Source organism: Halodesulfovibrio spirochaetisodalis, assembly GCF_001672295.1.
Classification (GTDB): Bacteria; Desulfobacterota; Desulfovibrionia; order Desulfovibrionales; family Desulfovibrionaceae; genus Halodesulfovibrio; species Halodesulfovibrio spirochaetisodalis.
The window spans coordinates 1-115,343 of record NZ_JXMS01000004.1; the positions used below are offsets into that span (position 1 = coordinate 1).

Below are 115,343 nucleotides of genomic sequence, written 5' to 3' on the forward strand. Positions count from 1 at the left end.
CATAAAAATTTACAAAAATGGTTGGCTACCCAACTCGTTTTTGGATCAATCTATAATCAGGCAATCTGCTACTGATTGAAGGTGCTGAAGGTTTAACACAAGAGCAGGAATACCATCAGTTTTTATTGAAACACCAGAAACCATATCAATGTGACTATAAAAAATTCCTACCGGTTTAACAGCAGCTTGTATCTCACCAACAATCCCATCAACGATTAAACCAAACTTACCTGACAGAGACTGTATGAGGATACACTGCTCATGCTCACCCTTTCCTAAAATATCAACATATTCACGCAAACGAAGGTACGGAACAGTCTCACCGCCAATACTCACTCTGTTATCTTTGGCTTCAACCCCCATACGAGGACTGCATTCAATACACTCAGCAACTTGATTCACAGGAACAATATACTGTTCGTCGCCACACACAACGACCAGCCCTTCAACCATCGCATGAGTAACAGGAAAGCTAAACGTGATACGTATATTTTCATGTTCTTCATCATTCACGTTCATTGCACCATGCAGCGCAGTAACATCACTCTGCAATTGTACGAGCGCATCAGACAATGAATATTTTGATCCATCATGCTGGCTACTTACCTGAGGGTGCGTTATAGATAACAGAACATCGCGACCGGCATATTCAACCGCAACACTTCCTGTGACCTTTTGCAGCTGAGTAAAAAGTAAACCAAGAACAGAAGATAGATACACAGAAAGAGCGTCAGAAACAGCATCAGCAATAGCTGCATCCACTTGAACATCAGCATGTTGAATTGAAAAGGCTAAGTCACGCCCCGCAAGACGCGCATTATCTTCAAGCCACTCCCGTAAAGCGTCCAGAGGCGGTTCAAGTGAGGTCATTCGTAACTCTAACGCAGAATCACGCAATACACTGTATACTCGCCCAAGCTCGTCCGCCATACTCTGAATCAGTCCATCCTCTTGCGCTGCAGCATAGTCGTAGAGTCGGGACTGCATACCGGACAATTCACTTACATGCGATATCAAACCGTTTAATTTATCTTCATACTCTGCTGTACGAACACCGTTTGAAGAAGATTTTTTTTCCAACAACGGAAAGCCAGGAGCAGGATCAACGGCAGGAAGTTGTTGCTCACAGGAGATGCTTGCATCATTTTCTTCTGTAATCAGAGATGCAGTGCTTTCAATACGCTCCTCTGACTCGCTTTCGTCTTCTACTTCTGGAGACACAAACGAATTAAGAAAGGCAGCATCCTGCGCACTTGTGGTGCTTGAAGAAAGTTCAGCAGAAGGCGGAAGCGAAAAACTCTCTTCCAACCATTCCAGCCCAGTCGTCTGCGCATCGTAGACTATAGTATCTGTTTCGAGAGATTTGCTTTCTAAATTAATCGTCTCGCTTTGCTCAGCATACCATGGTTTGAGAAGTTCTTGTAAGCCGTTTACTACTTCACCAAAGACTGCACTTCCAAGCCCAGATGCAGATAAAAAGTGCTGGGAGAACTCCGCCTTCACCTCGTCGAAATGCTTCGACTCAACTACCCCAAGCTGCTCAGACTCAACCGTGCCTAATATATCAAAAACAGTAGTGCAGTCCCCTCCATCTAATGAGGTGATCAGCAGCACATGATATTTCATATACCGCTGACCAGCGGCATACTCATCCAGCGTTGGCAAGGCAGACAATTCCGGAAGATAGAACAACGTCCCATGTGCATTTTGAGCAGCAAAAAGTGAAGCCGGAGTTTCAGTTGCAAGATCATTTTGTAGCGTCAGCCGGAGGTAATGCATGGTGCACACCTGCCCATCAGAAGAAACACAGCTGCCAACATCAGCTGCCTTCTGAATACGCGTGCGGTCTGTTACGCTATCACCCTGCATAGACTCTGTGTCCAACATTACTTTTTGCCTTTGTTCTCGAATACCTAGTGGAAATGCCAAAATCAAAACACCGAAGCAAAAAAAGCGGCAAAAAAAACACCAAAACTCCCTCAAGGAGATTTTGGTGCATTTCTGCATTCCAAAATTTTAGGCGACCACTACGATAATCGCCGACTATCCATTTTTACTGAAGAGAGCTTCCTGTAACTGAACAATGGTGCGCAGTCCAGTTTCCGGCTCTGTTTCTGGACACAACACAGGTTTGTAACCAAGCCGTGTTGCCTGACGGTACCGGATATCGTGGGATGCTACAGGACGAACCTGTCCATTCAAATCAACCTCTCCCCACAAAACAGATTTTGAAGGAAGCGGAAGATCATAGAAAGAGGAAAGCACAGCAGCGATCAATGCTAAATCCATCCCCGGATCCTGCAATTTCATACCGCCGCCAACTTTTGCATAAATATCCACTTCAGCAAAGTTCAGTCGTAATCGTTTTTCCAAGACAGCCAACAGCAGATGTAATCTGTTTACATCGAAACCAAGACCTGTACGACGAGGAATAGAAAGATAGCTGCGACTAACCAACGCCTGAACCTCAACAGCAAACGGCCGTTGACCGTCTACAGCCATAACCACAGCTGTACCTGACAATTGAGGATCTCGTGCACCAAGAAAATATGTCGACGGATCATCAACGATCTGCATACCATCCTGCACCATTTCAAAAACAATAAGCTCCTGATTGGGGCCAAAACGGTTTTTGATAACACGCATCATGCGGTACATCTGCCTACGATCACCTTCAATAGAGATAACCGTATCAACCATATGTTCTAAGAGCTTCGGCCCCGCAAGTTGCCCGTCTTTTGTTACGTGCCCGACAAGCAGTAAGGATGTCCCGACGCGCTTACACGTTTCAATTAGCTCAATGGAAACAGCCCGTACCTGCGTCACGCTTCCCGGCAAGCCCTCTACCCGTAAAGAGGATATAGTCTGCACGGAGTCAACGATAAGTAAATCTGGCGGATTTGCCGCCTCTAGCACAGGCAGGACGTCATCAAGTTTCGAAGTAGAAATGGCAGTCAAATTTTCATGCAAGGCTCCAAGACGGCCAGCACGTCCGCGGAGCTGTCCAAGCGACTCTTCTCCAGACACATACAATACCTGCTTACCCGACTCTGCAACACCGCCAGCCACCTGAAGCAATAGTGTGGACTTACCAATTCCAGGTTCCCCACCAATAAGAAGAGCTGCTCCCGGCACAAGACCGGAACCAAGAATACGGTCTAGCTCCCTCATTCCGGTACCAAACGGGGTATGACTATCCTCTTCGACGTCCTTTAACGGGATAACAGCAGAACCTGAAGAAACTAAAGGAGTGGAACCACGCCTTTTGGCCTGCTCTTTCGAAACAGTGCGGGCCTCAAGAGTGTTCCACTCCTTACAATTCAAACATTGTCCACGCCACTGCGCTGCAGAAGCACCGCAGGCGGAACAAACATATATTTCACGAGTCTTCACAGCAGACTACTGGGCAGGAGGATTTTTAGCTTCAACTACCTTTACACCGAACTCTGCAACACCCTTTGGCGGGTCATAGAACACAACCATAAAATGTACAGTTTTTGTCGGCATGATGTTGGTGTTGTTTGCCAAAATCTCAACTTTATTATCCAGAGCCTCTGCAAGCTCGTCTTTAGCTAAAACCTGAAGCTGGAATAAAGATACGCTTGAACCTGCAAGTTGCTTCTTGCTGGCGAGTACAGCGTTATTAGCATCGTACAACGTAGCCTCAACAGTAATCAGTTCCTTAGGAACCGAGAAACGGTTTTCAGCATCGCCTTCAATCACAAAAATCTGGCCGATTTTTTCATTCGTGATGTAGTACTGGCTAATGTTTTTGAGCGAAATACGGGAAACATCATTCTCTGACGTTGCAGAAACACTCTGCTTCTTTTCTTCCAAAGGAAGGAAGCTTTTTACAAGATCCGGTGCAAGGTACCATGCTCCGGCACCAGCCCCCCCCAGAAGAAGGATAATGAGGAAAAAGATTAAACAGCCGTTGCCGGATTTTTTCTTTTTCTTTTCTCCAAGCCCAAATGCGTCTTCATCTCCAATAAGCGAATCCAAGTTGCCTTCAGGAGCTTCGACCTCTTCCATTGCAGGCGGTTCTGATAAGGTTATTTCTTCTTGCAGTTCGGCTGCTACGTTGTGCTCGGAAGTCTCAATAAGAGGAAACACCTCGTCACACACAGTGCAACGAGCCTTTGCTCCGTCTTTAAACATTTCGTCTGGAAGACTGAACTTGGTAGAACAATTTGGACAGGTAATGTGCATAACGCTTCCCAATTACGTTTTCAAAAACCGTTATTCGATTACAGTAGCTTCGTAAATAGCTTTCAACTCTCGATACTTTTCAGCGTAGTCCATTCCATACCCGACAATGAAGCCCTTTTCCAGAACAAAGCCCGGGTAATCTACAGTAACTTCAGCTTCGCGGCGTTCAAGTTTTTCAACAATTGAAGCAAGCTTCAAAGACTTGGCACCACGAGCTTTAAGCTGAGACATGAGGAAGGTGATTGTGTGGCCAGTATCAACAATATCTTCAACGATAAGAACGTGCTTTCCATCAATGGAAATTTCAAGGTCCTTGGTGAAAGAAACTGTTTTTGAACTGGTTGTGCTGTTACCGTAGCTTGCACAACGTACAAAGTCTATTTCGGGCTTAACAGTAATATGCTTTAATAAATCAGAGAAAAACATGAAAGCACCCTTAAGCACACAAACAACTACAAGGTCTTCACCTTCAAAGTCTTTGTTAATCTGCTCTGCAAGCTCTTTAACACGTTCCTGAATCTGTTCTTCGCTATAAACTACTTCAAGTTCCTTGATTTCCATTAACTCTCTCCAGAATTCTCTGGTTGTATTTCTAAGAGCATGGCGATTTCGTCACACTCTGGGAATTTTGGACAATTAACACAGTCTGCCCATATCTTTTGAGGCAGCACTTCCTTCGACACTTCAACGAAGCCTAGCTTCTGAAAAAAGGCATCTTGATAGGTGAGAGTGAAGATTTTGTAAATACCTAATGTGCGCGCTTCATCTAAACATTCTTCTACGAGCTTTCGACCATACCCGCCGCGACGGGCTTTTTCATCAACAGCAAGTGAACGAATTTCAGCTAACCCATCCCATATAATGGAAAGTGCGCAACACCCGATAATCTCTCCGCCATCACCCGGATCAAGGACGTTGAATTCTCGTAAGCAGTTATACAACTGTGTTAAGGAGCGTGGAAGAAGGAGACCCTGAGTAGAACACGTCATGAGCAGATGGTGAATAACCTTCACATCCTTCATGCGCGCCTTACGAATAAACGGCTCAGACATTATTTTCTATTTTCCCTTTAAAATCTCATCAATCAGCTTTTTAAGATCACCATAGGTAACGGGACCCACATGATCTACAACCAACTCACCCTTTGGATTGTATACGAGCAGACGCGGAATAGACTGTATACCGAAGGTTTCGTACACATCTTTTTCCGCCAGAACTACAGGGTAGTTTAATCCGTATTTTGCAACCGCCTCTTCAGCTGATGCAGCACTTTCATCTACTGAAATACCAAGAAGAAGCAGTTTATCTTGCGAAAAGGCAGCACGGGTCTTCTTTAAGTCCGGCAATTCTTCACGACACGGCGGGCACCATGACGCCCAGAAGTTCACAACAGTGACTTTACCTTTTCCACCATCAATAAGTTTTATTACTGCGGGAGTATCTACCCGCCTAATCGGCTCTGCATTAGCAAACTGAACACCAAACAGTACAACAACTGCCATGCAAACCAGTGCAATGCGCAATACAGATTTTACAGATTTCATGCTGACTACTTCTCCTCTAAAAAAGATTGAGCTACCCGCACAGCAGACACAGCATCTTCAGAGTAACCATGAGCACCGATGGTCTCAGCAAAGGCAGCAGTAACAACAGCACCGCCAACCATCACTTTTACATCATCCATGCCACGCTCTTTCAACAATGCGACAGTATCTTCCATGCGTACCATAGTCGTGGTCATCAAAGCGGAAAGTCCAATAATTTTAGCGTCATGCTCTGCTGCCGCGTCAACAATGGTATCTGCTTTAACATCCTTACCCAGATCAACCACATCAAACCCGTGGTTGCCGAGCATTAAGCATACAATATTTTTACCGATATCATGAATGTCACCTTCAACTGTTGCCATGATTACTTTAGGCCGAACAGTCGCAGCGGCATCTTTTTCGAGTAACGGGCGCAGCAAGGAAAAACCATGCTGCATTGTTTCGGCAGAACGCAGAAGTTGTGGAAGGAAATATTCCTTACGTTCATACTTCACACCGACTTCAGTAATCGCCGGAATGAGCATTTCGTTAACAACAGCAAATGGCTCCAGACCTTTCTCAAGCTCTTTTTCAACAAGAGCAATGATCGCGTCCTTATCACCTTTAACCACCGCTTCGAAAACAGTGGTAGCTGCACTGCTGGAAACAGAACCGCCAGCCACTACAGTACCCGAACCAGCCTTCCATTCTGAGAAGCCGGCGATGAACTGTGCAGCATTTTCGTCACGTCCCAGCAGAACTTCAGCTGCTGCCAAGGTTTCGCAAATCTGCGGATTCCCAGGATGGGCAATGCAGGAGCTCAAACCTTTAGCGACAGCCATGGCAAGGAAGGTTCCATTAAGCAATGGTCTTGCCGGTAATCCAAAGGAGATATTTGAAAGTCCGATAGTGGTCGGCAGACCAATGGAAGTACAGTATTCAACAGTTTCCAGACAAGCCAATGCAGCTTCAGGCTTTGAAGAAACAGCCAGAGCCAGCACGTCCACAATAACAAGACGGCGCGGGATGCCCATACCGTCCACTTTTTCAAGCATAGAATCGATAATGGCAATACGATCTTTTGCCGAAACCGGAAGTTTGCTTCCGGTGAGTGGAAGCATAATGAATGGCGCACCATATTTTTTACATAACGGACCAAGGCGCTCCAGTCGGCCTTCTTCACCGCTGATGGAGTTCACCAATGCAGACGCAGGGTATATTTTTAATGCTGCTTCCACAGCATCCATGTTGGATGAGTCAATGGCGAGAGGAATCGGGAACTGTGAAACCAGTTTCCCGAGCAACTCTGGAAGAATAACGGTCTCATCCACCATTGGTGCGCCCACGTTCACATCAAGAACCGGAGCACCGCAGTCGAGTTGTTCCTGTGCAAACAACAGTGCGGAAGTCAGCTGCCCATTCTGCAATTCTGCTATGAGCTGCTTTTTGCCTGTCGGGTTAATACGCTCCCCGATAATTCGTGCAGGATGCTCAAAGCCAAAACGAACAGCCTGAGAGCGGGAAGTAAGGCAGAAGCAATCACTTTCTCGCAGCACCGGCTTTGCTTTCAAATCTGCCACCGCAGCAACCAGCGCTGCAATATGGTCAGGAGACGTACCACAGCAACCACCAAGACAACGTGCTCCCATTTCTGCAAAAACTTTTGTCTGCGCAGCAAATGATTCTGGATCGAGACGGAAGACGGTGTTTCCGTCCTCATCAAGTTCAGGAAGTCCGGCATTCGGCATTACCAGAACAGGCACGGTTGCAAACTCAAGCATTTCCTGCACTACAGAAACCATTTGTTCCGGCCCTGCGCTACAGTTTGTTGCAACAAAGTCGACACCCATGTTGAGCATGGTTTCAACAAAAACTTCAGGAGAGGAGCCGGTCAATGACATGCCATTTTCAAATGTCATGGATGCGCCAACAGGCAGATCACATACTTCTCGTGCAGCAACTACAGCAGCACGGAGTTCCGCCACATCAAAATGAGTTTCACAAAGAACAAGATCAATTCCGCCTTCTACGAGGCCGGTTATCTGCTCTTTATACGCATCAACAAGTTCTGAAAACTCCAGATCCCCTAACGGGCGAAGGAAGTGGCCTGTCGGACCTACGCTACCAGCCACATAGGCTTCTCTGCCGGACTCAACAGCAGCGCGTTTTGCCGCAGCTGCCATTTCACGGTTAAAGCCGACAACATCCATACCTTCTGGTAACTTGAAAGAAGTACCACCAAAGGTATTTGTGGTTAAAACAGTGGCACCTGCACGGGCATAATCACAATGCACGCCTTGCAGCACTTCGGGATTCGACATGCACCAGACTTCCGGACTTACACCGGCAGTCAGCCCGCGTGCTTGCAGCATTGTTCCCATTGCACCATCGAAAAATATAAACTCACCTGAAGACAAGGCACTACGAAAATCTGCCACAAACAACTCCTAAAACAATTCCAAAGGGTATTCTTATCGCCACTGAGGCGCTAGGTCATTCATTTAAGAAAGTATTGCTCTACTGAAAAACATTGAAAAGAACAAACAAAAACTATATGCTTTGTTATTGGTAAATAGCACGTATTCACACGGTTAACCAGACATGGATGCCCTCTGCAGACGGTATCTATGCCAAGCCTAAGGTATGAGATAAAAACAGGATTATGACCGAATCTAATAACAAGACTAAGAATTCCCTTAATGAATCCGATACTACTGACGTCGAGCTTTTAGAAATAGAAGAAAACGACGAAGAGGAAGGCTTAGATATTGATCCTGTTATTGATATTTCCGACGAAGACAGTCAGGAAACATCGAAAACCCTCCCCGTATTTGTTGACAAAAGCTCAGCTGCACGATCACGCTCTACCGATTCCTTAAGTATGTATTTGCGGGAAATCAGTAAATTCCCCATGCTCAAGCCTGACGAAGAGTTTGAACTTGCAAAACGTGTTCAGGAACATAATGATTCTGATGCCGCGTTCCGACTTGTTTCTTCCCACCTGCGCCTTGTGGTTAAAATCGCAATGGATTTCCAGCGCCGATGGATGCAAAACGTCCTTGATTTAATTCAGGAAGGGAACGTTGGCCTCATGCGTGCCGTGAATAAATTCGACCCCGACAAAGGGATCAAATTTTCCTACTACGCATCATTCTGGATTAAAGCCTACATCCTCAAATTCATCATGGATAACTGGAGGCTGGTGAAAGTCGGTACGACTCAAGCTCAGCGTAAGCTTTTTTATAATTTGAACAAAGAGCGCCAGCGGCTCATTTCACAAGGATTTGATCCGGACGCCGCTACTCTGTCCAAAAAACTTAATGTTTCAGAGGAACAAATCGTTGAGATGGAACAGCGCCTCGACGCTTCAGATATGTCGCTTAATATCCCTGTAGGGGATGATGCAGGCGGTGCTACTCGGATGGACTTTCTACCAGCTCTCGGCCCCGGCATTGAGGATGTTCTCTCAGACCACCAGATGGCTGAAATGCTGACACAGAAAATTAACGAGATTGAGCACAGTTTCAACGAAAAAGAACTTGAGATTCTGCACAAAAGATTATTGTCTGACGACCCTGTCACGCTGCGAGAAATTGGTGAACAATTTGGAATTACCAGAGAGAGGGTTCGACAAATCGAAGCGCGTTTACTGCAAAAAATTCGAGATCACTTGTTCAAAGAAATTAAAGACTTTTCTAAAGATTGGATTCAGCGCTAGGGGGGTTCCCAGCTACCCCAAACTTCTATCCCTATTTATGGACTCTTACTATGCGTACACATAACAAGCGCCTTCGTTCTGTTATCATGTCCTGCTGGGCGCTGTTGCTCGTCCCCGGATGTGCGACCAACATGCCTGAACCGCAGACTGCACCTTCACGCGTACTTAATAACGAAGCTGCAACAACCTATCACTATCTACTTTTTGAAGAAGCCACGAGAGTCAACGACTATAGCCGTGCAGAAGATGCACTCTCCAAGCTCCTTACACTCGAGCCGCCTGCGGAAGTGTATGTAGAAGCCATAAACTTCTACCTCCGTACAAACAAAACACTCACCGCACGACGCGTTGCAGTAAAAGGCCTCAAGCGTTTTCCTGACAACTTCCAGTTAGTCCTGCTTAAAGCAGAATCTTACCGCCTGGAACATGATCTGGATGATGCGGTCGAAGTACTCAGGACATACCTTGAATCTCATCCCCAGTCAGATGATGCGCTCCGCGCTATCGGACTACTCTACTACGACAGCGGAAAGTTCCCTGAAGCAGTGGATGCATTTCGAGAAAGTCCTGATGCACATCGCTCTCCAGTTACGCGCTTATTCCTTGCAAAGGCACTCATTCAATTAAAAAAATATGACGATGCTGAAAAAGAACTGATCCTCGTCACAGAGCAAAAAAGTTCACTTCTTGAAGCATGGTCTGAGCTTGCCAGACTCTATGAGTTGAAACAGGATTATCTGCTTGCAGAAAAAGCCTACGAGCAGCTTATTACCGTTGATACCTCTAACGAAGTAAGCTGGCTGCGTCTTATTAACCTGAATCTTAAACTCAACCATCCGGCAAAAGCACTTAAGCTTGTTCAAATCGGGCCAACATCCAAAGATTTCACAATCGAAGCTGCCACCATTTTCATCAGCGAAGGTTTTTACAAAGAAGCAAAAATCCTGCTTGACCCGTTTGCAGAAGAGAAAGAACCGGCAAAGGTATTTTTCCATCTTGCACTTATTGCTTTTGAATACGAAAAAAATCCTAAAAAGGCACTTACACTTCTCAACAATATTCCAGAGAGCCACCCGAGCTGGATAAAAAGTTTAGAATTCAGAAGTCGGATTCTGTACGAACTAGGCAAAACAGACGAAGCAATTGTACTGGTTCAAGCTGCTCGCAAGCGTGACCCGCAGAGCCGCTTTATCCTTGAACTGGAAACTGAGCTTCTCATGACAGCCAACCGTCAAAAAGATGCTCTCGATACTATCAATTCTGCGCTCAAAATTTGGCCAAAAGATCAGGAACTGCTTTTTACCAAGGGTTCCATTTATCATGCTATGGGCGATAAAAAACGTGCCCTCGCCATCATGGAAGAAGTTATCAGCCGTGATCCGGAACACTTTAAGGCGCTTAACTTTGTAGGTTATACGCTGGCTGAAATGGGAAAAGATCTTGATCGGGCGCTTGTATTGGTACGCACTGCCGCAAACCTTGCACCGGGACAGCCATATATTCTTGATTCATTAGCGTGGGTTTATTTTTTACGTGATGACACCAAAAATGCATGGACATATATTACACAAGCCGTAACTCTTGGAACAAATGACCCAACAATTTGGGAACATTACGGAGACATTGCAAAAAAACGTGGAAACAGAGCTGAAGCCAGAAAGGGCTATAAGCGAGCACTGAAAAACCACGCATCCCCTGAGCTTATTAGAAAAAAACTTAAGGATTTATAAATGAAAAGACTGCTTCGGCCTGCCTTTGTCGTCCTTTGCTTAGCATTTCTCAGCGCTTGTGCACAGCATGCACCGCAACTCCGCATCGAACAACAGGCACCGCAAACAGAAGCAGAACTGGTGTGGGGAAAATACCAGTCTAAAGCCGCAAACATGTCCGCAACGGCTCCATTCAGTGTCAGCGCCTCGTTCCGCTTTAAAACGCCGGACAGCAGCAACCGCGCCTCATTACGAATCTGGGGCAACGGAGCTGACCCTGTCCGCATTGATATACTTGGTCCTTTTGGCTCCGTCGTGGCTAGTTTGCGTCTGAGTGAATCACGATCTATTATATATGAACCGGACAGTGAACGCGCTGTATACTCCGACTCCGGTCAAGAGCTTCTCGTCCGCCTCGGACTTCCTGTCGCAGTGTCTGTGCAAGATATTATTGCGCTTTTGCGCGGCAACTACGGAGAACTATTCCCATCGACATATGAAACAGCGTATCTGGAAGGAGAAGCAAATATTGCGTACTCGTTCTCTTCAGGTAACGGAAAGCAAAAGTTGACTAATGGAGTTCTTGTCTTAGATAAGCAGGGACTCCCTGTCGTATGGGAGCAAAAAGACAAGTCCATGTCTATCTCCTTTGAGAGATATGACAATGGACTTCCGGATAAAATTCGTGTTGTCGCAGGCACAGACCGCAGCGCTTTGTTTTTAATCAAGGAGCGCTCCACACCGGCAACTGCCTTTACTTCCAAGGCATTAGAATTACACCTGCCGGAAGGAACAAAAATTGAACCTATGCGATCAATGTAGTACGCATTGATGGTATCTTTTAGAAGATAGTAATAGCGTTGCCCCGAAGTCTCGAACAGCGCATCAACATACGCTCCAGTAGTGCAAACCACGCGAGGAAACCATGTCTGATACTTCCGCACCTGAAAAAGAAAAATCTGTTTTAGAAAACCTTCGCTATGGAATTTCCGTCTGGAAACAGAACATCAAACGTATGTTTTCTGACATTCTTCATGCTTTTGAGATAAAGCAGCTTGAAAAGCGTTTAGACCAGGAGTATGCAGCACTCGGCAAGGTGACTTCTTACCACCTTGAGAAAAACGAAGATAAACCTGCAGTGCCTTCTTTTGAAATGACCAGTGCTTCAAAGCAGATCATTTTCCTGAAAGAAGAAATTGCACGCTTAAAAGAAGTGCACAAGCAGGACGCATAACTCGGCAGTAACGCCGCTAGCAACACAGAGGTTATTAATGTCTAAAAAAGTATTTATCGGCGCGGACCATGGTGGCTTTGCTCTTAAAACCGTCATCGTAGAACACCTTACAAAAAAAGGATACGATGTTGAAGATTTGGGCTGCTACTCCACCGAAAGCACAGACTACCCTATGTACGCTGAAAAGGTATGTGAAAAGGTTCTGGCAGAAGATGCGCCTGGTATTCTTATTTGCGGTACCGGTATCGGCATGTCTATGGCAGCCAACCGTATCCCGGGCATTCGTGCAGCACTGGCAACAAACGAGTTCCACGCACGCCTCACCCGTCAGCATAACAATGCCAACGTACTTTGCCTCGGCGAACGAGTTACCGGCCCTGGCGTTGCAATAAATCTTGCAGAACTTTTCCTCGAAACCGAATTTGAAGGCGGCCGCCACCAGCGTCGCATTGACCAGTTCGACAAAGCGTAGAAGGAATCCTACGACCATGCAGCTCTACAACACACTGACACACAAGAAAGAGACGTTCACCCCTCTCACTGAAGGCAAAGTAAATATGTATGTGTGCGGCATTACCGCATACGATCTTTGTCATATTGGTCACGCTCGGTCTGCAGTGGTTTTTGACGTTCTTGTCCGCTATCTTCGCAGCACTGGTCTTGAAGTTCTGTTTGCACGCAACTTCACCGACGTTGATGATAAAATCATTAAACGAGCCAATGAAGAAGGTTTGAGCAGTCAGGAAATTGCAGAAAAATATATCCAGACTTTCTACGAAGACATGGATCTTCTGAATGTTCTCCGCGCTGATATCGAACCTAAATGTACTGAGCACATTGATGACATGATTGCTATGTGTGAAAACCTGATTGCTAAAGGTAAAGCATACGCAACAGCATCCGGTGATGTATACTTCCGAGTTCGTGAATTTAAAGATTACGGCAAGCTTTCCGGACGTGATGTGGATGACATGCGTTCAGGAGCCCGTATTGCACCGGGTGATGAAAAAGAAGATCCACTGGACTTTGCTCTTTGGAAAAGTGCAAAACCGGGTGAGCCTTCATGGGAAAGCCCTTGGGGTGCAGGTCGTCCCGGCTGGCATATTGAATGTTCAGCAATGAGTCATCGTCATATGCCACAGCCATTGGACATCCACGGTGGCGGACTTGACCTTATCTTCCCACATCATGAAAATGAAATTGCACAGAGTGAAGCTGCAAACGAAGCTGACATGGCTCGTTTCTGGGTTCACAACGGCTTTGTACAGATTGATTCTGAAAAAATGTCCAAGTCCCTTGGAAACTTTAAGACAATCCGCGATATACTTGAGTCGTATCTGCCGGAAGTGTTACGTTTCTTCCTGCTTACCAAACACTACCGCAGCCCGATTGATTTCAGCTTTATCGCGATGGACGAAGCGGAAAAGAGCATTAAGCGCATCTATGAAACCAAGCTTGCGGTATCAACTGAACTCAACAAATCCAAGTGGAGCAAAGCCGCTCTGCCTGAAGATGTTGTGAAGGAATACGAAGAGCAAGCCGCTGCATTTGATGCTGCTATGGCGGATGACATGAACACCGCTGGAGCAACCGGTCACATCTTCACACTCGTGCGCCTCATGAACCGCATTATGGAAGATAAAGGCATGCGTAAAAGCGAAGGTGCTAAAGTGCTCTTCGAACGCTTTATTGCAGACTTTGCTAAATGGAGTGATGTGCTCGGACTGTTCGGTCTTGATGCTGAATCCTTCCTATATGATCTTAAGATCAAACGTGCCACACGCAAAAACATCTCTTTAGATGCAATTGACGATCTTATGGCACAGCGCCTTGAAGCCCGTAAAAACAAGGACTTTGAAGCTGCTGACACCATCAGGGAAAAACTTACCGAACTGGGAGTAGACGTACGTGATACGCCTGCTGGCCCGGTATGGGATGTAATCTAACTATGAAAAAAGCACTGCAACATCATCACACAACTCGAACTCTTCCGTTCTGGAAAAACCTTTTGTGCGCTTTTGTTGCAGTGCTTATTGTCCTGCTTCCGCCCGTCCATCTTGCAAAAGCCAATATTTTAGATACATTCGGAGATTTCGGCGTAAAAGACGAAGTTGAACTCGGAAAAAAATTCAGCGTTCTCGTCAAATCAAAAATGCCAATCATTGAAGATCCCGAAGTAACCTCCTATGTTTCCGGCGTGCTCGACAGGTTGAAAGAGAATATGCCTCCTCAGCCATTCCCTTTTGAAATCAATGTGCTTGTAGACAATACCTTGAACGCCTTTGCTGTTCCGGGAGGGTATGTTTTTGTCAATACAGGCATGTTGCTTGAGCTAGAGCATGAAGCTGAACTTGCAGGCGTACTTGCTCACGAACTTGCTCACGTTACCCAGCGCCATATTGCTAAACGCATTGAACAGTCACAAAAAGTTCAGCTTATGAGTCTTGTAGGCATGTTAGCGGGAGCAGTTCTCGGTGCAACAACAAATTCCGGCTCTGAAATTAGCAGCGGGCTGATTACTGGCTCCATGGCAGCCAGTCAGGCAGCTCTGCTCAATTACAGCCGCGATGATGAACGTGAAGCCGACCACATGGGCTTAATCTATCTTACAGACGCAGGGTATAACCCAATCGGCCTGGCAACCAGTTTTGCCAAAATCCGTAGGCGTAAGTGGGAATCCGGCTCAAATATGCCTGCATATATGTCCACTCACCCTGCTGTTGAAGAACGTCAGGATTATCTTGCTGACCGTGTAGCCTCTTTGCCGCAAGAGATTCAAAACAGACCAGATGATGATACCCGTTTCAAACGCGTACAAGTTCTTGTGAGGGCACAGTATACTGATCCGAACCTTGCCTTAGCCTATTTTGCAAAACAAAAGAAGACTCCGCTTGTTCTTATGGGACAAGGTATTGCCGCCTCCAGAGTCAATAAAGTAAAGCAAGCCGCTGCATATTTTGACGAAGCACTGAAAGGTGACCCCAAAGATTACCTTATCCTTCGGGAAGCAGGAAAATTTCACTACACCAAAGGCGACACAACAAAAGCCATTACCCTGCTCCAGAAAGCTGCAGTCAAAAATCCTGAAGACCTCATGACGCTCTTTTTCTATGCCAGACTCTTGAATGATAAAGGTGATTCAAAGTCTGCTGCCACGTATTATCAGAAAATTTTAAAGACACTGCCTGAAGATTCAGAAGTACACTTCTTCTATGGCAAAATGCTCGGCCAGAGTGGCGATGAGTTCAGCGGACACCTGCATTTGGCCTACAGCGCTCTTTACCGCAACGATAAAAAGAAAACAGCATATCATATCAAAAAAGCCGAAGCGCTTGCTACAAATCAAAAGCAGACCAGCGCGATTGAGCTAATAAAAAAACAGCGTGACGAGCGGGCTGCGTACTGGAAATAATTTTTCTTTCCCTGATCATTATCAGGGCTGATCACATTCCTCTTCTATCTGAAAAAATTCGATTCATATTCGACAAGCATAATATAAGGACAAGCTATGGAACTTCGTGGAACTACTATTCTGGCAGTAAAAGATGCAAACGGTGTAGCTATGGCCGGTGACGGTCAGGTAACGCTCGGACAATCTATTGTAATGAAGCATCAGGCTCGCAAAGTGCGCCGTATTTACCGCGAAAAAGTTATTGCAGGTTTTGCCGGAGCCACTGCTGATGCCTTTACTCTGTTTGAACGTTGTGAAGCAAAGCTGGAAGAATTCGGCGGCAACCTTCTTCGTGCATCCGTTGAGATGGCTAAAGACTGGCGCTCTGATAAATACCTGCGTAAACTTGAAGCTATGCTTATCGTAGCCGATGCCGAATATGTTTTTATTATCAGCGGAAACGGTGACGTTATTGAGCCAGACGATGACATTGCAGCGATCGGAAGTGGTGGTGCGTATGCACTTGCAGCTGCTCGAGGTTTAAAACGACACAGTGACATGGGAGCAGAAGACATCTGCCGCAATGCTATGGCAATTGCTTCAGAAATCTGTGTGTTTACCAACGACAACCTCACAGTTGAAACAATCACTGGCTAGCATGACCGAACCGCAACCAGACTCAGTAACACTACATGCGGGTTGCAAGATAAACCTGCATTTAGAAATTACCGGTGTTAGAGAAAACGGGTATCATGAACTTGATACCCTCTTCTTTCCCCTTCCAAAACCGTTTGATACGATCACCATCACAAAGGCTCCGGCTGATAGCGGACTTATCCTTGAGTGCCCTGCCCTCGATATTCCAGCTGAAAAGAATATTATCTACAAAAGCTGGGAGAAATATGCTGCTCAAACCGGTTGGAAGCCCGACCTCTCTGTCCATGTTGAAAAAGGGATTCCAGATGGAGCTGGACTGGGCGGAGGAAGCTCTGATGCAGCAGCTGTTCTCAATTACTTAAACACGTACTGCCCTGCCCCCTTGTCAGCTGAAAAGCTCAACACCCTGGCGGCATCCATCGGGGCAGATGTTCCTTTTTTTCTCAACAATATTCCTGCCCATGCTACCGGTATCGGGGATGAGTTAACTCCTTCCGATATTTCTCTTGCAGGGTACTCTCTCGTGCTTATCTGCCCTGATATCAGTATATCTACACCATGGGCATTTGCAGCTTGGGACAAAGCAATGCTGCGAAATAATGCCTGTAATAATAAGAAAGATATCTTGACAACACACCCTCCAGAAGATAGAAAGCACTCCTCTCGTGCCTTGTGGCTTTTTAATAGTTTTGAAGTGGTGGTATACTCGGCCTTTCCGAAGCTGCGGGCGTACAAAGAAAAACTCATGGAGTTCGGCGCTGCCGGTGCTGTCATGAGTGGAAGCGGTTCAAGCATCTTTGCTTTGTACAGAGAGATGGAACAGGCTACACGTGCTGCAGCTGCCTTAGAGGCTGAAGGCGTTGCCACATATCTCCACCACCTGTAATACTGGGACGTAGCCAAGTTGGTAAGGCATCGGGTTTTGGTCCCGACATCCGCGGGTTCGAGTCCTGCCGTCCCAGCCAACAAATTACAGGTAACTAACTATAACCCCAGTATGGTACCATGAACGGCGATCTAAAAATCCTCACCGGCTCTTCCAATCCTGCGTTGGCTGAAGCAATCTGTAGTCATTTAGGCTGCGAGCTTACACCAACTCTCTGTGAAACTTTCAGCGATGGCGAATGCCGCATCGAGATCGGCGCAAATGTACGCGGTGACGACGTATTCGTTGTTCTCTCTACATCTGCTCCAGTTAACGACAACCTCATGCAGCTCTGCCTTATGCTCGACGCTCTCAAGCGTGCAAGCGTAGGTCGCGTAACTGCTGTTGTCCCTTACTACGGATACGCACGACAGGATCGCAAAGTTGCTCCTCGTGCACCTATCAGCGCAAAAGTTGTTGCGGACTTCCTGACAACTGCAGGTATGGACCGTCTTGTAACCGTAGATCTTCACGCAGGACAGATTCAGGGCTTCTTTGATGCTCCTGTAGACAACCTCTACGCTGCACCGGTTATGCTTGACCGTCTTCGCAGCATTCAGAGCGAAAAAGGCGAGATCGTATTAGTTTCTCCTGATGCTGGTGGTGTTGAGCGTGCGCGTGCTTATGCAAAGCGCCTTAATGCTGGCCTCGCAATCATCGACAAACGTCGTGACAAGCCAAATCAGGCTCAGGCAATGCACGTTATCGGTGACGTAAAAGATAAAATAGCCATCGTTGTTGACGATATGATCGACACTGCAGGTACAATGTGTGCAGCAGCTGACGTTCTCATGAACAACGGTGCCAAAGAAGTTATGGCTTGTACTACTCATCCGGTTCTTTCCGGCCCTGCCATTGACCGTCTTTGTAATTCAGCTTTCACAAAAGTTTTTGTTACCGATACTATTGAGCTCGGTGACAAGCTTAACCATTGCGACAAGCTTGAAGTTCTCTCTATTGCGGGTCTTCTTGCTAAAGCAATTCATAATATCCACACGGAATCCTCCGTCAGCGTTCTTTTTGTATAAGGAACGCGTCTGCAGCGAGTGAAAAACCTCGTGGTGGAACCTTAAAGGAGTAATTACATGTCAGAGAAAATCACTTTTTCCGTTTCCAAACGCGAAGGCCTTGGTAAAGGCGCTAACCGTCAGCTTCGTGTAGCAGGCAAAGTACCTGGTATCTTCTACAGCACTACCGGCGAAAACATCCCTGTACAGATGGACGAAATGCCTCTCGTAAAACTTTACGAGAACGCTGGCCTTACCAACGTTATCGCTCTTGATATCGACGGCGAAGTAAAAGAATGTCTCATCTGGAAACTTGAACGTCATCCGTTCAAAAACCGTCTCCAGCACGTAGACTTCTACGGTGTTGATGCAGAAAAAGAACTCCGCATCAAAATCCCAGTTCGCGTTACCGGCACCTCCAAAGGTGTTAAACTCGGTGGCCGTCTTGAAGAATACCGTCAGGTTATCACAGTATCTGCTAAACCTACTGATATTCCTAACGAAGTAGTTGTAGACGTTACCGACTACGACATCCACACTTCCCTCAAGATTAGCGAAATTGAGCTTCCAGAAAACGTATCTGCATACTACGACGACGACTTCAAAGTTCTCGCAGTAGTTCCAGGTCGCGGTTCTGCAAAAGCAGCAGCCGAAGACGAAGAATAAGCGAATTCCACGTGAAATCGTTGGCCTCATGCTTCGGCATGAGGCCATTTCCTTTTTATCGGCTCGCACGACAGGACAGCTATGAATATTTCCGGAATAATCGTCGGATTGGGAAATCCGGGTAAAGAATACGACAATACCCGCCACAATCTCGGCTTCATGGTCGTTGACCACCTTCTTAATGATGCACAGCGCTTCTCGCCTGACGCATGCTCTCCCCTTTCGATCGGAAAAAAGAAATACGACGCGTGGAAATGCAAGATTGGAAGCAAATCTGGCTTCTGGCTTGTCATAAAACCCATGACCTACATGAACCTTTCCGGTGAAGCTGTAGGACATGCAGCAAAGTACTTTGACATCGCTGCAGAGCAAGTTGTGGTATTGCATGACGAGCTCGACCTGCCGCTAGGCCGCATGAAGTTTAAAATTGGCGGCGGGCATGCCGGACATAATGGACTTCGTTCCATCGAGCAGCATCTGGGCACCAGAAACTTTAACCGAATGAGACTTGGTATTGGAAAACCAGAGCACGGCTCTGTGTCTAACTATGTTCTCAACCGGTTTACAAAGACTGAAGCAACTGATGTTGAGATGGTTCTTGAAGGTGCCAGAAAAGGCATTGAAGCATTTGTTACATCCGGTTTTGACGAGGCTGTGAAAATAACCAACGCCTTTAAGCTTCCCTAATTCTTCGATTAGATAACCGTAGACTCTTATTGCGTATTACGTTAGAGTGTGGTTCGCGTTTCACGATGTAACGCAGATATTCAAGGAGATTCGCTGTGTTCGCTCAGGATCAATTAGTAGTATACCCAGCTCAGGGTGTAGGCAAAGTAGAAAGAATTGAGACCCAGACTGTTGGTGGTACCGAGGCAGAGTTCTACTTTATCCGGATACTGAGCAACAATGTAACCCTTATGGTACCAGTAATTACCGCTAGTAAGGTTTTACGCCCGCTGTGTACCAAGGAAGAAGGCGAAGCACTTCTTTCTTCTCTTGATGATCGCTCCGGTTTCACTGGCTACACAGGTCAGAACTGGAACCGTCGCTATCGTGAATACTCTGATAAGCTTAAAAGCGGTGCACTGGAAGATGTAGCATACGTACTTAAAGAACTTTTGCTTATCGGCAAAGATAAAGAGCTTTCCTTTGGTGAACGCCGCTTACTTGAACAGGCAATGGGTCTTATCACCCTCGAGATTGCACACGCTACTGATACAACTCAGGAAGCAGTTCAAACACAAATCGAAGAGATGTTTGCAGACGTTATTGCTGCACAAGAAAAAAAATAGTCACACTTTCTTGTCATTTTTTTTCTGATACGCTATTTTCTTCTCTATACGTTACATATTTCTTCAGTCCCCCCTATCCGACACTGCTCTTAGCCTTTGTCCTTTTCCTCGGGGGACGCATACTAAACATTTCCTACTATGACACGGCTATGTACCATAGCTTCTCTATGTACATACGTACATATTCTATTCAAATTAAACCATTCCTTTGAGTCTATATGGCAACTAAAAAAGACGTCGAAGAAGCGAAGCAGGAAAGACCTCGCAGAACAACTACCCGTTCTACGACTCGTAAACGCAAAGCCCCTGCTGCTCCTCGTGGTGAAAGAACCAAACGAGCACAAGCGCCTCAATTTACTCCTGATCCAAATGCTGATCCAAGCGAAGGTCTCAACCTTTCGGAACTAAAACACAAGCCTGCATCCGAGTTGATGGAGCTTGCAAAAGAGTACGAAATTGAGAACCCGAGCAACATGCGCAAGCAGGAACTCATTTTTGCTTTACTCCAGAAATGTGCTTCCCAAAATGGTGCTATTTTTGGCGAAGGTGTACTTGAGATTCTGCCGGACGGTTTCGGTTTCCTGCGCTCGCCTATGTACAGCTACATGCCGGGGCCGGACGACATCTATGTCTCTCCTTCCCAGATCAGGCGTTTCGGCTTACGGAAAGGTGATGTGGTATCTGGACAAATACGACCGCCTAAAGAAGGTGAACGTTACTTTGCCCTACTACGAGTCAACGAAATTGGCTTTGAACCACCTGAGAAATCCCGCAACCTTGTCCTCTTCGACAACCTCACCCCGATTTATCCTGAGCGTCAGCTCGTAATGGAAAACGGTAAAGAAAACCTCTCTGGTCGCGTTATCGACCTTATGGCACCAATCGGCTGCGGACAACGCGGTTTGATTGTTGCTCCTCCCCGAACTGGTAAAACTATTCTTCTTCAATCCTTGGCTAACTCTATCAATGCCAACAATCCGGATGTCTGTCTGATCATCCTGCTCATTGATGAACGTCCTGAAGAAGTGACTGATATGGAACGCACAGTTAAAAATGCTGAAGTTATCAGCTCTACTTTTGACGAGCCTCCACAGCGCCATGTTCAGGTAGCCGAGATGGTGCAGGAAAAAGCAAAACGCCTCGTAGAACGCGGTAAAGATGTTGTTATTCTGCTCGACTCTATCACTCGCTTAGGTCGTGCGTATAACGCCGTTACTCCGTCTTCCGGTCGCGTTCTTTCCGGTGGTCTTGATGCTAACGCATTACAGCGCCCAAAACGTTTCTTCGGTGCAGCACGTAACTTAGAAGAAGGCGGCAGCCTGACCATTATTGCCACCGCACTCATCGATACCGGTTCACGCATGGACGAAGTTATCTTTGAAGAATTTAAAGGTACCGGCAACCTTGATATCTACCTTGATCGCCATCTCGCAGAGAAACGCGTATTCCCTGCAATTGATATCAACCGTACCGGAACCCGCAAAGAAGATCTGCTTCTGGGTACAGAGATGCTCAACAAGATCTGGATCCTTCGTAAAATTCTTGCTCCTATGTCTACTATCGACAGTATGGACTTCTTACTTGATAAGATGCGCAAGACCAAAAGCAACAACGAGTTCTTCCTTTCTATGAATAAGTAAGCAAATACAAAAAAACCTCGCTCCGGCGAGGTTTTTTTGTGCCTATATTCCATTGGTAAGTGCGTTACGCTCTAACCATTGCTTCAGTGCCATTTTCTTATTCTACAAGAGATGTAACGCCATAAAAAAAGACGCTGCGTGTGCAGCGTCTTTTTACGTGTATGAATCTATGGTCTAGATTTCGCGCTTACGGATAGCGAGGGAAATGCAGCATGCTGCGCCGCCCCAAGTTACGCCAAGCCCGATTACCATCATGATGATTGCGGATGTAGTCATAATTGTTTCTCCTTAAATATCTACTAAGAGTAATGCTGGAACTGTTTGTGTGACTGTTTCTTCTGAAGGAAGATCGCAACCACAATCGCGAGAGGCAGGATAGACCAGCCGAACATCACGAGGTCAGACATTCCGTAACCGCCGTATGGCTCTGTAATCTTGGTGTACAGGCTGGAGAAGAAGGAGTAGCCAAGCACCAGAACAGTAATGATACGGAGACTGAATGCCCACAGTTTACCTACAGAGAAGTCTGAGTATGTATTAACGTCGTTACGAACGCCGTCAAGACCAATTACCCAACTGATAAGAACAATCTCTACAAGCGCAGCAAACAGGAGACAAATGTTGTTGATGAAGTGGTCAACGATGTCGAGAATCAGCAGACCTGCACCTGTTGTGAATACCGCAGTAAGAGCAAAGCCAATGATACAAAGTACTGTTACAACTTTCTGGCGGGAAGCACCAAACTTATCAATTAAAGAAGAAGTTACAGCTTCAACAATTGAAATATGGGAGCTCACGCCTGCCATTGTAAGACAGAGGAAGAAAATTGTACCAAAGAACAACGGAGCCGGCATTGTGTTAATTGCTGCAGGAATTGTGATGAACGCAAGGCCAACACCTGCTCCAGCAACATCAGATACTGCCTGACCAGTTGAGTGTGCCATGCTGCCGAGAACGGAGAAAATCATGATACCGGCAAGCATGGAGAAACCGCAGTTAATAAATACTGTCATAGCAGCGTTGTTACAAATATCTGCATTCTTCGGCAGGTAGCTAGAATAAGCAATCATAATACCGAAGCCGATAGACAGGGAGAAGAAGATCTGTCCATACGCAGCTGCCCAAACACTGAAGTCAGCAAGCTTTGAAAAATCTGGAGTAAAGAGGAAATCAAGACCGACGGTTGCGCCAGGAAGTGTAATTACACGACCGATAAATACGAGTACCAGCGCAAAAAGAAGCGGGATAAGCACTTTACATGCACGCTCAATACCGCCACGAATACCGGAGTTACATGCTAACCATGTTAAACCCCATGTAAGTGCACATGCACCAAAAATCGGCCAGCGGATTCCGCCAAGTTCTGTCGGGGAAGAAGTAAGGCCAAGGTACTCACCAAAGAAAAATCCTTTGGTATCTGTGCCCCATGCTCCGTCAAATGCAAAGCCAAGGTAGTTGATTGTCCAGCCGATTACAGCAGCATAGTACACTGCAATAATCCCTGCGATCATAATTTGTACCCAGCCAAGCCATTCATATTTAGCATTTACAGCAGCAAGAACCTTAGGAGCAGAACCCTTATATTTATGACCAAGGCCAAATTCCATGATCATAAACGGGATACCTGCTGTCAGCAGCGCAAAAATGTACGGAATAAAGAATGCACCACCGCCGTTTTCGTACGCCATGTACGGAAAACGCCAGATATTACCCAAACCAATAGCAGAACCTACAGCAGCAAGAATGAATCCCGCACGGGATCCCCACTGTTCGCGATTATCCATAGCAACACCTCGACTAATTTTTCACTCAATAGACGAAGACACTTTTCTGCAATCTAAATATCACAAATTGAAGAATTCAATAGCAACAGACGATATTTTAAGCAGAATCGTCGGGATGCTAAATCTCAAATTTGTAAAACACCAGACTGTATCCAGCGCTCGCCTTCCCATTCGTTAAGTTGGAAGTACGTTCAGATCACAAAAATGTCTACATATTTCTTACAGAATTGTTCAACTGAATTTCGCATTTTTGAAAATATATTCACTAAGCGTCTTTTTTAACACCTAAATCAATATTTCTAGGTATACTAAAAAAGTTGTTATAACTCGAAATATGATTACCAAAATGTGCATTTACCCCATTATCATATTCCACCTAATATGCGTACATTATACATCAAAGCACTTCTTGCTCTTCATACTCCTTATTGACACTCTATGTCTCTCGTGAGAAATTTCAGTGCTTTTTACGTTTAATTTCACAACACTCTATTCAGGAGATGTGTATGTTTACTGATAGTACGCATAGCGATGAGTTGAATGCCCTGCTCGAAGGCTGGGTAGAATCTGAAGCAAAAACCAAAGCAGCTTTTGAGGAATACAAAGACTTGCTGCTTTCTTTTGAAGGAAGCACTCTTTCCTTTAAAGGCAGACCTGGAGTCAGCTACTCTTTGCGTGCAAAGCATGCCAACCAGACAGAACGTAATCTGTTTGTACTTGTAGATATTATTGATGACGATCCAGCTGACCGTTGGTTATCTGTATGTTTCTATGCAGACATGATTAACGATGCAGATGAGGTGGGAGATTGGGTTCCCGGCGGACTCATGGGAGAAGATGCATGTTGCTTCAATCTTGATGAAGACGATGCTGAAATGCGAACATACATTAAAGACAGACTTACAGACGCATACAACAGCGCTACAAAATAGCGGAACGTTGATGCATACTGCATAAAAAAAGCGGAATCCGGTTAATACCGGATTCCGCTTTTTGTGGCATAGCTCTCTGAATCTACATAAAGTCAGGATCAATTGCCGCCCCGCCGTCTGCCAGCGAGACTTTTAAATACTGAATAGTGCGACGATCTACTGGAACTATCGGGAACAGATTATTACATGCATCGCAACGTTCCATTGATGGCTGTACAGCACCGATAAGTGGCACTTTACGGCCACAATGAGGGCATGGGTAAAAGAAAATAACTTCCATACCGACAGGTTTTACCGGAGCAATTGGTTTCTGTGTCTTACTCATAGTTAATCCTTGCAGATAAGGCTGGTACCATTCATAGCAGCCGGCTGCTCAATATTCCACATGGCAAGCATCGTTGGTGCAATATCACCAAGAATTCCCTCTTCGCGAAGCTTCCATGAATTCTTTGGATCTACAAGCACAACCGGAACAGGATTTGTGGTGTGTGCAGTGTGAGTTCCACCAGATGCATTACGTAATTCTTCTGCGTTACCATGGTCTGCTGTAACCAACGCCCTTCCGCCGCTTTCAACAACCGCTTCAAGCACCTTGCCGACACATGCATCAACGTATTCACATGCTTTTACAGCAGCATCAATAATACCCGTGTGACCTACCATATCGAGGTTGGCAAAGTTGCATACGATCATTGAGTATTCTTTGGACTCAATTGCTGCGACAAGCTTTTCAGTGACTTCTTCAACACTCATCTGCGGCTTAAGATCGTATGTGGCAATGTCACGAGGAGAATTAATGAGCACTCTGTCTTCATTTTCGAACGGCTCTTCACGCCCGCAGTTGAAGAAATACGTCACGTGGGCATATTTTTCTGTTTCAGCAATACGTAACTGCTTTGCCCCTTGCTTTGCCACAACTTCCCCGAGCGGATCAGGGCAATCATCTTTGGCAAAAGCAACCGGAAGACCAAATGACTTTTCATAACATGTCATTGAAGCCAAAGCAGAAAGTTTTGGAAAGTTCCCACGTTCAAATTCAGTAAAGCTTTCTGAACACATTGCCTGCGCAATCTGACGCATCCTGTCCGCTCTGAAGTTAAACATGAAAACAGCATCACCGTCTTTCAAGACAGTTGGCTCTCCACCTTCCGGCACAATGGAGGTTGGTATAAAAAACTCGTCTGTAGTGCCTTCGTCGTAGGAATCCTGAATTGCCTTAAGAGGATCAACAGCAGTTTTGCCTTTGCCGTATACAAAACAATCCCACGCAAGCTGATTGCGATCCCACCGCTTATCACGATCCATTGCGTAATAGCGCCCGGAAACAGAAGCAATGCGTCCAGCCCCAATACGCTTCATTGCATCAAGCAGTTGTTCGACAAAGCCAAGCCCACTTGTAGGAGAAGTATCACGCCCGTCAAGGAACACGTGTACACACACGTCAACGTCCAGCGACTTTGCCATTTCAATCAATGCAATAAGATGCCTGATATGACTATGTACACCACCGTCGGATACCAGCCCCATAAGATGGAGTGTTCCGCCCTTCGCTTTTGCTGAGCTCATTACATCGTTCAGAACAAGATTTTTCTGAAACTTGTTTTCTTCAAGCGCAACATCAATAAGCGTCATATCCTGATAGACTACTCGTCCGGCACCAATGTTCATGTGTCCGACTTCGGAGTTCCCCATAAAGCCTTCCGGCAAACCGACAGCGCGACCGGAACAGGCAAGACGGGACATAGGATATTCAGTAACCAACCTGTCAAGGTTAGGTGTAGCAGCAAGAGAAATTGCATTTCCTTCACCGGCAGGGGCAATTCCCCAGCCATCAAGAATCAGCAAAAGGGTTGGTGTCATAGCGTGCATCCTATTCTGCTTCAGACTTATATAAAACTTTTGCGTCCGCCCAGAGGCTTTCCAGATTAAAAGAGTCCCGCACATCTTCCTGGAAGATGTTTACGATAACGTCGTTAAGGTCAACGAGAACCCACTGGGCATTATCTTTACCTTCCACACGCATATGCTCGTAATTTTCACCCTTGGCACGCATGGATACTTCATCAGCTAACGCTTTTGCCTGACGAACAGATTTAGCAGTGGCAATAACTACAGCATCTGTGAAGGCGTTGACGCCTTCAAGATCAAGTACAACTACATCTGAAGCTTTTTTAGCTTCAAGCCATTCAATAATCTTCGCTACTTTTTCCTGAGAAGAAACAGTGCTGTATTTTTTTTCAATTTTTCCAATCATTTTTTAAATCCATCGTTAAAGCCGTGCTGCCTGATCCAACCTGAGAGTAGGTGCAGGGTACAACACATGCAATAATTATATGTTAATTCCGTATCGAATTTTGTGCACCGAACGGAACGTACGCGCTTCTAGAGGCAAAAGCAGAAGAGACATGTCTCCACATTTACCAGTCTATGAAATCCTGCACCTATCTACGTTATTTATGGTCTATACGCAATTAACTAAGGCCAGAGATTTTCCATTAAAAATCACAATTTTGCAAAACAAGCTTGACCCACCTCAGCCTTTTGGTGCATTTCCTATGTTTGCACATAGATATAGCCGGTATTCAAGCCGGTTTTAAAAGTTCCAGATTTCGAATAGTTGCTACGCCGCACATCGATTCTGAACTGTGTAGTTACATTATTTTTTTGTATCAGGAGTCATGTATGATTTTTAATGTTGAGCAAGAAACACTGCCTCGCGAAGAGTTAGAAGCAATTCAGTTACAGCGTTTACAGAATCTGTGTGAACGCGTGTACGCAAATGTTCCTCACTATCGCGAACAGTTTATCAAGGCAGGAGTTACTCCTGCCGATATCAGAAGCCTCAGCGACTTATCCAAGCTGCCATTTACAGAAAAGCAGGATCTACGTGACAACTACCCGTTTGGCCTTTTTGCCGTTCCAAAAGAAAACATTGTCCGCCTGCATGCTTCAAGCGGAACCACCGGCAAGGCCACTGTTGTTGGCTACACACAACGTGACGTGAACAACTGGGCAGAACTGATGGCACGTTCATTCATGGCAGCCGGTGCCAGCAGAAGTGACTTTATTCACAACGCATACGGCTACGGTCTCTTTACTGGTGGACTTGGTGTCCACTATGGCGCAGAGCGCCTTGGCGCAACCGTTATCCCAATTTCAGGTGGCGGCACAAAACGTCAGGTATCTCTCATGGACGACTTTGGTGCCACTGTTATCTGCTGTACACCATCATACGGCCTTGTATTACATGAAGCTGCCCAACAGGCAGGCATAGACATGCGAGACCTGCCACTTCGCGTCGGTATTTTTGGAGCCGAACCATGGACCGACGAAATGCGCAATGACCTTCAAGACAAAATGGGAATTGACGCAGTAAACATTTACGGTCTTTCCGAAATCATGGGACCGGGAGTTTCCATTGAATGTGCTGTAGCAAAAGACGGCATGCATATCTTTGAAGACCACTTCCTGCCTGAAATTATTGATCCGGTAACTGGCGAACAGCTGCCTCCTGGGGAAACAGGCGAACTCGTAATTACAACTCTGACCAAAGAAGGCATTCCGTTAATCCGCTACAGAACACGCGACATTACATCGCTGAACTACACACCGTGTAAATGTGGACGCACCCATGTGCGCATGAACCGCATCACCGGTCGCAGTGACGACATGCTTATTATTCGTGGCGTTAACGTATTCCCATCTCAGATTGAATCTATCATTTTGGAAACAGAGGGTGCTTCACCGCACTACCAGATTATTGTGAAGCGTGATGGCAACCTTGATACTGTCGAAGTTCAAGTTGAGATTGACGAATCCCTCTTCTCCGATGCTATCAAGAACCTCCAGAAAATTGAAATGCGCATCCAGAAAACCATTAAGGAATTCCTTGGCGTATCCAGCAAGGTTCGCCTTGTTGAACCACGTTCAATTGAGCGCTCACAGGGTAAAGCAAAACGCGTTTTTGACTTGCGCGACAAAGCCTAGCCCCCGCTACATTCATAATCACAAAAGCCAGATTCTCACCCATGTGAGAGTCTGGCTTTTTTATTTTCTTTGCCCCAGTCAGTTGGCATAAAAAAAGAGATCGCAGAAAATTTCTACGATCTCTTTTACATTCATGGTGCCCAGGGGGAGACTCGAACTCCCACGGGCGTGGCCCACTACCCCCTCAAGATAGCGTGTCTACCAATTCCACCACCTGGGCAAATGTATGAGGTTGCGCTAACGCGCATTTAATTCTTATTTTGTAGTCTGGTCAGGACTAGGCTGAGCTTTCTGCTCAATCTGGATGTTCATGATGCTGGATTCATCAGTACCATGATCACCTGCAATGTAGTTGTAGCTCAAAGAAGTGATAAAGAAGATTGCTGCAAGTGTTGCAGTAATTTTCACGAGAAGACCGCCTGCTCCAGCACCGCCAAAAGCAGACTGGTTGCCGCCGCCAAAGATAACACCCATGCCCTCTTTACCAGCCTGCAAAAGAACAAGTAAAATGAGTGCAAGACAGACCACAACGTGCAGGGTCAGAATCAAGGTTTCCACGAAACGTCCTCCTAAGAGCTATATCAATCCGAATCGGTTGTTAAGCAGTAACAATTTTGCTGAAGCTTTCAGCCTTCAAGGAAGCGCCTCCTACCAAGACACCGTCAACATTGTCAAGTGAAATGATCTGAGTAGCATTTTCAGGCTTTACACTTCCGCCATAAAGAACGCGGGTAGTATTAGCTTTTTCTTTCAAAATATCAAGAAGTTTAGCACGGACAATCGCATGTGCCTCTAAAATTTCTTCCGGCCCGGCTACTTTGCCAGTCCCGATAGCCCATACAGGTTCGTACGCAATCGCAAGACGCTCTGCTGAAACGTCTGGAATTGTTGCAAGACCTTTCTCAAGCTGCTCAGCAATAACAGCTTCCAGCTTGCCGCCTTCACGCTCTTCAAGAGTTTCGCCGATGCAAAGGCATACATTAAGGCCGTTGTTAAGAGCAAAGGCAGTTTTTTCTCCAACCTGTTCACTGGTCTCACCAAAAAGTGCACGACGCTCGGAGTGACCAGTCAATGCCCATGTGCAGCCAGCATCTTTAAGCATTATTGGAGAAATCTCACCAGTAAAGGCACCTTCAAGAGCTGCACAGACATTCTGGCCGCCAAAGGAATAGCCTTCATGCTTTGTAAAGACTTCACCCGCTGCATGCAGAGCAGTAAATGGGGGGAACACAACAACTTCTCTGTCAGCAGACAGTTCACCAACAAGCTCAACAAGCTCAGCTGCAGTATCTTTCGCTTCCTGAGCAGTTTTAAACATTTTCCAGTTTGCAGCCATAAGCTTTTTCATTGATCTTTGCTCCTTACTTAGCACTGACTACGGGTAAAGTCCGCTAGATTACACTGATAAACCAGCGCATCTTCACCAGTATCTTTATAATATTGTTTTCGCACCCCAATCTGAGAAAAGCACATCTGTTCATAAAGATTGATGGCAGGAATATTGGTTCGGCGCACTTCAAGAAATGCCTGTTGTATACCTAATTTTTGCCCAATGCAAAGCATAAGAGCAAGTAACCGTTTTCCTGCTCCCTTTCGCCTTTGCTCCGGATCCGTTGCTATGTTTAATATTTCCAACTCATCAGCAGTGTGGTACATAGCTATATAGGCTACTAATCTTTCATCTTTTTTTAATCCGAAGACTTTAAAAATCTTCTGTTCAAAGGAAAGATTGAACTCTTTTTCAGTCCAAGGTGTTGAAAAACATTTTTTCTCAAGCGCCGCCACTTCGGCACTGTCTTTTTTCGTCAATTGAAAAAAAACATACCCGTCGGCTTCAAGCGGCCCTATTTTCTCAAATATGTCAGACATCAAATATCCAGATACTTCTGCCGAAAAATCGAGATCTCGCGGCAGCCATATTGAAGTGGTCGACAGCCAAGGCAAACCCCTTATGGTGATGCCCTCTGCCAGCGTACACGAACAACGGCTTGCACTAAAATCCGTCTTTGTTCTTATCTATAATAAACAGGGAAAATTTCTCTTGCAACGCAGAGCTGACAATAAAGCACTTGCCCCTGGCATGTGGGATATCTCCGCCGCAACGCATGTCGGCGCAACCGAAGCACTGGAAGCTGCCGCAGAACGCGTCCTCCTGAAAGAGCTCAATCTTTCTTCTGTATCCCTGCACTACCAGAAGTCACAGCAAGAACAAATTGATGATTCAACTCTTTGGATTTCGCTCTACTCAGCCAATATAGGTTCACGTTCCCTCACACCAAATCCGGAGGAAGTTCAGGACAGTCTGTATGTCGATGCAGAAGAATTGTACTCATTTTATGAGCATTTTCCCGGCATGCTCACCCCTGTCCTGACATGGGCAATCGAAGCAGACATCATTTTCCCGAAAAAAACGTAACCTGACTGCAACGGCTACATTAATTGTGCCATTTGGGCATGCAGCAATGTATTTGTTGCCAAGAGTGTCGGGGAGTACAAAGAAAAGTCAGTTGCTGCGTCATATTCAGTCACCCAGCCACCTGCTTCATTAACAAGCAGCCATCCAGCCGCAGTGTCCCATGGCTTCAAGCCCTTTTCGTAAAAAGCATCAAAACGACCTGCCGCAAGATACGCAAGGTCTAGCGCAGCCGCCCCAAGGCGACGGACTCCCTGAGACTCTTTCAACACACGGCGCAGTCTGTCAGTAATCTCATCTGCATCTTCCGCAATGGTATATGGAAAGCCAGTAGCAACAAGTGAGTGTTCAATCTGCTTGTTACGGGTCACAGAAATCTGCTTTTCATTGCACCATGCACCACCACCCGCCGCAGCATAAAAGCATTCATTCATAATAGGCGTGTTAATCACACCGAGAACGATACGATCTTTATGCCAAAGCCCAACAGAGGAACACACGAACGGCACCTGATGTGCAAAGTTGGTTGTGCCGTCGATGGGGTCAATGACCCATGTAAGATCATTCAACGGTTCATCCGCAGCACTTTCTTCCGCTAAAAAACTTGCTTCAGGAAGAATTTTTGCCAGACGATTTTTGATATCATGTTCAACAGCAACATCTGTTTCTGTCACAAGATCAATACGTCCTTTATAGCGAACCTTACGAGGCTTATCCCATGCTTCACGGATAAGCTCACCAGACTCAATAACAGCAGCACGTACTTGCGGTAATAATTTTTGTAATTCCATAATAACTTCCTGAATAGCTTTCACAATATCTTACAATTAGTTGTACGATAAAAGGCGACCTGTGGTCGCCTTAGAAAGTTAGTTTATATATACATCCGAGAACACTGCCCGATCCTCCAGCGTCTTGCCAGTTCCACGAACTACAGTGGTCAACGGGTCTTCATCAATTAACACCTGCAAACCGGTCTCATGCACGATAAGCTCGTTAAGCCCTTTCAGCAACGCACCGCCGCCTGCCAAGAGCAGCCCCTGATCTGCAATATCGCCAGCAAGCTCAGGCGGAGTCTTTTCAAGCGCTTTGCGGATTGCATATACAATTGTTTTTACGGACTCAGAAAGAGCAATACGAATATCAGTGTCACTTACTTCAACAGATGTCGGAGTACCTGACACAATATCCTTACCGGGAACTGTCATTACCAAAGGTTCAGGCAAAGGAAAAGCTGAACCAATAGTCATCTTGACCTTCTCGGCCTGATTTTCCCCGACAAGAAGCTGAAACTCTTCCTGAAAATATCTTTGGATAGAAGCGTTCAAAGCATCTCCTGCCACACGTACAGACTCTGCATACGCAATGGCAGATAATGAAATAATCGCTACCTCTGTTGTACCGCCTCCGATATCAACAACCATGGTTCCTACCGGTTCATGAATCGGTCGAGCCGCACCAATGGCCGCAGCCATCGGCTCTTCAACGAGCTTCACATCTCTGGCACCGGCCTGCTGTGCAGACTCGATAACAGCACGCTTTTCAACCTGCGTAATGCCTGTAGGAACACATATAACAATATTCGGCTTAACAAGACTGAAGCCGGTAATAACTTTTTTAATAAAGTAGGAGATCATTTGCTTGGTGACTTCAAAGTCCGCAATAACGCCGTCCTTCATGGGACGAATAGCGCGGATACGCTGAGGAGTACGACCAAGAAATTCTTTTGCCTCCCGCCCGACTGCAATAACGCTATTGCGCTCAACGTCAATAGCAACAACAGACGGCTCGTTAAGTACGATACCGTCTTTACGTGTATATAGAAGCGTATTAGCAGTTCCAAGATCCATAGCGAGATCTTTTCCGAACATGCTCAAGAGTTTTCCCAGCATTTATTCACCCTCATGGGTCTTAGATGAAAATGAAAAATTTGATTCATTTTCATATTCATAGGCTGCCGCGCGCTGAAGGTCATCGACCTGTCTGTGCGCCTCGTACAGCTTACTGCGCAAGTAGAGATTCTCCAGAAAAAGAGAAAGATGTTCTGAAGCCATCTGGCAAAACCCTTTAAGCTCCTCAGGAATAACTTTCGGCTCCTCACTTGCAAGTGTTAACACTCCGCGAGTCATGCCACCTATTTCCAGCGGGATGCATATTACGCTGACAAAATTAGGTATTCCTTTCTTCTTTCCATATAACGGAGATGTCTGACTTGCTTCCTTACCGCCTTCTACAAAGAACGGCATGCTATTCTTAAACACCCAGCCTACCAGACCACTTCCGTATGGGATCTCGCCCATATCACCCTGAAGCAGTTGGTAGTTTTCCCCCTCAACATGATAGTTTTGACCAGCTTCGTCTCTTGTAGCGAGGCTGCAATATTCAAAACCGGAGGTATCCGAGAGAAGAACGAGAAACTTAGAAAGAAAAGAATCCCATTTCTTCAAATGCTTACGTAATGAATAAATGACCTTCAGGCAATGGTACTGCTGTGCTAAATTCACCTGTTCTTCTACAACAAATGCACGAGAGTACACTTCGTAAACAAGGTCCGCGAACAGTTGCAGAATCTTCTGGTCTTTACTCGAAAATGAATACTGCCTTTTACTGTCAAGACACAGGACTCCCGCACCATTTTTGAGCGGAACCCCCATAAAGGCTTTAATTTTCGTCTCTTCGTTTTGTTTATAGTACCCAAGGTTGTACTGTCTGGTGTCAAAATCATTGACCAGCATTGGGGATTCATTGTTAATAATCCACCCCACCAGACCTTTTCCCGTCCCCGCAGAAAAAGTTTCATCCTTGTTAACCATGTCACCAAGGCTAAAGCTACTGGCAACAGCAAACTGATTACCAGAGCGCTCCGGCATAACGAGCACAGCTGAGTATGCATCGAAGACACTGCAGATAATGCCTAAAATTCTTTCGTAACAAGCAGTTGTATTCATCCAATAAACCCAGTCAAAATATTATGGTCTGCAACGTAAGTAAATGTAAAAATTACGCCACAACATTCTATAACGTTTTTTATGTATAGAACATAACCAGCCAGCAATTTGACAGCCACCCCAAGCGGTTTGTTATAAAGTTAACCCCCTCAAAAATTACTATCATTTTTTTGACACTACGCCAAGCAATCAGGGGAAAGCTTTTTTTCCATGAAATGCTAGAGTTTTTTTAGAAAAAAAAATACTATGTAACAATGACCAAGCGCACTGAACTATTGCCAAAACGGTTATTTTACTTTCTTTAACAATAGCCAGCCCAATTACCGATGCTAAAACACTGGAAAGATGCCTTCCGCGAATGCGGTCTACCATGGAAAGACACTTTTTCATTCAGCGAACCTATCAGCATCACAACTCTTCCTGAGTTGAAAGATTTCCTTGATGCTGTCCAGATCACGCAATGTCTGTTGCGGCCTTTTTTTGAAAAAGACGACTATCCGCTTGTTGAACGCGGCGAGCTGCTTCCCTCATTCGAAAGTGACTTTTTTGAATACAAGGATCTGCCCGGTTTTTCACTGGTGGCATTTGAACGTGAACTTCACTACTTTTCTGAAATCTTCCAGTTTGACATCCTGCACTCCTTAATGGACGTGACCTTCAAGGCAGACGGATATGCCTGCCCTCTTGAAAATTGCACCATCGAGCAAAATGTAGAGACTATCCAGAACCGTATCCCCCGCAAGATGCACGAAAAATTCAAAGAAGAGTTCGGTAAAGTAGATACTTCTGTGCTGGACTACTATCCTCAACTGCTCCCGTACATTCTTGAAATGGACAGAGCACACGTTCTTGCTCTTGATTCATCCGGTTTCTACCACCTTTCCGGTGTATACGGCTCATTTCCGTCGGATCTCGACCCTGAAATCAAACGCTTCGGCCTGCGTGCGAAAAAATTTGAAGTGGGTAACCACAAAAAATACGAACACAACAGATTGTTTGTATACCAGTACCTCATGGAACTGTATGGTTTTACCATTTGTTCAGAACGCAGAACATCCAGCGCCCTGTTCTCCAGACGTCTGCACAAGGCCGGTGAAAAATTTATGGTTCGGGTTCTCGGGCAGACAGACCGCGTTATTACGACAATCTCATCTGCAACAAAAAAGCGTCATTATCCTACTGTTGAAAAGATTGCTCTTGTACAGGTTGATGAAGATCAGTCTGAAGTCATACGCCAGCTTGAAGAAGGCGGGTTCTTTGTTGACCGCAAACGCCTTGTCGTAATTTTACGCGTCACCTACACGCAACATAAGTTCAACCCTGAGAACGTACGTCAGGAACGTGCGCTTTCTGTCGCAAAGCAGGAAGTAATTCATCCTGTAACAGGACGCTCCATTGATGACCTCAATATCATCAAGGACACCACCAACATGATCCTGCGTCTGAACGATATCGTACGCGGCGAATATGTCGGTCATATTACCTATAAGCGTGTAGAACTTGTCGAAAACACAGATACAGAAGAAAAGCGCCTCAAATTTCTCTACTCCTGGCTGTCAAAACATCAGCGCAGAATCATCAGCTACTCTGATGAATTTTATGCAAATGTTGTGAAAGTGCTGGATGGCTACCTGCACGACCCTGATAAAGAAGATGTGTTTGATGGACACCGAGCCCTTTATCAGGATGTACAACTCAGGTACAACTACATTCAGCAAGCCCGTAAAATTATGACCCTTGAACGGTTAAAGAAGCGTAAAATTAAGGGAGAAAAAATTCCTTACGCAGAAATGCTTCAACAGGCAGTCGGCCTGCTTCAAGAATTAAAATTCGACATCACAACATATTTTGGAGATCTGGTTGCATCCATCATCAGCATTACTGAGACAATCTTAAACGACCGTTATCTTTGCCGTAACTACATTATGAAGAAAGACGATGACCTTTCTGACTACGGTCTGGGGATAAAAAAAGAATACGGCAAACTTGTCTCTTTGCTTGACGACATCAAAGCAATCCGCAAATCTCGAACCAAATCTATTGAAGGCTTCGACCTTTAATAACCATAACCACAACCAACAACACTTTAACCTGTCAGGGAGGACATGCTGTGTCTGAACTCTTACAAACCCCTCTTACTGCTTGGCACAAAGCTGCTGGTGCCAAAATGGCTCCGTTCGCAGGATGGGAAATGCCTATCCAGTACACCGGTATCATTGCCGAGCACACACACTGCCGTGAGCAGGCATCCATCTATGACATTTGTCACATGGGTGAATTCGGACTTGTAGGTGAAGGTGCTTGTGAAGCTCTTTCAAAGATCGTTACCCACAATCTGGATAAACTTACTCCGGGCAAGTGTGGATACGGCTTCCTGCTTAATGAAGAAGGCGGTATTCTTGACGACCTTATCATCTACTGCCTTGAAAAAGATGAGTACATGCTCGTTGTTAACGCTGCATGCATTGAAAGTGATTTCAAATGGATTGAAAAACATCTGCCGGAACATGTTACGTTAGAAGACATGTCCGATCAGACTTCCAAAATTGACCTTCAGGGACCAAAGTCATACGAAGTTCTCGAAAAAGTTTTTGACAGCTCCTTGCGTGACCTCAAATACTTCAACTTCCGCACTGTGGACTTCAAAGGTCTCCCTCTTATTATCAGCCGAACCGGATACACAGGGGAACTCGGATACGAATTCTACCTTCCGTCCGAGAATGCTCTGGCACTCTGGGAAGCTCTCATGGCTCAGGAAGAAGTAGAGCCTGCAGGACTTGGCGCTCGCGACACACTTCGCCTTGAAGTCGGTCTGCCACTATATGGTCAGGATCTTGATACAGAACACTCCCCTTCTGCAGCCGGCATGGGCTGGATGCTCCGCTCCGAAGCCGACTACATCGGTAAAGGCAAAGACAGAGAAGGCACTGAGCTGCTGATTCCACTGTCCATCCCGGGACGCCGTTCCGCACGTCACCATGACGTTGTTACTCTTGAAGATGGCACAGAAGTAGGGGTAGTCACCAGTGGTTCTTACTGCCCGAGTGTTGGACACTCTGTTGCGCTTGCATATGTAAAAAAAGAAGCAGCAGAAGGAAATGAAAAGTTCCTCGTTAAAGGGGCTCGCACTTCTCTTGAAGCAACCAAAGCTGAACTGCCATTCTACAAAGAAGGCACAGCACGCATGAAGCTTGTTGACTAAGCTGCATCCTACAGAATAAATTACAAGGGAAGCCACTTGGCTTCCCTTTTTTATTGCCTTTGGCACTACATATAAGAACGAGATAAACAATTCATGAAAACATTTTTTCTTGAAGCAGATAAATGGGACGAGCACTGCGTACTTGAAGGTCAGGAAGCAAAGCACGCCATCAAGGTTCTGCGCATGCGCTCTGGCGACTCCATCCGCCTGTTGGACGGGAAAGGCCGAGAAGGCACGTTCACTATTACAGAGACAACAAAACATACTGTAACTCTACAGCAACAGGAAGTAGTCCAACACCCCAAGCCGGAAAATCAATACTACGTAGCAATTGGCTGGGGCAAATCTGTCCGCCGGGGATGGATTCTTGAAAAAGCCGTAGAGTTCGGTGCTACAGGTCTATGGTTCTGGCAGGCTGACAGATCACAATCAAAAGTCCCTGCAGAAGCAAAAGAGGGGTGGGAAGGCCAAATGCTGGCGGGGGCGAAGCAGTGTAACAATCCGTGGGTTCCAGAAATTGCTACATTTACTGACGGCGCTAAAGGCGTTATGCAGGCAGCTCAGGAATTCGATAATATTTTCATGCTATGGGAGGGACAATCTCCCTCTGAAGTGTTATCCACAGAACAGCTGAACCTTTCCGGAAAAACATTGTTTGTTGTAGGGCCGGAAGGTGGTTTTTCTGAGTCAGAGGCAACCTATTTTATGGAGCAAGGCGCTAAGCCAGTAAGCCTTGGTAAAAGAATTTTACGATGGGAAACAGCTGCCCTGCTGTGTCTCGGGCTTGCATGGTGGAATGGTGAAGTAAACAATGCTGCACGTTAGCAAGGAGATGTCTATGGAGGCAAAGCAACCTCTTGCAGACAAAATTCGCCCGAATTCTTTTGAAGGATTTACAGGGCAGGAACATCTGTCTGCGCGTATCACCGCGCTGACAAAAGCAACCAGACTTCCCAGCCTGCTACTGTTCGGCCCTCCCGGCTGCGGTAAATCCACTCTGGCTCTCCTTCTCGCCAAGAACACCGGACAAAACTGGCTACGGGTAAGCGCTCCGGAAGCAGGGTTAACCCAGCTTCGCAAATCGCTTAAAGGCGTAGAAGTTCTGGTTCTGGATGAACTTCACCGTTTTTCTAAAGCGCAACAGGACTTCTTCCTTCCGATTCTTGAATCAGGAGAAATCACCCTTATTGCGACCACTACTGAAAACCCGTCCTTCAGTGTTACACGGCAGCTTTTGTCCAGATTGCACACGCTTAAACTTAAGCCACTGCCCAGCACCTCACTACAAACTCTCGCTCAAAAGGGCGCGGAAGCCTGCGGTGTTGAACTGGACGAAACGGTCTATGAAATGGTTGCTGGCATTGCTCACGGTGATGCTCGAACCATGCTGAACCTTGTAGAATACATTGCACAACTCCCTCCTGAAGCAAGAGAGCCTGATCAGCTCAAAGCTGCCCTGCCTGACGTAATCGCACGGCACGACAAAAACGGCGACAGTCACTATGAGCTGGCCTCTGCCATGATCAAATCCATCCGGGGAAGTGATGTTGATGCTGCGCTCTACTATCTCGCGAGCCTTCTGGAAGGTGGAGAAGATCCCCGCTTCGTATGCCGCAGACTCATACTTTCCGCCTCAGAAGATGTGGGACTTGCTGACCCAAACGCATTGCCGTTAGCGGTCTCATGTCAACAAGCAGTTGAGTTTGTTGGAATGCCGGAAGGCTTCATTCCACTGGCTGAAACTGTAACCTATTTGGCGCTTGCACCTAAGAGCAATTCGACCTATGCAGCATATTTGGCAGCTGCAAAAGAGATACGAGCACACGGGAGAAAACCCGTGCCACTGCACTTACGAAACCCCTCTACCAAACTCCAAAAAGAGTGGGGGTACGGCAAGGGCTACCTTTATCCACACAACTACCCGGAAGGCTATGTTCCCCAGCAATATCTTCCGGACGACCTTGCAGGTCGCAGATTCTATCAACAGAGGGAACAAGGTGTAGAACCCCGCCTTACTGCGTGGCTTGCTCGTGCCAGAAAAAGCTTCCGTTAATTCCCTATTAGCATCAGGAGACACACATGCTAAAGAAGCTACTCTGCGTTGCAGTAGTAGTTGTAAGTTGCTACGCCCTTTCAGGATGTGCAATCTACAACGCTGCTGTTGACGAGCGCAACATTGGAGAACAATATTCAGATACCGTCATTACGGCAACAGTTCTCAAAAAAATTGTAAACAGCAAAGACCTCAGCCCGTTAGATATCGCTGTGAATACCTACAACAAAAAAGTGTATCTTATCGGCGAAGTCGACTCACTTGCTCAACGCAACACAGCAATCAAGCTCGCACAGAATACAGAAGGGGTACAAAGCGTAGTCCCTTACTTACTGCTTAAAAATGAACAGGACTTTTGTGGAACAACTGATAACCTGTCAATGCAAACAAGCTTGAGCAAAGACCTGATCGGTGACAAAGACATATGGTCTACAAACGTTTCCGTTGATGTAGTTCAATGCAACATTGTTCTCACAGGTATTGTAGGTTCAAACGCTGAAAAGCAACAAATTCTTGAACACGCCAGAGCTGTCCCCAAAGTACGCTCGGTAACCTCCTACATCCAAGTTCAATAAGCGCGTTATGCAAAGAAGGCAGTTTACAGGCTGCCTTTTTTCATACTTGCAGAATCTCATCGCCTGAACGCTACACACCATTCGTTGAGTAGCATGACGTAGGATAACTACATAAAAAAAGCGATTCCATATGGAATCGCTTTTTTAATATCATCACAGCGCCCTGCAGAGCCTGCTTTTTTTCAATTTGACTACTAGCGGGTAAGCTTGCGGTATTTGATACGATGAGGCTGGTCAGCTTCTTTTCCAAGACGCTTTTTGCGGTCAGCTTCATATTCTGTGTAGTTACCGTCAAAGAATACAACCTGAGAATCACCTTCAAACGCAAGAATATGAGTCGCAAGGCGATCAAGGAACCAACGGTCGTGAGAGATAACCAGTACGGAACCTGCGAAGTTTTCAAGTGCTTCTTCGAGTGCACGCATGGTGTTTACATCAAGGTCGTTTGTCGGTTCGTCAAGCAGGATAACGTTAGCACCTGACTTAAGAATCTGCGCAAGATGTACACGATTTCGCTCACCACCTGAAAGAACAGCAACATCTTTCTGTTGATCCGCACCGGTAATACCGAAGCGGGAGCAGTATGCACGGGAGTTCACTTCCTGTGTGCCGAGCTTAACAGTATCGTATCCACCGGAAATCACTTCGTACACAGACTTTCCAGCTTCAAGGGTGTCACGTCCCTGATCAACATGAGCAAACTGAACAGTTTCACCGATCTTAACTTCACCGGAATCTGGCTGTTCTTCACCGACAAGCATTTTAAAGGTGGTGGATTTACCAGCACCGTTAGGCCCGATAATACCCACAATAGCACCGGCAGGGATGATGCAGTTCATGTTCTCTACAAGCAGTTTATCGCCCATAGATTTCGTAACATCTTTCATCTCGATAACTTGCTTACCAAGACGTGGTCCCGGTGGGATGTAAATTTCAAGATCCTTCGCATGCGCTTCGGATTCATGAGATACTAAAGATTCGTATGCGCTGATACGTGCTTTGGATTTGGTATGACGGCCTTTTGGGGACATACGGATCCACTCAAGTTCTCTCTGAAGCGTTTTCTGGCGCTCGGACTCTTTCTTTTCTTCCTGAGCAAGGCGCTTCTGCTTCTGGTCAAGCCAGCTGGAGTAGTTACCTTTCCACGGAATACCGCGGCCACGGTCAAGTTCGAGAATCCAGCCAGCCACGTTATCAAGGAAGTAACGATCGTGAGTAACAGCGATTACAGTACCCGGGAAGTTCTGCAGGTAGCGTTCAAGCCAGGCAACTGATTCTGCATCAAGGTGGTTAGTCGGTTCGTCAAGAAGCAAAATATCCGGATTCTGCAACAGCAAACGACATAAAGCCACACGGCGTCTCTCACCACCTGAGATAACATTAACAGGTGTATCCGCAGGCGGACAACGCAATGCATCCATTGCCATCTGCAGGCGGGAGTCAATGTCCCACGCGCCCTTGGCATCCATCTGTTCCTGAACCTGAGCCTGCTTCTCAATGAGAGCATCCATTTCTTCAGGTTCCATCGGCTCAGCGAACTTAGCGTTGATGTCGTTGAACTCATTAATAAGTTCCATTACGTCACCGACACCCTCTTCAACTACTTCACGTACTGTGCGTGTTTCATCCAAAAGAGGTTCCTGCTCAAGGTAACCGATTGTAAATCCCGGAGAAACATGTGTTTCACCTTCAAAAGCAGTATCAACACCTGCAAGAACTTTAAGAAGAGAGGATTTACCGGAGCCGTTAAGACCCAGCACACCGATTTTTGCACCATAAAAATAGGAAAGAGAAATATTTTTCAATACCTCTTTCTGGCCGTGACGTTTTGTCACGCGAACCATTGAATAAATAATTTTATCCGGCTCGTTCTGACTCATATTACCACCTTGAATCTATTAGTAAACTGAATAACAGCTACTGGTTTCTATTCCGCTCCACAATATCTTTCGTTTATGTGAAAACAGAACGCCGATCGATATTATGGAAATATTTTTTCCCCTTTTTGCGCATTTGCTGCAAATTGTCCAGAAAAGGAAATCACGTCTTTCCAATAAGGTAACCACTCTCAGTGATAGACTTAGAAAGATTTTAGACTTGATCTAACACGTTGTAATGCAAGTTTGTTCTATGATAGCAAGATGCAACATTGTCCACGTTATTTCGATTGACCGGAGAATACATGAAAAATTACGCTGTAATGTACAGTAACACATACACTACACCTGAAGATGCTAAAGGCTTTATCTCCAGCCTGTTACCTTCTTTTGCTTTTTACCCTTCAATGGCCAAAACTGCATATTTTGCAAACAAAGAGGCAAAACAAGGGAAGTCTTCCGATCAGGCATGGGTCAAAGGGAGCCTTGATATTATCAAAGCGCTGGAACGTGTCGGCGTTTCTCTTTCATTTGACAATCTTTCTGCCTTTACGGAACTTGATTCGCCTTGTGTATTCATAGGCAACCATATGAGTACATTGGAAACATTTGTCCTCCCTGCAATAATTCAACCTCATAAGCCGGTGACCTTTGTGGTAAAAAGCTCTTTGCTTACCTACCCGTTTTTCGGTGACCTCATGGCTTCCCGCAATCCAATTGCTCTGGAGCGTACTAATCCTCGAGAAGACCTGAAAAAAGTTCTTTCTGAAGGAACCGAGAAGCTTCAACAGGGAAAATCTGTCATCGTTTTTCCACAGTCCACACGCAGCACGCAGTTTGATCGCAAAAAATTTAACTCAATAGGAGTCAAGCTTGCGAAAAAAGCCGGTGTTCCAATTGTACCGCTTGCATTAAAAACAGATTGCTGGGGATGCGGAAAGTTTAGCAAAGAGTTCGGCCCGATTGACACCGCCAAAAAGGTTCATTTTTCCTTTGGTGCTCCGTTCACTATAGAAGGAACCGGAAAAGAAGAACACGCACGCGTTTGTGACTTCATTGAAACATCACTCGAAAAATGGTCTGAATAAACTATAGCAAAAAACCAGCGCTACAGTGACAGTGTAACGCTGGTTTTTCGCATTGTATTCAACTGTAGTGCACCCGTATTTTCGTGTATTCTGGCATTATAAATTCTTACTGCTGTATAGACCTGCCCTACTGAAATCCACATCCTGCATTCTAACCACCCCCATTACTGCTTGAATTTATTTTATTTTTCAAAGCAGATATCAGCCCAAACCCCTCGGTACAACAAGACAAAATTTATTTCTCACGCATTGACGCAAAAAAATTTGTGAGCTAAGCGTTATTGCGTGCTCAAACAGTTTGTGAAGTAGTGTTTTGAGTTGCCGCGAAACACTACTGGATTAACCCTAAAACTACTGGGTCAAGCTATGACAATGACAAAAAAAGAAGCTCTGTTACTGGCTGCAAAAGAGCTCTTTGGTGAGTATGGTTACTCTGAAACCACGTTCAAGAAAATTTCAGAACGTGCAGGAGTAGCTCTTGGACTGCTTACACACCATTACGGAAACAAAGAAAAATTGTTTCTGGCAGCTGGACTGGATGTTCTCGACGACTTCATTATCAAGCTGAGAGAAGCATGTGCACAAGGTAATACCGGCTATGATTCTGTAATGAATTTCTGCCGAACATATCTTGATTACTCCGTAACACCGGAATCACACTTCCTTGTTCTCGTTCGCTGCTCTCCATACTCAGACATGAAAACTCAAACTGATCGCGACATCATGTATGAAAAATTCAATCAAGTACCACGAGAGCTTGAGTATCATGTACGAAGAGGAATAGAAGACGGTTCGATCAGAGATTTACCTGCTCATGAAACCACCACTGTTCTTACCTGTAATCTGGTTGGTGCGATCCGAACAAGACTGCTTACACCATACGCGCCAGCCAACCTCTACGATGAAGTCCTGAAATTTATTTCCCGCAGTATTAAAAACGACTAGTCTGCACTACTAGGACGAAAAAAAGGAAGAGATAATTCTCTTCCTTTTTTTATGCTCAAAATATGAACTTAGTGCTTCAAGAAAACGAAGCACTAAGAAATCTTAACCAACAGCGGGATGCTATGGCGAGCACAAGACTCCTCCTGAGTCCTGCCAAGCTCAAAGCTCACTGCTTCTTTACCTGCTGCTGCCGCAATTTCATCCACCACACCTTTAACATTAATAATAGGATGACGCATGAACACCTGCGGAAGTCCGTACGTTAAGTTACAAGCAAGACAAGCACCGTTACGCTGATTTAAATGAAATGCGAACTCCAACGTATCGCCAGTTGCTGCTATGAAAGCCAGCTCAATGTCGTACGCACCGCTCTCAGCTTCACCGTATAATGCATCGAAAAATTCGTCCGTCTTAGATGCCGGGAACAACTCGCCCAACTTTTCCTTTGTAAACACTGTATCCAACTGCATAGTCACTCCCACCTTTTTCTTTCTGTTGTGCCGATTTTTTTCTGCAACAAATTTGACTGCATAACAATGCTCAAAATTGCTCAGATATACACCCTATATATTTTACAGTTGCTCAGCAAGCAGAGGACAGCTTCTGGAGCCGTTCGATAACATCCTCTTCAAGCTGCAAAAAGCGCACTGAAATATTCTTTATAGAAAACTGCTGCAACAGCTCCTGTACAGCCATTGGTTTACATTCAGCAATCAACCCACCATGAAATGCTAAATACCCGACAATTGCCTCAGCAGTAATTCCGGCTTCACGCATTTTACGCAGCTCAAAATGCCCATGTCTCTTAGCCAACCTCTCCCCTTCATGATCGAGAACAAGTGGCAGGTGAATGTATTCAGGAGGTCTGCACCCTAGCAGCTCATATAGGTAGACCTGTCGTGGCGTACAGTGAAGGATATCCTCACCGCGCACAACTTGAGTTATGCCTTGCCTTATATCATCAACAACGACTGCAAGCTGATATGCAAATACTCCGTCAGAACGCCTCAATGGAAAATCACCACCGCATTCTTTCCAGCTCATATGACAATCGCCATGCAAGGTGTCCGTGAAGCAAATCTCATCTTTAGGGCAATGAAGCCGCATGGAGCTTCTACGCCCCGAGCGTTCTCGCTCTCTCCTTTCATCATCAGAAAGCCGCAAGCAAAGCTCAGGATATGCATTACCATAGTCCTGCATATGTGGTGCAGAAGCCAACGACCGGAGTTCTTTCCTTGTACAAAAGCACGGATAAACCAGACCGGCATCCTCAAGCGCTGTAATCACTCGCTCATATAGCATGGTAGATTCGCTCTGCGTATACGGAGCATTATCTCCGCCCACATCGGCACCTTCATCCCAATCCAGACCGAGCCAGTGCAGATCTTCAATAAGTCCTTCTACAAATTCTGGCTTTGATCTGTCGGGGTCTATATCTTCGATCCGTAAAACGAGTGAGCCACCGGCCTTACGAGCTGCAAGCCAGCAAACAAGAAAGGACCATGCATTCCCTAAATGCATGTATCCGGTAGGCGAAGGAGCAAGACGGCCTTTTACAGAAGATGATGATGTCGATATGGCCGGACAAATTTCGGCTGCGATTCGGGCAAGATTACGTATAGAACTCATGTAGAGTTGAAATCATGCCAAGGCTGATAAGTCAACCATAAGTGATACTCTACAATACAATATGAAGCATATCCTACCATTGCCTGTCTTCACCTGCTCCCGACGCAATCATGATGTCCTCTGAATGGTCAGCAAATATGAGCACACTAGCGTGCTGCCGAATGATTTATTTTCAGGCATTGAAAAAAATAACATCTGTATTTGCAAGCTATACCTCAAAGATCACCAAAGTACTCTGCCTTCGGAGAGTCTAATATATTCTTCCCTCTCCCCACTTATGGTATTGTTACCATAAAAAAGGAGCAGCTATGTCAAAGAAAGATTGTTTCCCTAAAGACACCAAGACCGAGTGCAGACAACGAAACATTCATGAAGGAGCAACACAGGCATCCTATTTTGTTACAGAAAACAGAGACATAATGCCTGCCGAGCGTAAGCAGTATGAAATGTTGTTCGGTAATAGAAAAGCGAAAAAGTAGCCGGACAACCCCCGTCCTTCTTGGCTTAATGTGTAAAGTTTAAAAAATTATACAAAATATATTGATCTGGTCATTGTTACGAGTTAAGCTGTAATCACACTAAGTGAAATACTATCAAAAGTTGGTTAGTTCACCTTTGAAACGAAACTGATAGAATCTGATGTTCAGGAGGTGTCCTTTTGGAAACTCCACCACGCACTGTAACTGACGAATGAGCATGTTGCTGTTCGTCATGATTCGACCAGGTAACTAATTAATTTTCAACGTAACACACAGACCAAAGCACCAAGACAGCATGTCTTGGTGCTTTTTTTGTTTCCCTCCACACTTCACCGTACATTTTTACATCCATCTGCCTCTTTTTTGCTACGAAGCAAACTAGTTACTCAACCAGTCGTGCCACTTATTTACATTTAATGCTACATAGTGACTCGATTGAGCAAACAGTCATCGCACAAAACTCCATTTATTAACTTTTTCTATAAATTACAGGAGAAATTATCGGCATCTTATTGACACATTTTGCCAGCAGGATGTACGAGTTTTATTGTTCTTCAACGTTATAGATTCGTTTGATACTTATGGTTTACAAACGCCAAAATGCAAGGAGGCAGGGATGAGTCTCAATAGGCGTGATTTTGTTAAACTGTGTACAGGGACTGTGGCTGGACTTGGGGTTTCCCAGATGTTCAACCCAGCTGTTTGTGAAGCGATTTCAGGTTCACTTAACGGCAATCGCCCTCCAGTTTTATGGTTACAGGGTTCTGGTTGTACGGGTTGTTCCGTATCACTGCTTAACTCTGTCAACCCACACATTAAAGACGTACTGCTCAAAGTTATCAGCCTCGAATTCCATCCTACAGTGATGGCATGGGAAGGCGAACCTGCAATCGAACACATGTACAAGATTGCAGACAAGTACGATGGTAAATTCTTCCTCGTTGTGGAAGGAAGTGTTCCTACCGCAGCTGATGGTAAATACTGTGTTATCGGCGAAGCCGACCACAGAGAAATTACCATGGTTGACGCAATGAAAGAACTTGGCCCTAAAGCAGCAGCTGTGCTCGCAGTAGGTACCTGTTCTGCATACGGTGGTATTCCTGCAGCTGAAGGAAGCCAGACCGATGCTAAAGGTGTACGCCAATTCTTCGAAGAAGAAGAAATTGCTACACCGGTTGTCAACATCCCTGGTTGTCCTCCGCATCCAGACTGGATCGTTGGAACAGTAACTGTTGCTCTTGACGCTATCAATAAGCACGGCCTCGCAGACGGCCTTGGTAAGGTTGTTGAAATTCTTGATGATGAAGGGCGTCCTACTCCTTTCTTCGGCGAGAACATTCACGACAACTGTCCTTACCTCGACGACTTTGATAACGACGTTCTGGCAACTAAGTTTACTGAAGTTAAGGGTTGCCGCATGGAGCTTGGCTGTAAAGGTCCGGACACCAACTCAGACTGTTACAAACGCAAATGGAACAACGGTATCAACTGGTGTGTCCAGAACGCTGTCTGTATCGGCTGTGTTGAGCCTGATTTCCCTGACGGCAAGTCCCCGTTCTACGAGCCTGCTTAATAACGGCTTGTGCGCCCTTATACATTCCTAAGGAGGAATTAACATGTCTGGTTGCAAAAGAAATGGAGCAGCAGGCAGCGGAAAAGCAGCTCATATCGCAATCGATCCGGTAACCCGAATCGAAGGCCATTTGAAAGCTGACGTTACCGTTGAAAACGGCAAAGTTGTGGACGCAAAGCTTTCCGGCGGTATGTACCGCGGGTTTGAGCAGATCCTTCGTGGCCGTGACCCTCGTGACTCTTCTCAGATCGTTCAGCGTATCTGTGGTGTATGTCCAACCGCACACGCTACTGCTTCTGTTATGGCTCAGGATGCAGCATTTGGTACTAAAGTAACAGACAACGGTCGTGTTACACGTAACCTCATCCTTGGCGCTAACTACCTGCAGTCTCATATTCTGCATTTCTACCATCTTGCTGCACAGGACTTTGTACAAGGCCCTGACAGCGCACCTTTTGTACCGCGTTACCAGAAGTCCGACCTTCTTGAAGATCGCAACAAAGATCTCAAAGCTGTTAACGCAGCTGCTGTTGATCAGTACATCGAAGCTCTCGACGTACGCGCTATCTGTCACGAAATGGTTGCAATCTGGGGCGGTAAAATGCCTCACGTGCAGGGTATCATTGCAGGTGGCACATCTGAAATGCCTACAAAAGATCGCATTCTTGAATACGCAGTTCGTTTCAAGAAAGTTCGCGACTTCGTAAATAATAAATACCTCCCGACTGTTTACACTGTCGGTTCCGTATACCCTGACCTGTTCAAAGTTGGACAGGGTCATAAAGCTTGTGTTGCATACGGCGTATTCCCGCTTGATAATGCAAACTCCAAGTTCATGATGAAATCAGGTGTATACTATGATGGTAAAGACCACGACTTTGATCCTTCAAAAATCCATGAAGATGTAAAATACTCATGGTTTGAAGATTCCACTTCCGGTCTTCACTACTCTAAAGGCAAAACTGTTCCTGCTCCTCACAAAGATGGTGCATACAGCTTTGTTAAAGCTCCTCGTTACGACGGTGTTGCTTGTGAAGTTGGTCCTCTCGCACGTATGTGGGTTGAGAACCCTCCACTTTCACCTGTTGGTCAAAAGATGCTGAAAGAAAAGTTCGGCCTGGATGCTAAGAACTTCCGCGACCTCGGTGAAGATGCAGCATTCTCCCTCATGGGACGTCACGTAGCACGTGCTGAGGAAACTTGGTACATGCTCGACTTCATTGAAGCATGGCTCAAAGAAGTTAAACCTGACGAAGAGACCTTTACTGCTTACGAGATCCCAGAATCCGGTGAAGGTACTGGTTTCACAGAAGCACCTCGCGGCGCTCTGCTCCACTACCTTGACGTTAAAGACAGCAAAATCAACAACTACCAGATTGTATCTGCTACTCTCTGGAACTGTAACCCTCGCGATGACAAGGGTGTACGCGGTCCTGTTGAAGAAGCTCTCATCGGTATTCCTGTACCGGACGTTGACAATCCGGTAAACGTGGCGCGTCTCATTCGCGCCTTCGATCCATGACTGGGCTGTGCCGTTCACGTGATGAACGCAGAGACCGGTAAAGTTTCCGTTGTTGAGTTCGAATAAGACTCGCTTCTGAACGTACCTTTAAAAGAGGAACCCTCGGGTTCCTCTTTTTTTCTTCGCAACTGCCGCTCATTTGCCGGTATGCTGCCATAAAAAACTTGCTCATGTATCAGGGTTTATTTTACTGATAACGAACTTCGTATATACCTTTTTCATCTTGTTGCTTAAAGGACTGATCATGGAAAAACTGTTAGTGCTGGGCATTGGTAATACGCTCTTAACAGACGACGGTGTCGGCGTTCATGCTGCCGAAATTCTCTGGAAAGAAGAATGGCCTGAAAACGTTACTGTTATGGAAGCTGGAACCTTTACTCAGGATATTTACGTTCTGTTTCAAGGATACGACAGACTTCTCGTCCTTGATGTAATTCACGCAGAACACAAGCCGGGTACAATCTACGAACTTACAGAAGATGATATCCGCTCCAATAAAAAACAGCGAGTCTCCATTCACGATATCGACATGCTAGATTCTCTGCAGATGTGTGAAATGCGTTGCGGCAAACGCCCGAAAATGGAAATTATCGGCATGCAGCCGCATGACATAACCACATGGAACATCGGACTGTCCGAAGTATGTCAGGGACAATTCGATAACTTTGTCTCACATGCCCGAAAGCGCATTAACGAGATCATAGCCGAAATGAATTAGCCATACCTTCTGTATTGCTTGCAGCAACATATGTTCTTTACCACCTACATTTGCTGACAAGATTCCTGCTCACAATGTGCGCTAAGTGCCTGTGCAGTACAAAAAGACAAGCAAAGCCAAACTCAACATTCCCATGTCTGAGTTTGGCTTTTTTTCATTATGCACAAATGCCATGTGCAAACGTCGTATCACATAATCTTGCTGCCAACATTTCTTACTCATGCCATTTTATTTGTCATCAAATATACATTTTCTCTGCTTCATTACCGTTTTTTTACCCCCCTCAGTCTACAAGTGCACACAGGTATCTGTGCCACTACTAAGCGTTGCTCCCCTTTTTTCGATTGATCTTCTTTTAGGAACACACCTTGCATGTATCTATCAAGTCTAACTGACTTCATAGATTACGTACTACCAGACAACTCTACGGGGAAAGACTATGAAAGTTATTGAAAACAACCATCAGCTCTTTGGGCTTTCAGGATTTGATAAATTAACCCATAGCAACGACACTGTTGAACTCAAAGGAAAGCAGTTACGTGCAGGCCAATCATGGAAAGGACGTATCGTCTCTGTTCTTGAATCCATTGGTATCTTCAAAGAATACTGCACAGACTTTCGCAATAAAGAGGAATCCAACAGTAATACCGCAGCCTGGCAACTTTTCGGTGGATTAAAAGAAAAGTACGGTGAAGCCACAGTTACAGCCGCTCTGGAAAACACAAAAGAGCGTTTTAAAGGTATGGACATTGTTCGAACCGGCTCTGGGCTCACAACTGGAACAGGAAGCCAGACAACGCTTCTTACATGTGGTGAAGTACGAGCCGTTATGGACGAAGCGTCAGCCATTCATAAATATCTTGAGTTGAACCCTAAGCCACAAACGCGGGAAATGGGCACACAAACCGATACACCGGTCATGTGCGACTCTGAAACTCAGACAGAACGCCAAAGCTCTTTGAACCCGTTATCTAAACTCATAGCCAAAGCGCATACACATGCAACTGCAGCTACAACGCATACGGAGACAACAGCTACCACAGTTTCTGACATGGGAACTCCTGCTCCAAAAACAACTAAAAATGCTAACCCGATCACAAACACCATTAAAAACCACTACTTGGCAAAGGGTGTTGTTCAGGACGAAAAAGAGTTACTGAATATTTTACATAAGATGGGAAAATCGCCTAAACATCTCTCCAAACCTCGTACAGAATATGTCACTTCGAAAGTTCTGAAAGATGTTCGGGAGCTCCCAGAAGGTACGACTCTCAATAAAAAAAAGGTTCTGGATCTGGCAGAAAAAGCGCTGACAAAAGCACTGTCACACAATTCTGCATGGAATACTGCCAAAGCCATCAAAATGGGAGCAGCAAAACATGTACGCCACACAAATACTGAACTGAAGGACGAATTAAAAACACTGGCAACCACAGTCAAAGTCAGTGCAAAGGCATACATAACATCCGAATTAATAAAAACAATTGCGCAAAAAGAGGGTATAACCTTGGATAAGGCGCAAACTAAATTTGCAATGAAAGAAGCTATCAGCAGTGCCGCATATACTGCAGAGATGCAGGGGATTATGCTTGATACAACGAACTTTGACGAACTTGCAAAAATAATGGTTCATCACGCCAAAGATAAAAAGCCATATCAATTGTTCGCTAACTTGTAACTCACCCGGGACACACTTATATGGATAACCTTGCTATTGTACAAAACGTGTTGAAAGAGTTCGGTAAAATTATTGATCTCGATTCAATAGCACTAAATGACACCGGAAGCTGTAAACTAGTCCTCGACGATCTTGAAATTCATTTAGAAATAGATGATGCAACTGACAGTCTTATGCTGCTCAGCCCTGTTGCTGAGGGCACAGAACAACTCATGGCAGATGCGCTGGAGTTGAATCTTTTCTGGGGACACCTCAATGGATGCAGATTTACCCTGCTCCGCAGCATCAACGTACTTGCTCTGCTAAACAGACTTCCAACCACGGGACTAGATATCACCGTATTTGAAAAAGAACTGAATACGTTTGCTGACACTGCTCTTACCTGGAAAAGAGCATTCAATGAAATGCCGGTTCCTGATGAACAGCCGACAATGCCCGACTGTGAACTGCAAAAGCAAAACCTGCTTAACCAAATATAGCCCTCAATCATAGTGAACTGCGTATCATACGCAGTTCACTATGTACCATTCCTATCTCTTCTTTCTCCCTGCCTTATTTCATACTTCCCCAGAATATAATAAGAATCATGCGATGATATTTTATTTTTCTATTATGAAAAAAAAATCAATCATGCTATGTTGATGCCAATTATACCAGTTGACTTCTTCATTATTTATAGATGTTACAGATGAAGCCAACAGTATTTATACGTCTGGTGTAGCACCCAGGTGCAAACCGTGTCCTTCCTTATAAGGAGGTTGTATGAAAATTTCTGTAGGTCTCGGCAAAGACGATGTCGTTGAACGACTGGAGAAAAAAGGGGTCTCCCGCCGTCAGTTCCTCAAGTACTGTACTGCTGCTGCGGTATCCCTCGGAATGGCTCCAGCATTCGGCGCCAAGATTGCCGAAGCAGTCACCTCTAAACTTCGCCCTTCTGTTGTGTATTTGCATTGTGCAGAATGCACCGGCTGTACCGAAGCTCTCCTTCGGGCGCATGAGCCGTACATTCAAGAGATTCTCTTTGATACTATCTCATTAGATTATGATGAAACAATTATGGCTGCTGCCGGTGATGCTGCTGAAAAAGCACTTGAACAGGCTGTTGCAAACCCTAATGGATTCATCCTTGCTGTTGAGGGCGGTATCCCGACCAAAGACGGTGGCGTTTATGGTAAAGTTGCCGGTCATACCATGTATGACATTGTGACAAAAATTGCCCCTAAAGCCACAGCTCTGATCAACCACGGCACATGTGCGTGCTATGGTGGTATTCAGGCTGCTGCTCCTAACCCGACAGGCGCAAAAGGTGTCAACGAAGTTCTTAAAGACAAAAAGATTGTGGGCATCAATGTTCCGGGTTGTCCTCCTAACCCGTACAACTTTGTACACACCATTCTCTTTTATCTTGCAGAAAAGAAAGCGCCGGAACTTGATGATCTGCAGCGTCCTGTCCCATTCTTCGGTACTACTGTACACGACCAGTGCCCTCGCCTACCGCATTTTGATGCAGGAGAATTCGCCCCTTCGTTTAATTCCGAAGAGGCTCGTAAGGGATGGTGCCTATATGAACTGGGCTGTAAGGGACCTGACACCTACAACAACTGCCCTACAATCAAGTTCAATCAGGTAAACTGGCCTGTGGAAGCAGGTCACCCGTGTATCGGCTGCTCTGAACCAGACTTCTGGGACGAAATGACTCCGTTCTATGAAAACTAGCAGCTTGAACCGTTAGCCTATCCCAAGGAGCAAGATACATGAAAAGCAATTCCTCTGGATTCCCTGTTACCCCTCAGGGCAGCAAGAGCGGCAGAGTTGTTGTAGATCCTATCTCGCGTATCGAAGGACACCTTCGAATCGAGGTAGAGTTAAAAGATGGCAAAATTGCCAACGCATGGAGTTCTTCAACTCTGTTCCGCGGCATTGAGATAATCCTTCAAGGACGTAAGCCGGAAGATGCCCAGCACTTTACGCAACGTTCATGCGGTGTATGTACATACGTACATGGTATTGCATCCACCCGTGCAGTTGAAGACGCATGCAAGGTGACTATTCCGGAAAACGCCACACTCATTCGAAATCTGGTCATGGCATCTCAATACATGCATGACCACATTGTGCACTTCTATCATCTCTGCGGACTGGACTGGATTGATGTTGCAGGCGCGTTAAAGGCAGATCCTAAAAAAGCTGCTTCCATTGCCAACTCCATTTCTCCTCGTGAGACTAAAGCAGAAGATCTGAAAGCCGTACAGGACACCCTCAAGAAATTTGTTGAAAGCGGCCAGCTCGGTCCGTTTACCAACGCATATTTCTTAGGCGGCCATGAAGGTTACTACTTGAGCCCGGAACTCAACCTTATAGGCACCGCCCATTACTTGGAAGCATTGCGCATCCAGCTTCTTCCTGCACGCGCAATGGCCATCTTCGGTGGAAAAAACCCGCATCCGCAATTCATGCAGGTTGGCGGCGTAACTTGCTACAAGTCTTTAGAAAAAGACAAGCTGAAACAGTTCCGCGATCTGGTCATGCAGACCAAAAACTTCATTGATCAGGTCTATATTCCAGACCTTATTGCCATCGCAGGTCAGTACAAAGACTGGACACAATACGGCGGCTGTACAAACTTCATGACCTTTGGCGAATTCCCGACCAAAGGGCAGGAAATGGATAACCGCTACTTCCCTGCCGGCATTGTTATGGATCGTAAGTTTGATAACATTCAAAAATTTGATCCTGACAAAATCGCAGAGCATGTCCGCTACAGCTGGTACAAAGGCGATAAGGCACTCCATCCATATGAAGGCGTAACCGATCCTAAATATACAGACATGTTCGGTGAAGACCGTTACTCGTGGATGAAAGCTCCGCGCTATGATGGTAAAGCTATGGAGACCGGCCCGCTGGCACAGGTGCTTGTCGCCTATGCCAAAGAGCATCCAAAAGTGAAGCCGCTGGTAGACCACGTTATCAACACGCTCGGCATTAAAGTTGAGAACATGTACTCAACTCTTGGCCGTATTGCTGCCAGAGGCATTGAAACTGCTGTGGTTGCAGAACACTGCGTGGACATGCTCAACCAGCTTGAAGGCAACCTTGCTGCTGGTAAAAACCAGATCATCGAAGACATCGACATGGTGGATCAAGCTGAGGGTGTCGGCTTTGTTAACGCTCCTCGTGGCGGACTCTCACACTGGACCAGAATCAAGGACAAAAAAATTGAAAACTTCCAGCTTGTAGTGCCTTCCACATGGAACCTCGGCCCTCGCTGTGCAAATGATCTCTTGTCTCCAGTTGAAGAAGCTCTCGTTGGCACACCAGTTGCCGATGCAGAACGCCCTGTTGAAATCCTCAGAACTGTACACTCATTCGATCCATGTATCGCCTGCGGCGTTCATGTTATCGACGGTAAAACCAATAAAGTACACAAGTTCCAAATCAGATAAGAAAAGGGTCACCTTTTCAGTTGTTTTGCCTGTCAGGGAGCCTTGGATGAGGCTCCCTGACCTGTCATAACAAACTTTATAGCCACCTTCCCGCTGTTTTCAACCTGTTGCTGTTTTCTTCAGCCAGCAAAGAAAAAGGAAAAACACTCATGGCTACTCCTCCTCAAATTCTTGTTCTTGGCGTGGGCAACACGCTGTACACAGACGAAGGCCTCGGGGTTCGTGCTGTCGAACGTCTATCCTCTGCCTATACCTTTTCAGACAATGTAACGATATTTGATGGTGGTACACTTGGTATGAAGCTGATGGATCACATCGTTAACTATGACAAACTGATTGTCGTAGACGCCGTATTATGCGGTGACAAAGCAGGCTCCGTTTACCGCCTTGTGGGCGAGGATCTACGCAAGAGCCTTGGCTTCAACAACTCAATGCACCAGACAGATCTTGTGGATACGCTTATTTTTTGCGAATTATTAGGGAACAAACCGGACACTGTGGTCATAGGCATGGAACCTAATGACTATGAAACAATGAATATAAATCTCTCATCAGAAGTAGCTTGCAAACTCGATTCAATGTGTGACATTGTACTTCAGGAAATAACCGAGTCCGGTGGTGCTTTTTTCACAAAATAGCCTGCCGGAATATCTTTTGTTGAACAATCAGCATTACGCTGTTCCTAGGAGTGCTTATGTGTCTTGCAATTCCTGCTGAAGTTGTAGAAATTCAGTCTGATACCATGGCAAAATGTCGTGTTGGGCAAAGTGAAACGTACATTGACGCCTCTACTATGCTTTTAGAAAGCCCTGCAGAGATAGGTGACTTTGTGATTGTTCACGCAGGGTTTGCCCTTCGTAAGCTAGATTTTGACGAAGCACAGGAGACGCTGCGTCTGCTCAGACAAATGGCAGGAATTAACGAAAGTACGCCGGGTGCTTTTTAGCTCTATGCAATATAGTTGTTAAAAGTCTCCTGTAGAATACCTGCAGGGGACTTTTTTCTTTTGACAAAAAAGTTATTTTTCTTCATCACAGCTGTGATCTTGACTTTAGCAAGCATTTAACTCAATCTAACTGACTTATTTCAGCAATGTTACTTCCGGAGGAAGAGATTCCCATGAGCGACTACAAAAAGACGCTGCATCTCCCAAAAACCAAATTTCCTATGAAGGCCAACCTCTCCCAGAAAGAGCCAGAAATGCTCAAAGAATGGGAAAGCAAAAAAGCCTACGATGCAATGCTCGCTGCTAGCGGCGAAAACGGTGAGTACGTCCTGCACGACGGCCCTCCGTATGCTAACGGTCACCTCCACCTTGGTCATGCACTGAACAAGGTTCTTAAAGATATAATTATTAAGTCTCAGAACATGCAGGGAAAAAAAGCTCAGTATGTTCCGGGCTGGGACTGCCACGGTCTCCCGATTGAGCTTAAAGTTGAACAGCAGCTTGGTGATAAGAAAAACACTATCCCTGAGCATGTCTTCCGTAAGGTTTGCCGCGAATACGCAGAAAAGTATGTCGGCATCCAGCGTAAAGAATTCAAACGCCTCGGTGTACTTGGTGAATGGGAAAAACCATACCTCACCATGCACCCGTCTTACGAAGCAGCTACTGCCCGTGAACTTGGTCGCTTTATGGAAAACGGCTCTGTTGCCCGCAGCAAAAAGCCGATCTACTGGTGTGCTTCCTGTAAAACTGCTCTTGCAGAAGCAGAAGTTGAGTACGACGACCACGTTTCACCTTCTATCTTCGTTCGCTTCCCGATGAATGATGCGCGTGTTAAGGAAGTATTCCCGCAGGCTGATCCAGCTAAAACATTCGCTGTTATCTGGACAACCACACCGTGGACTATTCCTGATAACATGGGCATCGCTGTTCACCCTGAGCTTGAATACAGCCTTGTTGCTGTAAACGGCGACTTCTACCTTCTTGCATCCGCACTGGTAGAAGACAACGCTAAGACCTTCGGATGGGAAGACTACTCCGTTGTCGGCACAACAACTGGTGACAAACTCGAAGGTCTTGTTGCAAAGCACCCTATTTACGACCGTGAATCTCCAATCTGCCTTGGTGATCATGTTACTACCGAGTCCGGTACCGGCTGCGTTCACACAGCTCCTGGTCACGGTCGGGAAGACTTTGAAGTCGGTCAGAAATACGGTCTTGAAATTTACTCCCCAATGGACGACGAAGCACGCTTCCTCGATTCCGTTGAGTTCTTCGCAGGCCTTACCGTTACCGAAGCTAACCCTAAGGTAATTGAAAAGCTTGAAGAAGTAGGCAACCTCCTTGCTCAGTCCAAGGTAAAACACTCCTACCCACACTGCTGGAGATGTAAAAAGCCTGTTATCTTCCGTGCTACTACTCAGTGGTTCATCACCATGGAAGCTAACGATCTTCGCAAGCGTTCCCTTGATGCAATCCGTAACGACGTTAAGTGGATTCCAGCATGGGGCGAAGAACGTATCTACAATATGATTGAAAACCGCCCTGACTGGTGTATTTCCCGTCAGCGTATGTGGGGCGTGCCAATCATCGCATTGCTTTGTAAGAGCTGTGATGAAGCGTGGTACGACACAGACTGGGTGAAAGGCATTGTAGAAAAATTTGCTGAACACAAAACAGGTTGTGACTACTGGTTCGAGTCAGACATTACTGACCTCGTGCCGGAAGGTCTTGCCTGTCCTAAGTGTGGCGGCAACCATTGGAAACGCAGCAGAGACATTCTCGACGTATGGTTCGACTCCGGCACAAGCTTTGCCGCAGTTGTAGAGCAGCGTCCGGAACTCAGCTTCCCTGCTGACATGTACCTTGAAGGTTCTGACCAGCACCGCGGTTGGTTCCACAGCTCCTTGCTGGCCTCAATGGGTACCCGTGGATGTCCTCCATACAAAGAAGTACTCACGCACGGCTACGTTGTAGACGGTGAAGGCAAAAAAATGTCCAAATCTATGGGCAACGGCATTGAACCTGAAGAAGTAATCAAAAAATACGGTGCTGAAATCCTCCGTATGTGGGCTTCTTCTGTTGAATACCGCGAAGACGTTCGTATCTCTGAAGAAATTCTGAGCCGTCTTGTAGATGCCTACCGCCGCATCCGTAACACAAGCCGCTACCTGCTTGGTAACATCAATGACCTTACTGCAGATGCGCTCGTGCCATTTGAAGAAATGGAACCACTCGACCGCTACGCAGTAGATCTTGTTTGCCGTGCACATGAAAAAATTCAGGCTGCATACTCTGAGTATGAGTTCCACAAGGTTTACCACACACTGCATAACCTGTGCACAACCGATCTTTCTTCTTTCTACCTCGATATCTTGAAAGATCGCCTGTACTCTTCTGCTGCAAACAGCAAAGAGCGTCGCTCTGCACAGACTGCAATGCTGCACATCGTAACCCTGCTGGTACGCAACATGGCTCCGGTTCTCAGCTTCACAGCGGAAGAAGTGTTCAAATACATCCCTGAAGGTCTCAAGCCGGAAGTAGAAACTGTATTTGCACTCTCCTCCAAGGAACTGCAGCTCTTCTCCATTACTGATGAAGAGCGTGCAAACTGGGATATGCTGCTGCAGGTTCGCTCTGAAATGACTAAAGCGATTGAGCCTGTGCGTAAGGAAGGTATCGTAGGTCACCCTCTCGATACTCATGTTACCCTGTACATGGCAGCACCGATTGCAAAAAAACTTGAAGCACTGAAGACTGATCTTCGTGCAAACTTCATTGTTTCCCAGCTTTCAACAGCTGCACTCGAAGATGCGCCTGCTGACGCATTTGAGTCTGAAACAGTGGAAGGTCTCAAAATCACCGTTGCTAAAGCTGAAGGTGAAAAATGCGAACGTTGCTGGATTTACAGCAATGAACTCGGCACCAACGGCGAACACCCTACTATCTGCCCACGCTGTACAGGCGTGCTGCAGACAGAAGATTAAGAATATAGATATCAGGAGAGCACGGTGCAAAGGCCGTGCTCTCCTGATACTTGAAACAACCGGTTGGTCATGCTTACGCAAATTCGATCCAACCACACATATGGCTGCGTAACCGGAGACGAAGCAGGCTGCTGACATAACTTCGACTCCCCCTCCCGTCTTGGGAGAAAGCAGCGCAACGTACTCACAAAAGACAAGCAAGTTCTCGTTTTTCAGACACCTGCCGGACTTGCTGCGGCAGGTTCTTTTTTATTTGTGCTTCCGTCCATGGAGGGTTCATGCGCAATCGTTACCTGATCGTATATGGAATAGGTTTATTTTCCGTTATTGCAGATCAGTTCACCAAATGGCTCACCGTCCAGAACATTCCCCTTTGGAGTGGCTTTCCTGTTATTCCTGGTTTTTTCAATTTAGTGCATGTACTTAACCGCGGTGCTGCATTCGGTTTTCTCAACAACACTGAGACAAACTGGCAGATATGGCTCTTCAGTGGTGCAGCTGTCGCAGCCTGTATTGCAGTACATCTGATGACGCGTTCTGCAAAACCTAACAAACTTCTTTTTACAGCACTCGGCCTTATTCTGGGCGGCGCGGTAGGCAACCTGATTGACCGTATCAGAATAGGTGCTGTTATCGACTTTCTTGATTTTTATTACAAAAACTACCATTGGCCGGCATTTAACGTTGCTGACATCTGCATTTGTGTCGGCGCGGGCTTAATCCTGCTGACTGTCAAAGATATCGCATAAAGAGAGGAGTATTATGAAGGATCTGCTGCCTATACTTAATGTCTTTTCCTTAACTGATCAGCATCCAGCACTGCTGGTGCTGGCTCTTGCACTTCCAATTCTGCCCAATCTGTGGTCTATTTGGCATTCATATAAACACGAATTCACCTCACCAATGGAAAAATACGGTTGGATGCTCGCCGGCGTAATGCTGCCGGTTATCGGTGGAATTCTTTACCTGCTGTTCGGTTTCCGACGCACTACCGGTCTGGCCTCATGGGCTAAACCACCCCAACAGAGAGGATAATCCATGCGACTTGCTGTTCGTATTACCCTTATTTGTTTCAGTATGCTTTTTCTCTTCGCCTGTGTAAGGCAGGATCAAGTCAACTTACTTGAGCAAAGAATATCTGAGCAGGAACAACAGATTCTTGCACTTAACAATTCCCTCGGCTCTACGTCGAAAGCAATTGAAAATGTCCGCCCTGAACAGGCTGATATAGTATCTGATTTAAAAGCTATGAAGGTTTCCGTGGCTACCATGGAAGGCCAGCTTGAAGACTTACAAAATGAGACAGGCAACGTAGCTTCAATTGAAGCTGACGTAGCCGACATTAAAAGCCGTATTGCGCAGATTGAAAGTGCAATTCGTATGATGTCCTCACAGCTTGGCATTGAAAACTCACTTCCGGCTCCGGCACCAAGAACAACAGGTGCGGCACCGGCTGCCACTGCAACGACTGCCGACGCGATGCTTCCACAGCAGAACGGTCAAGTAGTGTCAGGCACTCCGCCTGCTCCTCCAACACCGGCTGTGCCTGCTGTTTCACCTAAAACAGCTGCACCGGAAGACCTTGCGGAAGCTCTCTACAGCAACGCGTTAAAAGCATTCAACGAGCGTCGCTACGAAGATGCACAACGTATGTGGAGTGAATATGAGCGCACCTACCCTAAATCCAAACTGGCTGCCAACGCCAAGTTCTGGCAGGGTGAAGCGTACTTTCAGATGCAAAACTACCCGCGTGCGACATTAGCGTACGAAGATGTTATTAAGAAATATACAAAAAGCAGCAAATACCCTCAGGCGCTGTTAAAACAGGGTATCAGTTTTCTTAAACAAGGCAAAAAGAATGCCGGCAAGTTCCGCCTGAATCAACTGATTAAGGAATTCCCTAAATCAGTTGAGGCAACCCGCGCAAAGCAGGAGCTTGCTAAAAAGTAAGTGCAATTGGTTAGCAACATGACAAAAGAGTACCGTAAAAACGTCCATCTGACTTTTCCTCCGACCATTTCCGGTTCACCTGTTATCTGTGACCTTACCAAAATGTTTGATCTTTCCTTCAACATTTTGAAAGCACAGATTACCCCTCGTAAAGAGGGTCATATGACCGTTGAAATCATGGGCACCAAGGAAAACTACCAGAAGGGCATCGAGTATCTGGAAAAAAACCGAATTGTAGTAACCCCTGTTACTCAGCGAATCTCACGCGATGAAGATTCCTGCATGCACTGTGGTATGTGTACGGCAATCTGTCCTAATGGTTCTCTATTTGTTGACCGTGAAAAACGAATTGTTGTATTTGATATCGATCGATGCACTGCTTGCGGTATGTGCGTACGAGTCTGTCCTGTAAATGCAATGCACGTAGATGCTGAAAATGGAATGATCTAACCGACGGAGCCAGATAATGGAAAAACGTGAATTTGCTTCCATCTCCTTGTATCTCAAAGGCCGTATGCGCCTTCTCACTGACAAAGATGAACCGTCCCGTTTTTCCGGTTTCGGCCTTTCAGACTCAGCTAATGATGTTGAAGAGCTTACAAACTCGCATACACCAGAAGCAATGGTTTCATTTCTGCTGAATATGAATGCAAAACTTGATGCGATTCTGTCTCATTTAAAGCACGATCAGCTTGAAGAGGACTTTCCAAATCGTATTGAAATTCTGGAACTCAGCGGATCACAGGTAACTGTAAGAAACACAAACGGTCTTTCTGAAGGGGCGCACCTTGAACTGCTCATATTCCTCAGCGACTTCCCGTTAAGTGTTGCAGGTGCTTGTGGTAAGGTAATCAAAGCAGACCCAAAAACTGCAACTATTGAGTTTGGCAGAATAAGCGCAGAAGACAGAGAAAAAATCGTACACCATGTATTTGTAGAAGAACGCAGGCAAATACGAACACAACGCCTAGCATAATATCTCGTACAACAACTGATGTACCGCTCTTACATGTAAGCATAAGCCCTCCTGTTCTTGGAAACAGGAGGGCTTTTTTATTGTATTGTTTGTCATAAATACGTTGCGAAGCGGTTACATTTATTCACCAATTCCTTTTACGGAAGGAAAACTGCGTAGAACCCGTTGATTTTCAGGTAATAATTATTCATAGTTACGGAGCTCTCACTGGCAGTTATATTTTTCACATTCTCTTTCTCACCTCAACAAAGCCTCAGGGGGACTTGTTACATGACCACCACAGACACTTCTGTAATGGATGAAATTCTCGACCGCGTTTCCAGCCAACTCGCAGGCAGCATTACACAGACCATTACCAACAGTGTAGAAAACACCCTTAGTGAGCACCTGACACAGGCATTGATGGAAGGAGAGTTCTACAAAAAACTCAGTGTAGAGATGCACGAAGGTCTCCAGTCAATTTATTCTGAAATCACTGCCGGTCCTGCTGAACAAGACCCTTCAGAAGAAAAAGAAGCCACGCAGCTTTTTGGTGAAGCATCTGAACAGCTTGATGCTGTTTACACGACGCTTGAAAACGCCACAAATGACATCATGACCATTGTTGAGCACCAGATTCAGATGCGTGAACTCGCACTTGCACACCTACAAAATGCACGCCGTTCACAACCGGACAACAAAGACCTTGCGGCTCTTGCTTCCCTTGAAAGCAAACTTACACAGAATATGAACGAAATTATGACCGCACTCAGCTTTCAAGACCTTGCCGGTCAGCGCATCCTCCGTATTGTCGGAGCGCTCCAAAAACTCAAAACAACAGTATCTGACCTCTACTCTACCAGTGACTTTATTGCAGTGAAAAAAGCAGAACGCGAATCACAAGCAAAACAAGGGAATGCAAACAAACCAGTAACAAACTCTGAGCTTAAAGGACCAAGCGACACTGCTACCCAGTCAGATGTTGACAATCTTCTCGCATCGTTGGGACTTTAGAATTTAGCTGTTTCTGATTACATTTGTATATATTTCCTGTATGTTGCACTTTGCTGCGTGCTTCCGTCAGCATATATTTTTTTCTGAGGAAATAGAAAAAAACGTTGAGACCACCGTCAATAGCATCTTTTTGCAGATTTGCAATTGACAGTGAGTTACCAAGGTGTTAGCTACTCCTCCTCAGCACATAAAGGGCCTATAGCTCAGTTGGCAGAGCCTCCGGCTCATAACCGGCAGGTCGCAGGTTCAAATCCTGCTAGGCCCACCAGAAGACATAAGGATTTATGAGATATCTCATAAATCCTTTTTCTGTATATAGCGCCAAACCAGGCAGCATCTCATAAGTAAAGTTCGTAAAAAAAGCTTCACACTGCATGTGAAGCTTTTTTTGTCAGTTACGTATGCTTGAATCAATCAATTCAGAATCCAAAACGCCAAGCCTACAACGGTACCAATAAGTATTGATGAAGGAAGCATAATAAACGGAGCTTTTTTATCATCGCGCATAGCCAGAATTGCCAATGGTAACGTACAGATTCCGTAAACCAGCCCGCCTTTCCCCCACCACACAACAGGGACATGTATCTGCCAAAGCAGTACAGGCATGTACAAATGAAAAACAAAAGCTGAAGCACAAGCATATTTGTGCACCTTTGCCCGCAGCATAGGAACAACGTCAACGCAACCTGCTACTAACCCTATGCACAACAGCATCCACAACGACATACTCACTCCTCCTGTATTCACTCTTTTCGACTACCTTGCACAATGCAAGGTAGTGAAAAACATGTATCATGGTAATTTTTAAGAATAAACCATCTCTTTATGCCATACCGTACGGAAGTAGCATAAAATTGATTTCCTTCTCACTTCTCACTACAGAAACGTCATTGCACGGCTGACTGTGGAACAGCCAGTACGCATAACAAAGGCAGCTACCGAATGCGCCGATCATTATGATATGAATCGTTCAAAAGCCACGGCCTGCCTTGACGAAGAGTACTTACTAACGTAGTACTCTCATCAAATATCGACACGCAATTAACAGACTTCGTAATTTAAGGGGCATAATTAATGAAGCTTTCTGCGCGTACTCGCTATGCAGTCCGAATATTAGTAAAATTGGGACGGCATGGCACTGACTCACCATTGAAAACAACTTCCTTATCTGAATCCTCCGGAGTATCCGTACAATTTATAGAACAAATTTTGCGTCCCCTGAAAAAAGCTGGACTGATCACCAGTATGCGTGGCGCCGCAGGCGGGCATATGCTTGCCCAAAAACCTGACTCCATCTCCGTTGGAGACGTAATTAGAATTATGGAAGGACATGTGGGACTTACCGCATGTTGCGATAAAAAACTTGCGGATGACTGTCCTCGCAAAGAGTTCTGCACAACTCGGAGCGTCTGGATGAAGGCTTCACAAGTACTGGAAAACGAACTGAACTCTATCTCCCTGCAAGACATCATTGATGGAAAAGTTCATCCTCTTGAATAGCCGTTACCAGTCACCCTGTTACAAATTTTGCTCTGCAAAAACGTACTTATAGCGTACGTATAAGAAAGCCTCGCTCAAAAAAATAGCGAGGCTTTCTTATTATCAATCATTTTATCTTTTCTATTACTTTCCCCTAACCCTCTTCAGTCGTTACTAATAATTCATTTCGCTCCAATCCCCCCTTCTCATAACCCCCTATAATACACATACGTTTTTTTGCGAATCCTTGTTGACACCCTTTTCTGATTCAGCTATTTCCGACCTATCTAATCCGGATTAAATTAATCTGGATTACAAAAGTAGGAATTAGCTGAAAGCGAAACTGCACACCACCAAAAGGAGCATGTCATGCGTATCTCTACCACTGCACATAATGCATCGTTATTGCTTGCTCATCTTGCTCTTCAGGATGGCAATAAACCAGTTCCAGCAGCAACTTTGTCTGACAAAACAGGCATCTCTGTTAAGTTCATCGAAAAGATTATTCGCTCATTGAAGTCAGCCGGCATGGTACGAAGCGTACGCGGAGTTGCCGGAGGCCATATTCTTTGCAGACGTCCAGAGGACGTAACTCTGGCACAGGTACTGAGAGTAATCGAAGGCGGAGTAATTGCCCCTACTCCCCAGTCTGATGATGAAATTATGCAGCCTGGAGTTGTTGGTTCATGGGACAGTGTAGCTCAGGCATTAGAAGACACTCTTGAAAAGATCACTCTTGCAGACCTCATGCAGAGCGAAGCTTCAAGCTACAGTCAATAAATTTGTCGGTGACAGATCATTTATACAGGATGCGGCTTTGTCGCATCCTGCTTTGTGCTGTTACCAGCGTTTGTAAATCTATTCAGGAAAAGCCCGGTGCGTTGCCCACCGGCAAGCTTTTCCGTGAGTATATGTTGCTTTTTCAATCGTCTAAACATGACGTAACCGCTTACCGGTAGGCACGCCTGCCGGAAAGACTACTTCACTGATATGTAAGAGGAGATCAGGCATGAAGAAACTACTTATTCTCGGTTCAGGTTGTGGCGGCACAATGATTGCTGCAAAAATGCGCAAGCTGCTTGCCGAGAAAGAATGGGAGATCACCATCATCGACCGTGATCCGATGCACCACTACCAGCCAGGCTGGTTGTTTGTGCCTTTCGGTATCTACACTCCAGGTGATTGTGTAAAGCCTAAGGCTGAATTCATCCCTAAAGGTGTTAACTTCGTACTGGATACCATTACCAATATTGACCCTAAGAACAAAGTTGTTAGCACCAAAGAAGGCAAGTACGATTACGACTGGGTTGTAATCGGTACTGGTTGTCGCGTTGTGCCTGAAGAAGTTGAAGGCATGATGGATGACTGGCGCGGTGACATTCACGACTTCTACACACCTGACGGTGCTGCTGCACTCATGCCTAAGCTGCATGACTTCACCAAAGGTAAACTCATTCTGAACATCGCTGAGACACCGTACAAATGTCCAGTTGCTCCGCTTGAATTCCTCTACATGGCAGATGACTTCTTTAAGAAGCGCGGCGTGCGTGACAATATCGAGATCGAACTCGTTACTCCGCTCACTGGCGCATTCACCAAGTCTGTTGCTAACAAAATCCTTGGTGGCCTCTGTAAAGAAAAAGGCATTAACATCGTGCCTAACTTCGTACTCGACAGCGTAGATACCAAAAATAAAGCGCTTGTTGACGTAATGGGTGAAGAGATTAACTACGACTTGCTCGTATCCATCCCACCTAACTTCGGCCAGCAGGTTCTCGAAGATTCCGGTATCGGCGATGCAATGTGCTTCGTACCAACCGACAACTACACTCTCAAAGCTGAAGAGCACGAGAACATGTACGTTATCGGTGACGCAACCAACGTTCCTACTTCTAAAGCTGGTTCTGTTGCTCACTTCGAGTGCGACATCATCTGCGAAAACCTCTTCTCTGAAATCAATGGCGGCGAAGCACACCACAAGTTCGATGGTCACTCCAACTGCTTCATTGTAACCAGCCTTGAAAAAGCGTCTCTCATCGACTTTAACTACGAGACTGAGCCGCTTCCAGGTAAATTCCCGCTTCCGGGCGTAGGTCCGTTCGACCTCCTCGGCGACACACGCATGAACTACTACGGCAAGCAGATGTTCCGTTGGGTTTACTACAACCTCATGCTGAAAGGTCACGAGCTTCCGTTTGAGCCAAACATGTACATGGCTGGCAAAATCGACGTTCGTAAAAACAAATAGCGGAGCGTACCATGACCAATGAAGAACTCATTTTAGCTCGCCTTGAAGCTATGGAAGAAAAAATCAGCATGATGCACAGTCGCGCTGAGACCATGGCTGAACTCGGAGCCACTGTTACTCCGATTATGCGCGACACTCTTCACAACGTTCTGCTTGGCGAACTTGATTCCCTGCAGCACCGCTGTGAGCTTGACGACATCTCTGCCCTGTTGAAACGCTTTGTAATGAGCGTACGCAACATCACATGGGCACTTGAGCGTCTTGACGACCTCGTAGACATCTGGGCACTTACTGAGCCTATGATTAAGCCTACGTTCCTTGCTGCTATTGATAAGTTCCAGGAACTCGACGAAAAAGGTGTATTCAAATCCATCAATGCACTTGCCGGCTCCATGGGCAAAATCACTGACAAGTACACACCTGAAGAAATCGGCCGCATGGGCGATGGACTGGTTGTACTTGCAGGTCTTCTCGAAAAAATGGGCGATGCAGATCTTGAGAATGCACAGCCTGTCAGCCCTCTTGGTATGGTTGGAAAACTCCATTCTGCCGAATCCAAGCAGGCACTCGGCCTTGTTATGGAACTTCTTGCTGCTCTCGGCAAAGAAAAAGCATAACATCACCGAATATCGAATAGATAAAGCCCTCTGCAACATTTTGCAGAGGGCTTTTTTACGCTGTACAACGCATGAACTCTTTATTTTCGTCCCGACAATAAATTCCTACAAAAATAGTAGGAAAAAGGTTGAACCGAATTCTCTGATACTGTAACGTCAATTCCATGCAGTGAGTATTTAGAGCTCACAAGCAGGACACTGATACTATCTACTGCTATCAGTATGTTCAAAAAACATCGAACAGAAGTCTGGTCGATGTGCGTGTTGATATTTTTTTTGCCTTTAAATCATACCTTGCAAGTATGATTTTATATAGTCTCATTGTACAGGGCATGCACTGCAGCTGCTCCTATTGTACAATGTTCATTTTACCGGATTACATAATCTGATCGTGGGCACGCTCAACAAGGAGGAGAGGACATGGTTCAACCTGCAACATCAAACAGCCCGAAAAACTGGAATGATCTTTGGGAACCCCAAAACAAGGAACGCTGGGAAAAGAAAGCCTCAGCGCGAATCAACTGTACAGGCAACGAAACTGTTGACTGTGCTGCAACCAAACCAATGGATTGGGACATGTGGCAGCCGAGTAAAAAACGATAACACAATTTTCTGATCCTCCTGCGATTGCTCACAGGAGGATCTTTTTCAACTTGCCTCATATTTTCCTTCTTCCTCCCTCACAGCCATCAATTCTCCCTCTCTGAACGTACGGTTTACATACTTTTCTTGACCATACTCGCATGTTATGGCATAGCTCACATCCGCTTTGCGACACGCAATAATTTGCAATAATCAAACAAAGGCATGCGTTGCCGGTTTACGGGAAAAGTACAAAGCAGCCAGCCATATGGCACTACCCTGTTATTTTACCCTATTACTGGATTTATTCTCCGTTTTCGTTGATACTGACGCTGTTTTACAGGCGAAACAATATATTCGCCCAAACTTGTTGAGAGAACGTTCATGAAAACAGCTGACCTTATCAAAAAAATTGAAGATACTGCCTTTCTGTGCGGAGCGGCTTCTTGGGATAACTGTGGCATACAGATTCCTAATGAAAGCAAAGAAGTACGCAAGCTCGCTGTTGCACTAGACCCTACTGCAGATACCATTCAGACGGCAATCGTACAGGGAGCGGACTTTGTTCTTACGCACCATCCTTTGCTGATGAAACCCCGGTACCTGAACAAACTTGATGCGCATTTTTCTATTGTATCATCACTTATTAAAAATAATGTGTGTCTTTACAGTGCGCATACTTCACTTGATGCAAACCCAGAAGGCCCTGCAGGCTGGCTGGCACGTGCTCTTGACCTGCAGTCATGCAAACTTCTCAGCACAACCTGCAGTTTTGAGCCTGAGGCCATAGCGTTTTCTTCTGCTCAAGGTGTCGTTACTGACGCTGTACGGAATAAATGGGAAAAACTTCCGTATATTCACAGCGTGCGCAACGTTGAACAAATGATCAACGTAACATATAATAAAGAACATCGAAGCACGGTTCTGGCACAGCTTGCTGCTGATCTGGATACCTTGCCGATTTTTATACCTTCTACACCGGATACCGGATCTCAAAGCCTTGGCTTTGGTACAATAGGCACTTTGCCAAAACCTGTATCTTTTGGCATATTCGCCGAGCAGCTTGCCTCAGTGGTAAATCGTGATTATTGGGTAAAAAGCGGGCCTACACCTGACACAGTATCAAAAGTTGCGTACTGTACAGGATCCGGAAGCGACTTTGCTCCAAAAGCTTTTGCTCTGGGAGCAGATGTTTTTATTACAGGCGATGTTAAATATCACTCTGCTCTGGATACTACCGGATGCATTCTTGATGTTGGACACTTCAGCCTTGAAGAAGAAATGATGCGCCAGTTTGCTTTGCAGTTAAAAGCAAAACTGAATGACATTGAGATATTTTTCCTGCCAGCGCAGGACCCGATGCGATTGGTCGGCCCTTTCGCAGAATAGAAATTTCATAGTTTCGGTGAATCCGAATCCTACGGTTTTCAGGAGGAAAAAACCTTGAGCCTGTACTTAAAGCAAATTGAACAGCTCGTTGCACTGCAGCTTGTTGATGATGAAATCCTTGGTATCACCAGTGAACTTGATGAAGCTCCAAAAGAAGTTGAAGCTCTTCAGGAACGCTTTGATGCGCTTGAAAGCCAGCGCAACCGCTTCCTTGAGAAGATTGATCACCTCAAGGCACAGGAAAAACGCATCAACTCCGAGATCGAAAACGACTCTCTTAAAGTTAAGAAAAGCAAGTCCAAACTCATGCTCGTTGGTAACACCAAAGAGTATCACGCAATGATGCGTGAAATGGACAACCTTGAAAAACTTAACCGTCTTCGTGAAGAAGAAAAGAATGCTCTTGCAGAAGAACTCAGCCGTCAAGAAATGGCTGTTTCTGACATGGATGAACGCTACAGCATTCTTAAAGAAGATCTGGAAGAAAAGAAAACCAGCCTCAAGCAGCGTGTTGACGAAGCAAACAAGGTTCTCGAAAAGCTGGACAAAAAACGTAACGAAGCAGGCAAGGAAGTACCGACTCCTATTCTCAGCCGTTACGAGTTTATCCGCTCCCGTCTTGAAAACCCTGTTATTGTTGCTGTTAAAGAACAGGTCTGCAACGGTTGTCATATTGCTATTCCGCCGCAGAGCTACATTGAGCTTCAGAAAGGACACCAGATTCTCAGCTGTCCTAACTGCCAGCGTCTGATCTACTGGTCAGAACACTTCATGAGCGAAGCAGACAGAGCTGAAGCCGAAGCATAGAACATATTTTGGAGTTGGACAGGTTATCGCCGCGCACATTAGTGCGGGGAGGAAAGTCCGGGCTCTAAAGGGCAGAGCGCTGGGTAACACCCAGGGGGAGTGATCTCCGGAGAGTGCCACAGAAAGCAAACCGCCTAAGCAGCTTGCTGCCGGTAAGGTTGAAACGGTGAGGTAAGAGCTCACCAGGTACCATGGTGACATGGTAGGCTAGGTAAACCCCGTTCAGAGCAAGACCAAATAGGAAAACAGTTACGACCGGCCCGGTCGTTGTTTTCGGGTAGGTTGCTTGAGGTTATGAGTAATCATAACCCTAGACGAATGATAACCGCCCTCGCAAGAGGGAGACAAAACCCGGCTTATAGTCCTGACTCCATATTTTTGAAAAAAGGGTGCACTGCACCCTTTTTTCATATGCTATACTTTTTCCCATCATCGCACTTTATGTAAGGAACTCCCTATGCATTGCTGGTCCATCATTCTTGCCGCCGGTTCCGGCACCCGCCTTTCCGCTGCTACCAACGGTATCAAAAAGCAATTTTTAACATGGAAAGGCGCCCCGCTCTTCTGGCACTCCGCCATCACCTTCTCCCACACAAGTCGCATGCGTGGACTTGTTTTTGTCTTCCCTGAAGAAGAGCTGGAAGAAGCTACAGACATGCTCACAAAGCTCGATTTCGGGCGCAGATTAGGCCTCCCGTGGAAAGTTGTAGCAGGCGGAGCACGCAGGCAGGACTCAGTATACAATGGGTTACAAGAGCTACCATCCTCATGCACTCACGTGCTTGTACATGATGCAGCACGCCCGTTTTTCTCTGCTTCTCTGAGCAATGCGATTCTCGATGTGCTTACAAGCGGATCAAACGCGGTAATTCCAACATTACCGGTAACAGACACCATAAAAGTTGTATCTGAGAATACTGTAGATCACACGTTAGACCGCTCCACCCTGCAAGCATGCCAGACCCCGCAAGGGTTCGATAAAAACATGCTTCTTGATGTCCACACCAAGTGCAATGAAGAAGGGTGGGAGGTTACAGATGATGCCTCAATCGCAGAGCAAGCTGGTTTCAGCGTAACAACTGTTTCGGGAGAAACATCAAATATCAAAATCACAAATCCGGAAGATCTGGCTATGATCGAACAAAAACAAGCTACTATGCCTGTCCCTGTGACCGGCTGGGGGTATGACGTCCACCGGTACGGCGAAGGTCGCCCAATGAAGCTCGGAGGCATTCCGATTCAAGGCGGGCCGGAGGTTGTTGCACACTCTGATGGTGATGTGCTTCTTCATGCATTATGCGATGCCCTCCTTGGCTGCATGGGTGAAGGAGATATCGGCGAACATTTCCCAGACTCTTCAGAGCAGTTTAATAATATTTCAAGCGGCGTACTTCTCAATGAAGTCTACGACAAGTTTCTGCAAAAAGGATACACCCTTACAAACGTAGATCTCACCATCATCGCACAAGTTCCACGTCTTGTACCTTGGAAGCCGCAAATCAAAAAAAATATCTGCCGCATGCTCAAGCTCAATGATGAGCAGGTTAATGTAAAAGCCACAACAGAAGAAAAACTCGGCTTTACCGGTGAAAAAAAGGGCATCAAAGCCGTTGCTGCCGTCATGGCGTTGCGCGGCTAACCGCAGCACTCTTTAACGCCTCTGGCGGCCAAAGAACCTTTTTGAAAAAAGGTTCTTTGGACTCTCCAAAAGCTTTTACTCGCGAGATCAGGCCGTCGTTATATGAGCCTCGCGACTTATGCAATATTACCTTTCCAATAAATAAGGCTGTCCCTCGCATGAAGGACAGCCTTATTTATTAAAAATCGATGACAAATCAGCCTAGTACTACATCACCGTATTGCAGCTTAAGTCGTCGTCCAATTTTCTTTCGTTACAGAACATTAAATTCCAAACCCACAAACAATGTTGGGCAGAGCACTTGCCCTCGGCGAGCCGTCAGGAAGCCATTGAAGGCATCCCGCCGAAAGGCGTGAGGCTCTACGACTTCGACGGGCTAGGCTTTTCATCTGAAAAAACAGCGGCAAGCAGTGTTTTCATCCGCTGTTCATAGGTGTGTTTTGCCAGCACTAATGTTTGAGCATTACGGGCGTATTCCATACGTGTATTGCGGTCGTCCACAAATTCATCAATCATCTCTGACAACTCTTCTGCAGACTCAAACATCACCAGCTCTTCATACGAGAACATTCCGTCCATCAAAGTTCGCTTATCTACAAGCTGAAACCCACCACAGGACGCAATCGCAAACGTTTCCATATTAACAGCATCACCAGCTGCAATGTTTGCAGAATGCAAGTTAACTATAATAGCCGCATCTCTGTATAGTGCCTTGCGTTCAGAGCGTGTGAGAGAAGACTGTTTCCCCTGATAATACGGGCGATACTGATCATATGCCCCCCAGCCTTCGCCCCATAGCACCATGCCTCTTCCAATATGCGACGAAAGAGCGTTGGCTAACTCGTCACTGGCATCTCCCAGCACTACAATCATATCTTCTGCTGCCGTGTGGGTACTTACAGGAGTACAACACGCACTCTTTGCAGCAAAAGGAAGGTATACTGCGGTATGCCCGAGCAACGCCAATTCACTGATAAACGGCTCGTGCTCAATGGTCGCTACCACATCATATCCCTCAACAAGTTTTCGCCAGAAAGGAAACAATGAACATTCTTCAATCATCCAGCAAACAGTCTTGACCTTCTGTGACTGTAACTGTTCCCGCACATCAGCGGACAATGGCGACTGAGGGAACGCCAGTACCACATCCACCTGCTGTGCTTGCGCCACAGCTGCAACGGCTTGCGCCATTAGCTCGACTGCCTGAGCACCTAACAATTCCTGCTGCTCAAGTTGTATAGGCAAGTGCTGCAAAGCTGAACACATAGGAAGCCACGCCGCAGTATCAAACAATACAACGTCGTGTCCCATTTTTTCCAATGCCTCAGCACAGCCAGTCAAAACACAGGAAGAAGGCTTATCCATTGGAGGAACAAGTAAGAGTTTCCTTTTAGTATGCATCATCTTCCTCCACTGGCGCTGTGCAATGCTGTAACAGCCAGTCCTGCTCGGCGTAAAAATTATTGATTCCCTGCGGCACCGTTTTACTTATTCCGGTAATACCAACAAATTCTGACGCCATTCCCCGTAAAGCAAGTCGCTCCGATGCATGCCCCTCTGTGCCGAACACAGGCATATACGTCACACCAACTTCATCAAGCATAGACACATATCCTGTTACTCCCTCGGGATATTTCTCATCAATTTTACCTGATAAAAAGCGCTGCAACTGCTCATTGCCAAAAACATGCATGCACGCAAATTCTTCACTGCAATTCTCAACGGGAATGCACGGAGCGCACACAGTATCTGCCTGCCATACCCTATGCCCAAGCCCGTATGGACCATTTGCCATACACCATGCAGAAGAATGGAAAAACGCATTCACCGGCGTTCCCACATGAGCTGCCACGTGCATCAAATCAGACTCAGGTGTTACAAGCATATCCAACGTACTGATAATAGCAGCGTCATCTTCAAATGAAGTATCAAAACAGCGAGTAACAGTCTTTGCTGCTATCTTTTCTTTCAACAGCGGCAGCAACTCTGCCACAAGCGCTTCATCTTCCACTTCCCCGAACAGCACAACATCTGTTTCCCTGCTTGCTGTACACACTGCGTTAATGCAACCAGCAAGTACGTTAACAGGCAGTGCTCTGCCGTTCCGGTCACGAAGAACAACACCAACGCCGCCACCCTTGCGCATTGCAATGGGGTTAACCATATGTGATGGAATCGGAGAATCAGCTAAATGCGCCCATACATCCATTACATTCAAAAACCGCTGCCGCCCCTGAACACGTGACAAGCAGGTACACCACTGACTACAGAACTCACGTCCCATATGCTTCCAGTAGCCATGAAGAACCTCCCGTGGGAAAAGTGCAGACAATTCCATATTCTTCACAGAGCCATGAAGATTATAAACAGCACTGAACGAAATTGCCTCTGCTTCCAGAGAGTCAACGACCATTGCACCATTTCCATGCCTTTCTGCAACGACATGCAAGGTGGCTTCAGGATACAAAAAAGCGGCAACCTGACTTTGTTCCGGCTGCACAACTAGATGTACTTCTGCCTCGCCTCTCAGCAAGGACAGCATCAACCGTTTTGTCAAAAGCAGTTCTGTAACGTCACCCAGTTGAATCACACAATATTTCTTCATAATAAAATCATGTTTGTAAAAATAAATGGGACACCACATTGTGTCAGGAACATTGTCCGCGCGGCTCTACTGGCAGGGCCCACATCTCAGTTTCCAAAGTATCGCCTTGAACAGTGAGAGCAAGCGTACTGAAATTGCACGCTCATACTTACGCAAGGCAGTATTTTACAAGATGCTGGACACAATATATAAGACAGGTATGCGCTATTATCCTCTTCTATTAGATCTTCACGATTCACACTGTCTGATTGTGGGAATCGGTAAAGTCGGTCAGCGAAAACTTGCCACACTCCTTAAAGCAAATCCGGCACATGTCACTGTTCTGGATACATTTGCACTGGAGGATGTGGAAGATTCCGAGCTGCTGCAGTTGCTTAACAACCCACTTGTTACCTACGCCTGCCGCGATTTTGAAGCAAGCGATGTTACAGGAAAAACTCTCGTTTTTGCTTCAACCGGTAACAGGGCTGTTAACAAAGCGATTTCCAGCGCATGCGCAGAACAATCTATCCTGTGCAATGTTATTGACGACCCTTCTGCGGGAACATTTACCGTTCCGGCTCACATTGAAAAAGGGGATTTGCTGATAACACTTTCAACGGGCGGCGCAAGCCCTGCCCTTTCCCGCAAGATCAAAAAAGAGCTGGAACAACAGGTTGGCAATAAATATGCCCCTGTTGTCACGCTGATGGGCAGGATTCGTCCATTGATACTTGAACAGGCAAATGATACTGCACAGAACACAGCTGTGTTCCGCAGTCTTGTATCTTCTGCCATTGCAGAGGCCATTCAGCAAGGGGATCGGGCGACAGCTGAAGAGATTTTACGGTCTACCCTTCCGGAGACACTGCATTCTAACATAGGAGCGTTACTCCATGAGCTCATTTGAGCTATTTTCCATTCTCGTCGTTACGTTGTATTGTCTGGGTGCTCTTACCGTTTTCGCTGGTTCCATTAGCAAAAATGCAAAGCTGAAACAGTTATCCAACGCATTGACTATTACAGGTTTCGGCCTGCATACGGTTCTGCTCGGCTATGCTATGGCGTTGAACGGATGGGCACTGCCTTCCGGTTACTATATCTCCATGCTCTCATGGAGCTTATTGCTTATATACTTTTTCATGTGGTGGCGCTTCAAGCTGTCCTTTTTATCACTCACGGCATCACCACTGGCTCTGGTTCTGTTCATCGGGTCTTTCCATGCAAAAGGCGCTTCACAACTGCCTAAGGCATGGTCAGGTGCGTTTTTTGGATTGCACATCGGCACCCTCTTCTTAAGCTTCGGCCTGCTTGCAATGGCATTCGGTGCAGGAATTTTATTCACAAGACTCGACCGAAAAATAAAATCAAAAGAGCCGCTTAACGATTTTGAAAAAGAAATGCCGGCATTATCCACTTTTGACAAAGTAAACCAACTTGCTGTAGTTGCCGGTTTCCCTTTGTACACTGTCGGGTTGGTGACCGGATTTATCTGGGCACGTATCGAATGGGGAAGAATCCTCAGCGGTGACCCGAAAGAAATTGTGTCCATCGGCGTCTGGTTTGTCTACGCATGGCTGTTCCATCAACGACTCGTTATGGGATGGCGCGGACGAAAAGCAGCACATGCAGCTATCTGGATTTTCAGTATCTGCATGTTCTCACTGATCGGAATTAATATTTTCACAACAACCCATCACAGCTTTCTTCAGTAATCAATATGGATCGCGATATTTATCTTATAGGTCTTAACCATAAGACCGCCGGTGTTGAAGTCCGCGAAAAATTCGCTCTCACAGACTGCAAACATCTTGAAGAAGGCGTTGTGCCTGTTGATGGATGTATTAAAGAAGCGCTGACTCTTTCTACTTGTAACCGTGTTGAACTGCTCGTAGTCGCCGAAGGCGACAATGCAATCGAGCACGTTCTTGAATGCTGGGCAAAAGCACGCAACCTCCCTGTTGAGGAGCTTGCACCGTACGTATACAAGCACAAAGGGCTTGATGCCGTAACCCACCTCTTTACGGTTGCCGCAAGCCTTGATTCACTGGTTATTGGTGAACCACAAATTTTGGGGCAGCTTAAAGACGCCTACCACGACTCTGTAGACAAAAACACCACTGGTGTTGTGCTCAACAGACTGCTGCACAAAGCATTTTCTGTTGCCAAGCGTGTCCGTACTGAAACTGGTGTCGCCTCAAGCGCTGTTTCCATTTCCTACGCAGCGGTTGAACTTGCTAAACGCATTTTCGGTGACATGAGCGAGCACAGTGCTATGCTCATTGGTGCCGGTGAAATGGCAGAACTTGCAGCAACACACCTGCTGAACAACGGTATCAGCAAAGTCTATGTAGCAAACCGTACGTTCGCCCGCGGTCAAGCTTTGGCAGAACAATTCAACGGTGAAGCTATCCCGTTTGAGCAGCTTTTCGACCAGCTGGAAAAAGTGGATATTATCATATCCTCCACTGGTGCCCATGAAGCTGTTATTCGCGCTAAAGACATCAAACAGGTGCTTAAAAAGCGCAAGAACCGCTCCATGTTCTTTATCGATATTGCAGTGCCACGCGACATTGATCCGGACGTTAACGGTCTGGATAACGTTTACCTGTACGACATTGATGATCTTAAAGAAGTTGTTGAGGAAAACCTTGCACAACGTCAGGAAGAAGCAAACAAAGCTCGTCGAATTGTAGACTGTGAAACCGTCACTTTTAATAAGTGGCTTAAATCTCTTCAACTACAGCCGACAATTGTTGACCTTATTTCCAGAACCGATGCCATTATGGAAGAAGAGCTTGCAAAAACACTCAAGCATATCCCTGATGCAACGCCTGAAATGGAGATGCACCTGCGTGAAATGATCAACGCAATCTCTAAAAAGGTAAATCACGAGCCGATCTCTTTCCTCAAGCGCCGTCATGAAGAAGAGGAAGCTGGTGAACGGTACATTGATATTACCCGTCGCATGTTCAATCTTGATCGGGACAATGTGACGGAAAAAGCGCATCCGCATCGTAGACGATAACGCAGCCTTATTTCGTATCCAGCTCAGCAAAAAGGAAGACTCACATGCGACTGTACCTGCTCGAAGATCTCACAGGCGAAGATATTACTGCCATTTCAAAGCGTTTCAATGAACTGGAACTTGCAGGATCAATGGAAGGAATTTACTGGCTTCCATGCCCTCAAGACTTGCTCTCTGAGACCCAACAAGCGCACGCTGATGAATGCGGCCCGCACTGTATGGCTGTTGAAATTGATGGCTCTACCTTGCGCATGGAATTGCTCGTTCGTGCCCGCAACAAGTTACGTTGTGAATGTGTCTCCTATGCTTCCCCCGAGCTTCGTACGCATATGATTCAATATATTGATAATATGCTCGCTGAACTCAACATCTATGTCTAGCATGAGCTGTTTCGTACACAGATCATGAACACAAATCTCCCCACAAGTTTACAAGCACTCAATCCCAAGGCAGCACACACCTGCCTTGGGATTGAGAATTTTATCACAAGCAAGCTGCAAAAATCACTTTCTGGGACTGTTTTGCTTGTTGCTTTATCGGGGGGAGTTGACTCCAGCGCATTACTTATCATCCTGACATGCCTTGCAAAAAAGAGTGGCTTCACAGTAAAGGCAGCTCACTTCAACCATCAGATTCGTCATGAATCCGATGCAGAAGAAGCACATGCACAAAGCCTCTGCAACGCATTACACATTGAATTACTTACCGAAAAAGCAGATGTCTGCACCTATGCTTCTGAGAATAAACTTGGTCTCGAAGAAGCTGCACGCATACTGCGATATGAATTTCTCGAATCCAGTCGCGTTAGCATAGGCGCTGACTGGATTGTCACAGGCCATCACGCCAATGATCTTGCAGAAGACGTTGTTATGCGTCTTATCCGCGGAACCGGCTGGCCTGCCCTTGGGGGAATGGAAGCTATTTGTAATAATCGCAGGATATTACGACCACTGCTCATGACACCCAAAAGCACACTTATTTCCTTTGCTCGGTCTTCTTCGCTTATCTGGTGTGAGGATGCATCGAACACAGACAAAAACTTCTTACGCAACCGCGTACGAACTGAGGTTATCCCATTGTTATGCAAAGAGAATCCCGCTTTTCTCGAAGCAATAACATCTCTATGGGAACTTGCACAGATTGATAGTGATCACTGGGCGGCTATAATAGATCAACACCTTGATAAAACTGACTTTGAGCAACCTGTCTTGCTTAAAGAAGATCTGAATTCCATGTCCCTCGCCACACGCCTTCGAATGTACAAGGCAGTACTTGGCAGCATGGGGAAGGGACAGCCGCTTCAACATAACCTGCTTGCTCTTGATGCAGCGTGGAAAGCCAATGTCGGCGGCAAGGTCGTACAGTTTCCCGGCAACAAGATTGCCACTATCCGTAAGGGCTCGATTTATTTTAGTTACCGATGATTATTTATTTTATCTCTCTGCGATTGACAGACGTAACAGCCTGCTGTATTTCATTTGTGAAATAAATGACAAGGAGGAATGAGGTGAACATTCTCATTTTCGGACCAAATGGCAGTGGTAAAGGTACTCAGGGCGCTCTCATTAAGAAAAAGTACGATGGCATGGCTCACATTGAGTCCGGTGCTATCTTCCGCGCACACATTGGCGGCGGCACTGAGCTTGGCAAGAAAGCTAAAGAATACATCGACCGCGGTGACCTCGTACCTGACGAAATCACCATTCCTATGGTTCTCGAAACCTTAAAAGTAGAAGGCGCAAAAGGCTGGCTGCTTGACGGTTTCCCACGCAACATGGTTCAGGCTGAGAAACTGTACGAAGCTCTCAAAGCTGAAAACATCAAGCTTGACTATGTTGTAGAAATCCTTCTTCCTCGTGAAGTTGCTAAAAACCGCATCATGGGTCGTCGTCTTTGTGAAAACGACAACAACCACCCTAACAACATCTTCATCGAGCCAATCAAGCCAAACGGTGAAGAATGTCGTGTCTGTGGCGGCGCACTTTCTGCTCGTGCGGATGACCAGGACGAAGATGCAATCAACAAGCGTCATGACATTTACTACAACACCAGCGATGGTACCCTCGCTGCTGCTTACTTCTACAAAGATCTCGCTGCTAAAGGTGAGACCAAATACATTGAGCTTGATGGTGAAGGCACAATCGAATCCATCAAAGAAACTCTTATTTCTAAGCTCTCTTAGTTTTACAGTTCGCGATCAGAAAGACCTCCTGCACATGCAGGAGGTCTTTTTTTGTGCGAAGAATAACACATCAAATCTACCTTATACTGTGGCTTTACCAAGACATTTCGATATAGTTAACTGTCCATTCCCCATCGTTTATTGCTGGAAGGTGCAGTATGATCCGTCAATACTTTTCCGTAGTATTTGTCTCTTTTGCCATGGGCGTATTTCTGCTCGCGTCTCCGCTTGCATCTCCTTGTGCGGCCAGCAAAATAATGAATAACCCCCTAACTCCGCCCAACACATTCAGCCCACAAGCTACACTCACAAGCTACCTCACGCATATAACGGAAGCTTTCTCATTGTTGCAGGAGGCCTTTGTACTTGACCTGAACTCAGACAGAATTTTTACACATACCCCAAAGGTATTACGGCTTCGCGAGGAAGCAAACCTCCACTTTAGAAAAGCAATAGATTGTATTGATCTCTCTGAAGTTCCAGCAGTCTATAAAAAAGAAATTTCAAAAGAAGTAGTCATTCAGCTCAAGGAAGTGCTGGATAGAATTGACCTACCGAACCTTACTATGGTTCCAGTTGTGGACAGCTCAGGAAAAACACTGGAAAAATGCTGGCGTGTGCCCAAAACTCCCATAGAGATGACCTTAATTACCGAAGGAGATCGGAACGGCGAATACTTATTCAACGCGGAGACTGTAGCTAAGGTTCCAGAACTATATGAGATGGCAAAACGCCTTCCATATAAGAACCATGATACAGAATATTTTTTCCAATTTTATATTTCCACCCCCGGCAGCCTTCTTCCGCCTAAGTGGTTCCACTACATCCCCCGCTGGATGTCAGCAGAGATTTATTTTGGCGAAACTATATTTCAATGGACAATGCTGTCGCTCTCCTTCCTTTTCCTCATCATTGTGACTTCCCTTGTGTACAGATTCTGCAGCAAACGCATCAATCCGGAGCATCCTATCCGCTCTGACATGTACAAACTGGCTCTTCCTCTCATACTTTCGTTTCTCGCCTATACACTGATGCATTTTCTTGAAAACACTATCAACCTGTCAGGCGCAACGCTGTACTATACCACTGGATTGCTCGACGTTATAAAATGGCTGAGTGCAGCATGGGCAATTGTCGTTGGTGGTAGCCTTGCCGCAAATATTTTCATTGCAAACCCTAACGTTAACCCACAATCCATTGACGCAAGTCTGATACGAACTATCGCCTATCTTTTCAGCATCTTTTTAGCTATCTGCATTCTCTTCTATGGTGGATCCAACCTAGGATTACCACTTATTCCCATCGTCACAGGTTTAGGTGTGATTGGTCTGGCAGTATCACTTGCAGCCAAGCCAACCATTGAAAATATCATCGGTGGGCTGACCCTCTTTGCTGACCGGACAGTCCGCATCGGGGAGTACTGTGCTTTTGAAGACCAATGGGGGAAAGTCCTGCATATCGGCCTACGGTCAACACGCATACGCGCCGGAGACAGAACAGTCATTTCCATCCCGAATGCTATTTTCTCCCAGATGCAGCTGGTCAACATTTCTCATCGTGATATTTACAGATTCAGTGAGTACCTTCACCTCAGACAAGAAACTACCGGTACACAGTTGCGCTGGATAATTGCCCACATTCGAGAAATGCTTGTGGCTCATCCCAAAGTGCTCTCAAAATATCTGTACAGAGTAAAATTAGATTCCTATGGAAATTATTCCAAGGTCATCCGAGTATACACTTTTATCAGCGGAGACTTACGGTGGGAGGAATATCTGGAAGTGCGACAGGATCTGCTATTCCGCATTGCTGAAATCATCCATGAAGCAGGAAGCGATTTTGCGTACCCGTCACAGACAATATACCTTGCCAAAGATCGTGGTAAAATTACTCCAACAGAACAAGTCCTGATGGACATGGAACGACCTGAGCAAGAGTATCCGTACCCGAATACCAGTGATAACCGCTATGACGAACTGCTGGACAGGATGCATTATCCACCGACGAGCGAAGAAGATTTTGTAGGCTTGCCACTCAGAGACAAAAGCGAGTTGGATGATGACGAAAATGCCGAAGTAGCAGCAGGCGATGAAGATACTAAAAACGCTGATGAGGCAGAGAAAAAGGACTACAGAGTCCTCCGACGATAAAATCGCTAGTGCTTGTAATTATAGAAAAAAGCCAGAGAGAACCGTGTGTAACATCGGTTCTCTCTGGCTTTTCATGTCATTTTATTTTGCTGCGGAAGCACCCGCAGGTATTTTTATTTTTTCCAAAACTCAGGAACAAACAATATGAAAACTGTATAAATTTCCAATCTGCCAAGCAGCATGCACAGGGTCAAAACCCATTTGGCAAACGCCGGAAGGTGTGCAAAGTTCTCTGCAGGCCCTACAGATCCGAGTCCCGGGCCAATGTTGCCGATACATGCAACAACAGCGGCGAAGGATGTAAGAACATCAAGTCCTGTGGCAGAAAGTAAAAATCCAGAAAGAACAAACAGCGCAAGATAAATAACAAAAAAGCCAAGTACACCGGACATAACACTTTGCTGAACAGTACGGCCGCCAAGCTTAATATGCTTAACAGCTCTCGGGTGCACTAACCGGAACAACTCATGATAGCCCTGCTTGAGCAACAGTTGAATACGCATGCACTTCATGCCACCACCTGTTGAGCCTGCACACCCACCTAAAAACATGAGGAAAAGCAGCATTGCCTGTGCAAGAGGCGCCCATAATTCATAATCCGCTGTGGCAAAACCGGTTGTAGTACAGATGGAAACAACCTGAAACGCTGCATACTGTACTGAAGCCGAAAACGAATCGTAATTAGAACCATACACAGTAAATGTAATTACCGCTGTGAACACCAGAATAATCAGAGTGTAAAACCTAAACTCAGAATCTTTCCAGAAACACTTCATATCGCCTGCAAGCGCCCTGAAATGCAAAGAAAAGTTTGCACCGGCAATAAACATAAAAATGGTAATTACCCAGTCAATGTAGGCACTGTCATAATACCCTGCAGACGTATTCTTTGTGGAAAATCCACCCGTCGCCATTGTCCCGAAGGTGTGACAGATGGCATCAAACAGATCCATGCCGCCAAACATGAGCAAGATGCAAAGCAGGAATGAAAAGAGAACGTAGACCTTCCAGAGTGCTGCGGCTGTATCCTTGATACGCGGCTTCAACTTATCAGGGACAGGCCCGGGAACTTCCGCTTTATACAGCTGCATGCCACCGACTCCAAGGAACGGCAAGATAGCCAGTGAAAGCACGATGATGCCCATCCCGCCGAGCCAGTGTGTCAAACTGCGCCACATAAGCAGACTGCGCGGCACAGCTTCAATATCAGACAATACACTGGAACCAGTCGTAGTAAAACCGGATATGGACTCAAAAACACAATCTGTCCACGAAGGAAAAACTTCACCAAAGTAGAACGGTAATGCCCCCGCAAGTCCGGCAGCAAGCCAGCCCACAGCAACAATAGCCATCCCCTCTCTGTGATTCATCATCAACTTTTGCTTGGGACGAAACGTGAGAAACAGAGCCGCCCCGACCCACAAGGTCACCACCGTGGAACTAAGCAGCGGGAATAATCCTGCATCCTGATAATAGAGAGCCCAACCAATAGGAAAGAACATTGTCAGGCCAACAGCGCCTAACAATGCTCCAATGATGTAAAGGCAGTATTTAACACGCATACTGAACCTACACGGATTGCAGTGTTACCAGCAAAGCCTGTTCGACTCGGGCAACGTTTTCCGGAGTGGTAAGGATAATAATGCGGTCATCAGGGTGGATGACACTTTCACCGCTTGGAATAATAATCTCTGTTCCGCGGGTAATCCCCATAACCAGAGTTCCTTTAGGGAACGGAAGGTCTTTAATAGGCTTCCCGACAATTTCAGAATTATTTTCTGCAATAGCTTCAAGTGCTTCAGCACCTTCACCACTGATGGAAACAGAGGAAAGAACTTTACCCTGTCGCACGTATTGAAGAATTGAGTTAACAGCAGACAATCGAGGTGAAACAGAATGGTCAATACCGACCGCTTTAATCAGCGGCTGGTACGCCAGCTTGTTTACACGGGTAACGGTTTTCTTCACGCCTAGGTTCTTAGCAAGGAGTGATGTAAGAATATTAGTTTCTTCATCTGAGGTAAGAGAGACAACAACGTCCATCTCCGCAATATTCTCTTCCTGCAAAAATTCCTGATCCGTTCCGTCACCGCAAAGCACCAGAGGCGCATCAAGCTTTTCAGCCAAAACGCTGCATCTGGCAGGGTTGGAATCAACAATCTTGGTATGAATGCCTTTTTCCTCGAACAAGGAAGCAAGCCTGAAACCAATATTGCCACCACCGATGATGAACGCATTTTTAATAGGATCAAGGCTTCTGCCACAAGCCTTACGGACGGACTCGATACTGGTATCTTTGCAAACAAAGTACACAATATCGTCCTGTTTAAGCACATCACCACCGCCCGGAATAATCAGCACTTCATCGCGCACAATAGCAGCGATGATAACATCTGTATCCGGTACAACACTTCGGAAGTTCATAAGCGGCTGATCCAATAAAGGACCATGCTCAAGGCGAACGCCGATCAGCTTAACTTTGCCAGCAGCAAATTCATTGTAATCCACCGCTCCCGGCATAGACAGAAGGCGGTCGATACTTTTGATAACTTCAACTTCAGGGTTGATGATCGCAGAAATATTGAGAAGATTTTCTGATAACTCTTTACTATATCCGCTGTATTCTTCGTTGCGGATACGTGCGAGTTTTTTAGCACTAGGAGCAATAATATTGGCAAATAAACATGCAATAATATTAACTTCATCACTGTCTGTAACTGCCAGAAAAATATCGGCATTTTCAGCACCAGCATTTTTCAGCACTTCTGGACTGGAACCGGAACCAAGAATTGTCTGCACATCCAGAACCTCAGAGATTCTTCTGAGTGCATTTTCATCCTGATCGATAACAACAACCTGCTTATTTTCCTGAGCAAGACGATGCGAAATGTGATAACCCACTTCGCCAGCTCCGACGATAACAACTTTAAGCTGGTCAACCTTAGGTTCCCGATGGAATAAACGCATAAAGAGAGTCACTCCCAAGAACGTGAGATATAAAAAAAGTTAGGGGCATACGCCCCGACTATTGTGACCATGAAAATATGTCACTAAAACATCTCACAGATAATTGAATCCTAGACACTGCAGCAAGCTATGCACACCACATATTTCACTGCACTGTATTGAAAAATTTATCAGATTCAAGACACAACATCAACCATGCAGAATCACGGAAAAATGCAAAGAAAAAAGCCCGCTGAACAGCGGGCTTTTTTTTGAAAAGTCAAGCAGGACAGACTAGGCTTTAATGCCAGCAACAGCCTTGCTCAGACGGGAGATCTTGCGTCCAGCGGTTTTCCAGTGGATAACGCCTTTACCGGCTGCTTTATCCAGAATACCGTTAGCTACGCGGAGAGCTTCCTGAGCTTTCGCCAGATCTTCTTCGAGTACTGCTGCGCGAACGTCTTTAACAACGTTACGAACGCGAGTTTTCATTGCGCGGTTACGTGCAGCACGCTTAAGGGACTGACGATGTCTCTTGATGGCAGATTTATGGTTAGCCAAGGTAATTTCCTCCAAAACTATATGGTAGTAAGATTCAAAATAAAGACCTTACTGGAACACGGGAACTAGCTCATTACGCTCATCACAGCGCACTGTCAACTTATTTCCCATTTTTTATAAACAATCCAGTGAGGGAACAATCTACATCTGCAAAGCAGAAAAATCAGCAAGACGACCAAGCTGCTGTACAAGGGCGCTCAACAGATTCAAACGGTTTGCGCGCACCTTCTGGTCGTCACACATAACCATAACATTATCAAAGAATGCATCAACTGCAGGACGAAGTTCTGCAAGCAATCCAAATAATGCATCAAAGTCTTCTTCTGCCCAAAGCTGTGCAAACTTAGGAGCAACATCTTCGAGAGCTTGTGCAAATGCTTTTTCAGCATCATTTTCAAATAATGCTGCATCGTATGTACCGTTCAGCTCAATGCCTGCTTCACTACCCTGCTTGCGGATAATATTAGCAGCACGCTTGAAGGTAAGAACAGCCTGATCGAATCCTTCGCCTTTGCTGTATGCAGCAAGTGCTTTCAAACGAGCATCTGCAGCCCATACATCATCAGCATCAGCACCGAGCACTGCTTCAACCAACAGGGTTTCATATCCCTTGCTGGTAAAGTAGTTCTTAAGACGCTGCGCAAAGAACTCATTAAGCTTGGTAAGAGCTTCCTGCTCATCCAGCTTCCAGCTGATACCTTCGTAACGGCTTTGCGCAGTTGCAAAAAGCTCTGCTGCAGAAATACGAAGATGTTTTTCAATAATAATACGTGCAATACCAAGACAACAACGGCGCAGTGCGTACGGATCAGCAGCACCTGTCGGAATCATGCCGAGCCCGAAGCACCCCGCAAGGGTGTCAGCCTTGTCCGCCATGGAAACCAAAGCACCACCCATTGAGGACGGAACCGGAGAGTCTGGGCCTGCAGGCAGATATTGCTCTGCAATAGCCTGAGCAACAACATCGGTTTCACCTTTACGTGCTGCATAAATGCCGCCCATGATACCCTGAAGGCTGTCAAATTCACCAACCATTTCAGAAACAAGGTCAGCTTTACATATGCGACCTGCACGTTCAGCATCAGTTGCAATCTCAGGAGCAACCTTAGAAGCAAGGTCAGCACACAGACCGGAAATACGACGAGTTTTGTTGCCCATGCTACCAAGCGGTGCAAGGAAGATAACGTTGTCGAGTTTTTCAAGCCATGTGTCGATGTCAACTTTCAGGTCAGTATTCCAGAAGAAACGACCGTCTTCGAGGCGCGCACGCAATACACGCTCCCAGCCTACTTTTACCACTTCCATTTCATTCGGAGTAGTATTCAGTACAGTCAGGAAGTGCGGCAACAGGTTGCCTTCGGCATCTTCTACACCAAAGCTCTTCTGATGGCTCTGCATGCTGGTAAGTAATGCCTGACGCGGCAGTTCAAGGAAAGACGCATCAAAATCACCAAGACATGCGATTGGATGCTCAACAAGTCCCTGTACTTCATCAAGAAGACTGTCTTTCCAGATAATGCGTCCGCCTGCTTTCTCAGCAAGGGCATTGCCTTCTTCAATAATTGTAGCACGACGTTTTTCTGCAGAAAGAACAACTGCGCACTTTTCTTCAATAGTATGTGCATAGTCCGTTGCGTTCGCCACAACAAACGGTCCTGCTGCATGCACGCGATGACCGTATGTTTCGTTGCCGGAAGCAAGTTCAGCAACTTCAAACGGAACAACCGCGTCATCAAGCATCGCCAGCACCCAACGAAGCGGGCGGGCAAATGTAAATTCCTGATCACCCCATTTCATCTTCTTAGCAAAAGGAAGATGGGCAATCATTTCAGGGCAGAACGTCGCAAGCAGGTCAGCAGTTTTTGCACCACCCATTTTTTTACGAACTGCAAGGTACTCACCTTTATCAGTTTCAAGGCGGAAAGCATCAGCAAGGTCTACACCCTGAGTCTTTGCAAAGCCAGCAGCAGCTTTTGTCGGGTTACCGTCTGCATCATATGCGATGCGAACAGGAGGACCCGGAACGACTTCTTCACTTTCCTTCTGCAACCCGGCAATGTCATACACCATTACAGCTGCACGACGAGGGGTTACGTGTGATTCTACCTTGTCAAATTCCACATTGGATTCTTTAAGAAAGCTGGAAAGACGAGTAATTAATTCTTTTTCCAACCCCTTTTGAAAACGGGCGGGAAGCTCTTCTGTGCCGATTTCCAAAACAAATAAGGACATCTTAACTTCCTATAGACTAATCGTTAGTATTTGCAGGCATCAACGGGAAACCAAGCTCTTCACGCTGCTGTGCGTACAAACGGGCAACAGCAGAAGCAAGAGCACGTACACGGCCGATGTAGCCGGTACGCTCCGTGATGGAAATCGCACCGCGAGCATCAAGCATGTTGAACGTATGAGAACATTTCAAACAATAGTCGTATGCTGGGAGCGGCAGTCCTGCGTCACAAAGCTGCTGACATTCTTTTTCAAACATGTTGAAAAGATCCAGAAGCATTTTCGGATCACTGTGTTCGAAGTTGTACTTGGACATCTCAACTTCGTTCTGATGATACACCTGACCGTAGGTTACGGTATCGTTGTACATAAGATCGTACACAGATTCTTTTTCCTGCAGGTACATGCAGATACGCTCAAGGCCGTAGGTAATTTCTACGCTGGTAGGGTGCAGATCAATACCACCAACCTGCTGGAAGTACGTAAACTGTGTAACTTCCATACCATTCAGCCACACTTCCCAGCCAAGTCCCCATGCACCAAGAGTCGGAGACTCCCAGTCATCTTCAACAAAGCGGATATCGTGTGCAGCAGGATCAATACCCAGCGCACGCAAGCTGTCGAGATACATTTCCTGAATATTGTCAGGAGAAGGCTTCAAAATAGCTTGAAACTGGAAATAGTGCTGCAGACGGTTCGGGTTTTCACCGTAACGGCCGTCGGTCGGGCGACGGGAAGGTTCAACGTAAGCCGCCTTCCATGGTTCCGGACCGATAACACGCAAAAACGTTGCGGGGTTAAACGTACCGGCACCACACTCGATGTCGAACGGCTGCTGCAATACACAGCCCTGTTTGGACCAGAAGTCCTGCAGGGTGAGGATAACGTCTTGGAAGTTCATGTTGTTCCCCTGAATACTATATTCTCTACACGGCATATGCCGAGTTGTTGTGGTAGCGTTATGTCGCGCTAAACGCGCCTAAACATTCCGTTTTCCCAGGAAAGACCTATATGATATTGGATAAAGCCGTCAATAACTCTTGATAGCTCCTTACGAGCCTTCACAGAAAGGTTCAACTCAGTCCAACGAAGCGGAGAATTTTCCTGCACAAATCGCAAAGCGTCAAGAGATTCCTTACTTAATCTGAACCTTGGGCCTTGCGTGAACGCACATGCGGAACAAGTCAGCACCCCTTCTTGAACATGAAAAACCGGATATTTCAACTCATTGGAGCAAGTCTGACACATATGTAGTTCTGGATTATACCCTTGGTCAAATGCAAAGCGTGCACGAAAGAAAATAGGCCAAAGCTTATCCAGCGTCTCTGATTCATTCAATAACTTCAGCATATCAGAGAAAAGACTGTATGCGGCAGGTGCGCCTTCAAAAGAAATACCCATGGCTTCCATAAATTTCTGACAGTTGACAGCAAGCCCAAGCCGTTCATAGTTGCCACGAAGCATATCGGGCGAATCCATGAGGGTGCCCTCTTCCAAAGAAAAATATGTAGCGAGCTTACTGCCTTTCACGCGGAATAACACACGGTTCAAATGATCAAGACAACCGCAAAAACGCCTTCTGCTCCGGCAACCACCAAAAGCGAACGCGTTCATTATTCCTCGTGTAGGAGACAAAAAGCGGACCCATAGGTCCGCTTCTTTAAATCTTCCAATACGGAGAATTATAACTTTTTCCGTAAATTCCATCAGAACTATGAGCCGGTAATATGTACTGTTCGTACTTTACCGTCTGTACCATTAAATGGATATGGTACTCCGTCAAGAGTGAGTGAAATACCGCCAGAGTTCCCTAAACGCAGCGCAAGGTTATTCGGGAAAGAAACTGTGTGACCTTCCCCATCACGCAATAAAAACTCTTTGCGAGGGAATCCGTCACCTGTTGCTTCAATCCAGCAATCAGCAGTTGCCTGAATGCGCAGTAAGTGCATTGGGCCTGCTGGAGCCTTTTCGGCAACCTGCTCTGCCTGTTTCTTCTCTGCCACATCAGCAGGAGCAACAACAGGTGTCTTTGCTACTGGTTTTGGCGCAGGAGCTGGCTTCGCTTTTGCTACCGCCGGTTTTGGAGTAACTTTAGCTGCTTTTTTTGGTGCTTCTGCTACAACTTTCGGCTCAGGCTTTGCTTCCTTTTCTACCTGTGCAGGGGCTTCTTTAACTGCCGGCGCAGGTGTAACTGCTTCTGCTTTTTCAACCGGCTCTACCGGCTCAGCTTTTTCAGGAGCGGCAGGCTTAGGCTGTACAGGCACTTCAACGGTTGCGTCATCGCTGCTTAAATCAGCAGAGCTGGATTGAACAAAGAAGTATCCGGCAACAGCAAGAGCTATCACAAGCACGATAATAACAATCAGCTTTCCAGAAATCCCTTTACGTTCCCGACGGGAAACAACCGGCTCAGCAACTTCTTCCTCAAGTTCTTCTTTATATGCAACGTCTACCATTGCACCAAGCTCTTCAGGATCAAGTCCTACAACCATTGCATAACTTTTAACAAAGCCTTTCACGTATACTGCATGAGGCAGTTCTGATTTAGTACCTGATTCTATAAATGCAATTGTGCGCGGTGCCAATTTAATGCGTTCGGAAAGATCTTGAATAGTTAAACCTTTCCTTTCACGTTCCTCACGCAACAGGGTTCCGAGCTCAAGCATTTCAGACATCTGTACCTCCACTTACAGCCGAACGTCTACGACGGCATTATTACGCAGTTTATCAGCGTATTCTTTAAAACTCGCTTCAAGACGCGGTGCTCTCAGCTTCGCTTCAATTTCCTGCGTCACATCTTCAAGTGAGCGCAGTGAGCCTTTAGTCTTACTATGCAACTTGATCAGCGCCTTATTAGACCCAAGTGCCAAAACTTGAGAAACAGAGCCTGACTTCATATCGCCCACTGCAGCCATCATCTGTGGTGAAACATCTTTTACGTCCAGCTCGCCAAGGTAGCCACCCTGTTCCTTGCCAGGACCCACAGAATATTCCTGCACTGCTTCTTCAAATGAAATCCTGCCAGCAGAAAGTTCGCTTCGAACTGAACCCGCATCGGCATCGGGGCCGAAAACAAGCAGGCTTACTTCTACTTTTCCATCTGCGGCAAACTCTGCCTTATGTTCATTATAGAATCGCTCAACTTCTTCTTTTGTGATCACAACCTTACGGCCGACCATCAGCCCAAGAAGACGCTGACGAATAATAGACGCCCGAATACGTTCTTTCACAGAATCAACAGTCAGACCCTCTTTCTCAATCTGCTCTCTGGCTTTGTCGAGAGTCATCCCACGCTGCTGAGCCACTTTACGTAACTCATTTTCAATCTCGGCTTCCTCAACGGTAATGCCGCGACGTTCAGCGTCCTGTAAAAAAAGTTTTTCTTCGACTACTTTCTCAAGAACAGCACTCAGAATAGATTTTACTTTGGGACTGTCAGCATACTTTGAGCCATACACTCCGGCTTTTTTAAGTTCCGGCACTGCAAGCTGCTTCAAATCATATAGTGTTACAATTTCACCATTCACCACCGCGGCAATCTTGTTAATCAGTTGCTCAGCATGTGCTGGTGCTGCAAGCATTACAATCGCTGCCAGCGCAATTAAAAATCTGGAGGCCATATTCTTCTCCCGATAGAGGTGATAAACATCTGCACACCACAGCTCCCCTTGTGATGCGCGAGTTCTTACTTCTTGGGTCTGTATTACCTTTTAGGCAATTATGCAATCATGAGAGAATACAAGATCCCTATCTGTAAAAAAAATTTATACAGCATTTTTGCATTTCTTTTCAACCCTATGGATCAGAGTTCTTACCGACCTCTGACTCAGGTTCCCTGTAAGGCTCCTCTATCGCTTCCTCCTGCTTCGGCGCTGAGTTAGACAGCATCTGCTCATTATTTTTTTCATATATCTTTTCGGACAACAGCGGCGTAACTTCAATTTTTGCTGAAGCAATTTGTTCTTCAAGCCATGTAATGAAGGCACCATTTAATTTTTGCTCAATCAAAATCCGCTCAATAACCGAGTACGCCTGAGACGGCCCGAGAATTTTTTCAGGAATAGCGGCAAGCAGCACAAGCTGTTCGTAACCATAAGCAGTTGTACTAATATTGCTGCTATGTTTCGGCCTTAAGCGTTGCAATGCTGAAGCCCACTGATGTGGCAATCTGTCCTTCTTCAACTTCATTTCACGTACAGTAATTTCAGAAGGCAATGTTTCTGCCACTGTTTTCCAATCGTCAGCTTTTTCAAATAATGATGATGCGCGCAGCACAGCCTTTCGATCTGTTCCCCGCACCAGCAAAACATGAATACGCTCCGGAATGTAAAACTCTGACAAATTTTCTTTATAGTATCGTTCTGCCTCTTGATAGGTCAGTGAAACTTTCGGACGGAGCACGTCATTAAAAAAGAGTCGCATCTCAAGGTGCCGTTTCAGAAAAAGTCGCCATACTGCAATATCAATATATTCTTCAGTCAGCGTACGTTCAAACAGATCGTCAGGATAGTCCGCTCTAATTGCCGCCTCTTCTTTTTCCAAATCTTCAGCAGAGACACTCAGGCCTTCTTCTTGCAGTGCTGCCCCGACAAGCTTGTAGATGATGAGTTCTGAAAGCACATTGCCGTACTCTGCACTCATAGACTCAACAGAAGGAACAACTCCGGAAACCCATCCAATGTTATTCAAATCATAACGGGCTTCCAGTTCTTTCAAATAAATAGGAGTGCCATTAACACGGGCAACAACACCCTTTTCTTCCGGATGCTGTGTACAACCGGCAACAACCATTACAAGCACCAGCAATAAGATGATTCGACGCATTCGATACCTTTTACGCAGTAATAAGAGGTTCAAGTTCTTTTTTAAGTTTAGCAAGACGTGTACGCAAATCATCTGTTCCTTTCAAGCGCAGTTCTAACGTCGCAGGAGGTGTCAGCTTTGCTCTGTCTGTATTATCGTTAACCCATCCAACAAGCAGTGCCGGAGAAATAACATCCGCATTCTCTGCCCATGTAAGGCGTACTTTATCACGTAAAATATCCGCACGCTCAACCTGAATTTCCATGAGGAAGCGTTTAAACTCAAGCACACCAAGAAAACTGACTAATTCTGGCGGTAACGCGCCAAACCGGTCACGAATTTCAAGTTCAACATCCTGCATATGGACAGCGTCAGTTGCAGATGAAAGTGCCTTGTAGAATTTCAACCGCTCTTTTCCGTCTGGAATATATGATTCAGGAATATGTGCATTGATACCGATATTAATTTCAGTCTCAACAACCACATCTTCCTTCTCACCCTTCAGCCGCTTCACTTCGGCTTCAAGCATCTCCAGATACATATCCAGACCGACACGTGCCATCTGACCGGACTGGGCTTCTCCTAAAATATTACCGGCACCGCGAAGGCGTAAATCTTCCATTGCTACCCTGAAACCGGCACCAAGGTAATCGAGTTCAAGGATAATGCGCAGACGCTTACGCGCAGGAGCTGGAAGCTTATCCAGATTATTCACAACAAACACAGCATGCGCCTGTCTGTCTGATCGCCCTACGCGACCGCGCAACTGGTACAACTGCCCGAGCCCGAACATTTGAGCCTGATCGACAATAAGCGTGTTTGCACGCGGAAAGTCCAAACCGGACTCAACAATGGAAGTACACACAAGAACGTCCAGCTCACCATGCCAGAATTTATGCATGGTTTCTTCCAGACTCTTTTCAGTCATTCTTCCGTGAGCCATCCCAATGCGGGCATCAGGCACCAGCTCGCGAACATACTCAGCCACACGCTCAAGACCTTCAACCCGATTGTATACCCAGAACACCTGCCCTTCACGGGCAAGCTCGCGCTCCAGCACACCTTTCAATTCCAATGCTTCACGTTCAATAAGAGCAGTCTGTACCGGCTTGCGTCCCACAGGGGCAGTTTCGATAACAGACAACTCACGCACACCGGACATAGACAATTGCAATGTCCTCGGAATTGGCGTTGCTGTCAGGGTTAATACGTCAACATTACGTTTCAGTTTCTTAAGCTTTTCTTTATGACGAACACCGAAACGTTGTTCTTCATCAAGAACAAGAAGACTCAAATTCGGCAAATCAACATCATCTGATAAAAGACGATGCGTCCCGATTAAAATATCTATCTGTCCACGAGCCGCAGCAGAAAGCACTTCCTTTTGACGAGTACGCGTAACAAAGCGACTGAGCAACCCGATGTGCACAGGGAAACGGGAAAGACGACTCTTGAATGTCTGGTAATGCTGTTCTGCAAGCACTGTTGTCGGGCACAGCAGCGCAACCTGTTTGCCTTCACACGCTGCTCGGAACGCTGCACGGATAGCAACTTCTGTCTTACCGAACCCTACGTCGCCACAAACAAGTCTGTCCATAGGCTCCGGCTTCAGCATATCATCAAGAACATCCTGAATTGCTCTTGCCTGATCTGGAGTTTCCTCAAACCCGAACGATGCTTCAAACTCACGGTACAGTTCATTGACAGGGCCATAGGTAAAGCCTTTTGCCACTCTGCGCCATGCGTACATTTCCATAATGTCGTGAGCGACTTTTTCAATGGCCTTACGTGCCTTGGACTTACTCGCTTGCCACGCCGAACCGCCAAGCTTATCCAAAGGCGGGGTCGCGCCATCCGGTCCTTTGAAAAGCTGAATAAGAGAAAGGCGATCCACCGGAAGATACAGCTTGTCCTCGCCGGCATACTGAAGCAGCAGAAAATCGTTGGAAACATCTCCAAGGTCAAGACGATGCAGCCCGCCAAAAGTTGCAATACCGTAATCTCTGTGAACCAAATGTGCGCCGACTTTAAGATCGTCATAATCTTTAAGTCCGGAAAAAGCTCCAGAACGGGTACGGGGCTGGCGTTCCACTTTTGGCTGTAAAACATCTTCGCCCAGCAGGAGAACATTATCCCACTCAAGCTCAATGCCACGCCGAAAAGAAGAAACAAGAGCAAACAATCCCCGTTCCCTCGGCGCATAGCACATATGCGGCATTAAGCCGTCCTGTTCAGCAAGCGTCAAAAACTTCGTACGACTCCGGTCAGTTGCAAAACTAAGTATGACCTGCCGCTTTTCTTTCATCCACTCGCGTAGCTTAGCCACGAGTGTATGCCACGGGCGCTCTGCATCTTCCGGCTTCTGAAAAATATCTTGAAACGCGCCATAACTGCGCTCCTGCAATGATGCACCTTGCAGCTCCACACCCATTTTTAATTCTTCAAAATGAAGCCTTCGGAACTGCTGCCACACATCCCCTGCTGCGTCTGCAGAGCGTAATACACAATTTGCAGGCTGCCGCACTCCATACGCTTCTGCCTGTTCATCTAAAAACGAAATCCATGAACGCTCCGATTCTTTAAGCGCTTCACGCATTCCCCCTTCTGAAGGGAGCACATACACAGCATTTTTCGGAAGCCAGCTTTCCAGAAAGCTGGCATTATTATAGAAACACCCCGGCAAAAAAGTGTAATCACCATTTTCAGCAGCATGCTGTAGCGCAGATGCCTGGCCGTTAGCCAGTACACCTTTTGCTTCAAGTTGTTTCCACCATACAGAGGCTTGCGCAATATTTGAATCGCTCAACACAACAGGTGCTGCCGGAAGCAGCACAAGTTCCTGAATGTTACCGCGGGAACGTTGAGAGGTAGGCTCGAACAGACGAATTTCTTCCAGAATATCCCCGAAGAATTCCATACGCACAGGCAGGGTAAAACCGGGACAGAAGATATCCAGGATGTCACCACGCAGGGCGATTTCTCCGGGCTGTGTCACCAGAGGTACACGAGTGTATCCCCACTCCACAGCCTGTTCGATAATAAGATCCGGCCCTGTTTCATCACCGATTACGAGTAACAGTTCGTTATGAGAAAAAATATCTACAGGAGGCAGGGCAGGAAGGAAGTTATCTATGGAAAGCAGTACGCCTTGAGAAGAACGCTTCAGGCCGAGACCGTAAAGACTTGCCATGCGTGTTGCCCAACGGGACTTTCCGTAGGAACCTGCAGGATGCTGTGGAACAGTAATCCACTCGTCATCCCACTGTGGTGTCACCAGAGGAGCTGCGCCTCTGGAACAGTTGGGAGTAAAAAGGCGCAGCAGGCCATTAAGCTCTGCAAATTCCTTGGCATCACGTGCAATAACAACTACGTGTTCGCCTCTATCCCGTAATGTTCGTGCCAAACGTGCCTGACTTGCAGGTCCGCTTCGCGCCACATGAACAACAGCATCTTTTTCGTTTTGAATTTTTCTGACAATTTCAGAAAACAGCACTCGTCACTGCTCCAGATTTATATAAACTAAAAAAGCCGCCAGACCTAAAAGGCAGGCGGCTTTTGCTTTTTACCAGAGGCAATCATTCTGAGGTGCCATATAGAAACACAACCTCATGAACAAAACTACATCTGTCCAAGCACATCAAGATCGTCATTAGAAAGCAGACGATCAAGGTCAAGTAAAATAAGCAGACGATCCTGCAGCTTACCAACACCACTGATGTACTCAGATTCCATACCTGCAACAACAGCCGGAGGCGGTTCCACCGTGCTAGCTGGAATACGCAGCACTTCTGACACGGAATCAACCACAAACCCGACGATCATGTTGTTAATCTCGATTACAATGATTCGGGTGTGTTTGTCATGCTCTTTGGAGCTAAGCCCAAAACGTCTTCTGAGGTCAATGATAGGAATAACTTTACCGCGCAGGTTAATTACCCCTTCCACAAAATTCGGAGCTTTCGGCACTTTAGTGATTTCCATAGTACGGATAATTTCCTGTACCTTAAGAATATCAACACCAAATTCTTCTTCACCTATACTAAAGGTGACAAGTTGCATCAGCTCGTCATCCTGCTTCTTCTGAGGTTCATTCATACAGAACAACTCCTTGCTTCCCGTGCAGCGCTATGCGGGAAAAATTTAGTAAATCGACATATACCTGTTCTCACAATCCAAAGCAACTACGGGGTGATACCTACAGCTATAAAAGCGGTTGTAAAAACACAGAGTGTTGGATAGTATAACCTCGCTCAAAAGCAATTGTATGCAACGCTATCCGCGAGGAGTACCAAATTGATGGCGAACATCTTACCTTTCCCTGAAGAAACGCCGCTTGCCACGCAGATTAAATCGCTTGGCGACGAGGAACTTCTTGATTTCTGGGAAGAAACACAATTTCTTGAGCGCTTTCTTAAAGAAGGCGCCCCTGTGCCGAATCAAAACTCCATGCAATATGAAAAATTGATTCTACAGGAACTTCAGCTGAGATCATGCAGGCGCTGTGCTGCTACTGCTCAACCATAAAAGATTTTTCCTGAAGAAAAACCCTGCCGTTGAATGCTCATCGGCAGGGTTTTTCTTTTCTTAAGGCATAATGACAACGGCATTATAAATGCCGCCATGTTGCAAGGTGTTATTAAGATTTGCGACCAACGCAGAAGTAGGCAAAGCCTTTTTCTGCCATAGCTGCAGCATTGTACAGGTTGCGGCCGTCAAAGAGGATAGGAGCTGTAAGCGACTCTTTTACACGATCAAAGTCCGGTGTGCGGAACTGGTGCCACTCAGTGACAACCATCAGAGCCTGGGCACCTTCCAGTGCTTCATACTGCTCGTCCACAATTTCCACCAGATCGTTGTCTGCAAATCGATCTTTTACTTTTTCACCTGCAACAGGGTCAAACGCACGTACGCGCATACCCTTTGAGGTGAGCTCTTCAATGATGGTCAGCGCTGCTGCTTCACGGGTATCATCTGTGTTTGCTTTAAACGCAATACCCCATAACGCCAGAGTCTTTCCTTCTACACCGCCCTGAGGCTCAAAGTACTCTACAAGGCGCTCTGCCATACGTTTTTTCTGGCGCTTGTTCACATTATCGACCGCTTCAAGCAACTCAGGAGTATATTCATACTGATGTGCTGTGTGGATGAGTGCTTTTACGTCTTTAGGGAAGCAGGAGCCACCGTAGCCAACGCCCGGATAGATAAACTCATATCCGATACGATGGTCAGAGCCAATGCCTGTGCGTACATCACGTACATCAGCACCAACGCGCTCACAAATGTTCGCCACTTCGTTGATAAAGGAAATTTTAGTAGCGAGCATGCAGTTTGCTGCATATTTGGTCATCTCTGCACTACGCACACCCATGACAATCAGCTTTTCACGGCTGCGGGCAAACGGTGCATACAATTCGCCAAGAACTGCTGCTGCATTTTCATCTTCAGTGCCGACAATAACGCGGTCAGGCTTCATAAAGTCATTTACCGCATCACCCTCTTTCAAAAATTCCGGGTTGGAAACAACTGTGAAGTCAATAGATACACCGCGTTTATCAAGCTCTTCCTGAACAAGAGAAGTAACAAAATCTGCAGTTCCTACAGGTACTGTAGATTTATCAACAATAATTTTCGGGGTAGTCATCACGGCACCGATTTCACGGGCAACCTGCTCAACATAACAAAGGTCACATGAGCCATCATCGCTGGAAGGAGTACCAACGGTGATGAAAACCACATCGCATTTTTCAATGCCTTCTTTCAGGCTGGTTGTGAAAGTAAGACGCTTTTCTGCGTAGTTGCGCTGAACAAGCTCTTCAAGACCAGGTTCCCAAATGTGAACCTGTCCGTTGGAAAGCATTTCAACAACTGCAGGATTAACATCAACACAAGTAATTGCGTTTCCCATTTCTGCGAAACATGCAGCGCTTACCAAGCCAACATAGCCAGTACCAACAATACAAACGTTCATAAACGAACTCCAGTTCATCTCGTATAGAGATGTCAGATTTCATGTAAATATGGACACCCTCTTTACTGAGTTGTACCTGAACAGTCAATTATGTGCAGGAAAGAATTATACTGCATATACTTCTAAGTAGTTGCTTACGCTGCACTCAAGGGGGTCTTATCAACTTAAAAGCCCTGCATCACACGACTGCGTTGACTTTTATATTGTACGCTTTCACAAGTTTTCAATCGGTTCACGTACACTTTGTGCATGAAATTTATTGTAAAAGAGTGTATAAAGCCTGTAGTGCCGGAAAAACTATGTTTTCTTTGCCCACGACTTTCTATAAAGTGACCAGACACATATGGGTTTACTGACTTGAGGAGAATATATGCCCGTTTTAGTAGTTAATGTTGATCACGTTGCCACACTCAGACAGCAACGATTTGGTATTGAGCCGGAACCGATTACTGCTGCACACATGGCAGAACTTGCCGGAGCCCGTGGCATTATCATGCATCTTCGTGAAGACCGCCGTCACATTCAGGATCGCGATGTCGAGCTGGTATCACAGTGCCTGAACACCCGCTTCCACTTTGAAATGGCTGCAACTGAAGAGATGAAAGAAATTGCGCTTCGTATAAATCCGTACATGATCTGTCTTGTACCGGAAAAACGTGAAGAGCTCACAACAGAAGGCGGCCTTGCAGTTGCCGGTCGTGAAGACGTTCTGCGTGAATACCTTGCACCGTTCCACGCAGCAGGCATCAAATCAAGCCTCTTTATTGAAGCTGATGAAAAGCAGATTGACGCTTCCCATGCCTGTGGCGCTGAATACATCGAACTGCACACCGGACACTTTGCAGACGCAAAAACTCCGGAAAAAATGCAGCTTGAGCGTGACAAAATTATCAAAGGTGTAGCATACGCTAAACGCCTCGGCCTTAAGGTTAACCTTGGCCACGGCCTGAACTACACCAACGTATACGAATTTGCGAACGTGCCGGGTATCTCTGAGTACTCCATCGGCCATTCCATCGTATCCCGCGCTGTGCTTGTCGGTATGGATCGCGCAGTACGTGAAATGAAAGACATCATCAGCACCTTTGCTGAGTAATATACTTTGCGGAGCAGTCAGGTGATTGTCGGACTTGGTATTGATACAACCGAACTGGATCGCATCCAGAAATCGTTTGAACGACACGGAGAGCGGTTCACATCGCGCATTTTGCATCCTAATGAACAAAGTACATTGCCCAAGCACCCTGTGGCATACCTTGCAGCCCGTTTCGCTGCCAAGGAAGCTGCGGTTAAAGCGCTTGGTACTGGATTTACTCAGGGCATTCAGTTTCAGGATATTGAAATCCGCTCTGAGCCTTCAGGAAAACCTGTGCTTATACTGCATAACAAAGCAGCTGAGGCTGCCGATGCATTATCCGCGACACAATACCACGTCAGCTTAACCCACGGCAGAGATACTGCTTCTGCTGTTGTTATACTGGAGTCGTTATAGTCACTATCGCGAAAGCGGAGGCTCAATGGCATACATTCCCCTGCCCACACCGGCAGAGATGAACAGCTGGGATACTCAGGCAATCACTACCTTCGGTATCCGCGAAGAAATTCTTATGGAAAACGCCAGCCGGGAAGCATTACATGTGCTTCTCCGGCTGACGGGTTCTGTTGCAGGCAAACGAGTGCTCGCGTTTATGGGCAGCGGTAACAATGGTGGAGATGCCGCAGCTGTGGCAAGACACCTGCATAATCTTGGAGCCAAGGTTCTTCTTCTCCATACCAAGCCTGTGCGGGAGTACCGCAAGACAACCGGCTACCACTTCAAGCTCGCCAGAACCATGGGGACGCCTCACACACGACTTACCGCAGAGAATGCTGCACGCCTTTTACAAGGAGAGCAGCCGGACATCATCATCGATGGCCTTCTCGGTACTGGCATGCGCGGTACCCTTTCTTCCGACAAAGCAACTCTTATTGAACACATCAATAGGCTGGGAAAAACTGCTTTTGTCTTTGCTCTGGATATCCCTTCCGGCCTGCACGGACGCCTTGGAACAGCTGACCCCATAGCGGTCCAGGCAGACGCCACCGTTACATTTGAAGCCGCAAAGTGCGGCCTTATGATGCCTGAAGCTTCAACATGGACAGGCGATCTGCACGTACGTCCCATCGGCATACCTGCACAAGTACGTGATTCACACCCCTCATCATGCGTAGGTATTACAGAGCATATACTTGAACTGCGCAGCCCGTCTTTCAGTACCATGCATAAGGGCTCTGCAGGGAAAATTCTCATTATCGGCGGTTCAAAGGGCCTCACAGGCGCACCGCATCTTGCATCTCTTGGAGCCATGCGTTCCGGCGCAGGATATACAACGGTTGCTTCCCCTGCGCTACTGACGCAAGAAATCAAAGCAGGACAACCGGAAATATTAACGGTTGCTCTCGGTGACGCAGACACATGGCCTACCAAGATTCCGAATTCGCTTAAAGACGCTATCCACCATGCAGACAGCCTCGTTATCGGCCCCGGAATGGGACGCTCAGCTGAAGCTGCATCACTTCTGCACAAACTAATAGAACTGCATCGTCCACCTACAGTATTTGACGCTGATGCTCTCTATCATCTTGCTGAAGATAAAAATCTTTTACAATTACTCTCCGACAGTGACATTCTCACCCCGCATCCGGGTGAAATGGCCAGACTCTGTCAAACAACAATCAGTGAAATTCAGGCAGACAGACTCTCTTCCGCCGGATTGCTTGCTGACACATTTGCAGGTGTTCTCATTCTTAAAGGTGCCGCAAGTTGCATCGCACAGAAAGGTTACGCAACAGCCATATCCCCTTTCTGCACCCCTGCACTTGCCGTTGCCGGTTCCGGAGATGTACTTTCCGGAATTTTAGGAACCCACCTAGCACATGGAATTCCGGCACGAGACGCAGCCTGCCTTGGAGTTTATGAACACGGGCTTGCCGGCGAATTTTTAGAACGGGAATATCCCGCCAGAGGCAACCTGCCTCAAGAAATCGCCCATGCTTTGCCAAAAGCCGTAAGGGAGTATCTATGCTCAACGCCTACGATCTGATGACAAAGACCCCAGAGACTATTGCACCGGACGACGACATTGTAACCGCAGCACGCATAATGCTCGACAAGCGTTACAACGGGCTACCGGTAGTTGAATCTGACGGTACGCTGGTCGGCATAATTTGCCAGAGCGACCTCATTAATCAGCATAAACGACTCAATATTCCATCATTATTTACGGTGCTGGATGGCATTATCCCGCTGCGTTCCGGCTCAGACATGGATGCAGAAATGCGAAAAATTTCTGCAAGTAAAGTTGCAGAGGCAATGACTCCGGCTCCCACGTCGGTAACTGAGGAAACCCCTATTGACGAAATTGCCACCCTTATGGTGGATAACAAGTACCACTCACTGCCAGTTGTCAAAAATGGCAAATTAGTGGGAATTGTAGGCAAAGAGGATATATTACGCACACTCCTGCCAAAGGAAGAACCCAAAGAGTAACTAAAACTGTGCTTCTTTATTTAAAAAACGCAGAAGAGACAGAACTTCTCGGAAAATATATTGCACAGGCTCTCGTATCTACAGAACCTGTGCAAACTTTATTGTTTAAAGGTACACTTGGCTCCGGCAAGACAACTCTTGTCCGCTCGCTCGTACAGCACCTCCCCGGTGGTGATGAGGCTGAAGTAAGCAGTCCAAGTTTTAACGTATACAACCTGTACCCGACCACACCGGAAACCGCCCATTACGACCTCTACAGGCTGGCTGGCGGTGGCGTTGATGAGTCCTTCCATGAACTGCTTGATGAAGAGCAGACCCTCATGCTTGTTGAGTGGGCTGAAAATCTTCCTGAGCACGAATACCCGAAAGAATGGTTGCAATTCAGTTGGATTCCATGCGAAGAAGGACGACAAATTGACATTTTGGTAAAAGGGGCAGGAGCTACCCGAGTATTCGAGGCATTAAAACCACTTGTGACCTCGATGCTAGTAGCACCATAGTTATTACGTAGATTCAATCTACCATTCTCATTCTCTTTCTAACGACAAAGGAATCAGTATGCGTATTCTGGTTCAGAAGTTCGGCGGAACTTCGGTTGCCAATTTAGAGTGCATGAAAAAAGTACGTGAAAAAGTTCTTGCCGCTCGTGCCAAGGGATTCAAAGTAGTGGTTGTACTTTCTGCAATGTCAGGAGAAACCAACCGCCTGCTTGGCCTTGCCAAAGAATGGTCCACGTCTCCGGATCCGGCTGAAATTGATGTTCTTGTTTCAACCGGTGAACAGGTTTCCGTGGCTCTCTTTTCCATGCTTATGAAAGATGCCGGAGTAAATTCTCGTTCTCTGCTTGGGTATCAGGTTCCTGTGAGCACAGATTGTGATCACGGTAACGCACGTATTCTCGGAATCAATCAGGACAAACTTCAAGCATTGCTTGAAGAACATGATGTTCTTGCAGTTGCCGGCTTCCAGGGCTGCACTGATGAAGCTCGTGTAACAACACTCGGCCGCGGCGGCTCAGATACTTCCGCTGTGGCATTTGCTGCCGCACTAGGCTGCGAGTGCGAGATATATACAGATGTTGAAGGCGTTTATACGACAGACCCGAACATTGTAAGCACTGCTCGTAAAATGGACCGCGTTTCCTATGATGAAATGCTGGAGATGGCTTCCATGGGAGCCAAAGTTCTGCAGATTCGCTCTGTCGAATTTGCAAAAAAGTATAAAGTACCAGTTCTGGTCCGTTCAACATTTTCAGACGCCCCAGGCACGTTAGTAACTCAGGAGGATTCACGCATGGAAGCCGTTTTAGTTTCAGGTATCGCATATGACAAGGATCAGGCGCGCGTAACGCTGCGTGATGTTCCGGACGTGCCGGGTATCGCTTCCAAATTGTTCGGTCCGCTTGCTGCAGGCGGCGTTGTTGTTGATATGATTGTCCAGAACCCGAGCCGCGAAAATAAGACAGACATGACCTTTACGGTTCCACGCGGCGATCTGGATAAAACTCTTGAGCTGATGGCAGAAATTCAAAAAGAGACAAACGCTGCGGAAGTTCTGCACGATTTACATGTTTGTAAAGTGTCTGCAATCGGCGTTGGTATGCGTAACCATTCCGGTGTTGCTGCACAGGCTTTTGATGCCCTGCGCAGAGAGAACATTAATATTTTAATGATTAGCACCTCAGAAATTAAAATTACCTGCCTTATCGAGGAGAAGTACACGGAGCTCGCAGTAAGAACACTGCACGATGCCTTCGGGCTCGGCAAAGAATAAAAAAGTTGAAAGGGCCATGAAAAAAATTCAGATCTACGACACAAGTTTGCGTGATGGAACTCAATCAGAAGATATCAGCCTTACCAATGACGACAAGCTGAAGATTGCTCATAAGCTTGACGAACTTGGGATAGACTTTATCGAAGGCGGCTGGCCGGGTTCCAACCCGGTTGATATGGCGTTCTTTGATGATATGAAACGCACAACCCTTAAGCATGCAAAAATTGCTGCTTTCGGGAGCACCCATCACCCGGGCTTTACAGCGGAAAACGACCCCAACCTACGTAACCTGCTTAGTTCCGGGGCTGATGTGTGTACAATATTCGGCAAAACGTGGGACATTCACGCCACCGAAGCGCTACGAATTCCGCTCGAGCAAAACCTGAAAATTATTCATGACTCTGTTGCGTTCCTTCGATCAATGGGAAGCGATGTTGTTTTTGATGCCGAACATTTCTTCGACGGTTTCAAGACAAATCGCGAATACGCCCTTGCCGCTATCACCGCTGCGCATGAAGCAGGAGCCCAGACACTCACGCTGTGTGACACCAATGGCGGAACACTGCCGCACGAAGTTACTCAAATTGTGCAGGCTGTAGCAAAGGCACTTCCTGAAGCGCGTATCGGAATCCATGCTCACAATGACTGTGAGCTGGCAGTGGCAAACTCTCTTGCTGCGGTTCGTGCAGGCGCAACCCATATTCAGGGAACCATTAACGGCATCGGTGAACGATGCGGTAATGCGAACCTCTGCTCTATCATCCCGACCCTTGAGTTGAAATTCGACAACGAATACACCACTCTTGGCAGGGATAAGTTGGCACTGTTAACGAGCACATCAGCTTTTGTAACAGATGTCGCCAACATAATGCCATTTGACCGCCAGCCGTTTGTCGGCAGGTCAGCATTTGCGCATAAAGGTGGTGTTCATGCGAGTGCGGTTAACCGAAACTCAGCGCTGTATGAGCATATTGATCCAGAAATTGTAGGCAACAGACAGCGAGTTCTGCTCACAGAACTTGCAGGACGGGCTAACATTGTCAATATGGCTAAAAAATTCGGATTCCATCTGGATAAAGATGAGCCTGTTGTCAAAGGTCTGCTCAATGAATTAAAAAAACGTTCCAGTATGGGCTATGATTACGCAGCAGCAGAGGCATCAGTCGAACTGCTCCTGCTTAAAAAACTGGGACGCCGCGGAGTGCGGGAATTCTTCACGCTCAAACAGTTCCGCGTACTGGAGCTCAAAGAAGCGCAAGATAAAGACCCAATCTCCGAAGCCTCTGTCATTGTTGAAGTTGAAGGAATCACAGAGCATACAGCAGCAACCGGTCGCGGTCCTGTTAACTCTCTGGATAATGCGCTACGTAAAGCGCTCTGCAATTTCTACCCTCGACTTTCTGAAATGAAGCTGCTTGATTTCAAAGTACGAGTGATGACAGCAGAGTCTCCGGAAGGAGGCGGCACAGCATCGTTTGTACGTGTACTTGTTGAATCGGGTGACCACTTGTCGCGCTGGGTGACTGTAGGTGTTTCCTACAACATCATAGAGGCAAGCTGGCAGGCGGTAGCCGACTCCATTACATACAAGCTCTACAAAGATGAACACGAACAGCGTGCTCAGCTGGAGAAATAAAAAAAAGACCGGACGAAAGTCCGGTCTTTAACGTTGTGTTGCAGGGTGTAGCGCTACGCCCTAAATTTTCTTTTCGGTTCTGTAAGCAACGAGATCTTCGATGGTAAGCATTGGCATCTCGTATTTTTTTGAAATCTCAACCAGTTCCGGCATGCGTGCCATTGTTCCGTCGGCATTTGTTACTTCACAAAGCACACCACAGGAACCAAGACCGGCAAGACGCATAAGGTCTACGGTAGCTTCTGTATGACCACGACGCTCTAATACGCCGCCCTCACGGGCGCGGAGTGGAAATACATGTCCCGGGCTATTGATGTCAGATGAGCTTGCACAGTTACAGGAAGCTGCTTTTACTGTACGTACACGGTCAGCAGCAGATACGCCGGTTGTTACACCTTCAGCAGCTTCAATGGAAACAGTAAACGCTGTCTGGTACTGGCTGTTGTTTTCATCCACCATCATAGGCAGATCAAGCTGCTTCACCTTATCATCTGTCATACAAAGACAGACAATACCGCTACATTCGCGGATAAGCAAAGCCATCTGTGCAGGGGTGAGGTGCTCAGATGAAAAGATCATATCACCTTCGTTTTCACGATCTTCATCATCTGTCACAATAACGCCAGCTCCCTGCTGCAATGCAGCAAGAGCCTTTTCTACACGTTCTTCCGGGGTACCAAACTGATCAAGTAAAGACTGATTCATGGAATTCTCCAAAAAGTTTAAGAATCGCAAGAATCAGGGCAAGTAAAAAGCAGTGCAAAAGAATAGAGCAGCATATACACGCTGCCAAAAAGAAATGCAGGCTGCATTTACTCTCTTCCATCCGGACTGTCACCGTCGGCTCTGGAATTACACCAGATCTGCTGACCTTCAAAATGAAGCGCTCGCGGGCTTTCCTAAAGAGGATTTACCGCCGGTAGGGAATTACACCCTGCCCTGAGAATAAATTCGCGTTACAAAAATGGCTATACGGTTCCGCGTGTTCTGTCAACAGAACCGTATGCATTTCGATAAATTTTACGCAACTCCCCCACCTGTTATGACAGAGAAACCGCAGTCATCGTCTTTTTGCGAATACTGAACTATCATATTCCTTCCACGCCCTTTCGCTTCATAGAGCGCCGAATCAGCAGCATCCAGCAACGCTTCTGCTTTGTTTGCACACTCAATATCCGCCGCATATGCAAAACCGCAGGAAACGGTCATTTTAACATCTCGACGCACAATCCGCCCTTTCGGATCTCTAATAACAAACTCATATGTTTTAAGTCTGGAAAGAATGGACTGAGCTATCGCCACAACATCTGCAACTGCATCACCAAGCAGCAATATGGCAAACTCATCACCGCCAAAACGACAGCAGCGAATTTCAGCATCTTTATGGTGCCTATGTGCCACATCCTGCATTATCTGAGAAAATGTCTGAAGCGCCTGATCACCAATACGATGCCCGAACTGATCATTAAAATCTTTCAGATTATCGATATCGAGCAATAACAAACAAAGCGGTGTTGAACTGCACTGCCATGCTGCAACACCGGAAGCGAGATTCTCATCAAAGGCACGCCTGTTAAACAGCCCAGTCAGACTGTCAGTCTTGCAAATCAAGTCAAGACGTTCTGCATCTTCTTTCAAAACCGCGATGACTTCCTCAAAAGTGCTTCGTAACTGAGCAATGACTTCTTCGGGGTCAGCGCCACTGCGAACAGCAGCTACGCTTTTCTCCTTAAGCCCCTCTACTGCCCCCTTATGAGCGTAGACACTGTTGCGAAAGTCAGTTGCGAGATCAACAGACTCTTTCAAAGCCTCTTCAAGCCTCTTCGCATATGAGCTTGCCAGAATCCCCTGATACTTACGCAACACGACTGTATATCGTTCTTCAGTAAAACAGGCTGATTCCAGTGTGGTGCGAAATAAATCCGCAATGGCTTTTTTTTGATCCTGAGAATAATACGAATATTTCTGGGTGCTTCGTAAACATGAGAGCAATGAGCGCCACCTATCATCACGTGGAACGCCCAACCGTTCAAAAAGATCACAGTATTTATGACCTGCTTCAAAATAACAAATTCTTTCTGAAGTGTTGTTAGACTGCAACATTGCCCCCTTATACATACCTTATTCTGTGATGCATCTAAGATTAAATCTATATGCATCTCCCTCGGCTGTTATTCTAAGAGAATATCAGTAGTATTCGGCCACAGCTTACAAACACGAGCAGGGGCATATCCATTATAAAATGCCTCAACAGCCGAATCAAAATAAACCCTGTTTCTTTTTGCAATTGATTGTGCATTGCTACACGTTATTGCAAAGGATCGCTTGCTTCTACGGTTCCCGATTACCTTCCCCGCAGATTTAAAATAAGTAATAGCTCTTTTCCACATGCCAACTTTACTTTGCATTGCATCTTTCTGCAATTGTAGCAAACCAGCAATATAGAACTTATCTCTTTTACCATGAGGATAAACAAAAGCAGCACCTTTTTGCACTAGAAAAGAGCCAAGATCGAGATTATTACGATAATTTACAATTGCGACAACTCTACCATACCTATCCTGAGAGATTATTTTTTGAAGAACAACCTCTTTATGGAGGACTACCTCTGTCAAAAACATTTTTGCATCAGTCGCGAAGTACTGTTCTTTTCGTTTATCAGATTTTATTTCTGGAGTATCTACATATGCCAGACGTACTCTTTGCCCATTAGTAAGGACAAACGTATCGCCATCTACAATCTTGGCAACCTGATATACTTCTGCTGCAAAAGAATATCCCGCTAACAACATCACAATAACGAACGAACACCATATACGGGTCACTGCTTTTGCAACCATTACCCACCTCATCGTACATATAAAAAAAGGCGGCTTCAAATGAAGCCGCCTTGAATGTTTAGTTCTCGTAGTAAGACTTTAATGTCTGACTTCGAACCGGATGGCGCAGTTTTCGAAGCGCTTTTGCTTCGATCTGTCGAATACGTTCACGAGTAACGTTAAACAGTTTGCCAACCTCTTCGAGCGTATGGTCGGATTTTTCACCGATACCGAAACGCTTACGCAGAACCTGCTCCTCACGAGGAGTAAGGTCTGCAAGTACACCGGCAATCTGCTCGCCAAGTTTAGTGTTGACCACTTCCTCAGCTGGAGCAACTGCTTTTTTATCTTCAATGAAATCACCGAGGCTGGAGTCCTCTTCGTCACCAATCGGTGTTTCAAGAGAGATAGGCTCTTTTGCAATTTTCAGGACTTTCTTAACCTTATCGATCGGGTAGTCCATGCGTTCTGCAATCTCTTCAGGTGTCGGATCACGTCCGAGCTCCTGAACGAGGTAACGGGAAGTCCTGATCAACTTATTGATAGTCTCAATCATATGCACAGGAATACGGATTGTACGAGCCTGATCCGCGATAGCGCGAGTAATAGCCTGACGAATCCACCATGTTGCGTAGGTTGAGAACTTGTAACCACGCTGATATTCGAACTTATCAACGGCCTTCATAAGACCGATGTTCCCTTCCTGAATCAGATCAAGGAACTGCAAGCCACGGTTTGTGTACTTTTTAGCAATACTTACAACAAGGCGCAGGTTGGAACGGATAAGTTCCTGTTTCGCACGCATTGCAGCAGTATTACCGTACTTGATACGCCACAGAACTTCTTCAAGGTCTGTAACGTTGTGACAACATTTTTCCTGCAGACGATGCAGGATCTCGATCTTACCGAGAATCATTTCCTTAAAGGAGAACAATTCGTCAACAGTAAGGCCAAGCTCATCAGCTGCCACTACCGGATTCACCTCACGGTCATCAAGCTGCTTGAACAGAACCTGAATCTCGGACTGAGTTTTACCAGTAGAAAGAATATATGCAGAAAGGTCACGCTGGCAGTTATGCATCTGACGAACGTAATCTTCAACAGTCTCGATAACTCGGTCGATGAGAGTTTTTTCCAGTTTGATATCACGAAGACGAATTACAACATCTTCTTTGAACTGGATAATTTCTTTCTGAAGACCGTACACTCTGCGATCAAGCGTACAGCAGTCATCAAGCTTGTCGTAGATCTTTCTTTTCTTTTTGTAGATGTTGCGAATTTCATCAAGAAGCTTGATAACGCGCTCACGCTGGTTCAGTTCGTCTTCGCTCGGATCATCCTCTTCGATGGTCTTAACGACGTCCTTCAACTTAACGCGGTTTTCTCTCAGGTCTTCACCAACACTTACAAGCTCTTCAACAGCCACAGGCACTTCTACGAGTGCATATAATACATCCTGCTCGCCAATTTCGATCTTCTTAGCGATGACAACCTCACCGTCACGGTCAAGCAACGGCACTGCGCCCATTTCACGCAAGTACATACGCACTGGGTCTGTACTACGTGACGCATAATCGGTAGTCTCTTCTTCTTCGTTAAATTCAATAACGTCATCAGAAGACAGGTCTTCGTCACTATCAGCATCAGCAACAGGAACTTCTTCATTCATCTTGTTGCTGTCAACAATAGCAATATTCAACTGGTCAAAAATCCCGATGATCTCTTCAACCTGTTCGGGAGTATTCACTTCAGCCGGTAACGCTTTGTTGACCTCATCAAAAGTCAGGAACCCGTTGACTTTGCCCTTCGCAATCAAGGACTTAATTTGCTGGATGTCCTTAATATTCCCCATTGGACCTCCCCAAGGATTCTTTTAAGGCCAGAAGAAAATCCATTTCTGCATCCTGTTCGCCCCCCTCTGTTATGTGCCGCATTGCGGCTACTAGGGATTGCCCTTGCTGTTGGCGGCGAGTTCTTTCCAGGAACATACAGACGTCGTTCAATTCTTCCTGTTCTTTTTGCATTGCAGCCGTATCAACAGTACGGTGCTTAATCCAAAATACTTTTTCTTTACCTTCAAGGTACTCAGCGGCATCATTGCCGTAAGCAGAAATTTTGTTCCAGAGCGATTCAGCCCAAGAGGACTGCAACAGCTCTATTCCACCATACTGCTCCAGTGTAAGCACATGGTGAGGATAGCGCACAACAAACTGCAGCACTCGCTCTTCCAATGATGCAGCCAAAACAGGACGCGGGGCTGTTCCCTGCGCAGTGCCCTGCTTTTTATTCCAGTTGCCGGACGCATCACGATTTTTCCGCTGGGAATAGGAAGCACGTGGAGCCGCCTGTGCAACTTTTTTTGGAGCAACAAGTCCGCGTAGCTCTGATTCATCCAACCCAAGTCCTGAGGCCACACGGGACACATAGAATGAACACAGCTCCGGCTGTTCCATGCTGCTCAAAAAACGGGTAGTCCAGTCCATGACATCGCGCGGAGCGTACATACTCACGGTCGCAGTGCAAAAGGACAGCCCGTCAGGAGATTTTTCCAGCAGTTGCTGAAATGCTTCTACGCCCTGCTCGTGTAAGAAGCTGTCGATGTCTTCGCCATCCGGCAACAAAACAACACGACACTTCATTCCCTTAGCCAGAATCATTTCGCAGCTCTTTAAAGCAGCCTTTCGCCCTGCTTCATCGCCATCAAAGATGAGATCAACAGAAGAACAAAAGCCGCCAAGCCGCTTCACCTGATCCGGCGTCAGAGCCGTACCGAGCACACCGCAGGCATTTTCAAAACCAAACTGGTGCAAAGTGAGCACATCCATATACCCTTCTGTAAGAAAGGCACTTTTGGTTGCAGAAATCGCCCTACGAGCCTGAAAAAGCCCGTAAAGATGCTCACCTTTTTTGTAGATCGCTGAATCGCTACTGTTGATATACTTTGCCTGATCACTTTTTCCAATGATTCTACCGCCAAAAGCGATAACCTGACCGGAAAGATTCTTGATCGGGAAAATAAATCGGCCACGGAACCGGTCATACATACGCCCGCGTTCATTGCGTGACAAAAGACCGGCCTCAGCTGCCTGTTTTTGCGTCATCCCCTGTGCAACCAGTGCGTCAGAAAGGGATTGCCATGTATCAGGAGCCCAGCCCAGTTCAAAACGTTCGACAATCTCGGGCGAAAGTTTACGCCCCTTTATGTAATTACGGCATTCCCGTGCATCGTGCTTGGATAAATTTTGACGAAAGTGATTTTTTGCAAGTTCATACATGGTATAACATTGCTTTTTAAAATCACGTTCCTCTTTAGCACGCGGGTCAGCCTTATATTCAGTTAGTTGAACTCCGGTTTCTTCAGCTAACTGCTGAAGACCTTCTCGGAACTCCAACCCATTTACTTTACAGAAAAAGTCAATAACATCGCCAGCCGCCTGACAGCCAAAGCAGTAGTAAAACCCTTCTTCTTCGTTAATAGAGAAAGAAGGTGTCTTCTCCTGATGAAAAGGGCAAAGTCCCATCCATCTGCCACCGGCATGACGCAACTCCATGTAGCGCCTGGCCACGTCAGCAATATTAAGACGGGCTTTAATTTCTCTTACAGCAGAAAAACCGCTATGTGTCATGGCTGATCCAGAATCGTTACGATACCCAGAAGACATTATCGCAATTCAACAATTGTCATCCCGTCACCACCAAGATCGGCAGGTGCAATACGGAATGAAGCAACGGCCGGGGAATTTTTGAGATGCATATGAATCTCACGGCGCAACGCACCAGTCCCTTTACCGTGCACAACTTCAAGCTCTTCAATATTGCTGAGCAGCGCCCGGTCAATAAAGGCCTCAAGTTCACTTATAGCTACATCAGCACGCTTTCCCCGTAAGTCAACCCTAAAAGAAGTTTTACGCTCAACTTTTACTGTAGTACGAGGTTGTTGAACAGTTTTATTTCCTTCATCTGCAAAAGAAACATCCTGTAAATTTACCCACATGGCCACACCGGAAAGATTAATCTTAACCTTTCCTCGTTTATCATCAATTTCTTCAACAACCCCTGATTTTTTCCAAGGGTTATATTTCAATGTAAGGCCGGGTTTAATTTCCTGCGGCTGCAGCGCCTGTGCTTTAGGTTGCTCAGCTTTATCTGCATCAGCAAGCTTCTGACGAGTTTTAGCCAGCTCTTTCAGCGCCTGCTTATGTGTAATCTTCTGTGTTTTTAAATCACTCAGAACACTTTGTGCTTCTTTCTGAATATCACCGAAAAGCTTGTCGCGTTCACGCTCGTAACGTGTGTTCAACTTTTTCCGGCGCTCTTCAAGGCGCGTACGCTCGCTATCGAGCTTGGCTACCTCACGCTCACGTTCAACAGCTAATGTGTTGAGTCGTTCAATAAGACTGGAAGTATCTTCACCATCCATAAGCAAATACTGCTCAGCACGGCGAAGCACGTAATCAGGCATGCCGTGTTCACGGGCAACATCAAGCGCCTGAGATGCACCAACCTGATCGTACGCAAGACGGTACAACGGTTTTTTGGTGCTCGGGTCGAACAATACTGATGCAGCACGAACTTTCTCATTGGAAAGCGCATACGCCTTCAGTGCAGGAAAGTGCGTTGCAGCACAAATGTATGCCCCGCGTTCCAGCAATTCGTCGATAACAGCCTGTGCCAGTGCCGCACCCTGTGCCGGGTCAGTACCTGCACCAAACTCGTCAAGAATAACAAGCGTGCTGTCATCAGCAGTATCCCAAATACCACTTAAATTAGTGATCTGAGCGGTGAATGTAGATACATTTTCTTCGAGACTTTGTTCGTCACCGATGAACGCAAAAATATTTTTCCAGAACGGAATAGAGCTGCCTTCTTTAACAGGCACAGGCAAACCGCTCATTGCCATAATGGCGATAAGCCCCACTGTTTTAAGACAAACAGTTTTACCGCCCGCGTTACCACCACTGATAAGCAACGCGAACTGCTCTTTTTTAAGTTCAAGCGTTACCGGAAGAGCACCGCCATCAGACAATGCAAGTAACGGATGGAGCGCATCCATAAGATGCAATTTGTTTTCATCACTGAATTCCAGCGCTACACCACCGAACTTGGAGGCAAGAGTACACTTGGCAAGCAGCACATCCACATGCACCATCAAGCTGTACACGCCGTGCAACGCACCGTAGTTAGCGCGTGCAAGGCCTGTGAGGAATTCAAGAACCTTATGCTCTTCCTCACGTTCCTGCTTCTTCAGTTCCGCCAGTTCGTTGTTGAGGTCAACAAGGAACATCGGCTCAAAGTAGCAGGTCTCACCAGTCTGGGAATAGTCGTGGATGATCCCCTGCACACGTCCCTTAAAATTACTTTTAAGCGGCAGCACATACCGATCATTTGCCAGTGTGATGTATTCGTCCTGAAGGTATTGAAGGATGCCGTGTGAATTAACAAAATCCTTCACTTTACGGGTACACGTCTGATGGATTCTACGAATCTCCTGACGCACCAGTAAAAGTTCCGGAGAACTGTTGTCACGGATAAGACCATCATCCCCAACACAACGGGAAAGACCCGAAGCACATTGCTCCGGCCATGGAAATTTATCTACCATTGCCAGCAAAAGCGGCCATGGAGAGTCTTCTGTGCTTACACGAATAGAAGCACGCAGATCGCAAGCCTGAACGAGCACCTGACGCAGTGCCCACAAATCATCAAGATCGAGCACAGCCGTCGGCGAATCAATAAAGCCAAACATACCTGCAAGGTCGGGAAAAGAAGAAAGCGTTACTGTAACAGTACGCGCCCACTCCTGCCCCTGTCTGAACAATTGCGCATCTTGCTGCGCATCTTCACGACTGGCTGCAGGAGCAATAGACAAACACGCACTGGCGCCTGCCTCCGAAACAGCAAAGTCCGCAAGGCGCTCAAGCACCTTACGGAACTCTAAATTGTGTATGGTACGCTGCTCCATAAAACTATGCGAGCTTTGCGCGAACTGATGCGCTCAGTTTCTTACCGTCTACGCGACCTTTGTATTCTGCCATAATGGCATTCATTACCTTACCCATATCCTGCATACCGGAAGCACCGGTTTCAGCTACGGTTTTGGTAACGAGCTCTTCAAGCTCTTCATCGGAAAGCTGGCTTGGCAGGTATGTCTGCAAAACTTCAAGCTCTGCAACTTCTTTTTCTGCAAGGTCTTCACGATTTGCCGCGCGGAACTGTTCAATAGAGTCCTGACGCTGCTTCGCCTGCTTCATCACAACATCAAGCATTTCTTCTTCAGTAAGTTCACGCTTGAGGTCAATCTGCATATTTTTCGCAGCAGTTTTCAGATGACGCAGTACACCAAGTGCAACTTGCTCCTTGGCTTTGTAGGCAGTAATGTAATCTTTATCGATCTGCTGAATAAGGCTCATGCTGTCACTCTTATCTAATTAAAGCATAGAATAATGCGGGGATTCGATAACGAACCCCCGCTAAGAAGCATCTATTCGATGCACCCGCCGTAGCGGAGAACACAGTACTAGTACTGGTTCATCTTTCTCATCTTCTTAAGAAGACGTTTACGGGCGGCTGCTTTCTTCTTCTTACGCATTACGCTAGGTTTTTCGAAATGCTGACGTTTTTTCATTTCTGAAAGAATGCCTGCCTTTTCTACCTGCTTCTTAAAGCGGCGAAGCGCGATGTCGAAGTTGTAGTCGCTATCATCAAGATATACGCCTGGCATGAAATATCACCACCTTCTTTACTTACTATCTCAAGCAAAATCACGCTCAAGACAAGAGCACAATCTACGGGCGTATTTATTTTTTTGCAAGTTATTTTTTATTACTTACACATAAAAAAAAGCCTGCTTAAACTAGCAGGCTTTTTTTAACAAACAAAACTAATGACTGTGTCCGTGATTATCATGCTTAGCATGAAGAATGGACTTAAGAATTACGTAACCGAGTCCACCAAGAATTACGAACAGAACAGCATAAAATGCTCCGAAGAATACAAAGTGGTCAGGCATCCACCAAGGGATATCCTGAGGCAATGCGCTATGCAAAGTTTCACCGTGCAGCATAATAAAGCCTCCTGCTACTACTTAACAGCTTCTTTGAGCAGCTTTCCTGGGCGGAATTTTACTACTTTAGTTTCTGGAATGATAATTGGCTCACCGCTCTGCGGGTTGCGTCCCAAGCGCTCTTTGCGCTCTTCAACAACAAAAGTACCAAAACCTGTTAAAGTCAGTTTACCTTCAGCCACAAGAACTTCCTGTACAGATTCGAGAAATGCGTTCAGGGAGCGTTCTGCATTCGCTTTGGTAAGGTTCGCCTTCTCAGCAATTCTTTCTACGAGTTCCGCTTTGGTCACGGCCACGTCCTCCTCTCTGGGGTTGCAATAATTTTCGCCAAAGCGCACACACTCCAGCTACAAAAATATTACTGTTATTTGAGATATCAGCCCAAACTTGTTAGTCGATACCAGATGCATGCAGCATATGCAACGGTTTATACGCTCTAACGCCTTGCAATTAGGGCTTTCCTACTTTTTAGGGCAACTTTTCAGTGCATCGGCAAGCAGTTGGAACTGACGTGTCGTTAATGTCTCAGGCCTTGCTGTCCCTACTACTCCGGCTTTCTCCAATGCATCGTCAATACCTGAAGCAATGCAACCCTTTAATATCTTCTGCAATTGTTTTCGGCGTTGCTGGAAGGTAACT

111 protein-coding genes, 3 tRNA genes, 1 other RNA gene and 1 riboswitch (1 of these 116 running past the window's edge) are annotated in these 115,343 nt (G+C 46.2%); of the genes, 67 read left to right on the forward strand and 48 right to left on the reverse strand.

Translation table 11 applies throughout. The features are described from left to right. Positions 1 to 45: 45 nt before the first annotated feature. From SP90_RS03085 to SP90_RS03115, 7 genes are all read right to left on the reverse strand, one after another. Positions 46 to 1,869 carry a chemotaxis protein CheW gene (locus SP90_RS03085; RefSeq protein ID WP_197498751.1) on the reverse strand — a complete coding sequence of 608 codons (1,824 nt, stop codon included), beginning with the start codon at positions 1,867 to 1,869 and terminating at the stop codon, positions 46 to 48. A 174-nt stretch (positions 1,870 to 2,043) separates the two neighbouring features. Next, positions 2,044 to 3,393: a DNA repair protein RadA gene (radA, locus tag SP90_RS03090; protein ID WP_066852469.1), complete on the reverse strand. Its 1,350-nt coding sequence runs from the start codon at positions 3,391 to 3,393 to the stop codon at positions 2,044 to 2,046. Positions 3,394 to 3,399: 6 nt separating this feature from the next. After that, positions 3,400 to 4,209 (reverse strand): DUF3426 domain-containing protein, encoded by an 810-nt coding sequence (locus SP90_RS03095; RefSeq protein ID WP_066852471.1) that lies wholly within the window; start codon positions 4,207 to 4,209, stop codon positions 3,400 to 3,402. Between the two features lie 30 nt (positions 4,210 to 4,239). Beyond that, positions 4,240 to 4,770, reverse strand: coding sequence for a hypoxanthine phosphoribosyltransferase (gene hpt / locus SP90_RS03100; protein WP_066852473.1), 531 nt, complete (start codon positions 4,768 to 4,770; stop codon positions 4,240 to 4,242). Next, positions 4,770 to 5,261: an N-acetyltransferase gene (locus tag SP90_RS03105; RefSeq protein ID WP_066852475.1), complete on the reverse strand. Its 492-nt coding sequence runs from the start codon at positions 5,259 to 5,261 to the stop codon at positions 4,770 to 4,772. Before SP90_RS03105 ends, hpt begins: the two co-directional genes overlap by 1 nt. Before the next feature lie 6 nt (positions 5,262 to 5,267). After that, positions 5,268 to 5,753 (reverse strand): TlpA family protein disulfide reductase, encoded by a 486-nt coding sequence (locus tag SP90_RS03110; protein WP_066852477.1) that lies wholly within the window; start codon positions 5,751 to 5,753, stop codon positions 5,268 to 5,270. A gap of 5 nt (positions 5,754 to 5,758) precedes the next feature. Beyond that, entirely contained in the window at positions 5,759 to 8,173 is a 2,415-nt protein-coding gene (locus tag SP90_RS03115; protein ID WP_066852479.1) for a homocysteine S-methyltransferase family protein, read from the reverse strand. A gap of 224 nt (positions 8,174 to 8,397) precedes the next feature. On the opposite strand from SP90_RS03115, the gene SP90_RS03120 reads away from it, so the two are divergent. The 15 genes from SP90_RS03120 to rho all read left to right on the forward strand — a co-directional run bounded on the left by SP90_RS03120 (position 8,398) and on the right by rho (position 21,974). Next, the gene (locus tag SP90_RS03120) at positions 8,398 to 9,453 is read left to right on the forward strand and encodes a sigma-70 family RNA polymerase sigma factor (protein WP_066852481.1); all 1,056 of its coding nucleotides are present in this window, start codon (positions 8,398 to 8,400) and stop codon (positions 9,451 to 9,453) included. 50 nt (positions 9,454 to 9,503) lie between these two features. After that, the gene (locus SP90_RS03125) at positions 9,504 to 11,183 is read left to right on the forward strand and encodes a tetratricopeptide repeat protein (RefSeq protein WP_066852483.1); all 1,680 of its coding nucleotides are present in this window, start codon (positions 9,504 to 9,506) and stop codon (positions 11,181 to 11,183) included. After that, positions 11,184 to 11,984: a LolA-like protein gene (locus SP90_RS03130; RefSeq protein ID WP_066852485.1), complete on the forward strand. Its 801-nt coding sequence runs from the start codon at positions 11,184 to 11,186 to the stop codon at positions 11,982 to 11,984. Between the two features lie 103 nt (positions 11,985 to 12,087). Next, entirely contained in the window at positions 12,088 to 12,396 is a 309-nt protein-coding gene (locus SP90_RS03135; RefSeq protein ID WP_066852487.1) for a hypothetical protein, read from the forward strand. A 37-nt stretch (positions 12,397 to 12,433) separates the two neighbouring features. Next, complete coding sequence (rpiB, locus tag SP90_RS03140; protein ID WP_066852489.1) at positions 12,434 to 12,868, forward strand: ribose 5-phosphate isomerase B; 435 nt, start codon at positions 12,434 to 12,436, stop codon at positions 12,866 to 12,868. Between the two features lie 16 nt (positions 12,869 to 12,884). Then, a complete protein-coding gene (gene cysS, locus SP90_RS03145; protein ID WP_066852491.1) occupies positions 12,885 to 14,342 on the forward strand; it encodes a cysteine--tRNA ligase in 1,458 nt (485 codons plus the stop codon). A gap of 2 nt (positions 14,343 to 14,344) precedes the next feature. Further along, on the forward strand, positions 14,345 to 15,808 hold the full coding sequence (locus SP90_RS03150; protein ID WP_066852493.1) for a beta-barrel assembly-enhancing protease: 1,464 nt from the start codon (positions 14,345 to 14,347) through the stop codon (positions 15,806 to 15,808). A gap of 96 nt (positions 15,809 to 15,904) precedes the next feature. Next, positions 15,905 to 16,444 (forward strand): ATP-dependent protease subunit HslV, encoded by a 540-nt coding sequence (gene hslV, locus SP90_RS03155; protein ID WP_066852495.1) that lies wholly within the window; start codon positions 15,905 to 15,907, stop codon positions 16,442 to 16,444. Between the two features lies 1 nt (position 16,445). Further along, entirely contained in the window at positions 16,446 to 17,330 is an 885-nt protein-coding gene (gene ispE / locus SP90_RS03160) for a 4-(cytidine 5'-diphospho)-2-C-methyl-D-erythritol kinase (protein ID WP_066852497.1), read from the forward strand. Between the two features lie 3 nt (positions 17,331 to 17,333). Further along, positions 17,334 to 17,409 (forward strand) — tRNA-Gln (locus tag SP90_RS03165). A 40-nt stretch (positions 17,410 to 17,449) separates the two neighbouring features. Then, positions 17,450 to 18,397: a ribose-phosphate diphosphokinase gene (locus SP90_RS03170; protein ID WP_066852498.1), complete on the forward strand. Its 948-nt coding sequence runs from the start codon at positions 17,450 to 17,452 to the stop codon at positions 18,395 to 18,397. A gap of 57 nt (positions 18,398 to 18,454) precedes the next feature. Beyond that, positions 18,455 to 19,042: a 50S ribosomal protein L25 gene (locus tag SP90_RS03175; protein ID WP_066852500.1), complete on the forward strand. Its 588-nt coding sequence runs from the start codon at positions 18,455 to 18,457 to the stop codon at positions 19,040 to 19,042. An 81-nt stretch (positions 19,043 to 19,123) separates the two neighbouring features. Then, the gene (gene pth / locus SP90_RS03180) at positions 19,124 to 19,729 is read left to right on the forward strand and encodes an aminoacyl-tRNA hydrolase (protein WP_066852503.1); all 606 of its coding nucleotides are present in this window, start codon (positions 19,124 to 19,126) and stop codon (positions 19,727 to 19,729) included. A 95-nt stretch (positions 19,730 to 19,824) separates the two neighbouring features. Next, positions 19,825 to 20,334 carry a CarD family transcriptional regulator gene (locus SP90_RS03185; protein WP_066852505.1) on the forward strand — a complete coding sequence of 170 codons (510 nt, stop codon included), beginning with the start codon at positions 19,825 to 19,827 and terminating at the stop codon, positions 20,332 to 20,334. Between the two features lie 218 nt (positions 20,335 to 20,552). Continuing rightward, complete coding sequence (gene rho, locus SP90_RS03190) at positions 20,553 to 21,974, forward strand: transcription termination factor Rho (RefSeq protein WP_082936268.1); 1,422 nt, start codon at positions 20,553 to 20,555, stop codon at positions 21,972 to 21,974. Positions 21,975 to 22,148: 174 nt separating this feature from the next. Here the strand turns inward: rho and SP90_RS16585 are convergent, their stop codons facing one another. Beyond that, positions 22,149 to 22,250, reverse strand: coding sequence for a MetS family NSS transporter small subunit (locus SP90_RS16585; RefSeq protein WP_157471177.1), 102 nt, complete (start codon positions 22,248 to 22,250; stop codon positions 22,149 to 22,151). Positions 22,251 to 22,273: 23 nt separating this feature from the next. Then, entirely contained in the window at positions 22,274 to 23,758 is a 1,485-nt protein-coding gene (locus SP90_RS03195; protein ID WP_066852507.1) for a sodium-dependent transporter, read from the reverse strand. A 506-nt stretch (positions 23,759 to 24,264) separates the two neighbouring features. On the opposite strand from SP90_RS03195, the gene SP90_RS03200 reads away from it, so the two are divergent. After that, entirely contained in the window at positions 24,265 to 24,690 is a 426-nt protein-coding gene (locus tag SP90_RS03200; protein WP_066852509.1) for a hypothetical protein, read from the forward strand. Between the two features lie 82 nt (positions 24,691 to 24,772). On the opposite strand, the gene SP90_RS03205 is transcribed toward SP90_RS03200, so the two are convergent. From SP90_RS03205 to rsfS, 3 genes are read right to left on the reverse strand one after another with little or no spacing between them, the layout of a single operon-like run. Further along, positions 24,773 to 25,015 carry a single stranded DNA-binding domain-containing protein gene (locus SP90_RS03205; RefSeq protein ID WP_066852512.1) on the reverse strand — a complete coding sequence of 81 codons (243 nt, stop codon included), beginning with the start codon at positions 25,013 to 25,015 and terminating at the stop codon, positions 24,773 to 24,775. A gap of 2 nt (positions 25,016 to 25,017) precedes the next feature. Beyond that, positions 25,018 to 26,559 carry a 2,3-bisphosphoglycerate-independent phosphoglycerate mutase gene (gene gpmI, locus SP90_RS03210; protein WP_066852514.1) on the reverse strand — a complete coding sequence of 514 codons (1,542 nt, stop codon included), beginning with the start codon at positions 26,557 to 26,559 and terminating at the stop codon, positions 25,018 to 25,020. 1 nt (position 26,560) lies between these two features. Beyond that, positions 26,561 to 26,944 carry a ribosome silencing factor gene (gene rsfS / locus SP90_RS03215; RefSeq protein ID WP_066852516.1) on the reverse strand — a complete coding sequence of 128 codons (384 nt, stop codon included), beginning with the start codon at positions 26,942 to 26,944 and terminating at the stop codon, positions 26,561 to 26,563. A gap of 428 nt (positions 26,945 to 27,372) precedes the next feature. On the opposite strand from rsfS, the gene SP90_RS03220 reads away from it, so the two are divergent. Beyond that, on the forward strand, positions 27,373 to 28,677 hold the full coding sequence (locus SP90_RS03220; protein ID WP_066852518.1) for a phenylacetate--CoA ligase family protein: 1,305 nt from the start codon (positions 27,373 to 27,375) through the stop codon (positions 28,675 to 28,677). Between the two features lie 134 nt (positions 28,678 to 28,811). On the opposite strand, the gene SP90_RS03225 is transcribed toward SP90_RS03220, so the two are convergent. The 4 genes from SP90_RS03225 to rimI all read right to left on the reverse strand — a co-directional run bounded on the left by SP90_RS03225 (position 28,812) and on the right by rimI (position 30,546). Continuing rightward, positions 28,812 to 28,897: transfer RNA gene (locus SP90_RS03225), tRNA-Leu, on the reverse strand. 35 nt (positions 28,898 to 28,932) lie between these two features. Beyond that, positions 28,933 to 29,235: a preprotein translocase subunit SecG gene (gene secG / locus SP90_RS03230; protein ID WP_066852521.1), complete on the reverse strand. Its 303-nt coding sequence runs from the start codon at positions 29,233 to 29,235 to the stop codon at positions 28,933 to 28,935. A 40-nt stretch (positions 29,236 to 29,275) separates the two neighbouring features. Then, the gene (tpiA, locus tag SP90_RS03235) at positions 29,276 to 30,025 is read right to left on the reverse strand and encodes a triose-phosphate isomerase (RefSeq protein WP_066852523.1); all 750 of its coding nucleotides are present in this window, start codon (positions 30,023 to 30,025) and stop codon (positions 29,276 to 29,278) included. Positions 30,026 to 30,042: 17 nt separating this feature from the next. Continuing rightward, on the reverse strand, positions 30,043 to 30,546 hold the full coding sequence (rimI, locus tag SP90_RS03240; RefSeq protein WP_066852524.1) for a ribosomal protein S18-alanine N-acetyltransferase: 504 nt from the start codon (positions 30,544 to 30,546) through the stop codon (positions 30,043 to 30,045). An 88-nt stretch (positions 30,547 to 30,634) separates the two neighbouring features. On the opposite strand from rimI, the gene SP90_RS03245 reads away from it, so the two are divergent. Next, a complete protein-coding gene (locus tag SP90_RS03245; protein WP_269449350.1) occupies positions 30,635 to 31,093 on the forward strand; it encodes an NUDIX domain-containing protein in 459 nt (152 codons plus the stop codon). Between the two features lie 14 nt (positions 31,094 to 31,107). Here the strand turns inward: SP90_RS03245 and SP90_RS03250 are convergent, their stop codons facing one another. The 3 genes from SP90_RS03250 to SP90_RS03260 form a co-directional block, all read right to left on the reverse strand. Then, complete coding sequence (locus SP90_RS03250; RefSeq protein WP_066852528.1) at positions 31,108 to 31,881, reverse strand: inositol monophosphatase family protein; 774 nt, start codon at positions 31,879 to 31,881, stop codon at positions 31,108 to 31,110. Between the two features lie 78 nt (positions 31,882 to 31,959). Next, a complete protein-coding gene (gene mreB, locus SP90_RS03255) occupies positions 31,960 to 32,982 on the reverse strand; it encodes a rod shape-determining protein (protein WP_066852530.1) in 1,023 nt (340 codons plus the stop codon). Continuing rightward, a complete protein-coding gene (locus SP90_RS03260; protein ID WP_066852531.1) occupies positions 32,983 to 34,038 on the reverse strand; it encodes a GAF domain-containing protein in 1,056 nt (351 codons plus the stop codon). A gap of 326 nt (positions 34,039 to 34,364) precedes the next feature. On the opposite strand from SP90_RS03260, the gene SP90_RS03265 reads away from it, so the two are divergent. The 5 genes from SP90_RS03265 (at position 34,365) to SP90_RS03285 (ending at position 39,868) form a co-directional block, all read left to right on the forward strand. Further along, positions 34,365 to 36,098 (forward strand): hypothetical protein, encoded by a 1,734-nt coding sequence (locus SP90_RS03265; RefSeq protein WP_066852533.1) that lies wholly within the window; start codon positions 34,365 to 34,367, stop codon positions 36,096 to 36,098. A 50-nt stretch (positions 36,099 to 36,148) separates the two neighbouring features. Then, on the forward strand, positions 36,149 to 37,240 hold the full coding sequence (gene gcvT, locus SP90_RS03270) for a glycine cleavage system aminomethyltransferase GcvT (RefSeq protein ID WP_066852535.1): 1,092 nt from the start codon (positions 36,149 to 36,151) through the stop codon (positions 37,238 to 37,240). Between the two features lie 93 nt (positions 37,241 to 37,333). Continuing rightward, positions 37,334 to 38,065, forward strand: coding sequence for a 16S rRNA (uracil(1498)-N(3))-methyltransferase (locus SP90_RS03275; RefSeq protein ID WP_066852537.1), 732 nt, complete (start codon positions 37,334 to 37,336; stop codon positions 38,063 to 38,065). A 13-nt stretch (positions 38,066 to 38,078) separates the two neighbouring features. Then, positions 38,079 to 39,293 (forward strand): replication-associated recombination protein A, encoded by a 1,215-nt coding sequence (locus SP90_RS03280; protein ID WP_066852539.1) that lies wholly within the window; start codon positions 38,079 to 38,081, stop codon positions 39,291 to 39,293. 26 nt (positions 39,294 to 39,319) lie between these two features. After that, complete coding sequence (locus SP90_RS03285; RefSeq protein WP_066852541.1) at positions 39,320 to 39,868, forward strand: BON domain-containing protein; 549 nt, start codon at positions 39,320 to 39,322, stop codon at positions 39,866 to 39,868. Positions 39,869 to 40,062: 194 nt separating this feature from the next. Here SP90_RS03285 and ettA read toward each other — a convergent pair whose 3' ends face one another. Beyond that, positions 40,063 to 41,748: an energy-dependent translational throttle protein EttA gene (gene ettA, locus SP90_RS03290; protein ID WP_066852544.1), complete on the reverse strand. Its 1,686-nt coding sequence runs from the start codon at positions 41,746 to 41,748 to the stop codon at positions 40,063 to 40,065. Positions 41,749 to 42,050: 302 nt separating this feature from the next. On the opposite strand from ettA, the gene SP90_RS03295 reads away from it, so the two are divergent. Together SP90_RS03295 and SP90_RS03300 are read left to right on the forward strand one after the other, a co-directional pair. Next, positions 42,051 to 42,833 (forward strand): lysophospholipid acyltransferase family protein, encoded by a 783-nt coding sequence (locus SP90_RS03295; protein WP_066852546.1) that lies wholly within the window; start codon positions 42,051 to 42,053, stop codon positions 42,831 to 42,833. Positions 42,834 to 43,199: 366 nt separating this feature from the next. Beyond that, positions 43,200 to 43,778 (forward strand): TetR/AcrR family transcriptional regulator, encoded by a 579-nt coding sequence (locus SP90_RS03300; protein ID WP_066852553.1) that lies wholly within the window; start codon positions 43,200 to 43,202, stop codon positions 43,776 to 43,778. 92 nt (positions 43,779 to 43,870) lie between these two features. On the opposite strand, the gene SP90_RS03305 is transcribed toward SP90_RS03300, so the two are convergent. Both SP90_RS03305 and gluQRS read right to left on the reverse strand, forming a co-directional pair. Beyond that, on the reverse strand, positions 43,871 to 44,248 hold the full coding sequence (locus SP90_RS03305; RefSeq protein ID WP_066852555.1) for a pancreas/duodenum homeobox protein 1: 378 nt from the start codon (positions 44,246 to 44,248) through the stop codon (positions 43,871 to 43,873). A gap of 112 nt (positions 44,249 to 44,360) precedes the next feature. Further along, positions 44,361 to 45,407, reverse strand: a complete 1,047-nt coding sequence (gene gluQRS / locus SP90_RS03310) for a tRNA glutamyl-Q(34) synthetase GluQRS (protein WP_082936269.1) — start codon at positions 45,405 to 45,407, stop codon at positions 44,361 to 44,363. Positions 45,408 to 45,715: 308 nt separating this feature from the next. Here gluQRS and SP90_RS16590 point away from each other — a divergent pair, with 308 nt between their 5' ends. The 18 genes from SP90_RS16590 (at position 45,716) to SP90_RS03395 (ending at position 62,940) form a co-directional block, all read left to right on the forward strand. Then, positions 45,716 to 45,886, forward strand: a complete 171-nt coding sequence (locus SP90_RS16590) for a hypothetical protein (protein ID WP_157471178.1) — start codon at positions 45,716 to 45,718, stop codon at positions 45,884 to 45,886. A 616-nt stretch (positions 45,887 to 46,502) separates the two neighbouring features. Further along, positions 46,503 to 47,459 (forward strand): NiFeSe hydrogenase small subunit, encoded by a 957-nt coding sequence (gene hysB / locus SP90_RS03315; protein WP_066852557.1) that lies wholly within the window; start codon positions 46,503 to 46,505, stop codon positions 47,457 to 47,459. Between the two features lie 43 nt (positions 47,460 to 47,502). Then, positions 47,503 to 48,981: a NiFeSe hydrogenase large subunit HysA gene (gene hysA / locus SP90_RS03320; protein ID WP_066852559.1), complete on the forward strand. Its 1,479-nt coding sequence runs from the start codon at positions 47,503 to 47,505 to the stop codon at positions 48,979 to 48,981. Between the two features lie 244 nt (positions 48,982 to 49,225). After that, the gene (hysD, locus tag SP90_RS03325) at positions 49,226 to 49,699 is read left to right on the forward strand and encodes a NiFeSe hydrogenase maturation protease (RefSeq protein ID WP_066852561.1); all 474 of its coding nucleotides are present in this window, start codon (positions 49,226 to 49,228) and stop codon (positions 49,697 to 49,699) included. Between the two features lie 439 nt (positions 49,700 to 50,138). Beyond that, positions 50,139 to 51,377 carry a hypothetical protein gene (locus tag SP90_RS03330; protein WP_066852562.1) on the forward strand — a complete coding sequence of 413 codons (1,239 nt, stop codon included), beginning with the start codon at positions 50,139 to 50,141 and terminating at the stop codon, positions 51,375 to 51,377. Positions 51,378 to 51,397: 20 nt separating this feature from the next. Beyond that, entirely contained in the window at positions 51,398 to 51,856 is a 459-nt protein-coding gene (locus tag SP90_RS03335; RefSeq protein ID WP_066852563.1) for a type III secretion system chaperone, read from the forward strand. A 283-nt stretch (positions 51,857 to 52,139) separates the two neighbouring features. After that, a complete protein-coding gene (locus SP90_RS03340; RefSeq protein WP_066852566.1) occupies positions 52,140 to 53,093 on the forward strand; it encodes a hydrogenase small subunit in 954 nt (317 codons plus the stop codon). Between the two features lie 38 nt (positions 53,094 to 53,131). Next, positions 53,132 to 54,820: a nickel-dependent hydrogenase large subunit gene (locus SP90_RS03345; RefSeq protein ID WP_066852568.1), complete on the forward strand. Its 1,689-nt coding sequence runs from the start codon at positions 53,132 to 53,134 to the stop codon at positions 54,818 to 54,820. Positions 54,821 to 54,969: 149 nt separating this feature from the next. Continuing rightward, a complete protein-coding gene (locus SP90_RS03350) occupies positions 54,970 to 55,458 on the forward strand; it encodes a HyaD/HybD family hydrogenase maturation endopeptidase (protein ID WP_066852570.1) in 489 nt (162 codons plus the stop codon). Positions 55,459 to 55,514: 56 nt separating this feature from the next. Further along, entirely contained in the window at positions 55,515 to 55,766 is a 252-nt protein-coding gene (locus SP90_RS03355) for a HypC/HybG/HupF family hydrogenase formation chaperone (RefSeq protein WP_066852572.1), read from the forward strand. 173 nt (positions 55,767 to 55,939) lie between these two features. Continuing rightward, positions 55,940 to 58,753, forward strand: a complete 2,814-nt coding sequence (gene ileS / locus SP90_RS03360) for an isoleucine--tRNA ligase (RefSeq protein WP_066852573.1) — start codon at positions 55,940 to 55,942, stop codon at positions 58,751 to 58,753. Positions 58,754 to 59,031: 278 nt separating this feature from the next. Then, positions 59,032 to 59,502, forward strand: a complete 471-nt coding sequence (gene lspA, locus SP90_RS03365) for a signal peptidase II (RefSeq protein WP_066852585.1) — start codon at positions 59,032 to 59,034, stop codon at positions 59,500 to 59,502. A 13-nt stretch (positions 59,503 to 59,515) separates the two neighbouring features. Then, entirely contained in the window at positions 59,516 to 59,788 is a 273-nt protein-coding gene (locus tag SP90_RS03370; RefSeq protein ID WP_066852586.1) for a PLD nuclease N-terminal domain-containing protein, read from the forward strand. A gap of 3 nt (positions 59,789 to 59,791) precedes the next feature. Further along, positions 59,792 to 60,703 (forward strand): tol-pal system protein YbgF, encoded by a 912-nt coding sequence (ybgF, locus tag SP90_RS03375; RefSeq protein WP_066852588.1) that lies wholly within the window; start codon positions 59,792 to 59,794, stop codon positions 60,701 to 60,703. 18 nt (positions 60,704 to 60,721) lie between these two features. Then, a complete protein-coding gene (locus tag SP90_RS03380) occupies positions 60,722 to 61,153 on the forward strand; it encodes an NIL domain-containing protein (RefSeq protein ID WP_066852590.1) in 432 nt (143 codons plus the stop codon). Positions 61,154 to 61,169: 16 nt separating this feature from the next. Next, the gene (locus tag SP90_RS03385) at positions 61,170 to 61,679 is read left to right on the forward strand and encodes a hypothetical protein (protein ID WP_066852593.1); all 510 of its coding nucleotides are present in this window, start codon (positions 61,170 to 61,172) and stop codon (positions 61,677 to 61,679) included. A gap of 270 nt (positions 61,680 to 61,949) precedes the next feature. After that, complete coding sequence (locus SP90_RS03390; RefSeq protein WP_066852595.1) at positions 61,950 to 62,672, forward strand: protein phosphatase CheZ; 723 nt, start codon at positions 61,950 to 61,952, stop codon at positions 62,670 to 62,672. 192 nt (positions 62,673 to 62,864) lie between these two features. Further along, a tRNA-Ile gene (locus SP90_RS03395) sits at positions 62,865 to 62,940 on the forward strand. Positions 62,941 to 63,086: 146 nt separating this feature from the next. Here SP90_RS03395 and SP90_RS03400 read toward each other — a convergent pair. Further along, a complete protein-coding gene (locus tag SP90_RS03400; protein WP_066852597.1) occupies positions 63,087 to 63,398 on the reverse strand; it encodes a hypothetical protein in 312 nt (103 codons plus the stop codon). Positions 63,399 to 63,746: 348 nt separating this feature from the next. On the opposite strand from SP90_RS03400, the gene SP90_RS03405 reads away from it, so the two are divergent. The 9 genes from SP90_RS03405 to SP90_RS03445 all read left to right on the forward strand — a co-directional run bounded on the left by SP90_RS03405 (position 63,747) and on the right by SP90_RS03445 (position 71,433). Next, positions 63,747 to 64,172, forward strand: coding sequence for an RrF2 family transcriptional regulator (locus SP90_RS03405; protein WP_066852599.1), 426 nt, complete (start codon positions 63,747 to 63,749; stop codon positions 64,170 to 64,172). 348 nt (positions 64,173 to 64,520) lie between these two features. After that, positions 64,521 to 64,931, forward strand: a complete 411-nt coding sequence (locus SP90_RS03410) for an RrF2 family transcriptional regulator (RefSeq protein WP_066852601.1) — start codon at positions 64,521 to 64,523, stop codon at positions 64,929 to 64,931. Positions 64,932 to 65,160: 229 nt separating this feature from the next. Then, a complete protein-coding gene (gene sqr / locus SP90_RS03415) occupies positions 65,161 to 66,399 on the forward strand; it encodes a type III sulfide quinone reductase, selenoprotein subtype (RefSeq protein WP_066852603.1) in 1,239 nt (412 codons plus the stop codon). An 11-nt stretch (positions 66,400 to 66,410) separates the two neighbouring features. Beyond that, positions 66,411 to 67,016, forward strand: a complete 606-nt coding sequence (locus SP90_RS03420; RefSeq protein WP_066852605.1) for a DUF1641 domain-containing protein — start codon at positions 66,411 to 66,413, stop codon at positions 67,014 to 67,016. A gap of 420 nt (positions 67,017 to 67,436) precedes the next feature. Then, positions 67,437 to 67,619 (forward strand): hypothetical protein, encoded by a 183-nt coding sequence (locus SP90_RS03425; RefSeq protein WP_066852607.1) that lies wholly within the window; start codon positions 67,437 to 67,439, stop codon positions 67,617 to 67,619. Between the two features lie 363 nt (positions 67,620 to 67,982). Further along, positions 67,983 to 68,987 (forward strand): Nif3-like dinuclear metal center hexameric protein, encoded by a 1,005-nt coding sequence (locus SP90_RS03430; protein ID WP_066852609.1) that lies wholly within the window; start codon positions 67,983 to 67,985, stop codon positions 68,985 to 68,987. A gap of 54 nt (positions 68,988 to 69,041) precedes the next feature. Then, on the forward strand, positions 69,042 to 69,794 hold the full coding sequence (locus SP90_RS03435; protein WP_066852611.1) for a zinc ribbon domain-containing protein: 753 nt from the start codon (positions 69,042 to 69,044) through the stop codon (positions 69,792 to 69,794). Between the two features lie 10 nt (positions 69,795 to 69,804). Then, an RNA gene (rnpB, locus tag SP90_RS03440) (RNase P RNA component class A) lies at positions 69,805 to 70,170 on the forward strand. 81 nt (positions 70,171 to 70,251) lie between these two features. Beyond that, positions 70,252 to 71,433, forward strand: coding sequence for a bifunctional 2-C-methyl-D-erythritol 4-phosphate cytidylyltransferase/2-C-methyl-D-erythritol 2,4-cyclodiphosphate synthase (locus tag SP90_RS03445; protein WP_066852613.1), 1,182 nt, complete (start codon positions 70,252 to 70,254; stop codon positions 71,431 to 71,433). Positions 71,434 to 71,793: 360 nt separating this feature from the next. Here SP90_RS03445 and SP90_RS03450 read toward each other — a convergent pair whose 3' ends face one another. After that, positions 71,794 to 72,834 (reverse strand): CgeB family protein, encoded by a 1,041-nt coding sequence (locus SP90_RS03450; RefSeq protein WP_066852617.1) that lies wholly within the window; start codon positions 72,832 to 72,834, stop codon positions 71,794 to 71,796. Beyond that, the gene (locus tag SP90_RS03455) at positions 72,824 to 74,038 is read right to left on the reverse strand and encodes a glycosyltransferase family 9 protein (RefSeq protein WP_197498753.1); all 1,215 of its coding nucleotides are present in this window, start codon (positions 74,036 to 74,038) and stop codon (positions 72,824 to 72,826) included. Before SP90_RS03455 ends, SP90_RS03450 begins: the two co-directional genes overlap by 11 nt. 199 nt (positions 74,039 to 74,237) lie before the next feature. Between SP90_RS03455 and SP90_RS03460 the strand changes: the two genes are divergently transcribed. The 7 genes from SP90_RS03460 to SP90_RS03490 all read left to right on the forward strand — a co-directional run bounded on the left by SP90_RS03460 (position 74,238) and on the right by SP90_RS03490 (position 81,377). Further along, positions 74,238 to 74,927 carry a precorrin-2 dehydrogenase/sirohydrochlorin ferrochelatase family protein gene (locus SP90_RS03460; protein WP_066852850.1) on the forward strand — a complete coding sequence of 230 codons (690 nt, stop codon included), beginning with the start codon at positions 74,238 to 74,240 and terminating at the stop codon, positions 74,925 to 74,927. Continuing rightward, entirely contained in the window at positions 74,914 to 75,732 is an 819-nt protein-coding gene (locus tag SP90_RS03465; protein ID WP_066852621.1) for a cytochrome C assembly family protein, read from the forward strand. Before SP90_RS03460 ends, SP90_RS03465 begins: the two co-directional genes overlap by 14 nt. A 5-nt stretch (positions 75,733 to 75,737) precedes the next feature. Then, entirely contained in the window at positions 75,738 to 77,045 is a 1,308-nt protein-coding gene (hemA, locus tag SP90_RS03470; RefSeq protein ID WP_066852623.1) for a glutamyl-tRNA reductase, read from the forward strand. A gap of 44 nt (positions 77,046 to 77,089) precedes the next feature. Continuing rightward, positions 77,090 to 77,425 (forward strand): hypothetical protein, encoded by a 336-nt coding sequence (locus SP90_RS03475; protein WP_066852625.1) that lies wholly within the window; start codon positions 77,090 to 77,092, stop codon positions 77,423 to 77,425. Between the two features lie 24 nt (positions 77,426 to 77,449). Next, positions 77,450 to 78,469 (forward strand): tRNA lysidine(34) synthetase TilS, encoded by a 1,020-nt coding sequence (tilS, locus tag SP90_RS03480; protein WP_066852627.1) that lies wholly within the window; start codon positions 77,450 to 77,452, stop codon positions 78,467 to 78,469. A gap of 83 nt (positions 78,470 to 78,552) precedes the next feature. Further along, positions 78,553 to 79,227 (forward strand): adenylate kinase, encoded by a 675-nt coding sequence (locus SP90_RS03485; RefSeq protein WP_066852629.1) that lies wholly within the window; start codon positions 78,553 to 78,555, stop codon positions 79,225 to 79,227. Between the two features lie 158 nt (positions 79,228 to 79,385). Then, positions 79,386 to 81,377: a mechanosensitive ion channel family protein gene (locus SP90_RS03490; protein ID WP_066852631.1), complete on the forward strand. Its 1,992-nt coding sequence runs from the start codon at positions 79,386 to 79,388 to the stop codon at positions 81,375 to 81,377. A 113-nt stretch (positions 81,378 to 81,490) separates the two neighbouring features. Here SP90_RS03490 and SP90_RS03495 read toward each other — a convergent pair whose 3' ends face one another. From SP90_RS03495 to SP90_RS03545, 11 genes are all read right to left on the reverse strand, one after another. Further along, positions 81,491 to 82,939, reverse strand: coding sequence for a TrkH family potassium uptake protein (locus SP90_RS03495; RefSeq protein WP_066852634.1), 1,449 nt, complete (start codon positions 82,937 to 82,939; stop codon positions 81,491 to 81,493). 7 nt (positions 82,940 to 82,946) lie between these two features. Next, positions 82,947 to 84,344 carry a Trk system potassium transporter TrkA gene (gene trkA, locus SP90_RS03500; protein ID WP_066852636.1) on the reverse strand — a complete coding sequence of 466 codons (1,398 nt, stop codon included), beginning with the start codon at positions 84,342 to 84,344 and terminating at the stop codon, positions 82,947 to 82,949. 273 nt (positions 84,345 to 84,617) lie between these two features. Beyond that, positions 84,618 to 84,884, reverse strand: a complete 267-nt coding sequence (rpsT, locus tag SP90_RS03505; RefSeq protein WP_066852638.1) for a 30S ribosomal protein S20 — start codon at positions 84,882 to 84,884, stop codon at positions 84,618 to 84,620. A 141-nt stretch (positions 84,885 to 85,025) separates the two neighbouring features. Next, the gene (gene glyS / locus SP90_RS03510) at positions 85,026 to 87,116 is read right to left on the reverse strand and encodes a glycine--tRNA ligase subunit beta (protein WP_066852640.1); all 2,091 of its coding nucleotides are present in this window, start codon (positions 87,114 to 87,116) and stop codon (positions 85,026 to 85,028) included. A 16-nt stretch (positions 87,117 to 87,132) separates the two neighbouring features. After that, positions 87,133 to 88,014 carry a glycine--tRNA ligase subunit alpha gene (gene glyQ, locus SP90_RS03515; RefSeq protein ID WP_066852642.1) on the reverse strand — a complete coding sequence of 294 codons (882 nt, stop codon included), beginning with the start codon at positions 88,012 to 88,014 and terminating at the stop codon, positions 87,133 to 87,135. A 68-nt stretch (positions 88,015 to 88,082) separates the two neighbouring features. Further along, the gene (gene recO, locus SP90_RS03520) at positions 88,083 to 88,820 is read right to left on the reverse strand and encodes a DNA repair protein RecO (RefSeq protein WP_066852644.1); all 738 of its coding nucleotides are present in this window, start codon (positions 88,818 to 88,820) and stop codon (positions 88,083 to 88,085) included. Between the two features lie 5 nt (positions 88,821 to 88,825). After that, on the reverse strand, positions 88,826 to 89,788 hold the full coding sequence (locus tag SP90_RS03525) for a helix-turn-helix domain-containing protein (protein WP_066852646.1): 963 nt from the start codon (positions 89,786 to 89,788) through the stop codon (positions 88,826 to 88,828). A gap of 12 nt (positions 89,789 to 89,800) precedes the next feature. Beyond that, positions 89,801 to 90,733 carry a peptidyl-prolyl cis-trans isomerase gene (locus SP90_RS03530; protein ID WP_066852648.1) on the reverse strand — a complete coding sequence of 311 codons (933 nt, stop codon included), beginning with the start codon at positions 90,731 to 90,733 and terminating at the stop codon, positions 89,801 to 89,803. 175 nt (positions 90,734 to 90,908) lie between these two features. Continuing rightward, a complete protein-coding gene (locus tag SP90_RS03535; protein ID WP_197498754.1) occupies positions 90,909 to 91,937 on the reverse strand; it encodes a peptidylprolyl isomerase in 1,029 nt (342 codons plus the stop codon). A 10-nt stretch (positions 91,938 to 91,947) separates the two neighbouring features. After that, positions 91,948 to 95,409 carry a transcription-repair coupling factor gene (mfd, locus tag SP90_RS03540; RefSeq protein WP_066852654.1) on the reverse strand — a complete coding sequence of 1,154 codons (3,462 nt, stop codon included), beginning with the start codon at positions 95,407 to 95,409 and terminating at the stop codon, positions 91,948 to 91,950. Between the two features lie 125 nt (positions 95,410 to 95,534). Beyond that, on the reverse strand, positions 95,535 to 96,011 hold the full coding sequence (locus tag SP90_RS03545; protein WP_066852656.1) for a chemotaxis protein CheW: 477 nt from the start codon (positions 96,009 to 96,011) through the stop codon (positions 95,535 to 95,537). Between the two features lie 201 nt (positions 96,012 to 96,212). Here SP90_RS03545 and SP90_RS03550 point away from each other — a divergent pair, with 201 nt between their 5' ends. Then, on the forward strand, positions 96,213 to 96,440 hold the full coding sequence (locus tag SP90_RS03550; protein WP_066852659.1) for a hypothetical protein: 228 nt from the start codon (positions 96,213 to 96,215) through the stop codon (positions 96,438 to 96,440). Positions 96,441 to 96,552: 112 nt separating this feature from the next. On the opposite strand, the gene SP90_RS03555 is transcribed toward SP90_RS03550, so the two are convergent. Beyond that, on the reverse strand, positions 96,553 to 97,884 hold the full coding sequence (locus tag SP90_RS03555; protein WP_066852662.1) for a UDP-glucose dehydrogenase family protein: 1,332 nt from the start codon (positions 97,882 to 97,884) through the stop codon (positions 96,553 to 96,555). A 370-nt stretch (positions 97,885 to 98,254) separates the two neighbouring features. On the opposite strand from SP90_RS03555, the gene SP90_RS03560 reads away from it, so the two are divergent. From SP90_RS03560 to cimA, 7 genes are read left to right on the forward strand one after another with little or no spacing between them, the layout of a single operon-like run. Further along, positions 98,255 to 98,980: a pyridoxine 5'-phosphate synthase gene (locus SP90_RS03560; RefSeq protein WP_066852665.1), complete on the forward strand. Its 726-nt coding sequence runs from the start codon at positions 98,255 to 98,257 to the stop codon at positions 98,978 to 98,980. 21 nt (positions 98,981 to 99,001) lie between these two features. Beyond that, positions 99,002 to 99,376 carry a holo-[acyl-carrier-protein] synthase gene (locus SP90_RS03565; protein WP_066852667.1) on the forward strand — a complete coding sequence of 125 codons (375 nt, stop codon included), beginning with the start codon at positions 99,002 to 99,004 and terminating at the stop codon, positions 99,374 to 99,376. A gap of 25 nt (positions 99,377 to 99,401) precedes the next feature. Beyond that, positions 99,402 to 100,967 (forward strand): bifunctional ADP-dependent NAD(P)H-hydrate dehydratase/NAD(P)H-hydrate epimerase, encoded by a 1,566-nt coding sequence (locus SP90_RS03570; RefSeq protein WP_066852670.1) that lies wholly within the window; start codon positions 99,402 to 99,404, stop codon positions 100,965 to 100,967. Continuing rightward, positions 100,946 to 101,413, forward strand: a complete 468-nt coding sequence (locus tag SP90_RS03575) for a CBS domain-containing protein (protein ID WP_066852672.1) — start codon at positions 100,946 to 100,948, stop codon at positions 101,411 to 101,413. The genes SP90_RS03570 and SP90_RS03575 overlap by 22 nt, the downstream gene beginning before the upstream one ends. An 8-nt stretch (positions 101,414 to 101,421) precedes the next feature. Further along, entirely contained in the window at positions 101,422 to 101,913 is a 492-nt protein-coding gene (gene tsaE / locus SP90_RS03580) for a tRNA (adenosine(37)-N6)-threonylcarbamoyltransferase complex ATPase subunit type 1 TsaE (protein WP_066852675.1), read from the forward strand. Between the two features lie 58 nt (positions 101,914 to 101,971). Next, a complete protein-coding gene (locus SP90_RS03585; RefSeq protein ID WP_066852678.1) occupies positions 101,972 to 103,186 on the forward strand; it encodes an aspartate kinase in 1,215 nt (404 codons plus the stop codon). A gap of 16 nt (positions 103,187 to 103,202) precedes the next feature. Then, positions 103,203 to 104,822 (forward strand): citramalate synthase, encoded by a 1,620-nt coding sequence (cimA, locus tag SP90_RS03590; RefSeq protein WP_066852852.1) that lies wholly within the window; start codon positions 103,203 to 103,205, stop codon positions 104,820 to 104,822. Between the two features lie 60 nt (positions 104,823 to 104,882). On the opposite strand, the gene ribB is transcribed toward cimA, so the two are convergent. From ribB to rsmA, 11 genes are all read right to left on the reverse strand, one after another. After that, positions 104,883 to 105,527: a 3,4-dihydroxy-2-butanone-4-phosphate synthase gene (gene ribB / locus SP90_RS03595; RefSeq protein WP_066852681.1), complete on the reverse strand. Its 645-nt coding sequence runs from the start codon at positions 105,525 to 105,527 to the stop codon at positions 104,883 to 104,885. 105 nt (positions 105,528 to 105,632) lie between these two features. Beyond that, positions 105,633 to 105,773, reverse strand: a riboswitch (FMN riboswitch). Between the two features lie 69 nt (positions 105,774 to 105,842). After that, positions 105,843 to 106,925: a GGDEF domain-containing protein gene (locus SP90_RS03600; RefSeq protein ID WP_231895526.1), complete on the reverse strand. Its 1,083-nt coding sequence runs from the start codon at positions 106,923 to 106,925 to the stop codon at positions 105,843 to 105,845. Positions 106,926 to 106,993: 68 nt separating this feature from the next. Beyond that, a complete protein-coding gene (locus tag SP90_RS03605; protein WP_066852683.1) occupies positions 106,994 to 107,662 on the reverse strand; it encodes a thermonuclease family protein in 669 nt (222 codons plus the stop codon). 58 nt (positions 107,663 to 107,720) lie between these two features. Beyond that, a complete protein-coding gene (rpoD, locus tag SP90_RS03610) occupies positions 107,721 to 109,493 on the reverse strand; it encodes an RNA polymerase sigma factor RpoD (RefSeq protein ID WP_066852686.1) in 1,773 nt (590 codons plus the stop codon). After that, on the reverse strand, positions 109,480 to 111,267 hold the full coding sequence (gene dnaG / locus SP90_RS03615) for a DNA primase (protein WP_066852689.1): 1,788 nt from the start codon (positions 111,265 to 111,267) through the stop codon (positions 109,480 to 109,482). Before dnaG ends, rpoD begins: the two co-directional genes overlap by 14 nt. Positions 111,268 to 111,302: 35 nt before the next feature. Beyond that, the gene (locus SP90_RS03620; RefSeq protein ID WP_066852692.1) at positions 111,303 to 113,603 is read right to left on the reverse strand and encodes an endonuclease MutS2; all 2,301 of its coding nucleotides are present in this window, start codon (positions 113,601 to 113,603) and stop codon (positions 111,303 to 111,305) included. Positions 113,604 to 113,607: 4 nt separating this feature from the next. Then, entirely contained in the window at positions 113,608 to 114,051 is a 444-nt protein-coding gene (locus SP90_RS03625; RefSeq protein ID WP_066852695.1) for a GatB/YqeY domain-containing protein, read from the reverse strand. A gap of 107 nt (positions 114,052 to 114,158) precedes the next feature. Next, the gene (gene rpsU, locus SP90_RS03630) at positions 114,159 to 114,362 is read right to left on the reverse strand and encodes a 30S ribosomal protein S21 (RefSeq protein ID WP_066852698.1); all 204 of its coding nucleotides are present in this window, start codon (positions 114,360 to 114,362) and stop codon (positions 114,159 to 114,161) included. A gap of 159 nt (positions 114,363 to 114,521) precedes the next feature. Further along, positions 114,522 to 114,704 carry a hypothetical protein gene (locus SP90_RS03635; RefSeq protein ID WP_066852701.1) on the reverse strand — a complete coding sequence of 61 codons (183 nt, stop codon included), beginning with the start codon at positions 114,702 to 114,704 and terminating at the stop codon, positions 114,522 to 114,524. A 17-nt stretch (positions 114,705 to 114,721) separates the two neighbouring features. Further along, positions 114,722 to 114,994 (reverse strand): HU family DNA-binding protein, encoded by a 273-nt coding sequence (locus tag SP90_RS03640; protein WP_066852705.1) that lies wholly within the window; start codon positions 114,992 to 114,994, stop codon positions 114,722 to 114,724. A 171-nt stretch (positions 114,995 to 115,165) separates the two neighbouring features. Then, positions 115,166 to 115,343, reverse strand: the 3' portion of a protein-coding gene (rsmA, locus tag SP90_RS03645) for a 16S rRNA (adenine(1518)-N(6)/adenine(1519)-N(6))-dimethyltransferase RsmA (protein WP_066852708.1). It continues 641 nt past the right edge of the window; 178 of the gene's 819 nt are visible here — the last part of the coding sequence; the start codon falls outside the window, past its right edge — the gene reads right to left on this strand; it ends in the stop codon at positions 115,166 to 115,168.

Bases quoted from the DNA above. Each gene is read 5' to 3' on its own strand.
- SP90_RS03085 (WP_197498751.1), bottom strand. From the start codon at position 1,869: ATGCAGGGTGATAGCGTAACAGACCGCACGCGTATTCAGAAGGCAGCT.
- SP90_RS03095 (WP_066852471.1), bottom strand. From the start codon at position 4,209: ATGCACATTACCTGTCCAAATTGTTCTACCAAGTTCAGTCTTCCAGAC.
- hpt (WP_066852473.1), bottom strand. From the start codon at position 4,770: ATGGAAATCAAGGAACTTGAAGTAGTTTATAGCGAAGAACAGATTCAG.
- SP90_RS03105 (WP_066852475.1), bottom strand. From the start codon at position 5,261: ATGTCTGAGCCGTTTATTCGTAAGGCGCGCATGAAGGATGTGAAGGTT.
- SP90_RS03110 (WP_066852477.1), bottom strand. From the start codon at position 5,753: ATGAAATCTGTAAAATCTGTATTGCGCATTGCACTGGTTTGCATGGCA.
- SP90_RS03120 (WP_066852481.1), top strand. From the start codon at position 8,398: ATGACCGAATCTAATAACAAGACTAAGAATTCCCTTAATGAATCCGAT.
- SP90_RS03125 (WP_066852483.1), top strand. From the start codon at position 9,504: ATGCGTACACATAACAAGCGCCTTCGTTCTGTTATCATGTCCTGCTGG.
- SP90_RS03130 (WP_066852485.1), top strand. From the start codon at position 11,184: ATGAAAAGACTGCTTCGGCCTGCCTTTGTCGTCCTTTGCTTAGCATTT.
- SP90_RS03135 (WP_066852487.1), top strand. From the start codon at position 12,088: ATGTCTGATACTTCCGCACCTGAAAAAGAAAAATCTGTTTTAGAAAAC.
- rpiB (WP_066852489.1), top strand. From the start codon at position 12,434: ATGTCTAAAAAAGTATTTATCGGCGCGGACCATGGTGGCTTTGCTCTT.
- cysS (WP_066852491.1), top strand. From the start codon at position 12,885: ATGCAGCTCTACAACACACTGACACACAAGAAAGAGACGTTCACCCCT.
- SP90_RS03150 (WP_066852493.1), top strand. From the start codon at position 14,345: ATGAAAAAAGCACTGCAACATCATCACACAACTCGAACTCTTCCGTTC.
- hslV (WP_066852495.1), top strand. From the start codon at position 15,905: ATGGAACTTCGTGGAACTACTATTCTGGCAGTAAAAGATGCAAACGGT.
- ispE (WP_066852497.1), top strand. From the start codon at position 16,446: ATGACCGAACCGCAACCAGACTCAGTAACACTACATGCGGGTTGCAAG.
- SP90_RS03170 (WP_066852498.1), top strand. From the start codon at position 17,450: ATGAACGGCGATCTAAAAATCCTCACCGGCTCTTCCAATCCTGCGTTG.
- SP90_RS03175 (WP_066852500.1), top strand. From the start codon at position 18,455: ATGTCAGAGAAAATCACTTTTTCCGTTTCCAAACGCGAAGGCCTTGGT.
- pth (WP_066852503.1), top strand. From the start codon at position 19,124: ATGAATATTTCCGGAATAATCGTCGGATTGGGAAATCCGGGTAAAGAA.
- rho (WP_082936268.1), top strand. From the start codon at position 20,553: ATGGCAACTAAAAAAGACGTCGAAGAAGCGAAGCAGGAAAGACCTCGC.
- SP90_RS16585 (WP_157471177.1), bottom strand. From the start codon at position 22,250: ATGACTACATCCGCAATCATCATGATGGTAATCGGGCTTGGCGTAACT.
- SP90_RS03195 (WP_066852507.1), bottom strand. From the start codon at position 23,758: ATGGATAATCGCGAACAGTGGGGATCCCGTGCGGGATTCATTCTTGCT.
- SP90_RS03200 (WP_066852509.1), top strand. From the start codon at position 24,265: ATGTTTACTGATAGTACGCATAGCGATGAGTTGAATGCCCTGCTCGAA.
- SP90_RS03205 (WP_066852512.1), bottom strand. From the start codon at position 25,015: ATGAGTAAGACACAGAAACCAATTGCTCCGGTAAAACCTGTCGGTATG.
- gpmI (WP_066852514.1), bottom strand. From the start codon at position 26,559: ATGCACGCTATGACACCAACCCTTTTGCTGATTCTTGATGGCTGGGGA.
- rsfS (WP_066852516.1), bottom strand. From the start codon at position 26,944: ATGATTGGAAAAATTGAAAAAAAATACAGCACTGTTTCTTCTCAGGAA.
- SP90_RS03220 (WP_066852518.1), top strand. From the start codon at position 27,373: ATGATTTTTAATGTTGAGCAAGAAACACTGCCTCGCGAAGAGTTAGAA.
- tpiA (WP_066852523.1), bottom strand. From the start codon at position 30,025: ATGAAAAAGCTTATGGCTGCAAACTGGAAAATGTTTAAAACTGCTCAG.
- rimI (WP_066852524.1), bottom strand. From the start codon at position 30,546: ATGTCTGACATATTTGAGAAAATAGGGCCGCTTGAAGCCGACGGGTAT.
- SP90_RS03245 (WP_269449350.1), top strand. From the start codon at position 30,635: ATGCCCTCTGCCAGCGTACACGAACAACGGCTTGCACTAAAATCCGTC.
- SP90_RS03250 (WP_066852528.1), bottom strand. From the start codon at position 31,881: ATGGAATTACAAAAATTATTACCGCAAGTACGTGCTGCTGTTATTGAG.
- mreB (WP_066852530.1), bottom strand. From the start codon at position 32,982: ATGCTGGGAAAACTCTTGAGCATGTTCGGAAAAGATCTCGCTATGGAT.
- SP90_RS03260 (WP_066852531.1), bottom strand. From the start codon at position 34,038: ATGAATACAACTGCTTGTTACGAAAGAATTTTAGGCATTATCTGCAGT.
- SP90_RS03265 (WP_066852533.1), top strand. From the start codon at position 34,365: ATGCTAAAACACTGGAAAGATGCCTTCCGCGAATGCGGTCTACCATGG.
- SP90_RS03275 (WP_066852537.1), top strand. From the start codon at position 37,334: ATGAAAACATTTTTTCTTGAAGCAGATAAATGGGACGAGCACTGCGTA.
- SP90_RS03280 (WP_066852539.1), top strand. From the start codon at position 38,079: ATGGAGGCAAAGCAACCTCTTGCAGACAAAATTCGCCCGAATTCTTTT.
- SP90_RS03285 (WP_066852541.1), top strand. From the start codon at position 39,320: ATGCTAAAGAAGCTACTCTGCGTTGCAGTAGTAGTTGTAAGTTGCTAC.
- ettA (WP_066852544.1), bottom strand. From the start codon at position 41,748: ATGAGTCAGAACGAGCCGGATAAAATTATTTATTCAATGGTTCGCGTG.
- SP90_RS03295 (WP_066852546.1), top strand. From the start codon at position 42,051: ATGAAAAATTACGCTGTAATGTACAGTAACACATACACTACACCTGAA.
- SP90_RS03300 (WP_066852553.1), top strand. From the start codon at position 43,200: ATGACAATGACAAAAAAAGAAGCTCTGTTACTGGCTGCAAAAGAGCTC.
- SP90_RS03305 (WP_066852555.1), bottom strand. From the start codon at position 44,248: ATGCAGTTGGATACAGTGTTTACAAAGGAAAAGTTGGGCGAGTTGTTC.
- gluQRS (WP_082936269.1), bottom strand. From the start codon at position 45,407: ATGAGTTCTATACGTAATCTTGCCCGAATCGCAGCCGAAATTTGTCCG.
- SP90_RS16590 (WP_157471178.1), top strand. From the start codon at position 45,716: ATGTCAAAGAAAGATTGTTTCCCTAAAGACACCAAGACCGAGTGCAGA.
- hysB (WP_066852557.1), top strand. From the start codon at position 46,503: ATGAGTCTCAATAGGCGTGATTTTGTTAAACTGTGTACAGGGACTGTG.
- hysA (WP_066852559.1), top strand. From the start codon at position 47,503: ATGTCTGGTTGCAAAAGAAATGGAGCAGCAGGCAGCGGAAAAGCAGCT.
- hysD (WP_066852561.1), top strand. From the start codon at position 49,226: ATGGAAAAACTGTTAGTGCTGGGCATTGGTAATACGCTCTTAACAGAC.
- SP90_RS03330 (WP_066852562.1), top strand. From the start codon at position 50,139: ATGAAAGTTATTGAAAACAACCATCAGCTCTTTGGGCTTTCAGGATTT.
- SP90_RS03335 (WP_066852563.1), top strand. From the start codon at position 51,398: ATGGATAACCTTGCTATTGTACAAAACGTGTTGAAAGAGTTCGGTAAA.
- SP90_RS03340 (WP_066852566.1), top strand. From the start codon at position 52,140: ATGAAAATTTCTGTAGGTCTCGGCAAAGACGATGTCGTTGAACGACTG.
- SP90_RS03345 (WP_066852568.1), top strand. From the start codon at position 53,132: ATGAAAAGCAATTCCTCTGGATTCCCTGTTACCCCTCAGGGCAGCAAG.
- SP90_RS03350 (WP_066852570.1), top strand. From the start codon at position 54,970: ATGGCTACTCCTCCTCAAATTCTTGTTCTTGGCGTGGGCAACACGCTG.
- SP90_RS03355 (WP_066852572.1), top strand. From the start codon at position 55,515: ATGTGTCTTGCAATTCCTGCTGAAGTTGTAGAAATTCAGTCTGATACC.
- ileS (WP_066852573.1), top strand. From the start codon at position 55,940: ATGAGCGACTACAAAAAGACGCTGCATCTCCCAAAAACCAAATTTCCT.
- lspA (WP_066852585.1), top strand. From the start codon at position 59,032: ATGCGCAATCGTTACCTGATCGTATATGGAATAGGTTTATTTTCCGTT.
- SP90_RS03370 (WP_066852586.1), top strand. From the start codon at position 59,516: ATGAAGGATCTGCTGCCTATACTTAATGTCTTTTCCTTAACTGATCAG.
- ybgF (WP_066852588.1), top strand. From the start codon at position 59,792: ATGCGACTTGCTGTTCGTATTACCCTTATTTGTTTCAGTATGCTTTTT.
- SP90_RS03380 (WP_066852590.1), top strand. From the start codon at position 60,722: ATGACAAAAGAGTACCGTAAAAACGTCCATCTGACTTTTCCTCCGACC.
- SP90_RS03385 (WP_066852593.1), top strand. From the start codon at position 61,170: ATGGAAAAACGTGAATTTGCTTCCATCTCCTTGTATCTCAAAGGCCGT.
- SP90_RS03390 (WP_066852595.1), top strand. From the start codon at position 61,950: ATGACCACCACAGACACTTCTGTAATGGATGAAATTCTCGACCGCGTT.
- SP90_RS03400 (WP_066852597.1), bottom strand. From the start codon at position 63,398: ATGTCGTTGTGGATGCTGTTGTGCATAGGGTTAGTAGCAGGTTGCGTT.
- SP90_RS03405 (WP_066852599.1), top strand. From the start codon at position 63,747: ATGAAGCTTTCTGCGCGTACTCGCTATGCAGTCCGAATATTAGTAAAA.
- SP90_RS03410 (WP_066852601.1), top strand. From the start codon at position 64,521: ATGCGTATCTCTACCACTGCACATAATGCATCGTTATTGCTTGCTCAT.
- sqr (WP_066852603.1), top strand. From the start codon at position 65,161: ATGAAGAAACTACTTATTCTCGGTTCAGGTTGTGGCGGCACAATGATT.
- SP90_RS03420 (WP_066852605.1), top strand. From the start codon at position 66,411: ATGACCAATGAAGAACTCATTTTAGCTCGCCTTGAAGCTATGGAAGAA.
- SP90_RS03425 (WP_066852607.1), top strand. From the start codon at position 67,437: ATGGTTCAACCTGCAACATCAAACAGCCCGAAAAACTGGAATGATCTT.
- SP90_RS03430 (WP_066852609.1), top strand. From the start codon at position 67,983: ATGAAAACAGCTGACCTTATCAAAAAAATTGAAGATACTGCCTTTCTG.
- SP90_RS03445 (WP_066852613.1), top strand. From the start codon at position 70,252: ATGCATTGCTGGTCCATCATTCTTGCCGCCGGTTCCGGCACCCGCCTT.
- SP90_RS03450 (WP_066852617.1), bottom strand. From the start codon at position 72,834: ATGCATACTAAAAGGAAACTCTTACTTGTTCCTCCAATGGATAAGCCT.
- SP90_RS03455 (WP_197498753.1), bottom strand. From the start codon at position 74,038: ATGAAGAAATATTGTGTGATTCAACTGGGTGACGTTACAGAACTGCTT.
- SP90_RS03460 (WP_066852850.1), top strand. From the start codon at position 74,238: ATGCGCTATTATCCTCTTCTATTAGATCTTCACGATTCACACTGTCTG.
- SP90_RS03465 (WP_066852621.1), top strand. From the start codon at position 74,914: ATGAGCTCATTTGAGCTATTTTCCATTCTCGTCGTTACGTTGTATTGT.
- hemA (WP_066852623.1), top strand. From the start codon at position 75,738: ATGGATCGCGATATTTATCTTATAGGTCTTAACCATAAGACCGCCGGT.
- SP90_RS03475 (WP_066852625.1), top strand. From the start codon at position 77,090: ATGCGACTGTACCTGCTCGAAGATCTCACAGGCGAAGATATTACTGCC.
- tilS (WP_066852627.1), top strand. From the start codon at position 77,450: ATGAACACAAATCTCCCCACAAGTTTACAAGCACTCAATCCCAAGGCA.
- SP90_RS03490 (WP_066852631.1), top strand. From the start codon at position 79,386: ATGATCCGTCAATACTTTTCCGTAGTATTTGTCTCTTTTGCCATGGGC.
- SP90_RS03495 (WP_066852634.1), bottom strand. From the start codon at position 82,939: ATGCGTGTTAAATACTGCCTTTACATCATTGGAGCATTGTTAGGCGCT.
- trkA (WP_066852636.1), bottom strand. From the start codon at position 84,344: ATGCGTTTATTCCATCGGGAACCTAAGGTTGACCAGCTTAAAGTTGTT.
- glyS (WP_066852640.1), bottom strand. From the start codon at position 87,116: ATGTCCTTATTTGTTTTGGAAATCGGCACAGAAGAGCTTCCCGCCCGT.
- glyQ (WP_066852642.1), bottom strand. From the start codon at position 88,014: ATGAACTTCCAAGACGTTATCCTCACCCTGCAGGACTTCTGGTCCAAA.
- recO (WP_066852644.1), bottom strand. From the start codon at position 88,820: ATGGAATTTACGGAAAAAGTTATAATTCTCCGTATTGGAAGATTTAAA.
- SP90_RS03525 (WP_066852646.1), bottom strand. From the start codon at position 89,788: ATGTCTGAAATGCTTGAGCTCGGAACCCTGTTGCGTGAGGAACGTGAA.
- SP90_RS03530 (WP_066852648.1), bottom strand. From the start codon at position 90,733: ATGGCCTCCAGATTTTTAATTGCGCTGGCAGCGATTGTAATGCTTGCA.
- SP90_RS03535 (WP_197498754.1), bottom strand. From the start codon at position 91,937: ATGCGTCGAATCATCTTATTGCTGGTGCTTGTAATGGTTGTTGCCGGT.
- SP90_RS03545 (WP_066852656.1), bottom strand. From the start codon at position 96,011: ATGAATGAACCTCAGAAGAAGCAGGATGACGAGCTGATGCAACTTGTC.
- SP90_RS03550 (WP_066852659.1), top strand. From the start codon at position 96,213: ATGGCGAACATCTTACCTTTCCCTGAAGAAACGCCGCTTGCCACGCAG.
- SP90_RS03555 (WP_066852662.1), bottom strand. From the start codon at position 97,884: ATGAACGTTTGTATTGTTGGTACTGGCTATGTTGGCTTGGTAAGCGCT.
- SP90_RS03560 (WP_066852665.1), top strand. From the start codon at position 98,255: ATGCCCGTTTTAGTAGTTAATGTTGATCACGTTGCCACACTCAGACAG.
- SP90_RS03570 (WP_066852670.1), top strand. From the start codon at position 99,402: ATGGCATACATTCCCCTGCCCACACCGGCAGAGATGAACAGCTGGGAT.
- SP90_RS03575 (WP_066852672.1), top strand. From the start codon at position 100,946: ATGCTCAACGCCTACGATCTGATGACAAAGACCCCAGAGACTATTGCA.
- SP90_RS03585 (WP_066852678.1), top strand. From the start codon at position 101,972: ATGCGTATTCTGGTTCAGAAGTTCGGCGGAACTTCGGTTGCCAATTTA.
- cimA (WP_066852852.1), top strand. From the start codon at position 103,203: ATGAAAAAAATTCAGATCTACGACACAAGTTTGCGTGATGGAACTCAA.
- ribB (WP_066852681.1), bottom strand. From the start codon at position 105,527: ATGAATCAGTCTTTACTTGATCAGTTTGGTACCCCGGAAGAACGTGTA.
- SP90_RS03600 (WP_231895526.1), bottom strand. From the start codon at position 106,925: ATGTTGCAGTCTAACAACACTTCAGAAAGAATTTGTTATTTTGAAGCA.
- SP90_RS03605 (WP_066852683.1), bottom strand. From the start codon at position 107,662: ATGGTTGCAAAAGCAGTGACCCGTATATGGTGTTCGTTCGTTATTGTG.
- rpoD (WP_066852686.1), bottom strand. From the start codon at position 109,493: ATGGGGAATATTAAGGACATCCAGCAAATTAAGTCCTTGATTGCGAAG.
- dnaG (WP_066852689.1), bottom strand. From the start codon at position 111,267: ATGACACATAGCGGTTTTTCTGCTGTAAGAGAAATTAAAGCCCGTCTT.
- SP90_RS03620 (WP_066852692.1), bottom strand. From the start codon at position 113,603: ATGGAGCAGCGTACCATACACAATTTAGAGTTCCGTAAGGTGCTTGAG.
- SP90_RS03625 (WP_066852695.1), bottom strand. From the start codon at position 114,051: ATGAGCCTTATTCAGCAGATCGATAAAGATTACATTACTGCCTACAAA.
- rpsU (WP_066852698.1), bottom strand. From the start codon at position 114,362: ATGCCAGGCGTATATCTTGATGATAGCGACTACAACTTCGACATCGCG.
- SP90_RS03635 (WP_066852701.1), bottom strand. From the start codon at position 114,704: ATGCTGCACGGTGAAACTTTGCATAGCGCATTGCCTCAGGATATCCCT.